This is a genomic window from Streptomyces sp. NPDC088252 (genome assembly GCF_044740965.1).
GTDB lineage: Bacteria > Actinomycetota > Actinomycetes > Streptomycetales > Streptomycetaceae > Streptomyces.
In genome coordinates, this window is record NZ_JBIURS010000008.1 from 1 (window position 1) to 115,036 (window position 115,036).

Below are 115,036 nucleotides of genomic sequence, written 5' to 3' on the forward strand. Positions count from 1 at the left end.
CCGCAGCCGGGCCAACTCGGCCTCGGTGTCCTGCGACGCGCCTGCGGCGACTGGACGACCGTCGGCATCACGCACCCAGGTCCGCAGCGTCTCGGCGTTGACGTTCAGATCAGCCGCGACGTCCTTGAACGTCCGCCTGCCGGCCGAAGCCCGCCACAACGCGATCGCGTCGGACCGGAACTCCGCACTGTACTTCGAGGGCCGTGCCACGTAGATCTACACCTTCCAGGATCAGCAAGATCCATTGTCAGGCGTGTCCACACCACAGGGGTCACCTCATGGTGACCTTCTTTGCGTTCCACGCCCGGCAGATACCGGCGAGGGTCAGGCCCGTCTCCGGGTCGGCGGCACGGGCGAGCACCGCGTTTGCCGCATCGCGGATGAGCTCCGCTTCACGTGGGTCGATCTGCGGGGCCGCGGGGACCTCCCCCTTCGCATGCGGACGGACCTTCTGGTACCCGAAGGCGCGAGGGCCACCGTGGTTGACGCCAGCCGCGCGGAGGTCTTCCTTCTTGTCGCGCATGCGCTCCTTGGCGCGCTCCACTTCGTGGGTGGCCACGGCTGCCAGCATGCGCGCCACCATCCGGCCGGAGGCGGACGTAAGGTCAAGTGCACCGGTCTCGACCGGGTAGACCATCGCGTGCGTCTTCTCGACGACATCGATGAGTGGTTCAAGGTCGCGACTCTGCCGGTACAGGCGGTCGGTGTGCAGGCACAGCACAGCGTTTGCCGCTCCGGAGACGAGCATGTTCACGGCCTCGTCGTACGCGGGCCGGTCGGCCCGTTGACCATTCTTACCCATGGCGGTGCGGTCGTCGTCGACCTTCACGGCCACGGGCTCGCACTCTGCTCACATACTCCCAGTCCTCGAATCCGAGGTCGCCCCACTACAGCGACCAGACCGAGTTGTATTCCGGTGAGCGGTGGGTGACGTCCCGATTCTGCGAGAAGGACATCCTGCGCTCACCCGTGCTGCGGGTGGTACGGGCGCACGAACGCAGGTAGTCCGGTACGGTGCGTCCGGCCCCTGTCCTCCACCGAGGCGGCCCGGGGCCGGGCGCGGGCCGCCGCGGAGCAGGCGCCCGGTGCGGGGACGAGGCGGCAGGACACGGTTCGCTCAAGCGCCGTCGGCGCGGGTACGGATGGCGAGCAGCGCGGCCAGGAGACAGGGCCCGAGCAGCAGTCCGAAGGCGGCGCCGTAGCCGGCGGAATCGGTCGTGCCGGCGCCCAGACAGGCGTTGAACAGGCCGGAGGACACGCCCAGAACCGTGATCTGGCCCAGGTTCTGGTTGGTCTGCATCGCACCGCTCGCAGAGCCCTGCCGACCGGTCGGCGCGTGGGAGAGCGACAGCAAGGTGAGGGCGGGCGCGAGCAGACCCATGCCCACGGCCGCGACGACCATGGACGACGCGGCGACGAACGGGGGCAGCGCGGGCAGCGTGCCCACGACGGCGACCACGACCGCTGCCGCCAGCACCACCGCACCGATCACGACCAGACGGTGGCGGGGACAGCGCTCCAGCAGGCGGCCCTGCACCCAGGAAGAGCCGGCCCAGGCCACGGCGGCCCCCGTGAAGAGCAGACCGACCGACACGGGAGACACGCCCCGGTCGGTGACGAGCAGCAGTGGCACCAGCGCCTCCAGCGTGAAGAAGACCCCCGAACTCATGCCGCGCAGCAGCACCGTCGCGAGCGGCCGCGCGCGGCACGCCAGGTGTCCGGCGGCAGCAGCCGGGGGGCGAACACCACCATCAGCGCGAGCCCGCCGACGGCGAACAGCAGATGGCGCATGCTCCAGCCCGAGACGCCGTACTGCCCCGACGCCGCGCCCAGGCTCACCGCCGTCGCGACCATCAGTGCGGGACGCGGCGGCTTCTCTCCCGACGGCACGGGCGCTGCCGACCAGGAACGGCTTCGCAGCACGGCCACCACGGCCAGTCTCGGCAGCACGGTAAGGGCGGCGAGCCCGTAGAAGACCATGCGCCAGGACCACCACTCGGCCACCAGTCCCGCCAGCGGTGGGCCGACCAGTGACGGAATGATCCAACAGGTGCTCATCAGGGCCAGCACGCGCGGGCGCAGGCGGTCGGGGTAGGCCTGCCCGACGGCCGTGTTGATCGACACGGCGACCATTCCGCCCGCCAGCCCGTCCAGGAAGCGCCCGGCCGCCAGTTGCCAGATCGATGTGCTGGCGGCCGAGACGAGCAGGGTGACCACCGCGAGCGCCGTGCCCGCCGCCAACGGGCGTTGCACCCCGGCACGGTCCGCCCAATGACCGCCCAGTACCCCGCCCAGCAGGCTCGCGGCCACGAAGCACCCCGCCACCAGCGGGAAGAGGGACACGCGCGGCCATCGGCAGGGTCGGCACCACGGCCAGCGCGGCGAACCCGGTCAGGAACATCACCGCGGCGAAACTGGCGGTGGCGGCGGCGTACGTGCCGGAGAACAGTCCCTCACCGGAAACGGACCGCACCAACGGGCGATCGGTCGTCGCCGACCGTCCGGATGCGGACGCGGGCGGTTGCGTGGGGGTCGCGGGCGAACCGCTCGATGGGTGCTCAGAGGCATCGGTCACGAGCGCACAACATAAGTGGATCACACGAGCGCGTGCCACCGGATTCCGAGCCGCCGCGTTGCTGACCGCACGTCAGAACTGCGCGGACGCGGTTCGGGACGTGTCCGCGCCCTGAACGGAGAACCAGGGGACCGCGCCACTCGGGATGCCGAGGCTGCCGAGGGGGCGGTCCGGATGCGCGACCAGGGTGGTCAGGGTGTCGGCCCACAGGGCGACGAACAGATCCAGGCGGGACTGTCGCACCAGGTGCCGTGGTGCCGCGGCGCGCAGTCGGTGGCGTCCCTCGGCGCCGCTGGACGAGCAGTGGACGGCGTCCGCGGCCAGGCAGGTCCACGACCCGAGGAGCCAGCCGTCGGGCACCGCGGGCCGACCCGTGCGGTCGAACACGAACGCCGGGCGGGGCGGCGCGGGGCCGCCGAGGGGCCGGCGGTGGGCCGACGTCTCGGCCGCCGTGACGGACGGGCCGATGTCCAGCGAGTCCGCGACGAGACGTGGCCGCGGCCGGGCCGCGGTGGTGCCCGCTCCCGCGTCGTCGTGGTCGATCAGCACCGCGAGGTCGGCACGCGGGCCCATGTCCGGGGCACGGAGCAGGACATGGAGGGCAAGGTGGGCTGCCGCGGCGGGTGAGCGCATGAGCTCATGCGTGCGGAGACCGGACGGGAGGCGGTGCACTGCCGACACCGTGGGCACGGGTGGTGGTATGCGGGGAAGCAGGACGTTGCCGCCGTCCGGCCCGGCCGAGGACACGGGCGGGGTGTGTCGAGTTCGGTGTCGTGGGCCGCCCGGCAGTCTTCGCGCGATGTCCGCCAGCAGGTGGGTGATCGCCGCCGGACCGACCGCGTCGACACCGCCCACGATGCGCAGTTCCGGGCCGTCCCAGGAGACGCTGAGCTCGGCCCGCAGGCCGCCCGCCGCCAGACCCCAGTCCCCGGAGGCGGTCCGCTGCCACTGCGCCGTTGCCGGACCCGCGGGCGCGGGTGGGGTGTGCGCGGCGGCCAGGGCCTCGCGGACGGCGTCGCGCAGGTCGGCGGGGCTCGCGGCGGGTATCTGTACCCGGACCTCGGAGGAACGGGGGTTTCCCGGAGGTGTACCGGTGCCGGTCATGGGCGGTGCTCCTGGGTGCGGGGCGGTCGTCCCGGCGGCACCGGAAGGTTCGTCGGCGGCCGGACGGTGAGGTCGCTGCCGTGGCCCACCGGGTCCCCGACGTGGATCGGGCCGCCATGGACGACTTCGGCGCGCAGCCCGCCCCGGTGCAGGAGACCACGGACCAGGCCGGGACGGGTCAGCTGTTCGAGACGGGCACAGGGTTCACTCAGCCGAAGCCCGCGAAGCGTCACCCCGCCGACCCGGAATTCCTTACCCACCAGCGGATTGAGCCGTATGCCCCGGCACACGACGTTGCGCCTGCACTGCGCGGAGGACAGCTCGATGCCGGTTGCCCGGGCCAGGGCCTCCAGGGCTTCGAGCTCGATCAGGGTGACGTCGCAGACGCCGGAGGCACGGCCGACACCGCGACGCCCGGGTCGCGGCCCGTCCCCCGCCCAGTAGTTGCGGTCGCCCTCCAGGCCGCGTCCCGCGACGGCGCGGGCCCGCGCGACGGAGTAGGTGGGTGCACCGGCGACGGCGGCCAGATGCACGGAGACGACCCGTCCGTACTCCACGATCCGACCTCCCTCGGTCGACCCCGCCGCGCTACGAGCCATGCTTCCCCACACTCGTGGCCTGCGGGTCGAGGAAGTTGTCGTGGATGGCCCGAAGCGAGCGGAAGCGGTCCACATCCAGTTCCTGCAGAGGGAGTTCGCGGCCGACGAGGTCTTCCAGCAGCAGGACGAACTCCATGAAACCGAGGGAGTCGATGAGCCGGTTCTCGATCAGGTCGAGATCGGCCGGGATCTCCCCGGTCTCCGGGTTCCTGGCCAGCAGCCATGCGGTCACCGGCTTGAGTGCTTCTTCCATGGCCCACCTTCCGTGGATGTGACGTGGGTTCGGCCGACCGCCTCATGGGGACGGCGGAATCGTTCGACGAGGACGGCGGCCGGGTGCTGCCCGGCGACCCGGGCACAGGACCGGCCGCAGTACATGGCCATCTCCTCGATCCGGCCCACCGTCTCCGCCACCGGGACCGCCGCGCTGTACCGGGGAACGGGCCAACGGCCGCCCCCCGCTCCGGTCGTCGCGATGAAGGTCGCCGGGTGTCGGGGCGCCTTCCCCGTAAGGGAGTTCCGTAGTACGCGGTGCGGCCGGGTGGGCCAGCCGATGTCGAAGCGCGTGGTGACCACGGTGTCGTCCGCCGACGCGTCGACCACGCGCTGTTTGTAGTACGGGTGGGCGGCGGACTCCACCGCGGGAACGAAGAGGGTTCCGGCCATGGCCCCGTCGGCGCCCTGCCCCAGGACCCGTGTCAGGTCGGAACCGGTCGCGATGCCGCCCGCCACCGCCAGCACGGCGTCGGGGTGCCGGGCGCGCGTCTCATGCAGCAGGCGCGCCGCGGGCAGCTCGCCGAGAAGGTGCCCGCCCGCCTCGGTGCCCTGGAGGACGAGGACACCCGCACCCAGCCGGAGGGCCGCGTCCGCGTCGTGGAGCGTACCGACCTGGATCACCAGGGCGCGGCCCGCACGTACGACGTCGTGGGCGGCGTCGGTGTCCGGCAGGCCGAAGCTGGTCACGAAGGCGTTCCGCGGCAGTTCGTCCAGGGCGGCGCGGAGCTGGGCCCGGCAGTCGGCCGGGCCCGTCACCTCGGGGATGACGTTCACGCCGAAGGGGCGGGAGGTCGAGGCGACGACGGCACGCACCAGTTCCCGTACCCGTTGCGGAGGTTCCTTGTAGAGCGCCAGGGCTCCCCCGGCCCCTGCCCCGGAGACCGCGGCGCACAGGTCGGGCCCCGCGATGCCTCCCATACCCGCCTGGAGCAGCGGCAGGTCGAGGCCGAGGGCGGACGAGAGCCGGTTCACTCCTCCTCGCCGGCCTTGCGGACAGCCGCGGTCGCGGCGCGGAGGTCGCCCTCGAAGTGTTCGTTCAGCACGTGCACCCAGCGTTCCAGCCCGAACGCTACGCAGCCGGTGAACGCGGGCTTGTCCGCGTGGCTGATGGAGCGGCGTTCTCCGAAGAAGTTGCGGTGGTTGTTCATCGAGGCCACGGCGGTGCCGTCGGTGTACAGGTACTCGTCCTTGACCGGCGCGAGCAGTTGCATGACGGTGCGCGCGCCGCCCTTCTCGAAGAAGGGATCGGTCGCCGGCTGCCGGGAGAGGGAGAGGCCGAGAGCGGCGGCGAAGGCGGCCAGCCGCGCATGGTGGTGTTCGAGGTGGTCGCGAACCTGCTCGGCGGATCCGATGCAGATGATCTCCCGCATGGTGAAGCCCCACAGCCTGCGCAGTCCGTCGTGGTGGTCTTCGTGGCGGAAGCACTGTGCGGCCGTGCTCACACGCAGCGGGCCTTCCGTCGCGGTTCCGGAGAAGTGCAGAAAGCAGCCGTAGCAGGCGGCGGAGGGCAGCAGGTGGCCCGCGTCGGCGAGGTCGCGCGCGGGCACGGGGCCGTCGGCGGTCCCCCGGCTGTGGGCGTCGAGGCGGTCGGGCCGGATACGGGAGACAGGGCTGCCCAGGTGCGGGAAGTTGCGGAAGTAGTCGAGGGTGCGCAGATCGTCGGCGCCGAGCAGCGGCGGGAAGGTCATCCGCACGGCTCCCGCGCGCGTTCCCCAGTCGGTGAATACGTCGTCCAAGGCGCGCAGCAGTACGGTCGCCGGCTCCCCGAAGGAGGCGAGTCCGTCGCGTACGGTCCAGTGGCCGGTGCGAGCCGCGGCGTCAGTTCCCGGCATCGAGCACTCCGATCCGGGAGAGGAAGTCGGTGGTCTTGTGCAGCACCCGGGCGTGTGCGGCCTGCCGGGCGGGGTGCGCGAGCAGCCGCTTCCGGAGCGCGTAGCCGTCCGCGATCCCCGCGTCGCGGTACACGGCGGGGTTGTAGAACGACTCCATGCTCGTGGTGATGTAGCGGCCGACGTAACTGCCGGTCTCGCGCCGGGTCCGTTCGTCGATGCCGCTCGCCACGAGCCGGTCCCACAGCAACTGCACCAGCCGTCGTCCGAAGGCGATGTGGCGGGATTCGTCCTGGTGGTGGAGGCCGTTGAGGTGGCGGATGGTCGGGTGCAGCCGTTCGTCGGCCGCGATCCGGACGTTGTAGTGGTCGACTATCTGCTCGAATACCAGGATGCGGACGAAGACCAGGAAGTTCTCGATCGCCGCGTCCTGCGGGGTTTCGGGCAGCCTCAGCTTCTTGTCGGGGTAGATCTTGTCGGCGTACTTGAGGCAGAACGTGGCGAAGAACCACATGTGGTCGTTCTCCTCGCCGACGAAATGGTGGAAGAACTCCGAGGGCGTCTCGAAGCCGGGTGTGTGGATCCGTCGCATGACCTCGATGAGCAGTTCCCTGATGCCGTGCACGTTCAGGCTGTAGAAGTGGACGCTCTCCCAGCGGCTCAGGGCGTGCAGTTGCCGCGCGGTCAGGGCCTCCATCGTCTCGGTGCCGTGGACCGTCAGCAGTTCCGGGGACATCCAGAAGCCGTCGGTGGGAATCGACTCGGGCCAGTCGAATGTGGTGTACGGGTTGTAGTAGTCCGCCGTCGCCTTGTCGGAGAGCCGTTCCAGCAGCGCACGGAACTCGGCGGTGCCGTCGGGGGCGGGCGGGCGCGCTGCGGGTTCCTGTCGGGTCAGGCCCTCCATCGGATGCCCTCCAGCAGCGCTTTGTGCAGCTCCGGGGTGGAAGCGGCCACGCAGGAACGCTGGTTGCCGACGCTCAGGTCGGTGAGCGCGGTGTCGCCGAGCGGTTCGCCGTAGCCGTCGGTGATGACGGCGCCGGCCTTCTCGGCGAGGAGGACGGCCGCCGCGATGTCGTAGGGGAACAGGTGGAGCACACGTCCGTTGCCGACCCGCTCGAACTCGGGGAGGAGGCCGGGGTCGTCACGCAGCAGCCGGTTGCCGATGTCGACGTAGGCGTCGAGCTGGCCGGTGAGCAGCCGGGAGATGGAGTACGTGGCACTGTTGAAGACGAACACGCCCCCGGTGTTCGCGGAGCGGTCGATGAGGTGGCCGTAGGCATCGGTCATCAACCCTGCGGGATGGCCGTTGAATTCGAGGGACCAGAACATCCGGGAGAGGTCGGTCGTCGTGGTCAGGGACGGTACGGGGTGGTCGTAGCCGTGGGCACTCACCCCGTCCGCGCCGCGCTCCCCGTAGAGGTAGGCCCCCGTCCTCATCTCCATCAGCAGCGCGTGTTCCACGTCCGCGATGCGCGGGCGCTCGGACATCCGGGCGACGGCCACGGAAACGGTGGCCGATTCGAGTCCGGCGACGGCGGGCCTGGTGCCGTCGATGGGGTCGACGACGAGCAGGTACTCGGGCGCACTGCCGTGGAACTGCAGTCCCCGGTCCTCGGAGTAGACGGCGACCGGCACGCCTCCGTCGACGACGTGCTTCCAGACGGCGGCCTCCGCCACGTCGTCGAGGCCGAACTGCGCGTCGCCACCGGGTGAATGTCCTCGTACCAGCCGGCTGTCGAGCCGGTTCTGCGCGGCCAGTACCTCGTCGCGCACCGATGAGGCGAGCCGTACGACGTAGTCCTTCATGCCGCCTCCGTGGCGAAGAGTGCGTCCAGCCGGTCGCAGAGCAGGTCGGCTTCGGCCCGGGTGATGACGAGCGGCGGCCGAATCTTGATGACGTTGCCGCGACCGTAGCGGGAGGTCCGCAGGATCAGGCCGTGTTCCATCCCGCGCCGGGCCAGGGCTTGGGCACGGTCGCTGTGGGGACGTCCGTCCTCGTCGCCGATCTCGATGCCGATCATCAGTCCGAGCCCGCGCACGTCCACGATGGACGGATGAACCGCGGCGAGCCCCCGCAGCCGGTCCATGATGTGGGCGCCCACCTCTCGTACGTTCTCCAGGAAGCCGGGGCGGCCGATGACGTCGAGGGTCGTCGCGGCGGCGGCAGCCGCCAGGATGTTGCCGCCGTAGGTGAACGAGTGGTGGTCGCTGCTGAGTCCGGACATCCGCTCGTCGGCGATGATGGCGGCGACCTGGGCGCCGGAGCCGCCCAGTCCCTTGCCGGTGGTCAGGATGTCGGGGCGCACCCCGTAGTGCTCGGCGGCGAACATCCGGCCGACGCGGCCGATGCCCGTCTGTATCTCGTCGAAGATCAGCGCGATGCCCCGCTCGTCGCAGAGGGTGCGCAGCGCGGCGAGGTATCCCTCGGGCGGCACGATGTTGCCGCCGCTGCCCGAGACGGGTTCCACGACGATGCAGGCGACGCTGCCCGAACTGGCGTGGTCGAGGAAGTCGTTGATCCGCTCGACACAGAGCAGCCCGCAGGTGTCGGGGGTCTGCCGGTAGAAACAGCGCAGGCAGTAGGGGTCCGGGACCTGCAGCACACCCGGCATCAGATGCGGGAAGGGCGCCTTGCGAAAGGATTCGCCCGACATGGTGGTCGTCATCATCGTCTGGCCGTGATGGCTGCGGAAGAGGGTCATGACATCGCGCCGCCCGGTACTGATCTGGGCCATCTTGACCGCGCCCTCGTTGGCGGTGGACCCGCCCGAGACCTTGAGGTGCACCTTGGTGAGGTTGTCGGGAGTGACCTCGACCAGACGTCGCACCAGGTCGTTGACCGGCTTGGTCTGGAATGTCGACGTCGCGTGCACCAGCCGTTCGATCTGGTCGCGCATCGCCTTGATCACTTCGGGATGGCTGTAGCCGAGGCTGAGATTGAAGGTGCCGGACGCGCAGTCGATGTACTGGTTCCCGTCCGCGTCGTACAGATGGATCCCTTCTCCGTGATCCATCAGATAGTCGCTGACCGGGTAATAGATCAGCTCTTGGGCGTGCGTCAAGTCGACCATGTGTCTCCTGATGCTCACGACGTGGCATTTCGACGTGCCCGGCAAGTCGCCTTCGACGGGGCCGTTCCGCTCGGAACGGCCACCGCCCGTCATGACTTCCCATGGGGACCGGGAAATCCCGGTGCTGGAATCTCAGATGTCCAGCACGAAGGTGAACGCGGCGTCCCAGCCGTCCTCGGTCCGATGGACATCCATCAGACACTCCGGCCGGAAATACTTGTCCAGATGATTGCGCCGTTCGTCCGGGAAGTACAGCATCGTGGTCAGCACCTCGCCGCCCGGCGGCTGCACCTTGACGTGCACGTGGCGCGTACGGCCCGGGTACACGGCGGGCAGCACCGTCTCCAGTCTCCAGTTCCCGTCACTGTCGGCGAACAGGTGACCCCGAAGTCGGAACCCCTCCTCGTCGTAGACGCCCTCGTCCCCGACCTGCCAGAAGTCGAGGAGTGCGCCGCCGATGGGCTTGCCCTCGGGGGTGACGATGCCGCCGTGGAGCAGGAGTGGCGTACCACCCTCCACGTCGCCCCTGAAGTCGGGCTTGTGCGGGGTGTCGGGCTTGTAGAAGGGCCCCTCCTTCTGCTCGGGAGTGGGCGGGGTTCCGTTGCACCTGACCGTCGGTGTCGGCGTCAGGTTCCCGTCGGATCCTCCCGAAATCCCTTCCCCGGAAGTGGACTGCAGGACGCTTTCCGGCCTCGTGTTCTCCACTGCGAAATTCTCCCTTGTTCAAGGATCTTTCGACTCACGGCAGCTTAACGGCCCAACTTTCCACTGACCAGAACGAATCAGCCTGTTGGGGAATGGATATTGGCCAAGAACATCAAAGGATTCATTTCACGATCTTCGCATTCTCACCGAACGAATTACCCAGGCATATGGGAAAGGCATTTTCGCCCCTGCGAAAGTCGCGATGTGACTGGAGACAGAAAGCGATTCGGGAGAGGCGTGTGAGAAGCCTGTGGACGGCGTCCGGTGCCGCGCACGGGGTGTTCCCTATCCGGTGTTTCCGTGTGCGGGTGTTCCGCATTCCCGCGGCGGCCGCGTGTTCCACGCACCGCGTACAAGCACCGTCTCCGAGCCGCGTGTTTCGCGCTCCGTGTTCCGGGTCCTGTGTTCCGAGCCCGGCGCTCCGGGCCCGGAACCGTGGAACTCAGCCGGTACGGTCCGACGCCGGTCCCTGTTCGTGCGCCAGGTGGCGGAGCAGCACCGTCCGTGCTCCGGCGAAGCATGCGGCGTCGGGCGGCGCGGTGAGAATGTCCGCGAGGGTGAACAGGTCCAGGGTCCGGCTGAGTTCACGCCAGTCGCGCGGCAGGGGACCACCGGCGTCGCGGTAGCCGGACACGAATCCGTCCACGAAGGAGGGCGGATACAGATGGGCGAAACGCAGCATGTTGCCGACGTCGTAGAGGGGCGAGCCGCTGAACGCCTGCTCCCAGTCCAGCACGGCCGCCACGTCCCATCGGCCGCCCTGCCACGAGACCAGCAGGTTCTTGGGGTTGAAATCGCAGTGGACCAGCCGGCTGTGCCCGCTCACGTCCGCGACCCGGTGACCGGTCCTCGCGGCGAGCCCGCGCAACGCGTCGGTCTCGTCGGGCGTCAAGGCGTTGCCGTTGCCTGTGGCCAGGCAACGCTCGACGAAACCGGGCAGGTCGGCGGCCTCCCCATCGCCCTCGGCCGGCACGAGGCCGACATCGTGGAAGGGGCCCGGCCGGGGAAGCCGGACCGCTGCGATGCCTGCGAGGACCGCGCCCACCGCGACGCCGAGCCCGGCCGCCTCGGCCGCGGTCGGTTTCCCGGCGAGCACCTGGCCGAGGGAGACACCGTGGACGAAGCGGTAGACCAGCGTGGGCCTGCCCGTGGCGTCCCCGTGCGGATCGGACGCGACCACGTCGACCACCGGGACCGTCGGCGCCGCCCGTTCCAGTACGGCCGTCTCCACGGCACAGGTGTTGCGGCGCATCCGCGTCCTGCTGGAGCGGTATCGGCGCAGGACGTACCGCTCCCCCTGGCGCGTCGTCACCAGACGCATGTCGTTGGTGAATCCGCCCGCCAGCGGGCTCACCGCCGAGAGATCGAGGCCGGGCAGCGCTCGTTCCACCAGCCACGCACGGGTCCGGGCGTCGAGGCCGTCGTGATCACCGGTCGTCATGCCGACCAGCCTTCCCGTTCGTGGCCCCGCTCACGCGGTCCCTGCCTCCAACGGCGGGACTTCCGTGCCCCGGCCCTCCGGTAGGGTCACGCGGTCGTGTCACGGGCCCCGCGCCGCGCTTCCTCGGCGGCCCGCTCGGCCAGTACCAGTCCTCCGGCCGGTCCGGCGAGCCGGCCGAGCGCCGCAGGGACCACGAAGTCGTCGGCGGCATGCTCCGGCAGCCCGGGATATCCGGCCAGTGTCCGGGCGAGTTCCGCCCGCAGCAGAGGGAACAGGCCGGGAAGCACGGCCATCCCGCCCCCGATCACGATGCGTTCGGGCGCGGTGGTGTAGATGATGTCGCGCAGTCCGGCGGCGAGGTAGGCGGCCTCCATCCGCAGGGCCCGTCGAAGCACGTCACCGCTCAGTTCCTCCGCCGGTCGTCCCCAGCGGGCGGCGACCGCCTCGCCGCCCGCCATGCCCTCCCAGCAGTCCGCGTGGAAGGGGCACGACCCCGGGAAGTCGTCCCCGGGAATCCGGGGAACGCTCAGATGCCCCATCTCCGTGTGGACCAGGCCGTTGATGACACGTCCGCCGATCACCGCGCCACCGCCGATGCCGGTGCCGACCGTCAGATATACGTAGGTGTCCCGGTCAAACGCGGCGCCCCAGCGTCCCTCGCCGAGCGCCGCACCGTTGACGTCGGTGTCGATGCCGACCGGCACGCCGAGCGCCGACGCGATCGTCCCCGCCACGTCCACTCCGGACCACCCGGGCTTCGGCGTCGCCGCGAGACGCCCGTACCCGGGATGCGAGCGACGCAGTTCGAGGGGGCCGAACGACGCGATGCCCACGGCGTCCAACGGCTCCTTCGCCGAGGCGTCCTCGAAGAAGGCGACCGCCCTGGCCAGCGTCGGTCCGGGCTCACCCGTGGGAAAGCGGATCTCGTCCTCGATCCGGTCGGGCGCCGATCCGACGAGACAGACGAACTTCGTCCCGCCGGACTCGATCGAGCCCAGCCTCGGCCCGTTCACGCGCCCACCGGCCAGCCGTCGGCGCCGGCCGGGCCGGTGTCGGACCGGATGACGACCTTCATGGCGTCGTACCGCCTGTCCGTGCCGCCACCGCCGACCCCGCCGAGCGTGCCGAGCGCGTCCTCGTACGCCTCCAGCGGGAACTCGTGCGTCACCAGGCGTTCCAGTCCCAGACCGCCCGCCAGGTCGACGGCCACGGGGAAGGTGTCCCCGCGGAAGTCACCGGCTCCGATCAGCCGGATCCCGCGATTGGTCAGGCGGAGGGGGCGCAGCGGCACGTCGTAGCTGTCGTCGAAGCCCATCAGGACGACCCGCCCGCCGTCGTCGATCAGACGCAGGGCGTCGTCCAGTCCGCTTCCCGTGGTGTCGAACACCACGCCGGGGCGATCGCCTCCCAAGGCCTTCACGAGGGCCTCGGCCGGATCCGTTCGGGACACGTCCACCACGTATTCGAACGCGTCGCGCGCCGCGGACAGCCGGTAGTCGTCCGTCTCGGCCACGACCACGCACCGTGCGGTCCGGGCGGCGACCTGGGCGACGAGCATCCCGATGGGGCCCGCGCCCAGGACCGCCACGGTGTCGTCGACCGTCAGACCGGCCGCCTCGACGTTGTTGAGGACGCAGGCGAGCGGCTCGATGAGTACCGCGCCGCGGAACGGCATCCCGTCCGGAACGCGTTGTACGAACCGCTCCGGCAGCACCACACCGTCGGCGTACGTCCCGTCACGGTCCACGCCGACTTCCGTCCCGGCCTTGTTGCGGCAGAAGTTCGTCGCGCCTCGCACGCACGGCGGACACCAACCGCAGTACAGCGTCGGGTTGACCACCACCCGGTCCCCGACGGCGAGCGACCGCACCCCGGCACCCACCTCCTGGACGAGGCCGACCGACTCGTGGCCGAGCACCACACCCGGCCTGGCCGGGAAGCGCCCGTGCAGGATCTTGCGGTCGGTCCCGCAGATCCCGGTGCCGACGACCTTCACCACCACGTCGTCATCGGCGCCGACACGCGGTGCCGGGCGCTCCTGAAGCTCGACGGAACCGGGGCCCAGATAGACAAGTGCGCGCACAGGTACCTCCCGATCGGTGTGCGGCAGCGAGCGCTGCCGGCGCCGTGCAAGGCGAAGCTGTGTTCGACCATCGACGTTAGCGCAGGGGTACCTGCCGAGAAACAGCGCTTCTGAGCCGTTGGGAGCCATGCCCCCGTCGCCGACGTCGGCCCGTCCGGCGCGGCCCACCCGGGGCATGCGCGGCCGGCGCGGAGGCGGACCGTGGTTCACAGTGCCCCGCTGCGCCCTTCCCAGTACGGGTCGCGCAACCGCCTCTTGTACAGCTTGCCGTTGGGGTCGCGGGGCATCGCCTCGATGAAGTCGATGCTCCTGGGACGCTTGTACCCGGCGAGCTGGTGTGCGCAGTGACTCAGGATCTCGGCGGCGAGCGTGTCCCCCGCCCCGTGTCCCCCGGCCGGTTCGACCACCGCCTTGACCTCCTCGCCCCAGTCGGGGTGGGGAATGCCGAAGACGGCGGCGTCGGCGACCGCGGGATGACTGAGGAGCACGCCCTCGATCTCGGCGGGGTAGATGTTGACACCACCGGAGATGATCATGTCGATCTTGCGGTCGCGGAGGAAGAGGTAGCCGTCCTCGTCGAGGATGCCCAGGTCGCCGACGGTGAAGAAGTCTCCGATGCGGTTCTTCCGCGTCTTCGTCTCGTCCTTGTGATAGCTGAAGCCGCCGGTGTTCATCTTCATGTAGACGGTGCCGAGTTCGCCCGGCGGCAGGCGGTTGCCTTCGTCGTCGAAGACGGCGAGTTCGCTGATCGGCCAGGCTCTGCCCACCGTGCCCGGCTTCTTCAGCCAGTCCTCGGCGGTGGCGAAGGCGCCGCCGCCCTCACTGGCCGCGTAGTACTCCTCGACGCATCCCCCCCACCAGTCGATCATGGCGCGTTTGACGTGGTCGGGGCAGGGCGCTGCGCCGTGGATGGCGTGGCGCATGGCCGTCACGTCGTAGGTCCGCTTCACCTCGTCGGGAAGGGCGAGGAGGCGGTGGAACTGGGTCGGGACCATGTGTGTGTGGGTGCAGCGGTGGGTGTGGATGAGCCGCAGCATCTCCTCGGGGGTCCATCTGTCCATCAGGACCAGTGGGTGCCCGATGTGCAGGGACGCGCTCGCGAACTGGAGGACGGCCGTGTGGTAGAGCGGCGAGCAGACCAGGTGGACGTTGTCGTCGAAGGGTTTGATGCCGAAGATGCCGAGGAATCCGCCGAGATGGCTCTCCTCGGGAAGCTTGCCGGAGAGCGGACGCCGGATGCCGCGCGGTCGGCCGGTGGTGCCCGATGTGTAGTTCATGACCCAGCCGAGGGTGCGGGCCTCGGGCGGCGCGTCGGACCGGCCTTCGAGCAGCTCCGCGTACGGGCGGAAGCCGTCGATGCTACCCACGGCATAGCGATGGCTCGCCGGCAGTCCCGCCTCGTCGGCGGCGGCGCCGGCCGCCGGCGCGAACCGCTCGTGGGCGATGAGCACCCTGGCACCGGAGTCGGAGACGATCCAGGCGATCTCGGGGCCGACGAAGTGGTGGTTGACGGGTACGAGATAGAAGCCGGCCTGGGCGGCGGCGAGGTGGGCGGTGAAGAACTCGACCCCGTTGGGCAGGACGACCGCGAAGGCGTCGCCCCGTCGGAGGCCGGCCGCCCGCAGTCCGTGGACCAGGCGGTTGGCCGCGGCGTGCAGCCTGCCCGCCGTCCAGCTCTCGCCGTCGGGCGCGATCAGGACCGTGCGGCCGGGATCGGCGGTGGCCTGGGCCCAGAAGCCGTTGGGCGGCCGGTTCATGAGGCGCTCCGTCCGGCGATGAGGTTGATCCGGTCCACGGCACGCTCGAAGCCGCGGGTCAGGTCGTCGAACACGGCCTGGACGCTGCGTTCGCTGTTCATCCTGCCGACGATCTGGCCGACGGGGGTGCCGAGCAGGGCTCCGGTCTCGTACTTCTGGATGCGCGAGACAGCCTCGGCCACCAGCAGCCCCTGGAGCGGCATGGGCAGCGTGCCCGGACCCGACGGATCGTCCCACGCGTCCGTCCACTCGGTACGGAGCTGGCGTGCGGGCTTGCCGGTCAGCGCACGGGAACGGACGGTGTCACCGGAGCCCGCGGCGAGAAGCTTGCGCGTCAGCGCGCGGGAGTGGAGGTCGGCCTCCTCCGTGGTCAGCCAGAGCGAACCCAGCCAGACGCCCTGGGCCCCGAGGGCGAGTCCGGCGGCGATCTGTTCTCCGCTGCCGATACCGCCGGCGGCCAGGACGGGGAGCGGTCCCACGGCATCGACCACGTCCGGCACCAGGACCATGGAGGCGATCTCACCGGTGTGGCCGCCCGCCTCGTATCCCTGGGCGACGACGATGTCGATGCCCGCGTCCGCGTGGTGGCGGGCGTGCTTGGCGCTTCCGGCGAGCGCGGCGACGAGCACGCCCTGGTCGTGGGCGCGCCGCACGACATCGGCTGGTGGCGATCCGAGGGCGTTGGCGAGGAGTTTGATGGGGTGGTCGAAGGCGACGTCGAGCTGGTTGCGCGCGACCTCCTCCATCCATCCCGTGATGCGCCAGCCCGACTCGTCACCCTCGGCGAGCTCGGGTACGCCGTGCTTGGCCAGGGTGTCCTGGACGAACCGGCGGTGCCCGGCCGGGATCATCGCCTCGACATCGGCCTCGGTCACCCCCTCCACCTTCTTCGCGGGCATGACGACGTCGAGGCCGTACGGCCTGCCGCCGGCGTGCTCCTGCATCCAGTCGAGATCGCGGGCCAGGTCGTCGGGGGCGGTGTAGCGGACCGCGCCGAGCACGCCGAATCCGCCGGCCCGGCTGATGGCCGCGGCCACGGCGGGGAACGGCGTGAAGCCGAAGATGGCGTGCTCGACTCCCAGTTTCTTGCTCAGCTCCGTCTCCATGGGCCGCAGGATGCCGCAGTCGGACATTCGAGGGAAGGCATTTTCTGATGCAGTGTCAGATTCTTTGTGACGCCGGGGTGCTCCGCGACGGCGGTGGTGACAGTAATCTCTGCGGCGGAAGGAAGTTTCATCACCGGACGAAGTTTCGAAAATTATTTTCAGGCAGCGGGAAGGGGTTCCGGATGAGTCAGGACGCGGCCGGCAGAGGGATCAGCCGACGCAGGCTGGGCGGTGGGATGCTGGCTCTGGGCGGGGCACTCGCCCTGGCGCCGATCCCCTTCGCGGAGCGGGCGGCGGCCATGGAGTCGGAGGCGGAGTCGTCGGGTATGCGCACAGAGGCCGGCACGAACGCGGCGTCGACGCAAGGACAGCCGACGTTGCGGCGCGGATCGGCCGCTCGTGCCGGGTTGTTGCAGGGCCCCCTGGACCAATTGGTCGCCGATGCGGAGAAATTCCTCTCCGACTCCCCCAAGCACCCTTGGTACGCGGGTGCGGTGCTGCTCGCCGGGCGGGGCGGCACGGTGGCACTGCACCACCCGATCGGCAAGGCCGTGCGCTACGCGGCTTATGACGAGAAGACCGACACGGGGGTGGAGTTCCCGCCCGACCAGCAGATCGCGATGGCCGAGGACACGATCTTCGACCTGGCCTCGGTGTCCAAGCTGTTCACCTCGATCCTGGCCGTACAGCAGATCGAGCTCGGGACGCTGGAGCTGGAGGCGAAGGTCGCCTCGTACCTGCCCGAATTCGCCGGTGGCGGCAAACAGGACATCACGGTCCGTCAGCTCCTCACGCATACCTCGGGGTTCCGTTCCTGGATTCCGCTGTACAAGGCACCGACGCGGGAGGGAAAGCTGGAGCTGCTGTGGAACGAGGTGCCGGCCAACCCGCCCGGCACGGTGTACCTCTACTCCGACCTCAATCTGATCTCGTTGCAACTGATCCTGGAGAAGATCACCGGCCGCACGGAGGACGTACTGCTCCGCGAGCGGATCACCGCTCCGCTCGGGATGCAGCGCACCCGGTACAACCCGCCGGCCGCCTGGAAGCCGAAGATCGCCGCGACCGAGGACGCGCGGCTCCCCTGGTCCGGCCTCGACCGCGGACTGGTCTGGGGCGAGGTGCACGACGAGAACGCCTACAGTCTGGACGGCGTGGCGGGCCACGCCGGGGTCTTCTCCTGCGCCTGGGACCTGGCGATCCTCGCCCGTACGCTGCTCAACGGCGGGGTGTACGGCCGCGCGAGGATTCTCTCCGCGGAATCGGTCGATCTGCTGTTCACCGACTTCAACACCGCGTTCCCCGGCGATGCGCACGGTCTCGGTTTCGAGTTGTACCAGCACTGGTACATGGGGGCGATGGCGACTCCTCGTACGGCGGGCCACACCGGTTTCACCGGCACCAGTCTGGTCCTGGACCCCACGACCGACTCGTTCCTGATCGTCCTCGGCAACTCGGTCCACCCGGTGCGCGGTTGGCGCTCCGGGAGCGCGCCGCGCGTCGCCGCCGCCAATCAGATGGCGCGCGCCGTAGCGGTCCGTCCCACGCGGGGACGCACGGCGTGGTTCTCCGGACTGGCGAGCGCGACGACGGCCACGCTCACACTGCCCGCGCTGCGACTCGCGTCGTCACGGGCGGCACTGAGTTCGGCCCTGTGGTGGGACACCGAGCCGGGGTCCGACTTCCTCTTCCTGGAGGCGTCGGCGGACGCCGGAACGAGCTGGCAGCCGGTGCCGTTCACCACCGTACCGATCGCCGGTCATCACGGGAGTGAGCCCGATCCCCATCCGACGGGTTCGGTCTCCGGCTGGTCCGGCCGGGTCTGGCACCGCCTGGACGCGGATCTCGCCGCATGGCGCGGCAAGGAGGTGCGGCTGCGGTGGCGTTACACCGCGGACCAGCTGTACGTGGGACGCGGGGTGTACGTGGACGCCGTCCGGGTCGAGGACGGCAACCGGACGGTCTTCGACGAGGCCCGGTCCGGCGATGCCGCGCGCATCGAGACGCTGGGATGGACCGCTTCGGCTGACTGAGGCGGACTGCACGGGGCGTGGCGGACGGGGCGGACCGGGAGGACCGGGGCGGATGGAACGGGCCACCGGGTCCGCCACGGTTCGCGGCGGCGGACGACGGTGGCCGGGTCCGTCGTGGCCGTCCCGAACAGCACCGGAGGCGACCGGGCCGGGCCGGCCGGTTCCGTCCCGCTCCGGGCCGCCGTGCGCCGCGGCCGGTGACGTGCGAAGTACACGCTGGTCGGCCGGACTGTCGAGTACCACCGCAAGCGGCCAAGCGCGCCGACCGCGGTGTCCCGGAAGTCAAGACCGTCCCGACGGCAAGCTGAAGCTTCTCACCCGGAACAACGTGAACCAGTTGCTCGAGCGGATGGAAGTCGAATCCCAGCATTCGGCGACTTGTCTCGGCTCGCCCCGGCACCTGTCCTACCTGGAGGAACGGTTCCTCACGTACGCGAGAAGGGCAGGCGGCCTCCCAGGCTGCCTCGATCATCCAAAAGATCTCGTCCACCGCGGCCTCCGGTTCGGCCGCTTCACGGGCCAGCGAATAGGCGTCGATCACGAACTGCGGCCGCGCACATCGACAGCCAGGCCGGTCACACACGCGGGCGCCGGGTCGTGGTCGTCTGAGCCGGTTCCTGCACAGTTGCACGGCCCGGCAAGCCGACCTTGGCGGTGGCGAGTGGAGGTGGTGAGTGCGCTGCCCGTCGCCGAGTCCGCCGGGCCGAGATGGCTGCAGGTCTTCGAGCTGGTGCTCACAGCAGTCGGGCTGAAGTTCCTCACCGGGGAGCTGAAGGGCTCGCACGACCCCTCCGGCATCGTGTTCACCGCGCTCGAAGCCATCTCCGGCATGGAGCACAAGTACATCCGCGACCACACCCTCGAAGGCCACGAGTCCGCCCGCAAGCGCGGCAAGACCATCGGCGGCGCGGGCGTGACCGACGAAGACATGCTGTCCATGGCCCTCCGTCCACGCGACCAGGAGATGAGCCTGCGCGACATCGCCAAGCCACTCGTCATCACCACCGGCACGAAGAAGGGCCAACACCCTTCGCCCGCCACCGTCATGCGGACGCTGCGTGAACACGACGAGCGGGCCGCCACGGCGGCGAGCGCATGATCCCCCCGCTACTTCGCGGCTGCTGTCCGAGCTAGGACACCGGGGCCGTGCCGCCGTGGATCGCCGACGCGATCGGTCCGCTTCCGACGGCGCGGCATCGGCGCCCGCTTCGACGGGGACGGGCCCGGGGACGGATGATGCTCCCATGACCCCTTCCCCGTCGCCGCAGAACTGGACACGTGCCGAACGACTGGACGCCGACCGGCTGACAGAGGCGCTGTATGCCGAGGCCGGTGTCCGGCTGGTGGTCGAGGGGCCGTGCCCGGGGGGCGAGATCGGTGCCGCCTACGTCCGGTGGCCGGACGGTCACCGGTCCGTGCTGAAGTGGCGGCCGAACACGCGGATCGAGGATCTGGGAACGGGGCCACTGGCGGTGTGCGAAGTCCTGGTCGCGCAGGGGTATCCCTGCCCGTCGACGGAGTTGGCGGTCCAGGTGGACCACGCGGTCGTGCTGGTCCAGACATTGCTGGCGGGCACACCGGTGCGGTGCCTGGACCACCGTGGGCTGGACCGGGCCCTCGCCCTCAACGAGGCGCAGGCAGGACTGCTGACCGGGCGTACGGATGTCCCGTCGATGAACCTGTACCTGCTCGACGACGGCCCCGGTTACTGTCTTCACGAGCCGCTGCGTCGGCACAGTCGGCGCGGCGGTGATCTGGAGCGCCGGATCAGGTCGGTCGGCCTCGACCACCCTCTTCGGCTCCCCGGCCACGACGTCGTGCACCAGGACTTTCACCAGGGCAACCTGCTCGCCGTCGACGGCTCGGTCGCCGGTGTCATCGACTGGGACGGCTCCGGCCGGGGCGACCGCCGTTTCGACCTGGTCACCCTGCGCTTCGGCTTGCACGCGAGCGAGCAGGCGCCCGGAGTCACGAGCCGCCTCGACGACATCCTGGACGGCCTGCCCGGCGACATCCTGCGGCCCTCCTGGGCCCACATGAGCCTGCGGATGGCCGACTGGGCCATCCGGCACTTCGCTCCCGGGGACATCGAGCACTGGCTCGATCTGGCCGAGCAGCGCGTGTGACACCCCCATGAGCGCGGGTGGACCGGGTGCGGGGCCTGCGGCCCGGCTCCCGGGCCGCAGCAGGTTCGCACGGCACATGACACACCGCACCTCGTGTTGTCCCCTGCGCAGTGACGAGGGACGCACCAGCGGCCTCGGGAGCGTTTCGGTTCGACTGCCCCGCCCTCCCAGGGCGGTCGTTCGCGCACCGCGTCGACCGCTCCCGCCCCCACGGACAGGTAGGGTGCCCCGCTGGACCAACCTCGGGAGGATCATGAAGGCCGCTGTCACGCACCCGGTAACACCCTTGACACCACTGAGGGTTGCGGCCTTCCGGCGATTCGTGCTCGCCAATCTCGTCTCGACCACCGGGTCCGCGATGGCGCCCCTCGCACTCGCCTATGCGGTGATCGGGCAGAGCGGCGGAGCCGGCTCGCTCGGCGTCGTACTGGCCACCAACTCCGTCCCGACGATCGTCTTCACCGTCGCGGGCGGCGTCCTCGCGGACCGGCTGTCGCGCAGCCGGATCCTGTTTCTGGGCAACCTCCTGTCCGCCGCGGCCCAGGCGACGCTCGCCGTGCTGGTGGCCACGCATCACGCGACGACCATGTCGATCGCCGCGTGCGGATTCGTGTCGGGGATCGCCGTGGCCTTCACCGCGCCGGCCGCGACGGGGGTGGTCGGGCAGCTCGTCGCGGCGGAGCATCTGCAACAGGCCAATGCGCTGGTCCGGTTGCCGAACAACGCCGTGAAGGTTCTCGGGCCCGTCGTCGGAGGGGTGATCGTCGCGGTCGGCGGTCCGGCATGGGCCCTGTCGTGGGATGCGTTCACCTTCCTCGTCGCCGCACTCCTGTTGCGCGGGCTGCGCCTGGACGCACCGGTCAGGACCGCAAGCGCCCTGGCCGATCTGCGGGCGGGCTGGGCCGGATTCCGCGCGCGCACCTGGCTGTGGACGTACACCGCCGCCGGAACGGTCGTGGTCGCCGCCTGGCTGGCGGGCTTTCAGCTCCTCGGCCCGGTCGTCGCCACGGAGCACTACTCGGGGGCGCGTTCCTGGGGGCTCGTACAGGGCGCTTTCGCGTTCGGCCTGCTGGCGGGCACAGTGGTGTGTCTGCGGTGGAGGCCGCACCGCCTGCTGACCGTTGCTGTCATCACCGGCTCCGGGCTCTGCCTGCCACCGGCGGCGTTGGGAACGGGGCTGGACCTGCCCTGGGTGCTGCTCGGTGCCGTGCTCGCGGGCATCGGTCTGGATGTCGCCGTCGTGGCGTGGAACACCGCGCTCCAGCAGCACGTGCCGCAGGCGGAGTTGGGCCGCCTGAGCTCGTTCAACGGTGTCGGGGAACGCGTCGCCATCCCTCTCGGCTACCTCGTCACCGCACTCGCCGCGCATGCCTGGGCCGATCGGACCGTGCTCCTGGTCTGTGCCGGTGCCATCGTGGCCGCCACGATCCTCAATCTCTGTGTGCGGGACGTGTACCGCGTCAATCGCGTCTGAGCGTGCAGATATGCACTCGACGGTTACTGCCGGGAGCGCGCTCGCTGTCGTGCACCACGCCGTAACCGTCTCAGACCGGCCCGGAGTCGTCCGGCTGGATGCCCGCCCGGCGGGACACGTCCTCGCTGTGCTCCAGGTGCCTGCGTCCCTCCTCGCCGAGCTGCCTGAGCACCCCGGCGAGCACCGTCTCGACGGTGGCCAGCGTCGGGACCATGCTGTCGTACGGCGAAGGCGCTGCGACATGACTGGGCAGGACGACGTCGGCGAGGCTCGTCACCGGCGAGAGCCAGGCGTCGGTGAACAGGACGATCTTGCTTCCGCGCTGCGCGGCCATCTCGGCGATGACGATCTTGTCCGGTTCGTAGCGCCGGTAGTCGAAGACCACGAGGACGTCCTGCCGGCCGAGGCCCGCCAGGACCGCGGTCCGCTCCACGTCGCGGTCCGGCAGGACGACCACGTCGCCGCGCAGCTGCATGAGGTGCACCCCCAGGTACTGCGCCAGCAGATGCGTGAACCGGCCGCCGGCCAGGATGATGCGCCGCTTGGGATGACAGAGCAGGGAAATCGCCGCCTCCACGTCGTGGGGCGGCAGCTCCCGCAGCGTACGGGCGACCTCGGAGCTGAAGACGTCATGGCCGCCCTCGGGGTGAGCGGTGTCCCGCCCCTCCTCGTCCGGTGCCCCGGGTGACGCGGTGCCGTATCCCCTTGTGCCGTAGAGCTGCAGAGGTGAGGCGCTGCGTTCCTCCAGCTCCCCCCGCAGCGCCGCCTGGAAGTCGGGGAACCCCTTGTAGCCGAGCCGGTTGACGAAACGGATCACCGTGGGCGCACTCACCGCGGCACGTTCGGCGAGCGTGGCCACCGTCTCGAAACCGGCCGACGGGTAACCGGCGAGAAGCACCCGGGCCACCTTGCGTTCGGCGGGGCTGAGGTCACCGAACCGGTGCCGGATCTCTTCGGCGAGTGAGGACATGGGCCGGGCCACCTTTCCAAAGGGGTTCAGATTACGCGGATCGGCGTGCTCCGGGTATCCGGGTCAGCTGTCGTCGCGGAGCCGAGAGCCGTGATCAGTGCCGCGAGCAGGGCGACCCTGGACGGGACCGTCGTCACGTCCAGCCACTCCTGCGGGCTGTGGTCACCGCCTCCGACCGGGCCGAGGCCGTCGAGCGTCGGCACCCCGGCCCCGGCAATGGTGTTGGCGTCACCGACGCCACCGCGTTCCTTGGTGTCGGTCATGGCCGAGATGACCGCGTCGGACTTGCCTGCCTGGATGGCGGGCACGATGCCGTCGAACTTCTGGGCAGTGAAGGCGAATTGCACCCCCAGCTTGGCACCGAGCGCCTGTCCGAGGTCATAGTCGAGTCCGGTGAGTTCGGGCCGCCCCTCGGTCTTGAACATGATGAACGGCGCATACGGTACGTCGGTGGCCACCCGGACCGTGCCGCTGGACCTGATGGCCGCGGGCAGGAGGCGTGGAGTTTCGCGTCGCGGGTGACGCACACACCCGCGACGGTGACATCACCTGCGGGAGCGGCAGCACCACCGACGGCGCCACCTTCTCCGCATGCGGAGAGCGCCGTGGACGATGCGATCAACAGTGCAGCGGCCGCTACTGCGCGGCGGACTGGGCGGGTGTGCAACACGAACCCCTCTCGCGGAACTGCCGTGCGGTTGGTTCACCGCCGACCGGATGCCCGCACGTTACACTCAATGCATCTTTTCGCCACACTGTAACGTCTGTAACATATTGATAACGACCCACCTCGGTGAGGTTGTAAGCCACCGGATACACATTCCCCAACAGTTGGAGCAGCCCACACGCCCCAACCGTTGCCCCGGTCTCGTTTCAGAACGTCGACCGCCACGGAGATATGTAACGCACCGAATCCACACGTGGGCCGTCACACACTGCGCGGCCGCTCGAGGCCGTCGCCTCCATGACCGTGCTGGGCCAACCGCTCGCCGCCACCGAAATGGCGGGGGTTCTGGTCATCTCTGCCGGCTTGGCCGGCCTGGCCTTCGCGGACGGGTGGCCACGGCGCGCCCAACTGCCCGCGCTCGCCGCGGCGGTAGCCACCGGAGTCGTCATCGCCGGATACACGATCATGGACGGCACAGGCGTCCACCGGTCCCAGACCGTCATCGGCTACATCGCCTGGCTGTTCCTGTGCCAGGGCCCCGTCCTGCCGCTGCTGGCCCTCGCCCGCCGCGGCCGACCCCTGTTCGCACAGTTCAAGCCGGTCTGGGGGATCGGCCTGACAGGCGGCGCCATCTCCTTGCTCGCCTTTGGCCTCGTCATCTGGGCACAGTCCCACGGCGACCTCGCGACCGTCGCCGCTCTGCGTGAGACCAGCATCCTCATCGCGGCCCTGATCGCCACGCTGCTCTTCCGTGAACGCTTCGGCCGTCTGCGCCTCACCGCCGGCGCGGTCGTCCTCACCGGCATCACCGTACTCGAACTCGCCCACCCCTGAAGGCGACGCCTGTTGCGACGCTCTTCCCAGGACACCGCGCGTGACGCCGCCACCACCAAGTAGCAACTCCCGATTCGGGATACGGCCCGGTCGCGCCTCGCCGGCGCCGCGACGCCCCGACGCGGCGAGCGCGGGTGTCGGCCGGGACCCGAGCGTCGGCGCCCTCTTCCGGACCAAGGAGGCGATGAACGTTGAAGCTCCTTCGGCAGACGAACGGTCCCCTCTGATGGCCGGACCGCTCGTAGGCATGGGATGCGAGAACCATCACACCGCGCCCGGCAGTTCGACGCCGGACCGGTGACGGCCCGCGCCGGGGGATATCCCCAGTCCGATCCTGGGGTGCGCCGGATCGTGCCCCGTTGGGGAGTGGAAAGAGCGTCCAGCCGTGAATTCGACTCTTGCGAAGGCGCCCCGCCATGGCAGTCGGTGTCGCTACGCTGCTCGGCTGGCCACCGCCGTCGCCCAGCTCGCCGGTCCCTCCCCTGTCAAGCAGTTGCACCAGGACACGGACGCGATCCACGCCCTCGGCGTCAGCGGTGTGCAGGCCCGCGTGATCGCGCCTGACGGTCGGCGGTCGGTCGCCACCAGCGGCGCCGCCGACCTGAAATCCGGCCGCCCGGTCCCTTCCGACGGCTGCTTCCGCATGGCCAGCACGTCCAAGACGCTGGTCGCCACCGTGGCCCTCCGGCTGGAGGCCGAGGGCAGGCTGTCCCTGGACGACACGGTCGGCCGATGGCTGCCGGGAGTGTCTCTCTACGGGTGGGCGGGACGATGGGGTGCCGACCGGCGGAGGGCTTCGGCGACCGCGTCGCGCTCGGTGCCAGGGGCGATCGCAGTGATCACCGAGTGGATGACCGTGACGGGATCACGGTCATCGTTTCGAAACCCATCGAACAGCGGGGCAGGCCCTTGCGGTCCTGGAGCGTACGCCCCGCCTCCTCGACCACCGCGAGGCGGTGCGTACAGGTGCTGCTGGTCAGTCCCACTCGCAGTGGTGGCCGAGGAACTTCGTCAGGCTGGTGGCGTCCTCCATGCCGATGTCGCTGCGCGACGATTCGAGGTCGAAGCTGACGCCGGTGTTCCACTCGCCGGGCAGGAGCTGGTCGGCGAACTTCGCGTGGCAGGCGTACTGCTCGTACAGGGAGTTGTGTTCGGTCTGGCTGACGTCGTTCGGGTAGGGAGCGAGGGACCACATCTGGTACCAGCCGCCTTGGAAGTCGGTGCGAGCGTTGATGAACCCGGCCTCGGTCGGGAACGCGCGGACGACGACGTTGCTCGTGCCGTACGGGATCTCGACGCGGAGTTCGCGGAACCAGTCCGTTCCGGTGGTGCCGGAATAACCGACGCATTCGCCGGTGCAGCCTTCGACGCCGTTGCCGGCGGACCAGAACAGGACGAGGTTGTTCTTCGAGTAACGCTGATAGATGGACTTGTAGTTCTCGTCCCACTGCTCATCCGAGGTGGGGTAGCCGAACGCTCCGCCTTCCCATCCGTACTGACCCCAGAGTTCGCCGATCTTCCCCCACACGGGGTGCGCACCGTAGGAAGGGTGCCAGTAGACGGTGCCGCCCTGGAATGTCTGCCGCTTGCCGGTGCCGTCGGGGTTGGCCAGCTCGTCGGACGTGGGGTAGCCGAGCTTGCCGGTCTCCCAGCCCAGGGCCGCCCACTTGTCTCGGATCGCGCCCCATACGGGGTGTGCGCCGGTCTGCGCGGTCCAGTAGATGCTGCCGCCGGTGAAGTGGTTGTAACGGCCGGCGCCGTCGGGGGTGACCAGTTCGTCGGTGCTGGGGCAGCCGAGCGGCCCGCCCTTGCCGCCGGTGGCGTTGTAGGCGATGAGGATGTCTCCGCCGACCTGGTGGTCGCAGATGTCCTCGGCGGCGGCCATGGGTGCCTGTACGAGGAGCGCGGCGAGGGCGGTGAGCGCGACGGCTGCGGCCTTGATCAGTCGAGTGGTCCGTTGTAAGAGCTTGGTGTGTGGTGTCATGCGATGCTCCTTTTTGCCGGGATTCTGCGTGGCCACCCCACTGTAGGGTGAGAAAAGCGTCGTACGAGGGTCCTCCACTGCGACCGTCTCGCCCTGCGGATCCACGACGGCGCGTTTTCCGCCATGGACCTCACCGCCCGCCACCCGCGCACTGGTGGGCTGCTGTCCACCGTGAAGTTCATGGTGCAGACCCTCGCCGCCGTCGGCGAACTCCAACGCGACCTCCAGCGCGAGTTGACCTACGACGCCGGCTTCTCGCCCGCTGCCGGTGTCTCGACGGCAGCCAGGGCTCTCCGGCGGTCCCCACCCAGCGCAAGGCCAACCGCGGGTACGAGAACCGGGTCAACGCCCTCACGCCGACCGGACCATGATCGTTCTCACCGACAACCGCTGTACCGGTTCCAAGCGCCGCCAATTGCCTCCGATGCGAACCCGTGACGATTCGCGAATCGTCACGGGCAGCGGTGACAACCGGCTTGCTTACCATGGCAGTTGACCAAGTGTGCTGGTGGTGACGATAGCGGCGGGCTTGATGACGGTGCCAGTCGGTGTCACTCGTCCGGCTGACTGACCTGCGGTTTGTCCGCCGACTCGGATCAGATGCGGTTTTCTCGCATGCGATGCGTGTAACGGAGCCGGTCCGGGCGTTCTGCCATTTCATCACCGACCCGCTCTACGACTGGGCGGCAACGTGCACCCACCTCATCGAGGACGGCTGGGATCCTCGCTTCGTCCAGGAGCAGGTCGGTCACGAGCACGCCAGCACCACGTCCATCTGAACCTGCGTTTCCTCGGACTTCCGCACCCGTACCCTGCGCCGGCATCTGGACGCCACCGTGGCTGCCGCGCTCCGGGCCCGGAACGGGAGGCAAGCATGAAGCGCAAGGTCGGGTACACCTGGCGGCTGCGTGAGCTGATGGCCCAGCACCACGTCCTCACCGCGACCGAACTGGTGCCGCTGCTGCGCGAGCGGGGCATCGACCTGTCCGCCTCCCAGGTCCACCGCCTGATCTCCGGGACGCCCGAGCGGCTGTCACTGCAGGTCCCGTCCGCGCTCTGCGACATCCTGTCCTGCACCCCGGCCGGCCTGGAGGCCACCACCGCGGAGAACGCCGGAGTCCGCAAGACCGCCACCGGCGATCTGCCCGTCCCGCCCGCGAACGTCGCGAAGCTCCGGCCCCGCGCGGCCCGCATCCTGCCCGACGCATGAGCCGCCCATACGCCACCGACGAGCAGTACGAACGCTGGCACATGGCCGAGTGCTGCCGCTGTGGTCAGCGCAGACACAAGGCCGGCACCTGGCCGGACGTATACGTCTGCCGGACCTGTTCGGACCGCACGGTCCGAACACGAGGCACCTGCCCAGAAGGCGGCCAGGACCGTGTCCTCCCCGGGCTTCACCCCGTTGACGGCTCCGCGATCTGCACGACCTGCGCCGGCATCCCAGACCTTCGACTGCTCGCGCTGCGGCTTCGAGGGCCAACTCCTGGGCGAACGGCTCTGCGAACGCTGCACGCTCACCGACCGGCAGACCGTCCTCCTGGACGACGGCACGGGCCGCGTCCGTCCCGCACCGACACCCCTGTTCAACCTGCTCGTGGCGATGGATGTGCCCAGAAGCGGCCTGCCCTGGCCGGCGAGATCGGCATCCCAGTCGCCGCCGCCGTCGGACAGCAACTCCTCGAACTGCCTGCCCCCGTCGTCGCGAGCGCTCTCGGCTACCACGACAACCACCAGCCGCCTCCTCCGGGCGACCGGTGGAACATGGAGTCGACACGCCGCTGGTGATCACACAGGGTCACCAGCAGGCTGGGCTCCGCAGGGACCTGGCAACAGTTGAATACGCGAGCCCACCAGTAGACCGGCGGTCAGCGGGTTGTGAATCCACCGTCGATCGCGAGGGCTGCGCCGGTGATGAACGAGGCGTCGTCGCTCAGCAGGAACGCCACGAACGGGGCGATCTCCTCGGGCCGGGCGATGCGGTTCACCGGGTGCATCGCCGAGATCTGCGCGACAGCCTCGTCGCTGGTCAGCATCGAGGTGCGGGCCAGCGGCGTGTCGACGCCGCCGGTGGTGATGGCGTTGACACGCACGCCCTGTTCGGCCACTTCGAGCGCGGTGGCCCGGGTCAGGCCCACGACCGCGTGCTTGGCGGCGACGTACGGGGCGACGCCGGGCAGCGCGACGACCCCCATGTTGGAGGCATTGTTGACGATCGCCCCACGGGTCTTGAGCACCTCCGGTATCTGGTGCTTGAGGCAGTTGAAGACGCTGGTGACGTTCTGTGCGATCTCGGCGTTCCAGGCGGCGCCGTCGATATTGGACACCGGGCCGGAGGCGTTGACAGAGCCGGCGTTGTTGAACGCCCCGTCCAGGCTGCCGAATTCGGAGAGCGCCGCCGTGACCAGCGCGGCGGCGTCGGCCTCGACGGAGACATCGGCGGGAACGAAGAGCGCCCGGCCACCCGTGGCCCGGATGCTCTCGGCAGCCCCTTCACCGATGTCCTTGCGACGGGCGCCGATGACGACGGCGGCGCCTTCCGACGCGAGTCGCCGCGCGACGGCGAGGCCGATGCCGGAGGAGCCGCCGGTGACGACGAAGACCTTGGAGTCCAGGCGGGAAGACATGGAGAGACCTTTCGGGGAGACGTGGTACCAGTGGGGTCGGCTGGGCCCGGAGCACGACCACCTCCGTCAGACTGCAGTACGACGGCAGCCGAGTCTGGCGGGTATCGGACCTCACGTTGCGCCCGGTCACCGCCCGGAAGCAGGCTGGGCCCCAGGACGACGAGGCCACGATGAGGGGCCTGACACTGGTGGGCTCGCATGCTCAACCAACGCCGGTGCATTCGCCGACCAAGAACAAACGTCACTCTCTGCAGCCAACGGGGGGGCGGCGGCAACCCGGGGAACTCGTGACGGTTGAATACGCGAGCCACCAGTACCGAGGCCGGGGAGGCCCGCGAATTCGCGGGGCATCCGACGGAAAGCCGGCCGCAATGCAGGCGTCGCAGTACGCCCCCACGGAGGTCGGCCCGGAGCGGGGTTTCTCGTACACTTCGCTTTCTCGACCGGATGGACAAACTGGTCGGCATGCCTGTTGCCGGGACCGTCGTCAAGTGAGGACGGGCCTCCGGCGGAGCTCGAGCAGTTGGCCGCTGCGGTGATGAGGACGGCCCCGAACGTTCCCTTCATCGACCCCACGCGACGCAGTGATTCTGGAGCCTGACGGGTCTGAGCGCAGGCCCCGTACGACCGCCGACGCCGCCGACCCGAGCCTTCTCGCCCTCATCCCGATCGTTGGGCCGAACAATCCTCCGGGATCGTCGACCGGGCCCCAGCCCTCGTCGGTGGTGCGCACGTAGTCCTCCAGGGGAGGATGACCCCAGCCGGGGTTCCCGGGGCAGAACCGCTCGTGGAGATCGGCGGTCTCGGCGTACACCTCCGGCTCTCCCGGTCGGCGGACAACGACGTTGCCGAGCAGTGCCATCCAACCTCCGGGATACAGCACGTCGTGCGCTCGTTGCCAGCCAATCGACGGGTCGACCCAGTGCCACGACGACGCAGCCACGAGGACATCGAAGCGTCCACCGCGGTCGTCCCACTCCTCAAACGTCGACGTCCCGACTTCGACGTTGCCGAAGGTGGCCATCCGCCGGCGAGCGAGGGCGGCCATTTCTTCGCCCGGCTCGATGGCGGTCACTGAGCACTTGAGCGCTGCCAGCGAGCGTGTGGCCTGGCCGGTACCGCAGCCCACCTCCAGCACCGACGACCTTTCGTCCACGCCGGTGACGGTGACAAGGTCCCCGAACAGCTTGTCGGGGTATCCCGGCCGGACCCGGTCGTAGAGTTCCGGCACCTCGTTGAACACCTGACCGAGGTCATGTCGATTCGGGCGCGCCTTCGGGTCATCTGTCACGAGCGCACAAGCTATGAGGCTCGTCCACGGGGACGCCAGTGGTCTGACGGCAGCTCCTCGACAGCAGCCGTGTCGGTCTTTTCTGTCTGCTCCGCCAGCACCGTTCGGTCGGGGATCCCTTCACGGGCAGCCGTCAAGAACGCCCGCTCTCCTTTCCGACCGCATCTCGGCGGACTCCCGCCCGGTCGTCGACCAGGTTCTGGGAGATGGTCGCGTACCGGTTCGCGGCGGTGTGGGACCAGCCCCGACATCTTCCCCGCGTTGATCACCACGCCACGTTCGGCGAGCATCCGCTGGAGTTCGCCGGCCTTCCAGATGCCGCGGTTGGCGACCTCCGGAGGAAGGTTCCACTTCACTGGGCCAGTCCTTTCCATCGGTCGGTGGCGCGCTGCTGTCCGGCGGCCCAGGCGTCTTCGAGATGGGTGCCGTGGACGTGCAGGGATGGAGTCGGGTATCGGAACCGGCTGAATGACTGCGGCCCAGAGTGCATATGGCACTCCGGGCCCTGGCGTCGGTGCCGCTTGTGCGAGGGCCAGTCAGACCTGTTCGAAGTGGAATGCCTTGATGAAGCAGTCGCGGGGCTGGGCGACTGCGAAGAGGATGCAGTCCACGAGCGACCGCGCGGTGAGCGGGTCCTTGGAGTCGCGCGGGGTGGTCTCCCATTCCGCGGAGAGCGGGTCGGCGTTGTCGAAGTCGGGCGGGTAGAGCGATATCACTCGGACTCCTTGGGGCCGCAGGCGCTTGGAGAGGATCTCGGTGAATCCGGCCTGGGCGCTCTTGGCCGCGTAGAAGGCATCATGCGCGTCCGAGCGCTGATGGCCTGCAGTTCCGCAGGCGGAGACCATCGTCACCACATCCGGCTTGTCCGAGTTGAGAAGGAGAGGGAGGAAGTGCTTCACCGTCAGGACAGTGCCGGTTGCGCCGGACGAGATGGTGTCGATGATGTCGGTGTCGGAGGCTGATCGGAGGTCCGGGCCATGGAGGTAGCGGGAGCCGTTGTTGATCAGGATGTCGACGCGGTCGGTGTGATGGGCAATGCTGGACGCGAAGTTGCTGATCGAGACGGGGTCTGTCAGATCGCAGGCAAAGGCGTGGACCCGCTCATGACCTCGATGGCGAATCTCGTCACGGACGCGTTCGGCGGCAGCGAGACTGCGTGCGGAGAGGAAGACTTCGGCGCCGAGGTCCGCGAGCCGGATCGCCAGAGTCCGCCCGAAGTCGCGGCCAGCAGCGGTAATCACAACGCGGTGGTCGTCGAATTTCATTGTTTCGCTCCTCATTTGTGGGCCGATTGTTCTGTTGTGGTGCGGCGGCTGAACGACGCGATCGCCGAGGCACCGGCCTTGCGGAGCTCGATGAGCAGATCGCCGACGGCCCGGGGTGCCGGGGACCGGCCGTCGGTCAGGACGCCGGGCCTCATCACCAAGGCCTCCGCCAGGCGCCGTGACTTCGCGCGGCCGCCCGCAACCGCGGTGACCACGGACCGCATGGTCTCGGCGCCGAGTTCCTTCTCGACGTCGGCGATCAGGTCTGTGATCAGGCCGATCGGGTCCGCGACGGCGCGGTCGAGATGAGCTGCGGTGGTCACGACCGGTCAATACCCCTGATCCGGGCCCGCTTTGCCCGCAGTCCGCCAAGTCCCTCCGAACCGGATGCCAGGCAGCCGCCGACGGCTGCCTTCTTCGGCTTCTTGACCGGTTAGGCGAGCCGGTCGTCAAGCAGTTGCTTCCAGCGCGGGGTGAGGGCCATGGGCGACCATCTCCTTCGGAATCGTCTTCACGCGTGCGGCGGCTGCTCTCGGCCGCGTGGGCGGCGCAGTCGCCGCCGGATGCCTTCTGCCACCGGACGGCGACTCGGACGTGGACGCCGAGCATCCGGGTGAGGACAGCGGCGGGGAGTTCGACAGCGAGGGTGAACAGGGCGGTCGAGCAATTTCGGTGGGCGCGAATGCCGATCTCGTACAGCCGCGGAGCGATCGGCCGGCGCCGCGGGGACTTGGGGCTGCAACGCAGCTGCCCCTCGCCGCCGCGGAGGTCCGGTGGATTGTGATGGATGTGCCGTCGTCGCCTCACGCTCCGAGTCGGCGGCACCGGGTTCATCAGCGAACCTCTGCCCGACTCGATCCAGAACTCGTGGAAACGGCGGAGCACGGCGTTGCTGTGCCGGATCGTACGCGGCCCTGCCACGGACGCTGCCCGGCCGGTTGTCACGAGCGACGAAGTCGACCAGGAACCTTCGGATCGACTCCACTGCTCTTCCCTCCTCATCGAAGACCAGCCAGGGCGCCGCCCCTGCCTCTTCAGCCACTCGCCCCCAGCGCGGCAGGCAGATCGACGGGGTGTCCCGAGATGCACCGTCCAACTCCGTTGCGCTCCTTCGTCATGCGAATGCGCAATGAGCAACGGTTGGACCGGGCAGGTGATGCGTACATCAGCGGCGTGCCGCACCGCAGTCCGGTCAACGCCTATGCCGTCCGGCCCGCCACCCGCCGCCCGGGTCCGCTCGGCCCGGGGACCGCGGCCGCCACGCCGGCCGGGGCCGTCGACTCCCGTACGACCAGTCTCGGCCGGATGAGCAGCGACCGCCCCGCCACCGGAGCCGAGTCGATCCGCGCCCGCAACTGCTGGAACGTCTCCGCGGCCATCTCCGGCAGCGGCTGGCGGACCGTCGTCAGCGGAGGCTCGAAGAGGTCGGCGAGGAGGATGTCGTCGAAGCCGACCACGGAGACGTCCTGCCCCGCGCTGCGTCCGGCGTCCTTGGCGCCCCGGCAGATCCCGATCGCGCACATGTCGTTGATGGCGACGAACGCGGTGGGCGGGCGCGGTCCGCCGAGGAGTTCCCTGGCCGCGTTCCGCCCGAGTTCGGCAGCGTCCTTGTCACCGAACTCGGCGGTGTCGGCGCCTGGCCAGACGATCGCGTCGGCCGGGTCGAGACCGGCCGACTCCAGAGCGGCCCGGAAGCCGCGCAGGCGCTCGCGCCGGTTCACGCTGTTGACCGAGCCGGAGACGAACGCCAGTCGGCGGTGTCCGAGTTCGATCAGGTGACGGGTGGCGAGTTCGGCCCCCATCGCGTTGTCGACGCTGATGGAGGCCAGCGACGGCGGATCGCCCGCCTGCGCGGTGCGGTCGAAGGCGACCATCTTCAGACCGCGGCTGAGCAGCGGTGTCACATGGTCGAGCGACGGGAGCGAGGAGCAGAGCACCACTCCGCTGACCCCGTCGGCGAGCAGTTCCTCCCCGTACTTGAGCTCGCGGGCCGGATCGCGCTCACTGTTGCAGAGCAGTACGTGATAGCCCTCGGCGAGCGCGATGGCCTCCAGCTCGCGGGCGAGCGCCCCCCAGAAGGGGTTGGCGACGGACGGCACGATGAGACCGATGACCTTGATACGGCCGGTGCGCAGCATCCGGGCCGCCCGGTTGGGCCGGTAGCCCAGCTGCTCGATCACCTGCTCCACGCGGGCCAGCGTGGCCGCCTGCATACGGTCCGTACGCCCGTTGAGGACGTTGGAGACCGTGCTCGCGGAGACCCCCGCAGCCTCCGCGACCTGATGGATCGTTACCCCGCTCATGCCACCTCCGGTTCGGAACGCAACTGACCCTATCAGTGTATCGATTTACTGAACTCTGTTCACCGGTACACCCGTTAACATCCCTGAAAATTCATGTGCATCAGCTGTTGACGTCCCTCTCGTGGCGTTCCTAGCATCACTGCATCGATTTACCAGCACTTCCCGGCCATGGCCGGGTTGTCATCGCTGGATCGATCCACAACCTCCACCTCAAAAGGGGTGTCCCATGGAACTCAAAAGACGGTCGCTGCTCGCTGCCATCGGTGCCGGAACCGCTGTCGCCGCTCTCGGTGGATGCGGCACCGGCACTTCGGCGGCCGGCTCCGCAGACGGTCCCGCCGAAGGTGAGATCACACTGCTCACCCCGATCTACGAAGGCGCCGACGGCAAGACGCTGTTGGAGAAGGAGATACTCGGCGGCTTCCGGAAGAAGTATCCGGACGTCAAGGTGAACGTGGACTACACCACGTACGCGCAGCTCAACGAGAAGATCACCACCGGCCTGGCCGGTGGTCTGCTGCCCGACGTGTTGATGATGGGTGTGGGCTGGATCCCGCCGTTCGCGGCGAAGAAGGCCATCGCCGAGCTGCCCGAGAAGCTCGCCACCGCGCACGACTACGAGAAGCGGGTCCTGGAACCTTCCCGGTACGACGGCAAGCTGTACGCGTTGCCGGTCGTCCTCGACACCCGCATCGTCGTCTACCGCAAGGACCACTTCGCCGAGGCCGGCATCAAGAAGACGCCCGCGAACTGGGCCGAACTGCGCGCCGTGGCGAAGCAGCTGACCAAGGACGGCCGGATCGGGTTCGACCCGTTCTCCATCGATCTGCGCCAGTGCTGGGAGACCTTCCTCTTCGCCAACGGCGGCCAGCTGTTCAGCTCGGACGGCAGGAAGGTGCTGTTCACCGATGCCCGCGGCGTCGAGGCGCTGCAGTTCTTCAAGGATCTCGTCAAGGACGGCTCCGCCGTCTACGCCAAGAAGACAGACCTCGGGGCCCCGACCAACGTACAGACCGGCAAGGCGTCGATGATGGTGACCACCAGTGCCCTGTGGAAGCAGGTCGGGGACCAGGCTCCGGACCTCCTCAAGGACGACAAGCTCGGTGCGTTCATCCTCGCCAACCGCAAACCCGCGATGCTCCAGGGCGGCACCCTCGTCACCCAGTCCGCCAGTACCAAGCACCCGGCGGCGGCGCGTGCGCTCGTCGAGTACCTCGCGACGCCCGAGTCCATCCTCGGTGCGGCCAAGCAGCGAGGATCGGTTCCCGGACTGAAGGATCTGAGCGACTCCAGCTATGTGAAGGAGAACAAGTTCGTAGATCTCTCCCTGCAGAGCATGGGCGACGCGTGTTCGGAGGGCGGCACCGCCGCCTGGATGGAGATCCGCGAAAAGATCAAGCCCACGCTGGAGCCCGCGATCGTCGGCAGCCAGTCCGCGAAGGACGCCATCGCGGAACTCGGCCGGCTCGCCGAGGCCGCCATCGGCCGGATGTAAGGACCCGTCACTGTGGGAGCGACATCCGTATTGAAGACGCGGCCCGCGCGGCCCCCTTCCCCGACCGCGCACCACACGGTCGCGAAGAAGCACTCCGGCCGGACGCCCGCCGGTCCAGGCCGTCGCAGGCAACGCGCCGGCATGCTGATGGTGGCGCCCGCGCTGCTGCACGCCTCGCTCTGGATCGGACTGCCGGTCGTCGCGTCGGTCGTCCTGGCCTTCACGAAGTACGACGTGCTGACGGCGCCGCAGTTCGTGGGCCTGGACAACTTCCGGGACATGATGGGCGATGCGGTCTTCCGCAAGTCCATCGTCAACACCATCGTCTACACCTTCTTCACCGTGCCGTTCGGCATGATGCTGGGGCTGCTCGTGGCCCTGGCGTTGCACACCGGCCTCAAGGCGCGGGGCATCTTCCGTACCGCGGTCTTCCTGCCGCAGGTGACGGCGACCGTCGCGATCGCGCTGGTCTGGCTGTGGATCTACAACCCGGGCAACGGGCTGCTGAACACACTGCTCTCGTTCCTCGGGATCGACGGACCGGCCTGGCTGTCGTCGACCTCGTGGGCGATGCCGTCGGTGATCCTGGTCGGCATCTGGCAGGGCATCGGCATGAAGATGCTCATCTACCTGGCCGCGCTCCAGTCCCTGCCGAAGGAGCTGTACGAGGCCGCTTCGGTGGACGGAGCGTCCAAGGTGCGGCAGTTCTTCTCGATCACCCTGCCGTTGCTGAAGCCCGCGACGTTCTTCGTGCTCATCACATCGATGATCAGCGCGTTCCAGTCCTTCGACCAGATCTACATCCTGACCGACGGCGGCCCGGCCAACAGCACCACGATGATGACGTACGAGATCTACAAGTCCGCCTTCCGGGAGTTCCGCGTCGGCTACGCCTGCGCGCAGTCACTGGTGCTGTTCGTGCTGCTGATGGGCTTCACCCTGGTCAACCGGCGGATCATGGGAGGCACCCGTGGCCACAACTGAGCAGCGGATGGCCGGAGTTGCTGGGACATCCCGGATTCGGGGGAACGGCAGGCCGCCCTCCGCCGGCCGGATCGCGCTCTATCTGACGCTCACCGTCGTCTCGCTGCTGATGGTGGTGCCGTTCGTCTGGATGGTGCTCACCTCGCTCAAGACGCCGGTCGAGATCGCCTCGCAGGACGCCGGACTGCTTCCGGAACACTGGGAGTTCGGAAACTATCTGGACGCGCTCAGGGCTGCGCCGTTCGCGACGTACGCGCGCAACAGCTTCATCATCGCGGCCAGTCACACCGTGCTCAACGTGGTGGTGGCGTCGATGGCCGGGTACGCACTGGCACGGATCAGATTCCGGGGCAGCGAGGTCATCTTCTATCTCTTCATCGCCGCGCTGATGATCCCGACGTACACCAAGGTACTGCCCGAGTTCCTGATCGTCCGTTTCATGCCGTTGGCCGGCGGCAACGACCTCTTCGGCCAGGGCGGCAGCGGCTGGCTGGACTCCTGGTGGGCGCTCATCGTCCCCGGCGCCGTCACCCCGTTCGCGGTCTTCCTCTTCCGTCAGTTCTATCTGGACCTTCCGGTGGAGCTGGAGGAGGCGGCCAGGCTGGACGGCCTGGGCGAGTTCCGGATCTATGCCCGGATCATGACACCACAGGTCAAGCCCGCGCTGACCACCGTGGCGCTGCTGACCTTCGAGTCGTCGTGGAACAACTTCCTCTGGCCGCTGCTGGTGACCCGCACGGACAGCCTGCGGGTGATCCAGGTCGGGCTCTCCGTCTTCAAGACGGAGAACGGCACCCAGTGGCACTTCCTGATGGCCGGCACCACGCTGGCCACCCTTCCCATGGTCGTTCTCTTCCTGATCGGCCAGCGCTATTTCGTGCAGGGCTTCGCAACCGCCGGTCTCAAGTGACCGGTTCCGGTCCACGCGACCGGCCATCGAAAGGTTTTCACTTCATGTCTGCTGATCTCAAGGGCTCCCGCGCACTGGTGACCGGGGCGGGCCACGGAATCGGCCGCGCCATCGCCGTCGCCCTTGCCGAGGCCGGTGCCGATGTCGCCGTCCATTACCACTCCTCCGCCGACGAGGCCGGGCAGACGGTCTCCGCGATCGAGGCGCTGGGCCGCAGGGCGAAAGCGTTCAAGGCCGATGTCACCGTGACGGGCGATGTGGACCGGCTCGTCGAGGAAGCGACCGGCTTCCTCGGCGGCCTGGACGTCCTGGTCTGCAACGCGGGCCATCTGATCGGCCGGGCCACGATCGCCGAGATGTCCGACGACCACTTCGAACAGGTCATCTCCACCAATCTGACGTCGACTTTCCGTACCGTGCGGGCCGCGCTGCCGCAGCTGACGAAGTCGTCGGCCGGGCGCATCATCACCATGTCCTCGCTGGCCGCACACAACGGCGGCGGCCCCGGTTCGGTCGCCTACGCGGCTGCCAAGGCGGGTGTCCGCGGCTTCACCAAGGGCCTGGCCAAGGAACTCGGCGGCACAGGCATCACAGTCAACACCGTGGCGCCCGGCTTCATCAAGGGCACCGCCTTCCACGACACGTTCACCGCGCCCGAGGCGCAGCAGGCGATGGAGGCGGGCATCCCGGTCGGCCGGGCCGGCACCCCCGAGGACGTCGCCGCGGCGGTCGTGCATCTGGCATCGCCGTCGTCCGGCTTCCTCACCGCCACCACGGTGGACATCGACGGTGGCGTGTGGCCGCGTTGAGGCGGATCCCCCGGGAGCGGGGCGGCTGGTGGCACGCGTTCGTCTGCCCGGCGCACGGTGTGGAGCTCGACCACGGTGATCTGCTCGCCGGGGTGTTCCCGGCCGGCGGTGCGTGGTGCGCGTACGGCTGCCGGGTGGACGACGAGGCGGTGCGCGGTGCCTGGCTGGTGCTGTCGCACCAGGCGTGGGCGCGGCACCTGAGGGTCCTCGCCCACCGGGGCGAGCGCGCCCGGGCGGTGGAGCGGCTCGTCGAGTACGCCGGTCTGTACGCGGAGCTGGCCACCGAGCGGCATGGCGAGGCGCAGTCCTGGATGCTGCGCGGCCGTCTCTTCCACCAGGCGCTGACCGATGCGATCTGGGCCGTCACCATCGGGCACACCGTGATCACACTCGCCGAGGACTCCACGGAGCACCTCTCGGCGGTGCTGCCGCTCCTGGACGACCTGGAGCGGGCGGCGCTCGACGCCCGGGACGTGCTGACCGGCCAGGGGCATCTCGCCTCCAACTACACCGCGTGGCTCAACGCCGCCGGTGTGGCGGCGAGCCGGGGCGCCGCCGCGGTCCGTGGCCTGGAGTGGGACGGCGCCGAGCGCTGGCTGGAGGGCGGGCACGGGCTGTACGCGCACCTGCGGGTGGCCGTCGCCGAGGACGGCTGGGAGTGGGAGGGCAGTACCTACTACCACGGGTTCGTGCTGCGCGCCGCCCTGCTCGCGCTGCGCGGCACGGACCCCGCGGCCGTGCCGTCCGATGTGGTGGACGTGCTGGCCGGGATGACCGACGTACTGGCCACGATCGCGACGCCGGGCGGCATTCTGCCCGCGCTGCACGACGGCCCTTATCTGCGCGCTCCGCTCGCTCTGGAGTGGCTGGAACTGGTGGCACTGGCACAGCAGTTGGTGCCTTCTCCGGCCCTGGACGCGGTGGCCGGGCGGGCTCGCGACGAGCTCGGCACGCAGGACGACGGGCTCGACCGCGAACTGGGCGGCTGGTTCGCCGGCCCACCGCTGCCGAGGCGTCCGGCACCCGGCCCGGTCACCGTGTTCCCGACGGCCGGATACGCGGTGCTGTGCCACGCGGGCGTCCACGCCCTGCTGGACTTCGGTCCGCACGGCGGCTCGCACGGCCACCGCGACAAACTCTCGCTCCTCCTGTACGGGAACACCACGCCGTGGCAGCCCGACCCCGGTCAGGTACCGTACGCGCACGCCGAGTTCCGTGATCTGTACGCATCCACGGAGGCACACCCCGCGTTCCGGGTGGATGGCGCCGAACAGGCTGAGTGCACCGGTCAGTTGCTCGGATCGGACGGTTCCTCCGTCACCGCCGGGGCGACCACGGCGTACGAGGATGTGCGTGCGGTACGGCGGGTCGCGCTCGGCGACGGCTATCTGGTCGATCTGCTGACCGTGAGTGCCGAGGGCGAGCGGCGGTTCACCGCGCAGCTGCGTCCCGGCGTCGCGCTGGACATCCAGCTCCAGGGCACGGGCCCGGTGCGCACCACCTGGTACGGCGACGAGACCCTGCACGGCTGGCACACCCACACGCCGGGGCGGACCGTGCGCCCGGTCGCCCGGCCCGCCCCCGGCCCGGCCGACGATCCCCAGCGCGTGCGCACCCGGGTCGACTTCACCGCGGAGTCGGACCGGATCACCTTCGCCTCGGTGTACCAGGCGGCCTCGGCGGGCCCCACCGTGACCGACGTACAGCTGGACGGCGACGGGGTACTGACGGTCACGCTGGCCGACGGCGGCACCGCACGATTCCGGACGGAGGACTGACCCTTGTTGCTCTCGGCGACCCCGCCGCCCGGCCCGCGCCCCGCACAGGAGGCGCGGCTGTACGAGGAGGCCGCCCGCCACCGCGGGCTGACCCCGCCCCGCACGCACCCCCTGGCCAGCATCACCTGGCTGGGCCCCGCCGCCTCCAACCCGGCCCTGGCCCACCGGGTCGGCGGGGACCCGGCCCATCTGGCGGAGAGCCGGCGCTGGATCGAGGCCGCGGTGCGGCTGCCGCACTGGGGCAAGGCCCATATGCCGGACCGCGACCTGGACGCGGGCTGGCTGCTGCACCATCTGTCGCTCGCCTACCGGTGGATCGGCGACGCCCTCCCGGACGGGGTGCGGGCGCTGCTGCGGTACAAGCTGCTGCTCCAGGGGCGGCGTATGTACGAGTACGCGGTGGCGAGCGAGGGCGGCTGGTGGTCCTCCTCGTACTGGCAGAACCACAACTGGATCTGTTACGCGGGCCTGGCCACGGCCGGCTACGTGCTGGACAAGGAGGAGTGGACCGAGCGCGCCAAGGACAATCTCGGCACGGTCCTCGACCTGATGCCCGAGGACGGTTCGCACGCCGAGGGTGTCGTGTACTGGCGCTACGGTGTGCCCTTCCTCGCCATCCATCTGGATCTCCTCCAGGAGGCGGAGGGCATCGACTGGTGGGGGCGGGGCGGTTTCCTCTCCCACACGTTCCGCTACCGGTTGCACCAGATGGCGCCCGGCTTCGCGTTCAACGTCGACCACGGCGACTGCCACGACCGGCGCAGCGGGCACAGTGCCGGCCTGTACTACCGTCTCGCCTCCCAGTACGGCATCCCGGAAGCCCAGTGGATGGGTGATCTCGCCTCGGGTGAACTGCTGTGGCAGGAGGCCGCGGAGAGCGGGGTGCGGCCGGGGATTCTGCCGGAGGCGTATCTCGAACACCTCTGGTACGACCCGTCCGTGCCGCGTGCCCGGCCCACGGAGACCAGGGCGTTCTTCCCGGATCTCGGACTGCTGGCGGCCCGTACCGGATGGGACGACGACGCCACGCTCGTCTCGTTCAAGGCGAGCCCCGGCGGCGGCCACAAGGCGTGGGAGACATCGGCGAAGCATCGGGCCGAGCGCGGCTGGGAAACCCTCGACCAGGGGCATCACCACCCCGATTCGGGCTCGTTCGTCCTGGTCTCGCAGGGTGCGTTCCTCGCGGTCGACGAGGGCTACAGCAACCGCAAGCGCGCCGCGCACCACAATCTGCTGCTGGTGGACGGACAGGGGTACGCGGACGAGGACCGCTACCACGTCTACAAGGACATCCCGTACGAGCGGCAGGCCCGGCAGCGAGATGTGCTCACCGCCCCCGACTGCGGCTGGGCGCATGCCACGGCGGAGATCGCCGCTATGTACGACCCCGGGCTCGGGGTGCGGCGGCTGGACCGGACACTGGTGTTCACGCCATCGGGGCGGCTCGTACTGCTGGACCTGGCGGAGGCGGACACGGAACGGGAATGGACGTTCCTGCTCCAGACCGACCGGCCGACCGAGCCGCAGCCGGACGGCAGCCGGCTGATCCGGTCCGGGGCGGCCTCGGCGCTGGTGCGGCGGTTCGCGCCGCTCCACGCCTCGGTCGTCTCCGAGGCCACGGAGGTCGAGGCCAATCCGACGTCCAGCACGCCGGAGCTGCGCCTCACCCGCACGCTGCACACACTGCGTGCGACGACCGCGCGGTCTTCGCACGGTCTCTTCCTCACGGCGATCGTCCCGGGCACCGAAGCCGCCCTGGCGGAACGGATCGTGTGTGCGCAGGGCCAGGGCGTGGCCTTCGACGAGGAGACCGTGCTCCTCTCCCCCGTCGCCCGTCGCATCCGTACCGCCGCCGTCTCGGCCGCCGCGGCGGCGGTGCTGCTCGGTGGCGAGGGCCCGTATGTGGTGGCGGCCACCCGGCTGGAGCTGGACGGCCGCGTGCTGCTCGATGTCCCGGAGCCGTACACAGGAAAGGTCGGCTGATCATGCAGGCAACACTCTCGTCCGGTTGGCCGACGCTGCTGCGACGGCTGGAGTTCGTGGCCTACCCGGCCGCCGCCGGGGCCGCGTTCACCGTGCTGTCGCTCGGTGTCGTGACCTGGCTGCCCGCGCTCGCCGCGATGGGGCACGCCCTGCAGCGGTGGCGGGCGGAGGGTGACAGCCGTTGCTTCACCAACGCGTTCGGCGCCTTCCCGCAGTACTGGTGGGCCCTGTGGCGGCACACCCTGGCGTCCACCGCGGCGGGGATCGTCCTGACCGCCAATATCGTCCATCTGCTGGGCCGTTCGGAGCCGTGGGCGTTCGTGCTGCTCGCCGCGCAGGTGGGTATCGCGGCCGCTCTGGTCATCCATCATGTGGCGCTCGCGGGCGAGGCGGGCCGGTCGCCGCACGGGACGGTGCGCACCTGGTCGCGTGGCGCGCTGGCCCTCGGCTTCGGGTCCGCGGCCCGTGGCACCGCACTGCTCGGCGCGGTGATCTCCGCCGCGCTGCTCTCCCTCGTCGTACCGCTGGGTCCCGTGCTCCTCGGGCCCAGCGTCCCCGTACTGCTCGCTCTGTCCTTCGCAGACCCCAGGAGGCACACCCCATGAGCCGTGTACTGCGCACCACTCTCGTCGCCGCGCTCGCCGTCGGCGCCCCCCTGGCCTTCCCCCCGGTGTCCGAGGCCGCCGAAGCCGCCACCGCGTACTACGTGTCGCCGTCCGGCAGCGACTCCAACGCCGGTACGTCGGAGGGCGCCCCGCTCGCCACGATCCAGAAAGCGGTCGACCTGGCGCCGACGGGCTCGGTCGTGAACCTCGCCGCCGGCACGTACAAGCAGGACGTCGTGACCAAGCGCGCCGGAGTCACCGTCACCGGCCCGTCGAACGCCGTGGTGAAGGGGGCCGGCGACGCCCGGATCATTCAGGTGCAGCACGACTCGACGACGCTCAGCGGTTTCACCGTGGACGGGCTGCACGGGTCGTCCACCGATGTGTCGGGGTACCGCCTCAAGCTCATCTATGTCATGAGCACAACTCCCGGCAATGGTGTGGGCGGTCTGCGGATCACCGGAATGACGCTGAAGAACGCCGCCGACGAATGTCTGCGGGTGCGCTATCTGGTGACCGGCGCCGACATCTCCGACAACACGATCACCAACTGCGGGGTCAACGACTTCAAGTTCGGCGGCGGCGGCAAGAACGGCGAGGGCATCTACCTCGGCACGGCCCCCGAGCAGCAGGGGACGAACGGCGCCCCGGACGCGGCCCCCGACATCAGCAGGAACAACCGCATCCACCACAACACCATCGCCACCCAGGGCAATGAGTGCGTCGATGTGAAGGAGAACTCGACCAACAATTACGTCGAGTACAACGACTGCAGCGGTCAGAAGGACTCCAGCTCCGGTGGGCTGGACGCACGCGGCAGCGGCAACATCTTCCGCTACAACACCGTTCACGACAACGTCGGCGCGGGCATCCGGCTCGGCGGCGACACCGCCACCGACGGCATCGACACCAGTGTCTACGGCAACACCATCACCAACAACGCGGGCGGCGGCATCAAGTTCATGCGCACCCCGCAGGGTCCGGTGTGCACCAACACGATGGGCGGCAACACCGGTGGCGACGCGGTCGGCACCTACGGCAGCGAGTACACGCCGACCGGTGCGTGCCCCAAGTGAGCGGCCGGGGACCCGCGAGACGCGGGGTACTGACAGCGGCGGCCGGGCTGGCGGCGGTCGCCGCGACGGCGCCGGGGGCGCAGGCCGCCGAGGCCTCGAACAGCGGCAAGCGCCGGTCGCGCTGGACGACGTCCTGGGCGACCGCGCAGACCGCGCCGACCGCCACCGACACGGTGGCGAGCGCCGGTCTGACCGACGGCACGTTCACCGCCGAGGTACGGCTGTCGGCGGGCGGCACGGTCCGGCTGCGCTACGGGCACGCCTTCGGTACGGCTCCGGTTCTGATCGGCCCTGTGACGGCGGGCGGCCGGCCGGTGACGTTCGGCGGGCGAGCGCAGGCGTGGATCGCCGCGGGCGCCTCGCTGACCAGCGACCCGGTGGCCGGCCTGCGCACCTTTGAGGCGGCACGGCTGACGGTGGAGACGTGGCTCCCCGGCCCCACCGGGCCGCTGTCCTTCCACCGCAACACGCACGCCTCGCACACCGTCGACGGCGTGCGCACCACCTCGGTGTTCCTGCTGACGGGAGTCGAGGTGACGGGCGCGTACGGGCCGGTGGTCGCGGTGCTGGGCGACTCCATGGCAGAGGGCGTCGGCACGCCCGACGACGCCGATCTGCGCTGGCCCGACCAATTGGCCAGGCGCCTTCCCGGTTCGGCCGTCGCCAATCTCGGCATCAGCGGCAATCGGGTCCTGCTGGACGACGCCCGGTTCGGGCCCAGCGGGCAGGCGCGCTTCGACCGCGACGTGCTGTCCCTTCCCGGGCTGCGGACCGTACTCGTCCATCTCGGCGTCAACGACCTCCAGCAGCCACCGAGCCAGACCGACCCGGCGCGTGTACTGGCCGGGTACCGGCAACTGGTGCTGCGCGCCCGCAACGCCGGGCTGCGGACGGTCGGCGCGACCGTCACGCCGTTCGAGGGCTGGACCCGCTGGACACCGGAACTGGAAGCGGTACGGCAGCAGATCAACGCGGCGCTGCGGACCGGGCGGGTCTTCGACGCCGTGGCCGACTTCGACGCGGCACTGCGCGACCCGGACCGTCCGTCCCGGATGCTGCCGTCGTACGACAGCGGCGACGGACTGCATCCCAACCCCGCCGGTCATGCCGCGTTGGCCGCGGCCGTGGACCGCCGACACCTTCTGTGAGGGCCGCATCATGAACCCAGGCACCGACACTCCGGGAACCACCCGGCGCACCGTTCTCGCCGGGGCGGCGGCGCTCGGCGCTTCCGCCGCCCTGCCGTTCACACTCGCCGCGGCTACTGCGCACGCGGCTGCCGGCGACACCGTCGTCGATGACGCCGCCCCCCTGCGCACCCGCTGGCACACCCTGCTCACCGGCGGCCCGGGGCTCGACCTGACGGACCCACGGATCGCCGCGGCCGTGGCCAGGATCGGCAGAGCCGCCACCACCTCGGCGAAGGGCCTCGACCCGACCCGTACCGACGGGCTGTTCCCCGATCTGACCAGCACCACGCTCTCCAACCACGTCACGACATCGTTCAAGCGGCTCGCCACGGTCGCGACCGCGTGGGCCGTGCCCGGCACACCTCAGTACGGGGACACCACACTGCGCGATCTGCTGCTGGCCGGCCTCGACTGGATGCTGACGAATCGCTACGGTCCCGGTCACACCCGGTTCGACAACGACTGGGACTGGGAGATCGGCTCCGCGCTCGCCCTCAACGACGCGGCCGTGCTGCTGTACGACGTGCTCGGGACGGAGCGGCTGGGCCGGATCACCACGGCCGTACGACACTACACGCCCGACCCGAACCTCTGGCGGGCCGACCGGCAGATCGCCACCGGCGCCAACCGGGTGTGGATCTCCACCGTCGTCGCCGTCAACGCCGTCCTCAACGGCAGCGGCGACGATCTGGCGCGCGTCCGTGACGCTCTTTCGGACGTCGAGGGTTCGGGTGCCAACAGCGTCCTCGCCTTCAACGACGTCAGTACGGCGGCGGAGGGCACCGGCGAGGGCTTCTACTCCGACGGATCGTTCCTCCAGCACTACAAGCACCCGTACAACGGCGGGTACGGCAAGGAGCTGCTGAACAACCTGTCCCGGCTGCTGAACCTCCTCGCCGGTACGGCGTGGGCGGTCACCGACCCCGATCTCGACCACGTCCGTTCCTGGATCGACGACGGTTTCGACCCGCTGCTGGCCCGCGGCGACGTGATGGCGTCGGTGTGCGGGCGCGAGATCGCCCGCCCCAGCAAACAGGGGCACGTCTCGGCGCAGACCGTCATCGAGGCGGTGGTACGGCTGATCCCGAGCTTCCCCGGCGAGACGGCCGACCGGTTCACCGCCCTGGTCAAACAGTGGATCGCCGAGGACACCTACCGGGACTTCCTCGCCGTCACCGACCTCGCCTCGCTCGTCGCCGCCCAGCGGGTCATCGCCTCCCCCGTCCCGGCACGCGGCCCGCTGGTGACGCACAAGCAGCATCCCCGGATGGACAAGGCGGCCCACCACCGGCCGTCCTTCGCACTCGGCATCTCCGCGTACTCGTCCCGGATCTACAACTACGAGTCGATCCAGAACGAGAACCTGCATGCCTGGCACCTCTCCGACGGCATGGTCCTCCTCTACACCGACGACCTCGGGCACTACAGCGAGGACTACTGGCCGACCGTCGACCCGACCCGGCTGCCCGGCACCACCGTCATCGCCGGACGGCCCGCGGACGCGGCGGGTCAGCGCACCACCAGCACGGCCGACTGGGCCGGCGGCACCACGCTGCCGGGCACGACGCTCGGGGCGTACGGCATGGAGCTGCGCGCGTACGGAAGTACGCTGCACGGGCTGAAGAGCTGGTTCTGCCTGGACGACGTGATCGCGTGCGTCGGCTCGGGCATCACCTCGGACGCGGGCACGGCAGAGACGGTCGTGGAGAACCGCAAGCTCCGCGACCCGAAGGCGGCCCTCCTCGTCAACGGCACGGCCGCGCCCACGGACACCGGCTGGTCGGACCGGCTCGACCAGGTGCGGTGGCTGCATGTCGCCGGCACCGGCGGCTACGTCTTCCCCGAGCCCGCCACGCTGCACGGTCTGCGCGAGGACCGCACCGCCACCTGGCGCGAGATCAACCTCAAGTACGGCACGGACACCCCGGTCACCCGGCCGTATCTGACGCTGTGGCAGGACCACGGCGCCGCACCGAGCGGGGCCGGCTACTTCTGGCTGCAGGCACCGGCGGCATCCGCCGAGCGCACGAAGCAGTGGTCGTCCGCGCCCCCGGTCAAACCGATCGCACGCTCCACCGCCGTGCACGCGGTACGCCGCTGCGTGGACGGACTGGTCGCCGCGAACTTCTGGAGCGCGGGCACGGCGCAGGACCTGACGTCGGACGGCCCCGCCTCGGTGCTCGTACGACCGGACGGAAAGACGGTGAAGGTGTCGCTGTCGGACCCGACGCAACTGCGCTCATCGGTGGTCCTGGACCTTGGACAGCGCGGTCTGACCGTCGTCCGGGCCGACCCGGGCGTGCGCGTCGCCCCCACCACCGACGGCATAAGGATCACCGCCGACACCACCGGAAGCCACGGCGCCACCCTCAACCTCACCCTGAAGAGGAGCTAGACCCTTGCTGTTCGACATGGATCTGGACCGGCTGCGCGCGTACCGGCCGGAACCGGAGGAGCCGGCCGACTTCGACGCCTTCTGGGAGAAGACCCTCACCGAGACCGCCCGCCACCCGCTGGACGCCGGCTTCGTGCCGTACGACGCCGGTTTCGCGACGGTCGATGTGTTCGACGTGACCTTCCGGGGCTGGGGAGGGCAGCCGGTGAAGGCCTGGCTGCTGCTGCCCAAGGCGCGCTCGGGCCCGCTGCCCGCCGTGGTGCAGTACATCGGGTACAACGGCGGCCGGGGCATCCCGTACTCCTGGCTGACCTGGAGCGCACTGGGGTACGCACACCTGGTGATGGACAACCGGGGCCAGGGCGGCGGCGGCAAGAACACCGCGGACACCCCGGACATCGGCCCGGACGGGCACGGCTCGTCCTCCCCCGGCTTCCTGACCCGCGGCATCGAGGACCCGTACCGGCACTACTACCGGCGGCTGATCACGGACGCCGTGCGGGCGGTGGACGCCGCGAAGGCCCAGCAAGCGGTCGACGCCTCACGAGTGGCGGTGCTCGGGGGCAGCCAGGGCGGCGGGCTGGCGCTGGCCGTCGCCGGGCTGCGGGACGACATAGCGGCGGCCGTCGCCGATGTGCCGTTCCTCTGCCACTACCGGCGTGCCTCGCAGATCACCGACGCCGGACCGTATGCGGAGATCGCCCGCTGGCTGTCCGGGCACCGCTTCCGGATCGACGAGGCGATGGAGACCCTGTCCTATTTCGACGGGGTCAACTTCGCGGCACGGGCGACCGCCCCGGCGTGGTTCTCGGTCGGTCTCATGGACCGGATCTGCCCCTCGTCCACGGTGTTCGCCGCGTATCACCGTTACGCGGGTCCGGCCGAGATCGAGGTGTTCACGTACAACGGGCACGAGGGCGGCGCGGAGTACGACCTGCCGCGCAAGCGCGACGCGCTGCGAGGCGTCTTCGGCCGCTAGTGCGGTGGCCGGAAAGGCGCCCCGCGGAGCGGCCCTTCCGGCCACCGCACCAGCGATGAAGGTCACCGGCCCAGCGCCGCCATCGCGGCGTTGTGGCCGGGGACCCCGCTGACCCCGCCGCCGCGGACCGCACCCGCCCCGCACAGCAACACGTTGGCGTGCGCCGTCTCCACCCCCCACTGTCCGGTGGATTCGGTGGCGTACGGGAACGCGAGGTCCCGATGGAAGATGTGACCGCCGGGCAGCCGCAGGTCGTGTTCGAGGTCGAGCGGAGTCTTCGCCTCGATGCAGGGCTCACCGTTCTCGTCGCGTGCCAGGCAGTCCGTGACCGGCTCGTCCAGATGCGCGTCGAGTTCGGCGAGCGTGGCCGTCAGCAGCTCGGCGCGCGTCGCCGCGTTGTCGGCGGCGAAGAGCCGGGCGGGGGTGTGCAGGCCGAAGAGGGTGAGGGTCTGGTAACCGCGCGCGGCGAGGTCAGGTCCGAGGATCGACGGGTCGGTCAGTGAGTGGCAGTAGATCTCGGACGGCGGGGCGGCCGGCAGCCGGCCCGCCGCCGCGTCCCGGTAGGCGTCGGCGAGCTGCCCGTACCCCTCGGCGATGTGGAACGTCCCGGCGAAGGCCTGGCGCGGGTCGACGGAGCGGTCACGCAGTCGGGGCAGCCGGGTGAGCAGCATGTTCACCTTCAGCTGCGCGCCCTCGGCCGGGGTGGGCGGCTCGTCGCCGAGGAGAGCGGCAAGCGCTTGCGGGGAGGCGTTGACGAGGACCCGGCGTGCCGCGACGACATGTTCCGCCCCGGGTGAGCGGACGGTGATCTCGGCCCGTGTTCCGTCGGTTTCGATACGGGTCGCCTCGTGCCGTACGCGAATCTCCGCCCCGGCCTCGCGGGCGGCCCGTGCGAGGGCGTCGGTGAGTGCGCCCATGCCGCCGACCGGGACGTCCCAGTCGCCGGTGCCACCGCCGATGACGTGGTAGAGGAAGCAGCGGTTCTGGAGCAGGGACGGGTCGTGCGCGTCGGCGAAGGTACCGATCAGGGCGTCGGTCAGCACGACTCCGCGTACGAGGTCGTCGTGGAAGTTCTCCTCGACGGCGACGCCGATGGGCTCCTCGAAGAGGGTGCGCCAGGCCTCCTGGTCGCCGATCCGCTCGCGCAGGGCGTCGCGGGTGGGCAGGGGTTCGGTGAGCGTCGGGAAGGCCCGTTCGGCGACGCGCCGCGTCATGCCGTAGAAACGCTGCCAGGCCTCGTACTCCCGGTCGGATCCGGTGAGCGCGGCGAAGGAGTCCCGGGTGCGGTCCGCGCCGACGAGCAGTCCGGTGGCACGGCCGCCGCGCACGGTCGGGGTGTAGGAGGAGACGGTCCGCTTCCGTACGGCGAAGTCCAGGCCGAGATCGCGGACGATCTTCCGTGGCAGCAGGGACACCAGGTACGAGTAGCGCGACAGACGGGCGTCGACCCCGTCGAAGGGGCGGGTGGAGACGGCCGCTCCTCCCGTGGTGCCGAGGCGTTCCAGGACCAGGACGGATTGTCCGGCGCGGGCGAGGTAGGCGGCGGCGACCAGACCGTTGTGGCCGCCGCCCACGATCACTGCGTCATAGCTGTCGGGTGCGGGCATGGCCCTTCGTAACACGGGACGATCACGCCTGACCAGAGGTGGTGGTGTCCGGTCCGGGCGGCGACGCCTCCCGGCCGCGGCGCAGCGCCGCGACCCGGCGGTACAGCTCGACGGCCTCCGGTCCCCTGCCGAGCTGTTCCAGACAGTGCGCCTCGTCGTTGCGGGCGGCCAGGGTGTCGGGGTGGTCGGCGCCGAGGACGCGCTCGCGTGCCTCGGCGACCTGGCGGTAGACGGTGAGGGCGTCGGCCCAGCGGCCGAGCCAGCCGAGGCCGACGGCGACCTCACGACGGCTGACGAGGGTGTCCAGGTGGTCGGGGCCGAGGACGCGTCCACGGATCTCGCACACGTCGCGTGCCTCGGCGAGTGCCTCCTCCCAGCGGGCCAGACGCCCCAGATTGACGCCGAGGCCGTGGCGGGCGCGGAGGGTCTCGGGGTCGGCAGGGCCGCCCACCCTGGTCCGGTCGTCGACGAGCGCGCGGTACAGCTCCAGTGCCTCCGCGCTGCGCCCCAGGCGGCCGAGGCTGATGCCGACCTCGTAACGGGCGGACAGGGTGTCGGGGTGGTCCGCGCCGAGCGACCGGGACCGGGCCCGCGCGACCTCCCGGTAGGTCTGCAGGGCCTCCGTCCAGCGGCCGAGCCGGCCGAGGGTGTAGGCCACTTCGTAGAGCGTGACCAGGGTGTCGGGGTGGTCGGCACCGAGCAGCCGGGTGCGGGCCGATGCCACGTCCCTGGCCATCCGGTACGAGTCCTCCAGGCGGCCGAGCCTGCTGAGGTTGAAGGCGAGGTTGTGGCGGCAGCGCAGGGTGTCGGGGTGGTCGGGACCCATGGACCGTTCCCGGGAGGCGAGGACGGTCGCGTACACCTGATGGGCTTCGAAATGGCGGCCGAGCCGGTCGAGGACGTACGCCGTCTCCTGGCGGGCGGCGAGGGTCTCCGGGTGGTCGGGGCCCAGGACGTGTTCACGGCCCCGGGTGACGCGGCCGAACTCCCGCAGGGCGTCGGAGGCCCGCCCGGTGCGGCTGAGGGTGAAGGCGACCTCGTACCGGCTGGAGAGCGTGTCGGGGTGGTCGGGGCCGAGGGCGTACTCGCGTTCGGCGGCGACCGCGCGGTGCACCTCGCCGGCCTCCTCCCAGTGGCCGAGCCGGCCGAGGTGCAGGCCCGCGCTGTGCCGGTTGGCGAGGGTGGCGAGGAGTTCCGGCGACGGGGTCGGCCGCTCGGCCCCGGGCACCGGCAGTTCTCCGGTCCGGCGCCGCAGGTCGGTGCCGGTGGTCCACTCGCCGGTGAGGCCCGCGGAATGGTCGGGCAGCGCGAGTCCGCGGTGGGCGCCGGACGCCTTGTGTCCGCCGGTCATGCCCCGGGTCCAGGCCGGCAGCTGCTGTCCCGGACGCGTGGCGGGCACGGGCGGCGCGAGCCGCACCTGCCCCGTGGACGGGAGCTGCGGCTGCTCGCCGGTACGGCCGACGGCGATCCGCTGCCGCAGGTCGCTCGCGTCGACGGGCCGTTCCTCGGGGGCCTTGGCCAGCAGTTCCAGGACCACGCGGTCGAAGAATCCGGGGAGTTCCGCGCGGTGGGTGCGCAGTGGCTCGGGCGGGGTGTCGCGGTGTCCGACGAGAACGGCCCAGGCGTCTTCGAGGTCGAACGGTGGTGCCCCGGTGGCGATCTCGTACAGGACGCAGCCCAGTGAGTAGAGGTCGCTGCGGTGGTCTACATGGCCGCCGCTGATCTGCTCGGGCGACATGTAGTGCGGGGTGCCCATGGCGATGCCCGTACCGGTGAGCCGGGAGGTGAAGCCGATGTCGTGGCCGAGCCTGGCGATGCCGAAGTCGCAGATCTTCACCGTTCCGTCGGTGAGCCGCATGATGTTGGCGGGTTTGAGGTCGCGGTGCACGATGCCCTGCCGGTGGGTGTAGCCGAGGGCGTCGGCGACCTGTTCGGCGATGTCCACGATGTCGGGGACCGGCAGCGGATGCTGTTTGTTGTCGTCCAGCAGCTGGCTGAGGTTTCGGCCGTCGAGGAGTTCCATCACCAGATAAAGGACACCCTCGTACTCGCCGAAGTCATGGACGACCGTGACGCCGCGGTGCTGCAGCGCGGCTGCGACGCGGGCCTCGCGGCGGAAGCGTTCACGCAGGACGCGGGTGAAGGACTGGTCGTGCTGGGGGCCCATCGGTTTGAGGCATTTGACGGCCACGTGACGGCCGAGCGACTCGTCGCGGGCGCGCCACACCTCGCCCATGCCCCCGCGCCCGATCAGATCGAGCAGTCGGTACCGGCTCTGGATCAGCCTGGTGTCCGCCATCGCCTGCTGTCGCCCCCGTCGGTCCGCCTACCCCTTTGCCCTCCCCGGCCCGTCCAGTATGGCGGCCTGGCTTCGCAGTTTGTACGGGGTGGGGCGGCTACCGGGACCGAGCCGGGCCACCGCGTTCGGAATGTGACCGGGCGGGAGTTGCCGGCGGAGCCGGGAGGGAATGCGACGCAGCGCCGTTCCAGTGGTGCGCAGGCGGCGGTCGACGGCGTGCACGGGCGCGACGGGTCTGCCGTAGAGCTCATGGGCGTACGGCGGCAGTGGCTGACAGGCGAGTGCCGCGACGCGCCGCCACAGCAGTGCGCGCGCCGGTACGAGCAGTGGGTGGTCCGGTGGTCTGCGCAGGAAGTCAACGACGTCCAACGCCCCCGGGAGAAGCGGCGAGTCGCGGCCGCACCCCTTCGAAGTAGGCGGCGAGCTGCGCGGTGGGTGCAGCCCCGCATCGGCACCGTCCGTGTACGGCCCTCAGGCCGCGCCGGTACTCGCCGGCTCCTCGCGGTCCGCACTGCCGTCGGAGTGGTCGTGGCGCACCGTGCAGTGGAGCGAGTTGTCCCGCACATCGGCAACGATCGTGTCTCCCGGCCCGGCCTCACCGCTGAGCAGCAGTGAGGCGACACGGTTGTCGAGCTCCGTCTGGATCGTGCGGCGCAGCGGACGGGCACCGAACTCCGGCTGGTAGCCGTGAGCGACCAGCAGCTTCTTCGCCGCTTCGGTGACCTCCAGCGTCATGCCCTGCGCGTGGACACGTTGCTTGCTCCGGCCCAGGAGGTGTTCGACGATCTCCGACAGGTCCTCCTCGGTGAGACTGTGGAAGACGATGATGTCGTCGATGCGGTTGAGGAATTCGGGCAGGAACCGTCCCCGCAGGTCCTCCATCAGTACGTCCTTGAGCTCGGCCGCGTCGCCCTTGTGGGCGAGGATGCGATGGGCACCGATGTTGGACGTCATGATGACGACGCAGTGGCGGAAGTCGACGGTGCGGCCCTGTCCGTCCGTGAGACGACCGTCGTCGAGGATCTGGAGCAGTGTGTTGAAGACGTCGGGGTGTGCCTTCTCCACCTCGTCGAACAGCACCACGCTGTACGGGTGGCGCCGAACCTTCTCGGTGAGCTGGCCGGCCTCTTCGTAGCCGATGTATCCGGGGGGCGCTCCGACGAGCCGGGCGACGGTGTGCTTCTCCTGGAACTCGCTCATGTCGAACCGGATCATGCGGTTCTCGTCGCCGAACAGCAACTCGGCGAGGGTCTTGGCGAGTTCGGTCTTGCCGACGCCTGTCGGCCCGAGGAAGAGGAACGAACCGACAGGGCGGTTGGGGTCCCCCATGCCCGCTCGATTCCGGGGCACGGCTTCGGACACCGCGGTGACCGCCTCGTTCTGGCCGACGATCCTGGCGTGCATCTCCTCTTCGAGCTTGAGGAGCCTCTCCTTCTCACTGGCGGTGAGCTGGGAGACCGGAATCCCCGTGCGGCGGGAGACGATGTCGGCGATGTCGGCGGCCGTGACCGAGACGACGCCTTCCCGGCGCTCCTCGATTCCGGCGAGCTCGCCCTCCACCTCGGCGATCCGCCGCTTCAGTTCGGATGCCTTCTCGAACTCCTCGCCGGCGACCGCCTGGTCCTTCTCCCGCCGCAGTTTCGCGAGGCGGTCCTCGCGGCTGACGACCTCGGTGGAACGTCCGGCACTGCGCAGTCGCACACGGGCGCCAGCCTGGTCCATCAGGTCGATGGCCTTGTCGGGCAGGAACCGGTCGCCGATGTAGCGGTCGGAGAGTTCCGCCGCTGCCGCCAGGGCCCCGTCGGCGAAGCGGACCTGGTGGTGGGCTTCGTACGCGTCCCGCAGCCCTTCGAGGATCTGGACCGTCTCCTCGACCGTCGGTTCCGGGATCAGGACGGGTTGGAAGCGACGTTCGAGAGCGGCGTCCTTCTCGACGTGCTTGCGGTACTCGTCGATCGTCGTCGCTCCCACCACGTGCAGGTCGCCGCGTGCGAGCGCGGGCTTGAGCATGTTGCCCGCGTCCATGGAGCCCTCACCGGTCGCACCCGCGCCGACGACGGTGTGCAGTTCGTCGATGAAGAGGATGATGTCGCCGCTCGCCTCCTGGACGTCCTCGATGACCTTCTTCAGGCGCTCCTCGAACTGTCCGCGGTACTGCGCGCCGGCCACCATGCCGGAGAGGTCCAGGGCGACGACCCTCTTGTCCTTCAGTGTGTCGGGCACTTCGCCCGCCACGATGCGCTGGGCCAGTCCCTCCACGATGGCGGTCTTCCCGACACCGGGCTCGCCGATGAGCACGGGGTTGTTCTTGGAGCGCCGCGAGAGGATTTCGACGGTCTGCTCGATCTCGTCCGCCCGGCCCACCACCGGATCGAGCTTTCCGGCCTTCGCCTCCTCGGTCAGGTCCCTGCCGAACTCGTCCAGGGTCGTGGACGGCTGCTTCGCGGCAGCCGGGGCACCGCCCGACGCGCGGTTCGCCTGTTCCGTCAGGCCGCGCAGCTTCTGGACGTCCAGGTCCTCCGCACGCAGGAAACGGGCCGCACCGGATTCGGGGTCGCCGAGGAGCGCGCCGAGGATGTGCTCGGGGCCGATGTAGGACACCCCTGCCGCCTGCGAATCGGCGTAGGCGGCGGCCAGGGTGCGCTTCGCCGCCGGCGTGAGTCCCGGCTCCGCGGAGGGCGCGCCGGACTCCCGGGGAAGCACTTCGGCGATCTGGGCCGCGAGCGCCTCGGGGTCCACTCCCACCTGGGACAGCAGCCTTCGTGCGGGATCGACCTGCGTGGCCGCCCACAAGAGGTGCTCCGTGTCGAGGTCGGCCGTTCCGTCCTCGGCCGCCTTTCGCGTGGCCGTGTTGAGGAGTTCGTGCGACGACTCGGTCAGGAGCCGCCCGATGGGTACGCGCTGCACGGCCGGGGGCGACGTTCCGGGCGACATCCCGAAGAATCGATTCAGCAGATCGCTGAACGGATCGGCCGAACCGAAGGGTGAACCGAACGCCATCGACATGTCAGCTCCTGAAGCGCGAGGGGGTCCCTCACACTCAAACTCGATGTCCACCGCTCCGCAAACGGAATGGCACCGCGCTGTCGGCACGGCCCGGCGGGCGGGCGGCCTCGGCAGGAGTCCCTCACCGGGACGGCGTAGACGTTCGGCCAACGGTGGAACCGCAGTGCGGTCTGTCGACGACGGCACGGGCCGGACTCGGCCTGTTGCTCGTCACAGCCGCTCACCGCCGTACGCGTGGCATCCCCAGTCCGATCCACGAGATGATCTCCCGCTGGATCTCGTTGTTTCCGCCGCCGAAGGTGAAGATGACGGCCGACCTGTAGCCGCGTTCGAGTTCGCCGTGGAGCACAGTGCCCGCCGACCCCTCCTTCAGCGGTCCCGCCGAGCCGACGACCTGCATCAGCCAGGCATAGGCGTCGCGGCGTGCCTCCGAACCGTAGACCTTGACGGCGGAGGCGTCCTGCGGGGTGAGGGTTCCGTTCTGGACCGCGGACACCATCTGCCAGTTGAGGAGTTTCATGGCGTCGAGCCTGGTGTGGGTACGGGCGAGGAGCGCGCGGACCCAGCCGAGGTCGATGACGCGGCGGCCGTCGGCCAGCTTCGTGTCCGCCGCCCAGCGCTGGACGTCATGGAGGGCGCGGATGGCCATGGTGCCATGGGCGGCGAGGGTGACGCGTTCGTGGTTGAGCTGGTTGGTGATGAGGCGCCAGCCCTTGTTCTCGGCGCCGACGCGGTGGGAGACGGGGACACGGACGTTCTCGTAGTAGCTGGCGGTGGTGTCGTGCGAGGCGAGGGTGTTGATCAGGGTGCAGGAGTAGCCGGGGTCCGTGGTCGGGACGAGCAGCATGGTGATGCCCTTGTGCGGCGGGGCGTCGACGTCGGTGCGTACTGCGAGCCAGACCCAGTCGGCGGTGTCTCCGTTGGTCGTCCAGATCTTCTGCCCGTTCACGACGTAGTCCTCGCCGTCGCGCACGGCGCGGGTCTTGAGCGCGGCGAGGTCGGTGCCCGCGTCGGGTTCGCTGTAGCCGATCGCGAAGTCGATCTCGCCCGACAGGATCTTCGGCAGGAAGTACGCCTTCTGCTCGTCGGTGCCGAACTGCATGATCGTGGGACCGACGGTGTTGAGGGCCATCAGCGGCAGCGGTACGCCCGCCTGGGCGGCCTCGTCGAAGAAGATGAACTGTTCCATCGGCGACAGGCCCCGGCCGCCGTACTCCTCGGGCCAGCCCACGCCGAGCCAGCCGTCGGTGCCCAGGCGTCGGATCGTCTCCCGGTAGAAGTTCTTCTGGGCGACGGGGTCGGCGTAGCGCGCATAGGCGTTGTCCGGGACCAGTCCGGCGAAGTACGTACGCAGCTCGGCGCGCAACTGCTGCTGTTCAGGCGTGTATTCGAGGTGCACGGCCCCTCCAGGAGTCTCGCGTTCGCGTCGCCCGTGTGCGGCGGCGCACACAGTAGAACGTGTTGCAAGAATCCGGAAGGGCCGGAACGCCCCGGGCGGACGTCAGCGCTTGACTGCGCGCAGCACGACGAACTTCGGGTCACCCGCGACCGTGGTGCAGTTGCCGAAGATGCGGCGCAGCTGGGTGTGGTAGCCGAGGTGCCGGTTGCCGACGACCCACAGCTCACCGCCCGGCCGCAGTGCGGTACGCGCCCCGTGGAACATGGTGCGGGCCGTCGCGTCGGTGGTGGCCTGGTGGGAGTGGAACGGCGGATTGTTGAGCACCAGGTCGACGCCGGCGGGCGGCAGCCGCGTCAGCCCGTCGCCGACCACGAAGTCGGCCTTGGCGTCCGGACCGGCGTTGGCCCGGAAGGTCTCCTCGGCGGAGACGACCGCCTGGTACGACTCGTCGATGAAGGTCACTCTCGCTTCGGGGTTGGCGAGCGCCGCGGACAGCCCGACGACGCCGTTCCCGCAGCCGAGGTCGACGACCCGGTCGGGGCCGCTGCGCTCGGGGAGATGACCGAGGAAGAAACGGGTGCCGATGTCCAGGCGCTCGGCGCAGAAGATCCCGGCGTGGTTGGTGACCGTCCGACCGGAGACCGGGCCGACGTCTTCGGGCAGGTCGTAGCGGTACGGCCAGGGGCTGGGCGTACGGGGCAGATCCGGGTCCGGGGTGCAGAAAATCAGACGGGCCTTCTTGACCGCCAGGGAGGTGCGGGTCGGGCCGATGATCCGCTCGAAGAGTCTGAGGGTGGAGGTGTGGATCTCCTTGACCATGCCGGTGCCGATGACCACGGTGCCCGCGTGGACGGCCGGCGCGAGCCGGTGCAGCTGGTCCTCCAGGAGCGCGAGGCTCTTCGGAACGCGTACCAGCAGGACGTCGACACGGTCCGGCGGCGTGTCCCTGACCGACAGGAGGCGTACCGAGTCAGCGGCCGCACCGTTGCGGTCGAGGTTCGCCAGGGTCGCGCGCTGCGCCAGGTAGGAGTCGGTGATCTGCACGGGACGATGCCCGGCCAGAACGGTGCTCAGGGCACCCCAGCGGTCCCCCACCACGACCACGGAGCCGGTCAGGTCGACCGGCTCCGACTCCTCGGTCCCCTCCAGCCGCCGCAGCAGGTACTCGTCGGCAGCGTCCCAGGCACGGAAGGGGTCGCGCGGGTCCTCGGGGAAGCGGGCGAGGTCATACCCGGCCCCTGACGTCGTCAAACGGTTCATTGTTCACCCAGGCTAGCCGAGCCGCGGGGAGCGCCCACACACTCCCCGGGCCGGTCACCGGGTCACACGTCAGGGCAGTGCCTTGTCGATCGCCGACCGCCCCTCCCGGGCGAGCCTGCGCTCGGCCCACTGAAGATTCTTCGGGGTGAGATCCCGCCCGGAGGCGAGGACCAGGTCCTCTGCCGACGGATTGTCGCTCCCGCCAGTGTGCAAGAGGCTGTCGGGGGTCACTCCCCGAGCTGCGGATACGGATTCGGGCTCGTCGCTCATGCCGCCTCCTCGTCCTTTCGGTCATTCTCGCCCCGCGTCCGGCCCGCCGCATCCGAGGGCCCCGCCCCGCTCCCGGCGCCGCGCCGGGACCCGTCACTTGACCTGCACATGATAGGTACGCAGCGTTCACACCATGGTCACGGTGCGTGTGGAAGGCTCCCGCTGACCCAGTACCACACGACCACCGCGGCACCGCCTCCCACCTCGCGGCGGCGTCGTGGTGCCCGCATTTTCGGAGAGGACACCCCACATGTCCCGTCGTCACGTTCCATACCGGCGCCCCCTGCTGGCGACCCTCGCCGCGTTCGCGGTACTCGCCGGCACCGCCGCCGCCGCGCCGGCCGCCACACCCCAGGCCCCACCGGTCGCAGCGACACCGCTCCGTACTCTCGACGACACGTACTACCAGGACGCGGTCGGCAAATCCGGAACCGCGCTCAAGAGCGCGCTGCACACGATCATCAGCAGCCAGACCAAGATCTCCTACAGCCAGGTGTGGGACGCCCTCAAGAACACGGACGAGGACCCCGCCAACCCCTCGAACGTGGTCCTCCTCTACTCCGGACGCTCCACTCCCAAGAGCAACAACGGCGGCTCGGTCGGCCAGTGGAACCGCGAGCACGTCTGGGCCAAGTCCCACGGCGACTTCGGCACCGCCACCGGCCCCGGCACGGACATCCATCACCTGCGCCCGGAGGACGTCACCGTCAACTCCATACGCGGCAACAAGGACTTCGACAACGGCGGCAGCGCGGTCAGCGGCGCACCGGGCAACTACACCGACGGCGACTCCTTCGAACCGCGCGACGCGGTCAAGGGCGACGTGGCCCGCATGATCCTCTACATGGCGGTGCGCTACGAGGGCGACGACGCCTTCCCCGACCTCGAACCCAACGACAAGGTGTCCAACGGTTCCGCGCCGAACATCGGCCGCCTCTCGGTACTGAAGGCGTGGAGCCAGGAGGACCCGCCGGACAGCTTCGAGAAGCGGCGCAACGACGTCATATTCAACCAGTACCAGCACAACCGGAACCCGTTCATCGACCACCCGGAGTGGGTCGCGTCCATCTGGTAGCCGGGCCGGGCCAACCCACTTCGCCGCCCCGGCCGGCCGTGCCGCTCGCACACCGGGCCGCGGCCTCCTCATGTGAGGCGGGGCGCCGAAGGCCGCCCACGCCGCGCTGCTCCCCGATACCGGGGAGCAGGGCCGGGCGAAGGGCAAGTCATCGGCGGTGACGGCTCGGCCCCCGGGGCCTCTCGTTCGGATCACGCCGGGCTCGCGTGCCGGGGTGCCGCGCCTCGCCGATCCGGCCTGATCCGAACGAAGGACCCCGAGTCTCCGGGCCCGCCCGTCAGCTGCGCTCGGCCTGGGCGATCCGGGGAATCGTCTTGACGCCGGCCGCCTTGCGGCTGTTCGCGTGTTCGCTGACGGTCCCGGCGGGCGGAACATCCGCCAAACCGAGCACGACCGTGTCGAGCACCTTCCCGGACGCATCGACGAACTCCACCTTGACGGCGTAGAAGGCGGCCTTGTCCGTCCGGTTGGTGACCCGGACGAGGGCACTGCGGAACTGCTCGGACTTCTCGACCGCCAGCCCCGTCACGGAGACGTCCCCGACCGCGTTGCCCGTCCCCCGGACGCCTTCGAGCTGTTTGACGGCCTTCTGCCGGTTGCGCTCGGCGGCCGCGGAGACCGAGGCGGCGAACTCCTGCTGGGAGCGCTGACTGGCGCTGCCGGAGGGTGTCGGGGAGGGTTCCGGGGACATCGTGCGGGTACTCCTGGCCGTGCCCGGCGAAGTGGTGCCGGAGCCGCCGCAGGCGGCGGTACCGGAGATGATCACCGCGGCCATGGCGGCAAGGGCCAGGCTACGGGCTGCGCGGCCGCCGAGGGCGTGCCGCAGGGGTCTGGTCGCAATCACGGACGCTCCGTCTGCTCGTAAGGACTTGGGGAGATGGGGGTCAGGGCAGGCGCAATGCTGAGGCCCGGGGCGCCGGGCCCCGGACGGTCGAGCCGCGTCCTCGGCGAAGATCTCGCGCAGCCGCGCCTCGCTCCGTGTGTCCAGGTTGCTGTGCAGAAGTTCGGCGCCTCCATCGGGCAGCGCCGCGCCGATCCGGTCGGGCACCGCGTTCGTGGTCAGCAGGAAGAGGGCCGAAGTCCCGGGCGTCACCTTCTCCTTGACCTCCGCGATGAAGTCGTCGTCGATGCCGACATCGGCCAGCTTGCCGCCCAGCGCCCCGGCTGCCGCGCCGATCGCGGCACCCAGGAGCGGCATCAGGAAGATCAGGCCGAAGAGCATCCCCCAGAACGTGCCGCTCAGCGCCCCGGCACCGACGAGATTGATCAACTGCTTGGTCCTGGGCTTCGACCGATCGGCGGGCCAGCTGACCACGGCCGCGTCGAGGATCTTGATCAGCCCCTCCTTCTGAAGGGACTTGAGTGTCGCCTCCACGCGGTCGGCGCCCTCGGCCGACGGGAACTTCCACACGGTGAGTGTGGACATCGTGCACCTCCTGTGACCCATGGCAGACAACTCGCTCATATTAGGTTCAAAAGGTATGAATTGACTCGTCGAATGCACCCGCTCCACTCGGGAGCGGACAAGCGGAGCCGAGCCCCTGGGAGAGAACGATGGATGCGGATGCCCTGACCGCCGGCCTGTTGAAGGAGCTGCGGGCGGCCAAGCCCTATCCAGCCCTGTCCCTGACCATGCCGACGCACCGCCGCGCTCCGGACAACGCCCAGGACTCGGTACGGCTGCGCAACCTGGTGGCCGAGGCCCGCAACCGGCTGGAGGCGGACCCGGCGGTCACCCGCGAGGCCCGGAGCGCCATCCAGGAGCAGCTCGACCAGGCGGTCGCGGAGGTGGACCCCCGCCGGGCCCTGGACTCCCTGGTGCTCCTCGTCACCGCCGACGAGCACCACGTCTGGCAGCTCCCCCGCACCGCGCCCGATCGGGTGGTGCTCAGCGACACCTATCTGACCCGGAACCTGGTCGCCGCGAAGGCCCAGGCCCAGCCGTTCTGGGCGCTCACCGTCTCCGCCGAGCACGCCGCACTGTGGAGCGGCACGGCGGACGTCGTGCACGAGGAGGAGACCGGCGGGTTCCCGCTGACGGCACCGCGGGAGGCGCCCGACCCGCAGCGCGAGGAGCGGATCGGAGACACTCCGAGCACCTTCAGCGACGAGGAGACGCGCACCTTCCTGCGCACCGTCGACGAGAAACTGCGCGCGGTGCTGGCCGCCGACCCCCGCCCGTTGTATCTGGTCGGCCTCGCTCCCGCGCTCGCCCTCCTGGACGAGGTCGGAGAGGGCGCCGGGGCGGCCGTGGGCCGCGTGACCAAGGGGGTACCGGCCGACATGACGCCGAGCGGCCTGCTCAAGGAGCTGCGGCCCGCGCTCGACCATCGTCAGCAGAGGTTCTCGGCGGAGATCGACGGCACGCTGGACGAGGCGCGCGGTCGCCGCGCCTTCGCCGGTGGTCTCGACGAGGTGTGGGCCGCGGCACGGGAGGGCCGGGCAGGACTGGTCGCCGTGGAGGAGCACTTCCAGCAGACCGTGCGGGTGAGCGACGGGCACCTCGAACCCGTGAGCGGCGAAGCCGCGGACCTCACGGACAGCTCGGTGCGCGAGGACATCGTGGACGAGCTCGTCGAGACGGCCCTGGACAGCGGCTCCGATGTGGTCTTCCTCGCGGACGGATCGCTGGCGGAGCACGGGGGGATCGCGGCGGCCCTGCGTTACTGAACGGGCCGCGACCACACGCCGCACGCCCCGTCCGCCACCGCGACAGGCGTGCGGGCCCCAGGGGTCGCTGGGAGACTGGAGAGGGCCCCGATCGCGTCCCGGCACGAGCCTCCGGGCCCCGGGAGAAGTCCTGACGAGAGGAGAGACCGCACCATGCCACGTGGATCCAATGCCAAACGGGAACGGCAGTACGAACACATCAAGGAGAGCGCGCAGGAGCGAGGGGTCAGCGAGGACCGGGCGGAGGAGATCGCGGCCCGCACGGTCAACAAGGAGCGTGCCCGCGCCGGCGAGTCGAGGACCGCGAGCCGTACGTCCGTCGAGGACATGTCGTCCTCACGGCGCGGCGGCCTGCGCTCCCACGGCGGAGCGGGTGGACCGACCCGCGACCAGCTCTACGAAGAGGCGAAGAAGAAGAACGTCCACGGACGCTCGAACATGACGAAGGCCCAGCTCGCGCGCGCGGTCGGCCGCGGCTGAGCCCACACCGTCAGGGCCGGGGCGGCGTCAGCCGCTCCAGGTCCACCCGGCCACCTCGGGCAGGTCCGTGCCGTGTTCACGGATCCAGGCATGGTGGCGGGTGCGGACATCCGCCATCGCCTGGCGCACCGCCGCGGCACGGACGCCCAGGCCGGGCACCCGGTCGATGACATCCATGACCAGTCGGTAGCGGTCCAGATCGTTGCGGACCACCATGTCGAAGGGCGTGGTGGTGGTGCCCTCCTCCTTGTAGCCCCGCACATGCAGATGGGCATGACCCGCCCGCCGGTAGGCCAGGCGATGGATCAGCCACGGGTAACCGTGGTACGCGAAGATCACCGGGGAGTTCCTGGTGAACACCGCGTCGTACTCGGAGTCCGGCATTCCGTGCGGGTGCGCCCCTTGGGGCAGCAGCCGCGTCATGTCGACCACATTGACCACCCGCACCGCCAGTTCCGGCAGATGTCTGCGGAGCAGATCGGCTGCGGCCAGCGTCTCCAGCGTGGGCACGTCACCGGCGCAGGCGAGCACCACGTCGGGGTCGCGGCTGCCGTCCTCCGTGCCCGCCCACCCCCAGACACCGACGCCGCGGGCGCAGTGCGCGCGGGCCTCGTCGAGGGTCAGCCAGTCGAAGCTCGGCTGTTTGCCGGCCACGACCACGTTGACGTAGTCGCGGCTGCGCAGCACATGGTCGGCGATGGAGAGCAGGGTGTTGGCGTCCGGCGGCAGATAGACGCGGACGACTTCGGGGCTCTTGTTGAGGACGTGGTCGACGAATCCGGGGTCCTGATGGGAGAACCCGTTGTGGTCCTGGCGCCAGACGTGCGAGGTGAGCAGGTAGTTGAGCGACGCGATGGGGCGGCGCCAGGCCAGCCGGCGGGAGGTCCTGAGCCACTTGATGTGCTGGTTGACCATCGAGTCGACGATATGGGCGAACGCCTCGTAGCAGGAGAACAGACCGTGTCGGCCGGTGAGGAGGTATCCCTCCAGCCAGCCCTGGCACAGATGCTCGGAGAGGACCTCCATGACGCGTCCGTCGCGGGAGAGGTGCTCGTCGGTGGGCAGGGTCCGCTCCTGCCACGCCTTGCCGGTGGCCTCGTAGAGGGCGTCGAGCCGGTTCGAGGCGGTTTCGTCGGGGCCCACGACCCGGAAGTCGCGGCGCTCGGCGGTGGCGGCCATGACGGCCTCCAGCAGGCCGCCCAGCACCCGGGTCGGCTCATGCAGCACGGTCCCGGGCTTGGCGACCTCGACCGCGTGGTCCTCCAACGGAGGGATGGGCAGATCCCGCAGGAGCAGACCGCCGTTGGCATAGGGGCTCGCGCCGAGCCGGGCCGCACCCTCGGGCACACAGGCGAGCACCCGCGGACGGGGACGGCCCGCCGTGTCGAAGAGTTCCTCCGGCCGGTAGGAGCGCATCCACGCCTCCAACTGCCGCAGATGGTCGGGGCTGTCCCGGACACCGGGCAACGGGACCTGGTGGGCCCGCCAGGTTCCTTCGACGGGCACGCCGTCGACCTCGGCCGGGCCGGTCCAGCCCTTGGGGGTGCGCAGCACGATCATCGGCCAGTGCGGGCGCTCGGTGGTACCGGCGGTCCGGGCCGCGGCCTGGAGTTCCCGGACGCGATCGACGGCGCGGTCCATCGCGGCGGCCATCGCGCGGTGGACGGTGAGGGGGTCGTCGCCACCGACGTACAGGGGGTCGTGCCCGTAACCGCGCAGCAGGGCGTCGAGTTCCGGCTCCGGGAGACGGGCGAGCACCGTGGGGTTGGCGATCTTGTAGCCGTTGAGATGGAGGATCGGGAGGACGGCTCCGTCGTGCACCGGGTCGAGGAACTTGTTGGAGTGCCACGACGCGGCGAGCGGCCCGGTCTCGGCCTCGCCGTCACCGATGACACAGGTGACGAGCAGGTCCGGGTGGTCGAGAGCGGCACCGTAGGCATGGGCGAGGGCGTACCCGAGTTCGCCGCCCTCGTGGATGGAGCCCGGGGTCTCCGGCGCCACATGACTGGGTACCCCGCCGGGGAAGGAGAACTGCTTGAACAGCAGCCCCATCCCGTGGGCGTCCCGGCCGACATCGGGGTACGTCTCCGAATAGCTTCCCTCCAGCCAGGAGTTGGCGAGGACCGCCGGTCCGCCGTGTCCGGGACCCCAGACGCACAGCCCGTCGATACCGCGGGCCTTGATGACGCGGTTGAGATGGGTGTGGACCAGATTGAGGCCGGGCGAGGTGCCCCAGTGGCCGAGCAGGCGGGGCTTGATGTGCTCCCGGGCGAGCGGCTCGCTCAGGAGCGGGTTGGCCATGAGGTAGATCTGCCCGACGGTCAGGTAGTTCGCGGCCCGCCAGTAGGCGTCTAGTGCGACGATCTCCTCGTCGGAGGGGCCGGGCGTCGCCGGCGGATGGGCGGCGTGGCTCATGTACGTCTCCTAGGACGAGGCGCCGACGGGCTCGGGGCCGTACCAGACGGTGGTCGCGTTGCAGAATTCGCGGATGCCGTGCCCGGCGAGTTCACGTCCGTAGCCGGAGCGCTTCACGCCGCCGAAGGGCAGCGCGGGATGGGACGCGGTCATGCCGTTGAAGAAGACTCCGCCCGCCTGCAGATCGCTCACGCAGCGGCTGGCCTCGTCGGCGTCGCGGGTCCATACGTTGGAGCTGAGGCCGAAGGGGCTGTCGTTGGCGAGTGCCACGGCTTCGTCGAGTCCTTCGACCCGGTAGAGCGTGGCGACGGGGCCGAACGTCTCCTCGCGGTGGATGCGCATCGCGGGCGTGATCCCGGTGAGGACGGTGGGGGCGTAGAACCAGCCGCGCTCCAGCTCCGGGCCCAGGCCGCCGGGCCTGCCGCCGCCGCACAGCACGTGCGCGCCCTGCCGTACGGCGTCGTCGACCAGTTCCTCCAGGTCGGCGCGCCCCTGCTCGCTGGAGAGGGGGCCGACGTCGGTGGATTCCCGCAGCGGATCGCCGACGGTCAGATCACGCATGCCCGCGGTGAATCGTTCGGCGAACTCGTCGAACACCTCCGTGTGCACGATGAACCGTTTGGCGGCGATGCAGGACTGGCCGTTGTTCTGCACCCGGGCGGTCACGGCCGTGCGGGCGGCCCTGGCGACGTCCGCCGACGGCAGGACGAGATACGGATCGCTGCCGCCCAGCTCCAGGACGGTGTGTTTCACCTCGTCGCCCGCGATCGCCGCGACCGAGCGGCCGGCCGGCTCACTGCCGGTGAGTGTGGCGGCGGCGACCCGGGGGTCGCGCAGGATCGACTCGACCGCTCCGGATCCCACCAGCAGCGTCTGGAAGCATCCCTCCGGGAACCCCGCCCGGCGGAACAGGAACTCCAGGTACATCGCCGTCTGCGGGACGTTGGACGCGTGCTTGAGCAGCCCGACGTTCCCGGCCATCAGCGCCGGGGCGGCGAACCGCACGACCTGCCAGAGCGGGAAGTTCCACGGCATCACGGCGAGGACGGCTCCCAGTGGGCGGTAGTGGACATAGGCCCGGGAGGCGCCGGAGTCCCGCACATCGGCATCGGCGGGATGTTCGTCCGCGAGGAGCTCCTCGGCGTGGTCCGCGTACCAGCGCATCGCCTTCGCGCACTTGGCGGCCTCCGCGCGGGCCGCCTTGACGGGTTTGCCCATTTCGGTGGTCATGGTGCGCGCGATGTCCTGCTGGTCGTCGTCGAGCAGTCCGGCGGCCAGCTTCAGCAGCCGGGCCCGTTCGCCGAATCCGGTGGTGCGGTACTGCCGGAACGCGGCGTCGGCGGCGGCGAGCTTCTGCTCGATCTCCGCCGCTCCCAGCGCGTCGAACGTTCTGAGGGTCTCGCCGTTCGCGGGGTTGACCGTCGCGATGGGCATGACAGTGGTCTCCTTGCCTCGGTACTTCGACCGTGCCGCGCCCTGCGTCGTGCCGCAACGCGGGCCCTGCCGGGCGGATACCCGACCGGCGCGGACCACGCGTGCGATGTGCACGCCGTCCGCGCCGGGAGGGTGAAAGCGTTCAGCGGGTGCGGAAGCCGGCGGTACCGGTCCCGGGGCCCGTTTCAGACGAGAGCGGGCGCGGCGCCGGACGCCGTCGTGGTCTCCGGGACGATGTCCGGGACCGCGACGGGGTGACGGCGGAACTCGTCCACACCGGGCAGCGGCGCCGACGGCACCAGGCCGACGGTGCGCGGCTCCTTCGCGTACCGGGTGAACCAGACCACCTTGCCCTCGGCGGTGCGGCAGGTCCCCCAGCTGTCGCTCAGCGCCATCACGCGGCTGAGGCCGCCGCCGCCGGTGCTGAGCAGTCGCGGCATCTCGGAGCCGTTGTCGGCGACGGAGACCGTGAGATGCCGCCCGGACCAGCGGAGTTCGACGACGCAATTGTTGTCGTCACCGACATGCCGGTGGACATTGGTCAGCAGCTCCTCCACACCCCGGCACACCGGCCGGATGTGGAGTTCGAGACTCCAGTGGCGGAGGTGCGCGGCGATTATTCGCCGCAGTTGGGAAACACGCTCTGCCGAAACCTGGAGTTCGACCAGATAGTGCCGGTCGAGTTGAACGGTCATCGTCGAGGCTCCTCACATCGAGGCCCACTGACTTCGCCTCATTGAACCAACGCCCCCCCGAACACGAAGAGTGAGCGGATGTCACTGATAGGTCACTCCACAGAGTGACCCGGCAGAGCCGGTTGCGCAACACAGGACAGGACGGTCCGGCCGTTCAGGCGAATCGGTCCAGGTCAGAGCAGGTACGGCAACAGGGTGTCCGGGGTGAGCGGAAGGTTGCGCAGCCGGACGCCGGTGGCGTGCCGGACGGCGTTGCCGACGGCCGCCGCGGCACCGACGATGCCGATCTCACCGATGCCCTTGCTGCCCATCGGGTTGAGATGCGGATCCTCCTCATCGATCCAGTGCACCTCGATCTGCGGCACGTCGGCGAAGACCGGCACGTGATAGGAGGCCAGATCGCTCTCGGTGAAGTCGCCGAAGACGGGGTCCATCGTGCTGCCCTCGGTCAGGGCCATGCCGATTCCCATGGTCATTCCACCGGTGAACTGGGAACGCGCGGTCCTGGAATTGAGGATGCGCCCGGCCGCGAAGACACCCAGCATCCGGCGCACCCGCACTTCTCCGGTGCGGGAGTCGACGGCGACTTCGGCGAAGTGCGCTCCGAACGCGTGGCGTGCGTAAGGGGATTGCGTGGAGGTCTCCTCCTCGGTGTCCGCGAGGACCGTCAGCCCCTCGGCGGGAAGAGGGCCGGTGCGCTCGCTCAGCTGCCGCAGGAGGGCGGTGGCCGCCTTGTGCACGGACCAGCCCCAGGAGGCCGTGCCCGAGGAGCCTCCGGCCAGTGGCGCGTCGGGCAGGTCACTGCTGCCGATGTCGATCCGGACGTTCTCCACCGGGGTGTCCAGCACGGTGGCCGCGATCTGCGCGAGCACGGTGCCGGCGCCGGTGCCGATGTCGGTGGCGTTCACCCGGACGCGGTACGAGCCGTCGGGTGCCGCGTGCGCCGAGGCGCTGGAGGCCCCGATGTACACGGGGTAGGTGGCCGAGGCGACCCCCGTGCCGAGCAGCAGCGGCCCCTCCTCGTGGACCGCGGGGCGCGGATCGCGGTCGTACCAGCCGAAGCGCGCCGCCCCCTCCTCCAGGCAGGCCGCCAGGCCGCGGCTGCTGAACGCGCGGCCGGAATCCGGTTCGTTCACCGGATCGTTGCGCAGGCGCAGTTCGACGGGGTCCATGCCGAGGGCCGCGGCGAGTTCGTCCATGGCGGATTCCAGCGCGTACAGGCCCGGGGCCTCGCCCGGTGCGCGCATCCAGGAGGGGCTCGGCACGTCCAGGACGGTCACCCGGTGGGCGGTACGGCTGTGGCCCGATCCGTACATGACGCGGGTCGGTACGGCTGCCTGCTCCACGAACTCCTTGAGGGTGGAGGTGTGGGTGACGACCTCGTGGATGACCGAGGTGAGAGTGCCGTCGAGTTCGGCGCCCAGCCGGACGCGCTGCAGGGTGGGGGCACGGTGGCCGACCACGGCGGCCAGCTGGCGCCGGGGCAGGGCGATCTTGACGGGGTGTCCGGTGTGGCGCGCGGCCATGGCGGCCAGGACGGTCTGCGGGCGCGGGGTGCCCTTGCAGCCGAAGCCGCCGCCGACGTGCTCGGAGACCACGGTGACCTGCTGCGGCCGGAGTCCGAAAGCGGCGGCGAGACTGTCGCGGACCTTGGTGGAGCCCTGACTGGAATCGTGGACGGTCAGTCGCCCGTCCTCGGTCCACCGGGCGGTCGCCGCGTGCGGCTCCATGGGGTGGTTGTGCAGGGCGCCGACGCTGTAGGTGGCATCGACCTGCACGGGCGCCGTGACGAAGGCCCGGTCGGCGTCGCCGCGTTCACGGACGGCGGGGTAGTCCCCGTTGACGATCTCCGGTGTGTAGAGGCCGGGGTGGTCCTCGGTCAGCACGACATCGTGCGCCGCGGGCTCGTAGTCGATGCGCAGCGCCTCGGCCCCGGCGCGGGCGTGTTCGAGCGTGTCGGCCACCACGAGTGCGATGTGCCAGCCCCGGTGCGGGACCCGGTCGTCCTGGAGGAGGGCGAGGATCGGGTCGTCCGGCTGTTTCAGCGTCGGGGCGTTGTCATGGCTGAGCACGGCGCGCACCCCCGGCAGGGCCAGTGCCGCGTCGGTGTGGATGGCGCCGACGCGACCGCAGGCGATCGTGGCGGGGACGGGCCAGCCGTACAGACAGCCCTCAGGGGTGTGTTCGGCGGCGTAGCGGGCGGTGCCCGTGACCTTGTCCCGGCCCTCGCGGCGGACGACGGGGGTGCCCAGTGGTGGAGGGGCCTGGCTCATGACGGGGTCCTCACGTCTGCGGGTCGTGTCTGCGGTTGCTCAGCTGTGGGCGGCGAGTTCGGCCAGTGCGGTGACGGCCAGACTGCGGGCGAGGCCCACCTTGAAGGCGTTGTCGCGCAGCGGCCGGGCCGCGGCGAGTTCGGCGTCCACGGCCCGTGCGAAGGTCTCGTCGGTGGCCGGTGCGCCCCGCAGCACGTCCTCGGCGGCGTGTGCGCGCCAGGGCCGGTGGGCGAGTCCGCCGAAGGCCAGCGCCGCGTGCTCGATCCGGCCGTCGCGGATGCTGAGCACCGCGGCGACGGAGGCGAGGGCGAAGGCGAACGAGGCACGGTCGCGGGCCTTGCGGTAGAGGGAGCCGGCGCCGTCCGGTAGCGGCGGCAGGACCACTTCGGTGAGGAGCTCACCGGCCCGGATCTCGGTGTCCTGCTGGGGGGTGTCGCCCGGCAGTCGGTGGAATTCGGTGGCGGGTACGGTCCGTTCGCCGTCCGGTCCGCGCAACTGGAAGGTGGCCTCCAGGGCGGACAGGGCGACGGCCATGTCGGACGGGTGGGTGGCGACGCAGTGCTCGGAGTGACCGAGCACCGCGAGATCCCGGTGGGCGCCTTCACGTGCGGGGCACCCGCTGCCGGGCACCCGCTTGTTGCACGGTTTCGCGGTGTCCTGGAAGTAGGGGCAGCGGGTGCGCTGCAGCAGGTTGCCGCCGGTCGTGGCAGTGTTGCGGAGCTGCCCGGAGGCGCCCGACAGCAGTGCCTGCGACAGGGCGGGGTAGCGGGTGCGTACCGCGGGATGGGCGGCCAGGTCGCTGTTGCGTACGGTGGCACCGATGCGCAGGCCGCCGTCGGCGGCCTCGGTCACCCGGTCCAGGGGCAGTCGGCTGATGTCGACGAGCAGGGCGGGTGTCTCGACGCCGAGCTTCATCAGGTCGACGAGGTTGGTGCCGCCGCCGAGGAACGCGGCGCCGGGGTGGGCGGAGCCTTCACGGACCGCTTCGGTGGTGGACCGGGCGCGGAGATAGGCGAAGGGTTTCACGGCGCCACGTCCTCGATCGCCTCGACGATGCGGGGGTAGGCACCGCAGCGGCAGAGGTTGCCGCTCATCCGCTCGCGGATCTCGGCGGCGTCGAGCGACGCGGGGGCGGAAACGGTGGTGGCAGGTGCGGTGACGTGGGAAGGGAAGCCGTCCGCCGCCTCACCGAGCAGGCCGACGGCCGAGCAGATCTGACCGGGTGTGCAGTAGCCGCACTGCAGGGCGTCGCGGTCCAGGAAGGCTTCCTGGAGGGGGTGGAGACGGTCGCCGTCGGCGAGGCCCTCGACGGTGGTGACGCGGGCGCCGTCGTGGGCCACGGCGAGCAGCAGGCAGCTGTTGGCGCGCCGCCCGTCGACGATGACGGTGCACGCCCCGCACTGTCCGTGGTCGCAGCCCTTCTTCGCACCGGTGAGGTCCAGGTGCTCGCGCAGAGCGTCCAGGACCGTGGTGCGGTGATCGAGCGTCAGGGTCCGCTCGGTTCCGTTGATGTTCAGGGTCAGGGTGGAACGGTCGGCGGTCGCTCCCGGCGGTCGCGCGCCGTCGTCCCGCCCGTGTGAGGGATCCACTCACTCGCACCTTTCAGAGGTGACCTTTTGTCCGTTTTCTATCAGGCGGATCGCCGCTTCCCACTTCATTGCTCCGTCGCCGGGCCGTGGTCCGCCGACCGGCTCCGCAGGCGCAGCCGCACCTCCTCCTCCTGGTCTCCGGAGACCGTCCCGACGACCCGTACGTCGAAGGCGTGGGCCAGGCTCCTGCGGAGCCGTTCGACGGCCCAGTAGCCGCCCTGCACGTCGACCGATACGGGCGCACCGAGCGAGACCGGCCCCGAGACCACTCGCTCCTCGCTGACATCGACGGTCGCCACCCATGCGGTGGGGCGCCTCTCCGCGAGTTTCCTCGGTACGTCGACCGATGCCCGGTCGGTGGTGAATGCGGCCCTCAGTGCGTCGAAGACCATCCGCGCGTCGCCCGTGTCGCACCCGCTGATGACGACCGTGACCTCCTGACCGTGCAGGGCCTGCTCCGACTGCCTCTCCTTGGTGCTGTTCACGGCGGCTCCTTCCGCTCGGCATGATGTGACGATCCCCGCACCGGGGGAACCGCGGATGCGGACCGGGCCCTCGCGGCGGCGATGTCCGCCACGTGGGTCCCGAAAGCGCGTGCATCGCGGCACGCCCCGCGTTCAGGCGGACACCGCAGGCCGAATGCCGGTGGACCGGCCGTCGACCGAGCGGATTCGGCACTCCCCCGGCCTCTCTCCGGCGATTCGAGGATCATCTCCAGGCTCGCCCCACGGCCGGTCGACGGCGACACGAGGACATCCACCGGCAAAGGGCCGGGAGCCCGAGCCGGTTGGCCGGCACCGGCCGCCCTTGCGTGCCCAAAACACTTTTAGCGTCATATCCACTTAAAATATGAATTCCTGCCCCATACCGAGTGATGCCTCCGCCCCGGGGTATCCGGGAGGCATGGACGTATCGAACGGAGACCTCGGTTCGCTGGCCCTCGACCTCGCCGACGGGCGGGGCGCGACCGGGGCGGTGATGGGCATTGTCGGAGTGGCGCTGGTGGCCATGCTGATCGGTGCCGTGTGGCTGGGCAGGCGGCGTCGCGACCAGGAACTGCCTCCACCCCGGCCCGATGAGCAGCCGCCGCGGCCGGACCACCGCAGCCACATCGAGCAGCGCGATGTCCACGGCGACGACAGCTTCCCGCCCGACGGACGCGGCCTGTCCCCCTACGAGCTCGGCGACCACGGGAGCGAGACCATCCATCGCGACAGCGACGAGCAGCGCGACTGATCTGTCGGAGGCCCGGACGTCTGCCGCGTGTTGCGGGAGCGACCGCCCGCGGAGAGGCTGGTGAGGGCCGACGGCCGTCGGCACACGCGGGCCGCAGAACCGATGAAGGCAGTAGGACCATGACCGGAAGCCATCCTGGAGCGGTGTCGATGCCGGCCCCGCTGACCGGGTCCGCAGCGCCCTGCTGGGTCAATCTCATGACTCGCGACCTCGAATCGGCGCAGGCGTTCTACGCCGCCGTGCTGGGCTGGTCCTTCCGGCCGGGCAGGCTGGGGCAGGAGTTCTCCGTCGCCCGCCGCGGCGACGTACCGGTCGCCGGCATCGGTGCGGTGGCGGCGGCGTACCGGGTGGCCGTTGCCTGGACCCCCTATTTCGCGGTTCCCGACGCGGACGCGGCCGCCTCGCGCATCCGTGAGCGCAGCGGGACGGTCGCGGTGGGGCCGCTGGCGTTCGGCAAGGGGCGCGGCGCGCTGGCCTCGGACCGCGACGGCGCGGTGTTCGGCATCTGGGAACGGACCGAGCCGTCGACCTCGCCGCCCGCACCGGACGGCCGCTCGCACGCCTGGCTGCGGCTGCACACCAGGAACGCCTTCGATGCCGCGATCTTCTACGGCGGGGTGCTCGACTGGGCGAGCGGACGTCCGGGTTCCTGCGAGGTGTCGTACGAGACGGACGAGGTCATCGTCGACTGCGACGGGCGGCAGCTCGCCCGGATCAGCTCCGGCGCGGTGGAGGCCGCACCGGATCCACTGGTCCGCCCGCACTGGCAGGTCTATTTCCCCGTCACGGACCTGGCGGCCACGGTCGAGGCGGCGCGGCGCAACGGCGGCTGCCTGGTCGAACAGAGTGCGCTGGGGCAGGGCGGCGAGGCGACCCTGCTGGACCCGGACGGCGGGCTGTTCACGGTCACGGACGTCCGGGGCCCCGTCGTGAGCGGGTCCGGCTGAACGGACCGCCCCGTGCGGCGGTCAATTCCGGCGTTCGCGCGAGGAGCGGGCCATCGCTCGCGCCGGGAACACCAACCAGCAGACCAGGAACCAGAGCGCCATGGCGCCGACCAGCCACAGGGCGAGGGAGTTGTGCAGGGCCACCCGCAGGATGAGCAGCAGCGCGGAGCACATGGTGCAGAACAGCAGGACCAGCCCGAGCAGGGTCAGCCGTGAGGCCCAGGCGACCGTCTGCGGCTTGAGCCGTCGTCCGGTGAGCAGACGGTGGTAGGACACGGGTCCGATCAGGGCGGCGGCGGTGGCGGAACCCAGCATCACGGTGATCACGTAGATGGTCCGGTCGGCGGCCGACAGCTCGGCGAATCGCGGCTGGAAGACGACCGCGAGCAGGAAGCCGAACAGGATCTGGACGCCCGTCTGGGCGACCCTCAGCTCCTGGAGCAGTTCGGCCCACTGCCGGTCCGCCCGCTCCTCGGACGTCTCGTGCCGGCCCGGGTCGCGGCGCCCGCCGCCGGGGAGGTGATCTGCCGAGGTCACCGTATGCCTCCGTCCCGATACGGGGAGTACTCCACCTTCCCTCTGCCCCCTGCCCCCACCGTAGGCCTCGGGGCGGACACCCGCCGGGGTCTCGACGACCGGCACGGCCCCGCCTAGGATTTTGAGTACGGCATCGCGCGTCGGTCACCGGCCGGGTGAGGCGTGGAGGTGTCCGTGAGATGCCCGTTGGAGGCATTCCACAGTGTCAGTCGAGTTGAATCACACCATCATTCACGCCCGGGACAACAGGGAGTCCGCCGAGTTCCTGGCAGACATACTGGGCCTGGAAGTCGGCGCGGAATGGGGCCCGTTCATACCGGTCGCCACCGCGAACGGGGTGACCCTGGACTTCGCGACCATTCCCGAAGCGTCGATCGCCAGGCAGCACTACGCCTTCCTCGTCTCGGAGCCGGAGTTCGACACCGCGTACGCCCGCATCAAGGAACTCGGGATCACGTACTACGCGGATCCGCATCAGAAGCATCCGGGCGAGATCAACCACAACCACGGCGGCCGAGGCGTGTACTTCTCCGATCCCGTCGGTCACGGCATGGAGATCATCACGCGTCCGTACGGGGAGTGACCCTGTAGCGCGGCGTTCGGGGACAGGGGGCCCGGCCGGGATCCGTACGCGGGCCCGGCCGGGCCCTTTCGGGCCGGATCAGACGATCGGCAGCACCAGTTCGGGCCGGTCCCACATCACGGCCGGAGGGCTGGCCGCAAGGGTGCCGGTGCGCCGGGCACCGACGCTCCGGTAGAAGCCCTCGGCGGGTGGATGCGACACGATCCGGACATCGGTCAGACCGGTGCGCCGCGCCTCGTCGCGCAGGTGCCCGATGAGCAGCCGCCCGATGCCGAGTCCCTGCGCCGCGTCGGCGACGAACATGAGGTCGAGCTCCGGCGGGGCGAGGACCAATGAGTAGAACCCGAGGAGTCGGTCCGTGCCGTCCTCGACGGCCGCGAAGACCCGATGGGTCTCGATGTAGTCGGGTCCCACCCGATACCCGGCGACCATGGCGGCGTAGGGCCCCTCATAGGCACGGGAGGTCCTGACCAGCCGGGTGAGTCGCTTGGCGTCCCCCGCGGTCGCCCGTCTGATTCTTGTGGCCTCGCGGCGCGCCCCACCCTGCGTAATGCTCGATGTCATGCAGGGAGTATTACGCATCCGTCTTCGGAGCGCTCGTTCCCCGATCCGCGGCCCCGGGCTACGACGGACGGTGCGTGGCGCGCCACTCCTCGACGACTGCTTCGATGTCGAACGGCCGGAGGTTCAGCAGCGGCCCAGGCGGCGGCCGCCTGACGGCTGCCCGGATCTTCTCGTTGACCTCGGTCAGCATGCGCCGCACCTCCGCCTCCGTCCGCGCCCCGGACACGGCTTCGGCCACGTCCTCCGCCTCTTTGCGCAGCGCCAGGGTCGGCGGGAGCACGGACACCCCCTCCCGCTGCATCTTCCGCTTGATCCACCAGGTCTCGTCATAGGGGGCGTCGAGACCGTCGAGCGGTTTGCCGAAACCCGGCAACTGCGAGAATTCGCCGCGCTGCTCGGACTCGCGGATCTGTTTGTCCACCCATGATTCGAAGCTGACACCCGCAGGCTTGCGTTCGGTCAACGTACGCCCCTCTCGGAGATGCGCAATCCGGCACCTTCACCATACCCAGGGCCGACGGAGCGCCCGCCGCACTGCGACCGTCGCTCCACAACGGGCGCCTGCGTGGCGTCGCTTCGGAGGTCCGGGGCACTCGCCTAGCCGTTTCAGTGCGCGTGCGCTCCGGACTTTTCGGTTCCGCTCTCCTGGGGCTCGGCGGCACCCTTCTCCGGCGCCACGCGCACGGTGAACGCCGCGGTGCGCACCTTCCCTTCGTGCCGGAAGTCGAGGAAGAGCCGGTACGTACCCGCGCTGGGTGCCGTCGCCTCGAAGGACACCGCGGGGCCGGGGGCGCCCTCGTTCGGATGGACGTGAAGATAGGCCAGGTCACCCGAGCGCAGGGCGACCAGATGCCCGTACGCCCCGAGATAGGGCTGCAGATCGGTGACGGGCCGGCCGTTCCGGCTGACGGTCAGCTTCAGTTCACCGCCCCGGCCGGCACGGAGTTCGCCGTCGAGTGCGACACGGTAGCCGTCCACCTCGGCGGTGGCGCGCGGGGCCGGCGGCGCCGCGGGGCGGTACATGCCGGAGACGGCCAAGTCCGCTCCGAGCGTGAGGTTCTCGGCACCTTCGGCGGCAGGGGTGAAGTCGGCGAACGCCCGGTAACCACCGGCCTCGGGCAGGTCGACGGGGGTCGCCCAGGTTCCGTCGGCCGCCCGGACCGGATGCAGGTGCCGGAATTCGGTGAGGTCGCTCGAAGCAAGGATGAAGTGCAGTTCCTTGCCGTGCTCGCGCCGGTAGTCGGTGACCGTGCGGCCGTTGTCGTCCGTGATCACGAACCGGATCTCGGTCCGGGCCCCGGCTCGTATCGTGGGCGTTTCGAGGGCCAGCGTGTAGCCGCCGTCGGATATCTGCAGCCCGCCGGCCACATGGCCCGGGCCCATCCTCCCCCCACCCTCCTCCCCCGCACCGTGCCCGGCGTGCCGCTGCGCGGGGCGGTCCTCCGCCGCGACCAGCGGGTCGAGGCCCCGGCCCACGCCGTACGCGGTCCCGAAGGTCGCGGCGAGCGCGGCGGCGAAGGCGGTGATCCTCAGTGCGTTGTTCATGACGGTGTCCTCCAGCGGGTCCACGGGAGGCAGCGCCCCCCGATGGACTCCAACATACCCCCTGGGGGTATAAGTCAACCCAGGAGTACGTCAGGCCACCACTCACCGCTCCCGCGAAGAACCCGTCGAGAACACCGGCCAGGGACCGGAATCCCGGCGTTCGGCTCAGGCCGGCACCACGAGCCCGCTGCGCAGGCGTTCCACAACGGCCTGCGGGACCCTCAGACCGTCGCGCACATACCCGTCGAGGCCGCCCCACCTCTCGTCCATGGCGTCGAGCGCCATGTCGAGATAGCGGGGACGGACCTCGATGATCGCGGACGCGATCTCCGGATCGCCGCCCGCGTCGAGAAAGTCCTGTACGTACGGCGCGTAGGCGACCCGTACGACCGGATTCACGGCGAGGAACTCGGACCGCGCCACGTCCCGTGACGCACCGAGCAGCATCAGGAGCAGCGCGGTGGCCCAGCCGGTACGGTCCTTGCCGGTCGTGCAGTGGAACAGCACCGGGCGGGCACGGTCGTCGGCGACCGTCTCGACGAAGGCCCGGTACGCGGCGGCGGCCGCCGGTGAGAGCACCATCTGCCGGTAGGTCCCGGCGAACAGTTCCTCCGCCTTCCCGCTCCCCAGCAACTGCTCCGCCGCCACCGGATCGGCCAGCAGCGCGCGCAGCCTGGCAGGGGCCACACCCGGGTTGTCGCCGAGCACGTCGGCGACGAAGAGCCGGGCACCCGGAGGCAGCCGGTCGGGTGCGGCCGCGCGCTCGTCGGCGGTCCGCAGATCGACGACGGTGCGGATGCCGAGCGCGGCCACCGCCCTGTCCTGCGCCGCGTCCAGCCCGCTGAGCTGACCGGAGCGCAGTACCGCGCCCGGTCTGACCCGACGTCCGACCTCCAGGGCGATGCCGCCCAGATCCCGCAGATTGACGACGGTGGATGCCGGGACTGCTCTGGCGGTCTGCACGATGAAATTCCCCTTTTCCCGACGCGTAGGCGAATTGACCAGATCTGGCCCGATCAAACGTCGCACGCGGTCAGGAATTCGACAAAGTAAAACGCCGCACGGGCGCCGATCGGGGACCCCGCGGCAGATGGGGAAGAAAATGAAATCGCCACCACTCCCCCCAGGCCGAAATCACCGGGGCGGAGGAACACCAGGTCGGGAACACGATGCATTCGACGTGCCGCGTTCCCGGACGTCGTGCTCGACGAGGACCGATGGTGTGTGCGCAATGGCTCCGAAGGCTGTTGGATTTCCAGCCATCCGATTCCTCATCGCGGTTCGATCGGGGCGGTCCGTCGGAGTCCTTCGAAAGGATCCGCACCTCCTTGGGGACGAGCGCCTCGACGTACGCCCGCGCGGGGGGACCAGTGGACCGGCCGCCCGGGGGCGATGCCGACATGCTCCGCGCTCACCCCGGCCACGGGTACGCCCTTCCCTCGCGGATGGACCGCCAGAGGCATGACACCGGCCCTTCGGCGCCGCCCGGTGCTGAGCACCGTCGGACGCACGGTCGATCGACTCACAGAGCGACGACGATGGCCTCGGTCGCCTTCACGCTGGTCCAGACGGCCGTCCCCTCACCGAGCCCCAGCTCGGTCGCCGCCTCGGGGGTGATCTCGGCGACGAGGTCCGGGACCTCGTCCGAGACGATCACCACCCGGAGTCGGCTGCCCACGGCGGTGAGCTCACGGACCGTGCCCGGCCACACGTTGCGGGGGCTTCCGCCGGGCCTGTCGTGGTGCACGGAGACCGCCTCCGGCGCGATGATCGCGAGGGCGGCCGTCCCTTCGGCGAGGGAGTCCGCGACGACCAGCCGGCCGCCGCCGACGAGGTTGAGGGTGCCGTCGGGGGCGGCGGTGCCGGGCCAGGCGTTGCGACCGAGCATCCGGGCGACCCAGGGCGAGCGCGGATGCCGGGTCACCTCGGCCGGCGCGGCGTCCTGAAGGGTGCGGCCCTCGTCGAGCACCAGGACCCGGTCGGCCAGGGACACCGCTTCGACGGGGTCGTGGGTGACGATCAGACAGACGCCGCCGAACCCGGCGAGATGGGTACGCAGGGTGTGCCGGACATGGGCCCGGGTGGTCTGGTCGAGGGCGGCGAGCGGCTCGTCGAGCAGCAGCAGCCAGGGGCGGGCGGCGAGCGCACGGGCCAGGGCCACGCGCTGGGCCTGGCCGCCGGAGAGCTGGGCCGGCCTGCGGTGGGCGAGATGACCGACGCCCAGCCGGTCCAGCCACTGCCGCGCCTCGCGGCGGGCCTCGGTCCGGGGGACGCCGTGCGCCCGCAGTCCGTACGCCGTGTTCGTCAGTGCGCTCAGATGCGGGAAGAGCGCGCCGTTCTGCGGCACCCAGGCGACCTGACGACGGTGCGGGGGCAGCGCGGTGACATCGGTGTCACCGAGGCGCAGCCGGGCGCGGGCGCGCGGGGTGAGGCCGAGGAGGGCGCGCAGCAGGGTCGTCTTGCCCGCGCCATTGGGTCCGACGACGGCGATCGTGGTGCCGGGTGCCGCGTCGAGAGTCAGTCGGTTGAAGCCGGTGACCTCGGCGTGCAGCGAGCGGCGTTGCTGCGGGACCGGGGGCGTTGCGTGACCCGGCCGGGCGGCCGGCGTGCGCGCTCCGTCCGTGTCGTCCGCGCCGTCCGCGGCGGGTTCGGCGGCGCGCGAGCGGTCGCGCGGGGTCCCGGTCCAGCGTCCGCGCAGCCCGACGAGTACGGCCATGGCGATGGCGAGCAGCAGGAGCGAGACGGAGGTGGCGGCCTCCGGGGAGTCCTGGAGCAGCAGGTAGACCTGGAGGGGCAGCGTCTGGGTGGTGCCCGGCAGGTTGCCCGCGAAGGTGATGGTCGCGCCGAACTCGCCGAGCGCCCGCGCCCAGGTGAGTGCGGCCCCGGCGGCGAGGCCGGGGGCGACCATCGGAAGGGTCACGGTGAAGAACACACGGGCCGGTGAGGCCCCCAGGGAGGCCGCGGTCTCCTCGTAGGAGGGGCGCAGCCCGGCCAGCGCCCCTTCGAGACTGATCACCAGGAACGGCATCGCGACGAAGGTCGCCGCGACCACCGCGCCCGAGGTGTGGAACGGCAGCGTGATCCCGAAGGTGTCCTCCAGCCAGGGGCCGAGCAGGCCCCGGCGGCCGAAGCCGAGGAGGAGCGCCACGCCTCCGACGGTGGGCGGCAGCACCATCGGCAGGAGGACCAGCGACCGCACGATCGCCTTGCCGGGGAAGTCGACCCGGGCCAGCAGCCAGGCCAGGGGAACGCCCAGCAGGAGCGAGAGGCCCAGGGCCCAGAACGAGACGAGCAGGGACAGCCTGAGCGCCTGTGTGACACCCGGGCTGGTGAGATGGGCGCCCAGGTCGGTCCAGGAGGTACGGGCGAGGATGCCGATCAACGGCATCAGCAGGAACGCCACGGCGAGCAGCGCGGGGAGCGCCAGGGCGACAGGGGTGCGCGCGCCGGGCACGCGGCTGCGGAGGGCTCTCATCGGAGGTTCCCGGGATCGGTCGGTGGGTGCGGGACTGGCTCGATCGCACGAGAGCTGCCCGGTCCCCCCGTCCCGGGCGGCCCTCGTGCGGTGCGTTCGGCGCGCCGGCTACGGCTGCTGGAAGCCCGCGTCCTGCAGGATCTTCTGCGCTTCGGGGGAGCTGAGCCACTTCACGAACGCCGTGGCGGCCTCGGAGTTCTTGGACTGCCGCAGCGTGGCCGCCGGGTAGGAGGCCACCGCGTTCTGCGCGTCGGGGATGTCGACGGCGTCGACCTTGTCGGTGGCCGTGGCCGCGTCCGTCTTGTAGACGATGCCCGCATCGGCCTCGCCCAGCTCGACCTTGCTGAGGACGGCGCGGACGTTGGGTTCCTGGGAGACCGGCTTGACGGTGAGCTTCTGGGCGTCGAGGACCTGCTGGCTGTAGCGGCCGACCGGCACCTCCGGGGCGGCCAGGACGACCTTCAGCTTGGGGTTCGTCAGATCCTTCAGGTTCGCGATCTTCTCCGGGTTGCCCTCACCGGTGGCGATGACGAGACGGTTCTTGGCGATGACGGTGGGGGTGCCGGTGTCGGACTTCAGCCCGTCCATCGTCTTGGTGTCGGCGGTGACCAGGGCATCGGCGGGGGCGCCCTGCTTCACCTGCGCGGCGAGTTCCTGGGACCCGGCGAAGGAGAACGTCACCTTCGTACCCGGGTGTTCCTTCTCGTACGCGGCGCCCGCGGTCTTGAACACATCGGTGAGCGAGGCCGCGGCCAGCACCGTGAGCCGGGCCGCCGGGGCGCCGGACGACGAGGCGGACTTGTCGCCGGAGTCCTTCTTGTTGTCGTCACCGCCGCTGCAGGCGGCGAGCGGGACGAGCAGCGCTGCGGTCACGATCGCGGCGGCGGCGCGGCGTCTGGTGAGGGTGGTCGTCATATTGCCGAAGGCTCCTTGAGGGTGATGCACGTCGTAGGTGATGCGCGATCAGGCGCGGTCGATGTACACGCTGGTGGACTTGACACGAGCGGTGGCCCGCATGCCGACCTCCAGTCCGAGCTCCTCGACGGCCTCCCGGGTGAGCAGCGACACCAGCCGGTGCGGGCCTGCCTGGATCTCGACCTGGGCCGCGACGTCGCCGAGTTTCAGTCCGGTGACGATGCCCGGGAAGGCGTTGCGGGCCGAGGTGTACGAGGCTTCCTCCTCGCCTCCGCCGCCTTGGCCGATCTCTATGGAGAACGCGGCCAGATCGCGGCCGTCGATGAGCCTGCGGCCGCCTTCGTCGCGATGGGTCGCGACCCTTCCGGCGTCCGCCCAGCGGCGGGCCGTGTCGGGGCTGACCCCCAGGAGACGCGCCGCCTGCCCGATTGTGTAGGACTGCATGTGCGACAAGATATTCGGATTGATCTCGCAGCTGCAATCCATCCTGCTGATATCTGGAGCAAATGCCAGTCTGCTTGGAGGAAGCGCCAGGTCTCGGATCGACGTCGACTGCGCGACCGTGTGTGAAGGGTCGAGTGCTCTCGGAGAGGGCAAGGTCACAGACGGAGCCCCTGCTGCTCGTCCGAGACCTGACCTAGCATCTGGGCATGACGGTCCAGCCTGCCGACGGGCTTTCGTTGGCCGCCGATTTCCCTCAACCCGCCCATGAGCAGTGGCAGAGCCTCGTCGAAGGCGTGCTGCGCAAGTCGGGCAAGGATGTTGTGGGTTCGGCCGCCGAGGAAGCGCTGTCCACCACGGTGGAGGACGGGCTCATCACCCGCCCTCTCTACACCTCGCGCGACAGCGCTCCCGATGCCGGACATCCGGGCTTCGCCCCCTTCACCCGCGGCGGTACGGCCGGGGGCAACGCGGCGGGCGGCTGGGACGTACGGCAGCGGCACGCCCTGCCGGATCCCGCGCGCCTCAATGAGGCCGTGCTCGCGGATCTGGAGAACGGTGTCACCTCTCTGTGGCTGACCGTGGGCGGTACCGATGGCGTGCCGGTGTCCGCTCTGGCGGGGGCACTGGACGGCGTTCTCCTCGATCTGGCTCCCGTGGTGCTGGACGCCGGCAGTCACCTCGACGCCGCGGCGACGGAGTTGCTGCGGCTGCACACCGAGCGGGGTGTCGAGGTGCGGAATGCCCGCGGCAACCTCGGCGCCGACCCGCTCGGGCTGGCCGCCCGCAACGGTGCCGAAGCGGATCTGACAGCCGCCGTCCACTGGGCGCGGCGGTGCGCGCGGGAGTTTCCCGGAATGCGGGCCATGACCGTCGACGCGCTGCCGTACCACGAGGCCGGCGGTTCGGCCGCCGAGGAGCTCGGCGCTTCACTGGCGACCGGTGTCGCCTATCTGCGGGCGCTCACGGAGGCCGACCTCACGGTCGAAGAGGCCTGTGCGCAACTGGAGTTCCGGTACGCGGCGACAGCCGATCAGTTCCTGACCGTCGCCAAGCTGCGGGCCGCGCGGCGGTTGTGGGCCCGGGTGGCCGAGGTGTGCGGGGCCGCCGCTGCCGGGGCGCAGCGCCAGCACGCGGTGACGTCCTCGGTGATGATGACGCGGCGCGACCCCTGGGTGAACATGCTGCGCACGACGCTGGCATGTCTGGGTGCGGGTGTCGGCGGGGCCGACTCCGTCACGGTGCTGCCGTTCGATCACGCCCTGGGTCTGCCGGACGCGTTCGCCCGGCGCATCGCCCGCAACACATCGACCATTCTGCTGGAGGAGTCGCATCTGGCCCGGGTGATCGACCCGGCGGGCGGTTCCTGGTACGTGGAACGGCTCACGGCCGAACTCGCCGACTCCGCCTGGGCGTTCTTCCAGGAGATCGAGCGGTCGGGCGGCCAGGCGGCCGCTCTGCGTTCGGGGCTGATCGGCGAGCGCCTCGCGGCGACCTGGGCGGCACGTGGAAGGGATCTGGCACGGCGCAAGGAGCCGGTCACCGGGGTCAGTGAGTTCCCGCAGCTGGCGGAGCGCCCGCTGGAGCGCGAGCCCGCCTTGACCGAGGCGTCCGCAGCGGCATCGGGCGGTCTGCCCAGGGTCCGTCGCGACGAGGCGTTCGAGGTGCTGCGCGCCCGGTCGGACGCGCATCTCGCGGCGACCGGGCAGCGGCCCCGGGTGTTCCTGGCCGCACTCGGCCCGGCCACGGTCCACACCGCGCGGGTGTCGTTCGCCTCCAATCTGTTCCAGGCGGGCGGGATCGAACCGGTGCACGACCCGGTCTCCGTCGACGCGACGACGGCCGCCGCCGCGTTCCGGGCCGGCGGGGCCGCCGTGGCGTGCCTGTGCTCCAGCGACGCGCTCTACGCCGAGCAGGCCGGGGCGGTCGCCGAGGCACTGCGCTCGGCCGGTGCCCAGCGGGTGTTCCTCGCCGGCCGGCCCGGGGAGTACACCGGTGTCGACGAGTACGTCTTCGCGGGCTCCGATGTGGTGGCCGTGCTCTCTTCCGTCCTCGACCGTATGGGTGTGGCGTAATGCGTATCCCTGACTTCTCCGACATCGGACTCGGACCGGGCGACGCCGCCGAGGTGTCCGAGGACCAGTGGCGCGCCGCCGTGAAGGAGTCCTCCGGCCGTTCCGACGACGACCTGCTGTGGGAGACCCCGGAGGGCATCACGGTCAAGCCGCTGTACACCGGGCGCGACCTGGAGGGGCTGGACTTCCTCGGCACGTATCCGGGTGTCGCCCCGTATCTGCGGGGCCCGTATCCGACGATGTACGTCAACCAGCCCTGGACGATCCGGCAGTACGCCGGCTTCTCCACGGCCGAGGAGTCCAACGCCTTCTACCGCCGCAACCTCGCCGCCGGGCAGAAGGGTCTCTCGGTCGCCTTCGACCTGCCGACCCACCGCGGCTACGACAGCGACCACCCGCGGGTGACCGGCGACGTCGGCATGGCGGGGGTGGCCATCGACTCGATCTACGACATGCGTCAGCTCTTCGACGGCATCCCGCTGGACAGGATGTCGGTGTCCATGACCATGAACGGCGCGGTGCTCCCCGTCCTCGCGCTGTACATCGTCGCCGCCGAGGAGCAGGGCGTCGGGCCCGAGAAACTGGCCGGAACCATTCAGAACGACATTCTGAAGGAGTTCATGGTCCGCAACACCTATATCTATCCGCCGAAGCCCTCGATGCGGATCATCTCCGACATCTTCGCCTACACCTCGCAGAAGATGCCGCGCTACAACTCGATCTCCATCTCCGGCTACCACATCCAGGAGGCGGGTGCGACCGCCGACCTGGAGCTGGCGTACACCCTCGCGGACGGGGTGGAGTATCTGCGGGCCGGGCGGGACGCCGGGCTGGACGTGGACGCCTTCGCGCCGCGCCTGTCGTTCTTCTGGGCGATCGGCATGAACTTCTTCATGGAGATCGCGAAGTTGCGGGCGGCCCGGCTGCTGTGGGCCAAGCTGGTCGGGGAGTTCGAGCCGAAGAACGCCAAGTCGCTCTCCCTGCGCACGCATTCGCAGACGTCGGGATGGTCGCTGACCGCGCAGGACGTGTTCAACAACGTCACCCGGACCTGTGTGGAGGCGATGGCCGCCACCCAGGGGCACACCCAGTCGCTGCACACCAACGCGCTCGACGAGGCCCTCGCCCTGCCGACGGACTTCTCGGCCCGGATCGCCCGGAACACCCAGTTGCTGCTCCAGCAGGAATCGGGGACCGGCCGGGTGATCGACCCGTGGGGCGGCAGCGCCTATGTGGAGCGGCTGACGTACGACCTGGCGCGCCGGGCCTGGCAGCACATCCAGGAGGTCGAGGCGGCGGGCGGCATGGCGCAGGCCATCGACGCGGGCATCCCGAAGCTCCGTGTGGAGGAGGCCGCGGCCCGCACCCAGGCGCGGATCGACTCCGGCCGCCAGCCGGTGATCGGGGTCAACAAGTACCGGGTGGAGACCGACGAGCGGATCGATGTGCTCAAGGTGGACAACTCCTCGGTGCGCACCCAGCAGATCGGGAAGCTGCGCCGACTGCGCGAGGAGCGCGACGAGCAGGCCTGCGGGGCAGCGCTGCGGGCGCTTACGGCGGCGGCGGAGCGGGCCCCCGGCCCCGGCCTCGAAGGCAATCTGCTGGCACTCGCCGTCGACGCGGCACGTGCGATGGCGACCGTGGGTGAGATCTCGGACGCCCTGGAGAAGGTGTACGGGAGGCATGCGGGCCAGATCCGTACGATCTCCGGTGTGTATCGCAACGAGGCAGGTGAGTCTCCTTCCGTGGACCGCACCCGCAAGCTGGTGGACCGCTTCGAGGAGGCCGAGGGGCGCCGTCCGCGCATTCTCGTCGCCAAGATGGGGCAGGACGGCCACGACCGCGGCCAGAAGGTCATCTCGACGGCCTTCGCCGATCTGGGCTTCGACGTCGACGTCGGCCCGCTGTTCCAGACGCCGGCCGAAGTGGCACGGCAGGCGGTGGAGGCGGACGTGCACGTCGTGGGCGTCTCCTCACTGGCCGCCGGACACCTCACGCTCGTACCGGCGCTCCGTGAGGAACTGGCCGCCGAGGGCCGCGACGACATCATGATCGTGGTGGGCGGGGTGATTCCGCCGCAGGACATCGAGGCGCTGCACGACGCCGGGGCAACGGCCGTGTTCCCGCCCGGCACCGTGATCCCGGATGCCGCGCACGACCTGGTGACGCGGCTCGGTACCGCGCTCGGCCATGAGTTGTGAGCAGCTGATCCGATGCCAGTGAAGATCGACATCGACAGCTATACGAAGGGGGTCCTCGACGGGAAGCGCGCGTACATCGCTCGCGCCATCACGCTCGTCGAGTCCACTCGCCCCGATCACCGGGCTCTGGCCCAGCGGTTGCTGCGTGACATGCTCCCGCACTCCGGCAACGCCCGGCGCATCGGCATCAGCGGCGTGCCGGGAGTCGGCAAGTCCACGTTCATCGACGCCCTCGGGACGATGCTCACCGGGCTCGGCCACCGGGTCGCGGTGCTGGCCGTCGATCCCTCCTCCAGCCGTACCGGCGGCTCCATCCTGGGCGACAAGACCAGGATGGAGCGCCTCGCGGTGGACCCTGCCGCATTCGTCCGCCCCTCCCCCACCGCCGGAACGCTCGGCGGCGTGGCCAGGGCGACCCGGGAGTCCATCGTGGTGATGGAGGCGGCTGGATACGACGTGGTGCTGGTCGAGACCGTCGGCGTCGGACAGTCGGAGACGGCGGTGGCCAATATGGTCGACTCGTTCCTCCTGCTGACGCTGGCCCGTACCGGCGACCAGCTCCAGGGCATCAAGAAGGGGGTCCTGGAGTTGGCGGACGCCATCGCGGTCAACAAGGCGGACGGCCCGCACGAGCGCGACGCGCGCGCGGCCGCGCGCGAACTGGCGGGCGCGCTGCGGCTGATGCATCCGGCGGACGCGGCCTGGACGCCCCCGGTGCTCACCTGCAGCGCCCGCGAGTCGACCGGTCTCGACACGCTGTGGGAGCGGCTGGAGCAGCATCGCGGGCTGCTCGATTCGACCGGCCGGCTCGCCGTCAAACGGCGGAACCAGCAGGTCGACTGGACCTGGACGATGGTCCGGGACGAGCTGCTGGAGAGTCTGCGCGGCCACCCGGGGGTGCGTTCTCTCGCTCCCGGCCTGGAACAGCGGGTACGGGACGGCGAGTTGACGGCCACGCTGGCGGCCGAGCAGATCCTGGCCGCGTTCCGCGGCACGCTCCCGGCGGCGGAGGCGGGTGACTCGGCGGGTTAGGCCTCTTGTCCGGGTCACGCCGGGCTCGCGTGCCCCGGCACCGCGATCGTCCCGGCGATCCGGCTCCGGGGGGGTGGATCCATTATGGCGGTCCATGGAGGTGCCTGTCACCGTTCTCCGGGATGATCTCTGCGCCCGGTATGCGCCCCTAGGGTTGCGCGGAAAGAGCACAAAGCACCGATCCGAACCAGGAGTTGAGAGTGGCGCACGACATTGCCGCGCTGGCGGATGAACTCACGGCCATGGCTGCGGCCGATCACCGGTCCTCGGTCCACGCACACAGCGAGGACTTCGCCGAACAGCTGGCGTGGCGCCGGCTGACCGCGCGGCACGGCGACCGCCTCGGTGAGATCATGGACGAGTACGGCTGGCCGACGGCGGAACTCATCGGCGAGGAGGCCGCCCGCGCGGCGTGGCTGATCGCCCAGCACGCCGACCGACAGCTCGATGTTCAGCGACACGCCCTCCAGCTGATGCAGCAGGCGGTTTCGGCAGGCTCGGCCGACCCGCGCGAGCTGGCCTTTCTGCGCGACCGCACGCTGGTCAACGAGGGCCGCAAGCAGATCTACGGCACACAGATCGCCGGTGTGAAGGACGGGTCGCCGGTTCCCTGGCCCTGCGAAGAGCCCGATCGCATGGACGAACTCCGTGCGGAAGTCGGCATCGAGCCCTTCGACGAGTACGTCGCCAAGTTCGCCACGGCCTGACGCCCCGGCCGCGTCCTGCGGATCAGGCCCCGGGGCTCACCCCGCCCCGGGGCCTGATCCGAACGCAAGATCCTAGAGATCGAGCTGGTACTCGACCGACTTGTGAGTCGGCTGGTAGCCGAGGGCGTCGTTGACGCTCCGCATGTACGTGTTGCTGTCCGCGGTGTCCGCCAGCAGCCCGTCGAGGGCCGGGTGGCGTTCGCGGGCCTGCAGGATGGACTGGGCCTTCATCCATCGTGCGAGGCCGTGCCCCCGGTGTTCGGGGAGGACACCGGTGCCGTAGTGCTGACCGTCGCCCTCTCCGTCGGCCGGTACGACCAGTTCGGTGAAGCCCACGATCGTGGAGCCGGACTCGTCGACGGTGGCAACGGCGTGGAGCAGCTCGCCCCGTGCCGCGACGGCAGCGGCCGCGGCCCGGACTCGTGCCACGTCCCAGACGACCGTGCCGTAGTCGGTGTCGTCCATGGGCATGTCGTCCATGGCGCGGCGCGATGCCGCGAACGTCGGCGCGAGGTCGTCCGGGACCGTGCCGTCCCAGGACACCAGGCGGTAGCCCGGATGCGGCTGGTCGACGATGTCGCGGAGCGCCGCGGTGTCGGCCTTCGCCAGCGGAGGGCGGGCGTAGGTCAGGGCAAGGACCTTGCGCAGTCCCTTGGCCCGCAGAAAACGATCACCGGAGGAACCTTCCTCGACCTGTGTGATGACGCTGCGCCGGCCCTCCTCGCGGGCAGCGGCGACGGCCGTGTCCAGCAGCTGTGAACCGACGCCGTTGCGGCGCTGCGTCGGGTGGACATGCAGTTCCAGTTCGGCGAGGTGGTCCTGGCCCTCGCGGGTGAAGACGCGCAGGAACGCCGAGCCGACCGGGCTGCCCGCAGGGTCGGAGGCCAGCCACGCCAACCGGTGGCTCGCATCGGAACGTTCGGGGTCGGTCAGTGCGGTGATGCGTATCGACAAGATGACTCCTCCGTGCCGAGGGCGCCGGTCAGGACGGTGGGCGGGCGTGCGGCCCGGAGAACCACATCACCCCGCACGCGCCACGGCAACCGGAATGTCGCAGCCGTCGCCGCCGAGCTGGTGCGCTCACCGTGGTACTCTGCAGTTGACACATGTGTACGTCTCGGTTCGAGACACCGATGTCGATTTCTTCTCGTAGAGCTGCTGCGCCCGTCCATCTCCGACCGGCGATCCGGCTCTCGGCTCCACTTCCTCCAGTCCGGTACGGGTCTTCCCCGTCCGGGCTTTCCCGCCCGTCGTCCGGGGCGTGCCGCGTTCCGCCCCCGTACCGTCCGGGCCCTTTCAATCGCCATGTCCGCGAAAGGACCACCCGCATGACCAGCACCCTCGAACTACCCATCGACCAGGTGGAATTGCCCACCAGGGCCCTCGGCCTCCTCGACCTCACCCGCCAGGGGCACGGCACACTGCGCCTCCAGGGCGACCGCTCCTCCCCCGGCGACGTGCAGGTGCCCGCCGCCCTGATCCGCCGCCACGGCCTGCGCAAGGGCGATGTCGTCGAAGGCCTCCGCGACCGGTCCCGCGCCCTGTCCGAAGTCGTACGGATCAACGAACTCTCCCCGCAGGCGCTGCGCGGACGGCCCCACTTCCGCGATCTCACCCCGCTCCACCCCCGGCAGCGGCTGCGCCTGGAAACGCCGTCCGGCGGTCCGGCGACGCGCCTCGTCGATCTGGTGTCCCCGATCGGCAAGGGGCAGCGCGGGCTCGTCGTCGCACCACCCAGAACCGGCAAGACGGTGCTGCTGCAACAGATCGCAGCAGCCCTCGCCGCCAACCACCCCGAGTGCCACCTGATGGTGGTGCTGCTCGACGAACGCCCCGAGGAGGTCACGGACATGCGCCGGTCCGTGCGGGGCGAGGTGCTCGCCTCGACGTTCGACCGGCCGGCGAAGGAACACGTCGCGCTTGCCGAACTCGCGGTCGAGCGCGCCAAGCGTCTGGTCGAGCAGGGCCGGGACGTCGTCGTCCTGCTGGACTCCCTCACCCGGCTGTGCCGCGCCCACAACAACGCGTCGGGCGCGGGCGGACGCACCCTCAGCGGCGGTGTCGACGCTGCCGCGCTGCTCGGTCCGAAGCGGCTCTTCGGGGCCGCTCGCCTCGCCGAGGAGGGCGGTTCCCTCACCATTCTGGCCACCGCTCTGGTGGAGACCGGATCCCGCGCCGACGACTACTTCTTCGAAGAGCTGAAGAGCACCGGCAACATGGAACTCCGGCTCGACCGCTCGCTGGCCGACAGACGGATCCACCCGGCCGTCGACATCCCGGCGTCCGGCACCAGGCGTGACGAACTTCTGGTCCCGGAAGCCGAGTTGCGGACGGTGCGCGGGCTGCGCCGCGCGCTGCACTCCAGGGACCCACAGACGGCGCTCGAAACACTGCTGGACCGGATCCGCCGCACCCCGGACAACGCGGCCTTCCTCCGTACGGTCCACCTCACCGTTCCCGATGCCTGAGCCTGTGCGACCGGGGCCGGGCGGCGCAATACCATGGACCGCTCCTGCACGATCCGCCCCCAACGAGCACAGGGAGAGCAGGCACATGGAATTCCGCCGACTCGGCCGCAGTGGTCTGACCATCAGCGAGATCGCCTACGGAAATTGGCTCACCCATGGCTCCCAGGTGGAGGAGGACGCGGCGGTCGCCTGTATCCGCGCGGCCCTCGACGCCGGGATCACCACCTTCGACACCGCGGACGTCTACGCCGAGACGCGGGCCGAGGCCGTGCTGGGCCGAGCACTCAAGAACGAGCGCCGCGCGGGACTTGAGGTGTTCACCAAGGTGTACTTCCCGACCGGCCCCGGCCACAACGACCAGGGGCTCGGACGCAAGCACATCATGGAGTCCATCGACAACTCGCTGCGCCGTCTGCAGACGGATTACGTGGACCTCTACCAGGCGCACCGCTACGACCACTCGACCCCGCTGGAGGAGACCATGGAGGCGTTCGCCGACGTCGTCCGCTCCGGCAAGGCCCTCTACATCGGCGTCTCCGAATGGACGGCCGACCAGCTCCGTGCCGGACACGGTCTCGCCCGCGAGCTGCAGGTGCCGCTGATCTCCAACCAGCCGCAGTACTCGGCACTGTGGCGGGTCATCGAGAGTGAGGTGGTACCCACGTCGGAGGAACTGGGCATCGGGCAGATCGTCTGGTCACCGATCGCTCAGGGCGCCCTCACGGGCAAGTACAAGCCCGGCGCGCCGCTCCCGCCCGGTTCTCGGGCGACGGACGAGAAGGGCGGCGCGAACATGGTCGCCGGCTGGCTGCGTGACGAGGTGCTGGAGCGCGTCCAGCAACTGCGGCCGCTCGCCGACCAGGCCGGTCTGAGCCTCGCCCAGCTCGCGGTCGCCTGGGTGCTGCAGAACCCCAATGTCTCCGCCGCCATCATCGGCGCTTCCCGGCCCGAGCAGGTGACGGAGAACGCCGGGGCGGCAGGTGTGACACTCGACGCGGAGCTGCTGAAGAGCATGGACGACATCCTGTCCCCGGTGGCGGAACTGGACTCCGGTCTGACCGCCGGTCACGAGAGCAACAGCTGACCCGACCGTCCGCGGTCAAGGGGCAGGGCCTGCCGGACGACGGACCCCACCCCTTGACCGCAGTCCTTCCGAGCCGTGCGCGGATCACCGATCCGGGCCGTGAACGGGGTCAGACACCGGTGTGCAGCGATGCGGTGTGCTCGCGGACCTGTGCCGGTGTGAGATAGGAGCCCGTGTACTCGAAGTCACGCAGCTTGGCCGGCTTGCGGGCCTGGAATCCGGTACGCACGAAGTCGTCACCCGCGACGGCGTTGAGCATCCAGTTGGTCATGACCCGCACCTTGGCCACATTGGTCCGCAGCGCCGCCCAGTGGTAGCCACGGGCGACGGCCTGTGCCAGGATTCCGTGCATTTCGAGGCCGATCGGCTTGGACACCGCGTCCTTGCCTCCGAGGTCCACGACCAGTCCGAGGTCCCGGTGCACGTACGGCTTCAGCGGCCGGTGGCGCAGCGTGGCGATGAGGTTGTCGGCGAGCGTGCGGCCCTGGCGCATGGCGTGCTGCGCGGTGGGCGGGCAGACCGCCCCGGCGTCCTTGCTCAGGTCCGGTACGGCCGCGACGTCACCGAGCGCGAACATGCCGTCGAAGCCCGGCAGGCTCATCTCGGGCGTCACCGCGAGCCGTCCGCGTACCGTCTCCGCGTCGAAGGTGGAGACCAGTGGACTCGCGGTGACGCCTGCCGTCCAGATCAGCGTGCGGCAAGGCACCACCCGGCCGTCGGTGAAGGTCACCTGTTCCGACCCGGCCTCGGCGACGGAGACCCCGAGCGACACCTCGATGCCGCGTGCGCGCAGCACCTCCAGGGCGCTCCGGCCGAGCTTGTCCCCCAGTTCGGGCATGAGTTTCGGGGCGATGTCGATGAGGTGCCACTTGATCAGCCTGGGGTCGAGCCTCGGGTAGTGCCTGACCGCGTTGGTGGTGAGGCGCTGCAGGCAGGCGGCCGTCTCGGTGCCCGCGTATCCGCCGCCGACCACCACGAACTGGAGTCGCGAAGCCCGCTCGTGCTCGTCGTGACTGGCATCCGCGAGATCGAGCTGGGCGATCACGTGGTCCCGTACGTACGCGGCCTCGGCGAGCGTCTTCATGCCCCGGGCGTTGTCGAGCAGGCCGGGGATGTCGAAGGTACGGGTGACACTGCCGGGGCTGAGCACGATGTAGTCGTAGGGCTCGTAGACGACCTCGTCGGTGATCTTGCGGATGACGCAGACCTTCGCCTTGGGGTCCACTCCGATGGCACCGCCCGGGATGATCCGGGTGCGGTGCTTGCGGCTTCGTCGCAGCGACACCGCGACCGACTGCGGGGTGAGCACCCCTGCCGCCACCTGGGGCAGCAGGGGCAGATAGAGCTGGTACGAGAACGGGGCGACGAGCGTGATGTGCGCCTCGCCCGGGACGAGCCCGCGCTCCAGACGGCGCACGCACTCCACCCCGGCGAATCCGGCGCCGACAACGAGGATCCTGGGTCGTGCCACGGTGTTCGTCCCTTCTCGGGCCTGCACGGTCGTCCGTTCGCCTGCCCCGTCGCACGCGCCCGTCATCTCTCATCTTCACGAGCCGCGGCCGACTTCGCCTGCTGGGAACGGCGGACGGACGACACCAGCGGGTCAGCGGGCCAGCAGGGTGACCGCCGTGCAGGTGCCACCGACCGCGCCGACGAACACGACACCGGCCGCGACGCAGCGGGCCCTGAGCTCGCGGTAGCGCGCGTCGTATTCGCCGCGCAGCTGGATGGCACGCGCGGAGATCCGGCAGAGCACGGCCCGCGAAGTGGTGACACGGTCCGCGATATAGACCCGTTCCACCTCCTCGCGCTGTGCCGTGGTCAGCCAGGGCAGCTCGTCGGTGAAGCGGTCCGCCTGCCGCCGGGCCTCCTCGACCTCGGCGGTCCACAGCAGGTAGCCCTCCAGCTGTGCCAGACCGCGCGCACTGTCCTTGTCCAGGTCCACTCGATCCTCCTCTCCCGGAACCGTTCTGCTCATGCCCCGCTGTCCCCCGGGGCGGCGGTCGTGCCGGTGCCGGGACGGTTGATCGCTTCGTCGAGGGCACGGACCGAGGGATGGTGCAGGTCGAAAGCCGGGGATTCGGAACGGATCCGCGGCAGGGTGAGGAAGTTGTGCCGCGGCGGCGGGCAGGAGGTCGCCCACTCCAGCGAACGGCCGTAGCCCCACGGGTCGTCGACCTCGACGTTCTTGCCGTACTTGGCGGTCTTCCACACGTTGTAGAAGAACGGCAGCATCGACAGACCGAGCAGGAACGAGGAGATCGTCGAAATCGTGTTCAGTGCGGTGAAGCCGTCCGCGGCGAGGTAGTCCGCGTAGCGACGCGGCATGCCCTCGGCACCCAGCCAGTGCTGCACCAGGAACGTGCCGTGGAAGCCCACGAACAGCGTCCAGAACGTGATCTTGCCGAGCCGCTCGTCCAGCATCTTGCCGGTGAACTTCGGCCACCAGAAATGGAATCCGGCGAACATCGCGAAGACCACGGTGCCGAAGACGACGTAGTGGAAGTGCGCGACGACGAAGTACGAGTCCGAGACGTGGAAGTCCAACGGGGGCGACGCCAGGATCACACCGGTCAGACCACCGAAGAGGAACGTGACCAGGAAGCCGATCGACCAGAGCATCGGCGTCTCGAAGGACAACGATCCCTTCCACATCGTGCCGATCCAGTTGAAGAACTTCACACCGGTCGGCACCGCGATGAGGAAGGTCATGAACGAGAAGAACGGCAACAGCACACCGCCGGTGACGAACATGTGGTGCGCCCACACGGTCGCCGAAAGGCCCGCGATGGAGATCGTCGCACTGATCAGACCGATGTAGCCGAAGATCGGTTTGCGGCTGAAGACCGGGATGATCTCACTGACGATCCCGAAGAACGGCAGAGCGATGATGTACACCTCCGGATGGCCGAAGAACCAGAAGAGGTGCTGCCAGAGCAGCGCCCCGCCATTGGCCGGGTCGAAGACGTGCGCGCCGAACTTCCGGTCCGCTTCCAGCACCAGCAGGGCGGCCGCGAGGACGGGGAAGGCCAGCAGGACGAGTACGGCCGTCAGCAGGACGTTCCAGACGAAGATCGGCATGCGGAACATCGTCATGCCCGGGGCACGCATGCCGATGATCGTGGTGATGAAGTTGACCGAGCCCAGGATCGTGCCGAAGCCGGAGAAGGCCAGACCCATGATCCACATGTCGCTGCCGATACCCGGTGAGCGGACCGCATCGGTCAGCGGGGAGTAGGCGAACCAGCCGAAGTCGGCCGCGCCCTGCGGCGTGAGGAAGCCGGCCACCACGATGATCGAGCCGAAGAGGTACAGCCAGTACGCGAACATGTTCAGCCGTGGGAACGCCACGTCGGGCGCGCCGATCTGCAGCGGCATGATCCAGTTCGTGAAGCCGGCGAACAGCGGCGTCGCGAACATCAGCAGCATGATCGTGCCGTGAATCGTGAACGCCTGGTTGAACTGCTCCGGCGAAATGATCTGGATCCCGGGACGGGCCAGCTCGGCTCGCATGACCAGAGCCAGCACACCACCGACGATGAAGAAGGCGAACGACGTGACCAGGTAGAGCGTGCCGATCGTCTTGTGATCGGTGGTGGTCAGCCACTTGACGACGACGTTGCCCGGTTGCTTGGCCCGTACCGGAAGCTCGTTCGCGTACGCCTCGTCTTCCTCGGCTGCCCCTGATGTGCCCGTCGTCGTCACTGGGACGCTCCTTCGATCTCATTCGCGGGTGGACTGGGCACCCGGCAGGGGCGCCGACTCCACCGGGACGGCCGACCGGCCGGTCCCGCGCGCGTCACGCCAGATTCCAGGTGCAGCAAATCAGCCGCGGGGCCACTATGTGCGGCCCGGCGCCCGCCGTCGCACGACTTTCACTCGTCAGGGCGTCCTCGGCCGACGGCCCGGCTCGCCCGCACACCGTCGGCGCCGGTGCGGACTTCCGTGCGTGCGACCGCCGACGCCGTGGCTCGGAGCACGGGGCGCGACGCCCTCATCCGCTCAACCGGCAATGTCCGCAAAGCGGTTCATGTCCCCGAGTCGCCGGATCCCCGCAGCGCGCCACCAACTCCCCCACGGGGCGGCACGGTTGTCACAGGAGACGGCGAACACCCGGATCGGTGACCGGCTCCGAGGATCGCCGCTGTGCCGCTCAGGCCAGGCCGCCTGTGGCGCGTACGTTCTGGCCTGTCATCCACCGGCCGTCGTGGCCGACCAGGAAGGCGACCACGTCGGCCACGTCCTCGGGTTCGCCCAGTCGGCCGAGAGGCGTCAATCCGGCGACTGCTTCGAGCGCCTCCGGCTCGTTGGCCCCGCGCAGCATCTCGGTGTCGGTCGCACCGGGCGAGACGGTGTTGACGGTGATCCCCCGGGCTCCGAGTTCGTGGGCCGCGACGGCGGTGATCTGCTCGACCGCCCCCTTGCTGGCGGCATACGCGCAGATGCCGGGGCCCTGCCGCACGGTGTTGGCCGTGGAGATGTTCACGATGCGGCCGCCTTCGCCCATCCGCCGGGCCGCGTGGCGGATCGTCATGAAGACCGCTCGGGTGTTCACCGCCATCACCCTGTCGAACACGTCCGGTTCGGTGTCCGCGATGAGGGACGGGGGGAGGCACAGCGCGGCGTTGTTCACCAGGATGTCCAGGCCGCCCAGCCTCGCCTCGGCGGCCTCCATCAACTGTTCCGGCCCATCGGGATCGGCGAGATCGATACGGACGGCCGATGCTTCGCCGCCCTTGTCCCGCACCGCGCGGACGACCTCCGCGGCCGCGTCGTCGCTGGTGGCGTAGTTGAAGAGCACGTGTGCCCCGTCGCGGCACAGGCGCTCGACGATCGCGCGGCCGATGCCCCGCGATCCTCCGGTGACCACGGCGTTCCTGCCTGTCAGCACAGTCCGTCCTCCTCAAGAACAGTAGATCCGGGTCGATCGAACCTACCGGCGGAACGGCTGCTTGTACGGGAGCACGCGGAGAATGTCCGGCACACCGAGCGCTCCAGGCGCCGGGCCGCGGCATCGCGGAACCGCCCCGGCCGGGCGGATGCCGGCCGGGGCGGGAGGGCTGAGGGGACGCGCCTGGACGCACCCCTTCCGCAGCGGTCGCGTCAGCCGATGGTGGCGATGGCCTGCGTGAACGTCGCCGACGGACGCATGACGGCCGCGGCCTTGGCCGGGTCGGGCTGGTAGTAGCCGCCGATGTCGGCCGGCGAGCCCTGGACCGCGATCAGCTCGTCGACGATGGTCTGCTCCTGCTCCTCCAGCGTCTTCGCGAGCGCGGCGAAGGCCTGCGCGAGCTGCGCGTCGTCGGTCTGCTGCGCCAGCTCCTGGGCCCAGTAGAGGGACAGGTAGAAGTGGCTGCCGCGGTTGTCGATGCCGCCCAGCTTGCGGCTCGGCGACTTGTCCTCGTTGAGGAAGGTGCCGGTCGCACGGTCGAGGGTGTCGGCGAGGACCTGGGCGCGCGCGTTGCCCGTGGTCGTGGCCAGGTGCTCGAAGCTGGCCGCGAGCGCGAAGAACTCGCCCAGGCTGTCCCAGCGGAGGTAGTTCTCCTTGACGAGTTGCTGGACGTGCTTGGGCGCGGAGCCGCCGGCGCCGGTCTCGAACAGTCCGCCGCCGTTCATGAGCGGGACGACGGAGAGCATCTTCGCACTCGTGCCCAGCTCAAGGATCGGGAACAGGTCGGTCAGGTAGTCACGCAGCACGTTGCCGGTCACCGAGATGGTGTCCTCGCCTCGGCGGATGCGCTCCAGCGAGAACGCGGTCGCCTTCACCGGCGGCATGATCTCGATCTGCAGGCCGTCGGTGTCGTGGTCGGCGAGGTACGCCTTGACCTTGGCGATCAGCTGTGCGTCGTGGGCGCGGTCCTCGTCGAGCCAGAACACGGCCGGGGCGCCGGTGGCGCGGGCGCGGGTGACGGCGAGCTTGACCCAGTCCTGGATCGGCAGGTCCTTGGTCTGGCACATGCGGAAGATGTCGCCCGCGCCCACGACCTGCTCCAGCACGACGTCGCCGTTGGCGTCGAGGACCCGCACCGTCCCCGTGGTGGGGATCTCGAAGGTCTTGTCGTGGCTGCCGTACTCCTCGGCCTTCTGCGCCATCAGGCCGACGTTCGGCACCGAGCCCATGGTCGACGGGTCGAAGGCGCCGTTGGCGCGGCAGTCGTCGATGACGACCTGGTAGACACCCGCGTAGCTGCTGTCGGGGAGCACGGCGAGGGTGTCGGCCTCCTTGCCGTCCGGGCCCCACATGTGACCGGAGGTGCGGATCATGGCCGGCATGGAGGCGTCGACGATGACATCGCTCGGTACGTGCAGGTTGGTGATGCCCTTGTCGGAGTCGACCATGGCCAGCGCGGGGCCTTCGGCGAGCTCGGCCTCGAAGGACGCCTTGACCTCGGCGCCCAGGTGCGGCACGGAGTCCAGGCCCTTGAGGATGGCGCCGAGGCCGTCGTTCGGGGAGAGACCGGCCGCGGCGAGCACCTCGCCGTACTTGGCGAAGGTGTTCGGGAAGAAGGCGCGGACCACGTGGCCGAAGATGATCGGGTCGGAGACCTTCATCATGGTGGCCTTGAGGTGGACGGAGAACAGCACGCCCTCGGCCTTGGCGCGGGCGACCTGCGCGGTGAAGAACTCACGCAGGGCCGCGACGCGCATGACCGCCGCGTCGACGACCTCGCCCGCGAGCACCGGGACCGAGTCGCGCAGAACGGTGGTGCTGCCGTCGTCGCCCGCGAGCTCGATGCGCAGCGAACCGGCCTCGGCGATGACCGCGGACTTCTCGGTGGAGCGGAAGTCGTCGACGCCCATGGTGGCGACGTTCGTCTTCGAATCGGCCGTCCAGGCGCCCATGCGGTGCGGGTGCGTCTTGGCGTAGTTCTTGACCGAGGCGGGGGCGCGGCGGTCGGAGTTGCCCTCGCGCAGCACCGGGTTCACGGCGCTGCCCTTGACCTTGTCGTAGCGCGCGCGGACGTCCTTGTCCTCGTCGGTCTGCGGGTCGTCCGGGTAGTCCGGCAGTGCGTAGCCCTGTGCCTGCAGCTCGGCGACGGCAGCCTTCAGCTGCGGGATCGAAGCCGAGATGTTCGGCAGCTTGATGATGTTGGCTTCCGGCGTCTTGGCCAGGGCACCGAGCTCGGCGAGCGCGTCGTCGATGCGCTGGCTCTCCTGGAGGTACTCGGGGAAGACGGCGATGATGCGCCCGGCCAGCGAGATGTCGCGGCTCTCGACATTGACCCCGGCCGTCGAGGCGTACGCCTGGACCACGGGCAAGAACGAATAGGTCGCCAGGGCCGGAGCCTCGTCGGTGTGTGTGTAGATGATGGTCGAGTCAGTCACCCTGTGCTCCGCTCCACGTCTGCAACATTGCTTGACATCAAGATATCTCGTGATCGCCGGCGACTCGACAGGGCCCTGCCTCCTTGTCCGGGCGTGACCGTCAGGGGCTCCTGGTTCAGGGACGCCCCGACGGCGGGACCTGCTCCCCGGGCGGCACCGGACCCGGCGCGGTGCCGTCGCCGAACGGGCGTCCGCCCAGCTCCTCCCGGTGGTGCGGCGTGAGCCAGCCCGACAGGTCGGGGCCGACGGGCACGATGCCGGTGGGGTTGATGCCGCTGTGGACCCGGTAGTAGTGCTGCTTGATGTGGTGGAAGTCGACCGTGTCACCGAAACCGGGCGTCTGGTACAGGTCCCTGGCGTACCCCCACAGAACACGGTCCTCCGCCAGCTTCGAGCGGTTACATTTGAAGTGTCCATGATAGACGGCGTCGAACCGCACCAGGGTGGTGAACAGCCTGATGTCCGCTTCGGTGAGTGATGCGCCGACGAGGTAGCGCCGGTCCGCGAGGCGTTCGGACACCTGGTCCAGGCGGCGGAACACATCCTGGTACGCAGCCTCGTACTCGGACTGTTCCGCTGCGAACCCCGCGCGGTACACGCCGTTGTTCACATCGCGGTAGATGCCCTCCATGACCTCGTCGATCTCGTCACGCAGGCGTTCGGGATACAGGTCGGGCGCGCCCTCCCGGTGCAGCGCGGTCCATTCGGTCGCGAAGTCCAGCGTGATCTGCTGGTAGTCGTTGCTCACGAGCCTGCCGCTCGGTACGTCGACGATCGCGGGAACACTGACCCCGCCGGGATGGCCCGGCTCCCGGGCGTCGTACGCCTCGCTCAGGTATTTGATGCCGAGCACCGGATCCCGGCCGCCCTCGTCCAAGGTGAAGCGCCAGCTGCGGTCGTCCTGGATCGGATCGGCGACGGCCAGCGACAGGGCATCCTCCAGTCCGAGGAGTCGCCGGGAGACGAGGGAACGGCTCGCCCACGGGCACGCGCGGCTGACGACCAGCCGGTAGCGGCCGGCCTCGACGGGCCAGCCGTCCCGGCCGTCGGCGGTGATGCGGTCGGCGAAGTGGCTCCTGGACCGTTTGAATGCCTTGTGGCCGTAGGCCGCGTTGCCGTCGGCGCCCGAACCGGTGGTCGTGCCGGTCTCGCGCTGCTTCATGGCGTTCTCCCTATGTTTGTGTACTCCCCGCGGACGGCCTGCGGGCGGATCGATGGATGCGCATCCGGCTGCGGCGCTCCCCGCGCACATCCGCCAGCCCGATGACCAGAGCGACGACGACGAAGGCGACCGCGACGACGAGTCCGTGGTAGTACGCGACGGCCCACCCGTCCCCGCCCAGTTGCGCGAAGAACATCGAGCCGACCGCGGCGATCCCGATCGCCGAACCCACGCGCTGGCCGGTCTGAAGGGTTCCGCCTGCGCTCCCCGCACCCGCCACCGGAACCTCGGACAGGGTCAGTGTCTGGTTCGGGGCGATGACCAGGCCGCTGCCGAGACCGGCCAGCAGCAGCGGGGCCGCCATCGCCCACCCCACACCCCTACCCGGCACGAGATGCACGGCGAGCGCGGTGACCGCCAGCCCGAAGGCCACCGTCGCCAGCCCCGCGACGACGAGCGGCCGCCCGAACCGGCCGACGAGCCGGCCGCCGGGGCTTGCCGCGACGGCTGCGCCCACGGCGAAGGGGGTGATGGCGAGTCCCGCCTGCAGGGCGGAGTAGTGCAGGCCGCTCTGCAGGTAGAGCGTGGTGATGAAGAAGATCGAGGTGAATCCGGCGAAGTACAGCAGGATCAACAGACAGCCGAGCCAGTAGGAGCGGACCCGGAACAGCGACAGGTCCACGACGGGCTGGGTGCCGCGCCTGCCGCACCAGGACTCCCATCCGACGAAGGCGGCGAGCAGCAGAACGGCGCCCACGAGCAGGAGCCACTTCCGGTCTCCGGGCCACTCCTGCGACTGGACGAAGGGCAGCAGCAGGGCGAGCACACCCGCACCGAGCAGGAGCACACCGAGCGGGTCGAGGTCGCGCAGGCGCACCTGTCCGGCCGAGGGGGTGTCCGGGAGCAGGCGCCGGGCGAGCAGGAGGCAGGCTGCACCGAGCGGCAGGTTGACGTAGAACACCCAGCGCCACCCCTCCTCGGCACCGGCCGCCTGGATCAGCAGCCCTCCCGACAGCGGGCCGACGGCGGTGGAGATACCGACCACCGTGCCGAACATGCCGAAGGCCCGGCCGCGCTCATCACCGGAGAACATCTGCTGGATCAATGCCGAGATCTGGGGCGAGATCATGCCCCCGGCGAGGCCTTGGACGAGACGGGCGACGACCAGCCACTGGCTGGACTGCGCGGCTCCGCAGGCTGCCGACGCCAGGGTGAACAGTGCCAGCCCGATCATGAACACCTCGCGGCGTCCGCGCGCGTCACCGAGCCGTCCCGCGGGGATGAGGAACAGGCCGAAGGCGAGGGAGTAGCCGGAGAGGACCCATTGCAGATCGGACTCCGGCGTGTGGAGCCCTTCCCGGATCGACGGCAGGGCGACATTGACGATGGATACGTCGAGCAGGGTCATGAACCCGGCGATCAGACACACCGCGAGCGCCTTCCAGCGGTGCGGGTCCGGGGTGCGGGGGCCCGGGCCGGGATCGTCGTCCCACCTCGCAGCACCCCAGTGACCTGCGCTCTCCACCATGGCTCGCACCCTAGGACCAAGCGCCCCGATACTCATCCCGGCAGGGCCGCGACGACGGCTTTTCCGGCGTCCGTTCCAGCGGACGGGCGGCACAGGACACGGCCGTGCCCCCCTGGGGAGAGGGGACACGGCCATGGCGGTCCGTGGAGGGGCCCGGGACATGCCGTCCCGGAGCAGGCCGTCCGGTCGCGTCTGCTGCCCCGAGGGCCACCCCTGTGGCACTGTGAATGACGCTGCCGACCATCGGAGGCCGACGTGACCGTGCTCGTCTGGATCGACGAGGGCACATGGCGGGCCGCGGTGGACGCCGCCCGTACCCACGTCCGAGCCGGAGCCGCGATCACCCTGCTGCACGTCACAGGCGACGACGTGGCCGAAGCGGCGCACGGCGCGTTCGTCGGTCTGCTCGGGCGGGGCCACGCCGAGCGCGACCCCGGCGACCAGGTGGCGGCCCTTTCCGCGCGCGCCGCCGCGGCACTGCTGGACGCGGCCGCCGAGCGTCTCGGCCGGCCCGCGGCACGGCTCCGGGCCCACGGCCGTACCGAAAGGGAAGTCGTCCGCGCCGCCGAGGACGCCGAGTTGCTGATCTGCGCCCGCGACGGCGAGCGCCGCCCGGGGCCTCGCAGTCTGGGACCCGCGACACGCTTCGTCGTCGACCACGCCTCCTGTCCCGTCCTGCTGGTCTGGCCCGAAGCGCCGCCCGGCATCGACACCCCGCCACCGCACCCGCCGTCCCATTGACGACTCGGTCCCGCAGGGCGTTCGGACCCACCGTCCATGCGCCGCGGGCCGGTCGACGGACTGTCCGCTGCGCGCAGGACCGGCGACACGGACGCATCCGGGCACCCGCCCTCATCCGGAAGTGGCGCGAGGTGGCACGATGACGGCCCGCACACCGGAGACCGGCGGTGGTCTATCCCAGGAACGCCGCGGTGGCGGCCACGAACCGGTCGGGATCGTCGAGCCACGGAAAGTGGCCGGCTCCGGGCTGAACGACGAACTCCGCGTTCGGGAAGAGCCCGGCGAATTCGGCCATCGCACGCACAGGAGCACCCAGGTCCACTTCCCCGGCGAGCAGCAGCACCGGCGCCGCGTACCGTGCGAGCGCCACGCGCGTGGCCTCCGGGTCGAAAGCTCCTTCGGCGCCGAAGACGGCCGCGGCTTCCGCGTTCGTCTGCTTCTCCTCCGCGGCCTGATGGGCTCGGGACGCCTCGTCCCACCGTCCGTAGAAGAAGGGCGCGACGGCCTGCCAGCGGTCGTCCGTCGCCTGACCGGCGATGATCGCCTCCAGGGCTTCGAACGCCGGCCCGAACCACGGCTGGTCCTGCCTGAGCCGCGCGGTCTCGCGGCGGACGTCTCCGGTGATCGCGACGCCGACGGCCCGGGTACTCGGTGTGATCAATGCGAGCCTGCCGACGCGCTCCGGCTGGCGGCCGACGTACAACGCCGCCAGATTCGCACCTGCGGAGTGCCCGATCAGATCCATGGTTTCGAGCCCGAGGTGCTCACGCAGGGCGTCCACGTCATCGACGAGCCGGTCGCAACGGTAGGAGGCGGCCTCCTGCGGGATCGCGGACTCGCCGGTGCCCCGGAGGTCCAACATGACCAACTGCCGGTGCGCGGAGAGGCCGCCGAGTGCCCCGAGGTACTGGGACGCCTGCATGGGCCCCCCGGGCAGGCAGATCGCGGGTGCACCGTGTCCGCGCACGTGGTAAGCGAGTGTGGTGCCGTCATGGGCGGAGAAGGTAGGCATGGCGGGGAGCCTGTCAGCGGCGTTCGTATCGGACAACCAGGTTTCCGCCATGCCCAAAGGGCCCGGACGCGGCAGCCTCCGCGTGCCATGAGCGACCCGGCCCCGCGCCCCCTGGAGCGCCTCCGGCACTCCGCGGAATGAGAGGAGAGCGGCAGGGGGCGAGGAAGTTCCGACGGTTGCGGGTCCTCGTCAGTCCCGCGAGTTGCCGAAGAGGATGCGGTAGCCGACGAGCAGGACGAGGGAGCCGCCGATCGCCGCACCCCATGTGGTCAGGTCGAAGAAGTGGTTCTCCACGGGCCGGTCGAGAAAGCGTGCCGAGAGCCAGCCACCGACGAAGGCGCCCGCGATACCGATGAGGGTGGTCCCGATCAGGCCTCCGGGATCGCGCCCGGGGAGCAGGATCTTGGCGATGACTCCGGCGACGAGCCCGAGGATGATCCAGCCGATGATGCCCATGTTCGTCGTTCCTGTCGTCGGGCCGTGCCCGGGAGAGGCAGTCCCGGGCCGGCATCAGTGCGTTGCTTGGTTGCGCAACTGTACAGATGAGGACGCGGTGCGGGCTGTGCCGGTTGCGCGATGAACGACCTTGCGCCAGGACTCTCAAGTCGCGTCCGGAAGGCCGGAGTTCCCTCGGGTCGTCGGCGGTGCGGGACGGCGAACCGGACCATCGGCGCCGACGGCCGGCCTCGCCCGGGGGCTCCCGAGGGCGGCACAGGGCCTTCCGTTGGGATCAGGCGGGATCGGCGAGCGGGGCCCGGTGCCGTGGCTCGCGAGACGGAGGGTCGTCCTCGTGCCGGGCGTACGCGGACGACTCCGGCGACGCGGTGGGCGTGCGTGCCGGGCGTCGCACGGCAGACGGCAGTTTGAAGACACCGCCTAGACTGGGGAGGTTCACAAGCGACCCTGCGGAGATGGGAGTGACTGGCGGTGGCGACAGGCGTCGACAGCTTCGAGGACCCGTCCGCCGAGGTACTCGCGGAGGCGGCCGCGGCGTTCGGGCTGCTGGCGTCCTCGGCACGCCTGCACATCATGTGGGCACTGGCCCAGGGCGAGAGCGATGTGACCGGACTCGCGGAGCGGGTGGGTGGCGCGCTGCCCGCCGTCAGCCAGCACCTGACGAAGCTGAAGCTCGCGGGACTCGTACGTTCGCGTCGCGAGGGCCGGCGGATGGTCTATTTCGTGGACGACCCGGACATCGTGACCGTGGTCCGGCTGATGGTCCGTCAATTGGCCGCACGGGCCGACATCGTGTCCCAGCCGGTGCGTGGGCGTCGCGGGATCGGCGCCTGAGGAATCCGAGACCGGGGGCCCGTCGACCCGGTGCCGCACCCGTCTCCGACCGCCCCGGTCCACGGCGGAGCGCGCCGGTCGGCGCAGGCCGCGGGACCCGACTTCGCTTCAGGCGCTGTCGTACCTCGGACACCGGCGCGCGTCCGCTGACGAGTGTGCGATCCGATGCGCGCCCGATCGGGTTCGTCGCGTACGCGCGGCCCGCCGGACGGACCGTGGCACGGCCCCCCGCTCCCGCCGGGCGGTGCTCTTGCCCGTTGCATGAATGACTTGCGCGGGACGCACCGACACCGGAAACCCACCGCACTCCCCCGGTGCATGGCACTGCGCCGACCTCCGCTGCGCCGAAATCGGCTGGACTCCGTAGGCTGGCTGTCGGGAATACAGGTGGCGCACGGGAGAGGCAGCGAACGGTGACGGACTCCAGGGCGCGTCGGCGATGGCTCGGGATGCTGGTACTGGTGCTCGCGGCGTGGGTCCTGGTGCGCTGCGGTCATGCGTCCCGGCCCGCGGACGGCCCGCGAACCACCCCGGCCGGCGGGTCACCGGCCTCGGCCGCCGCTGCCTCACCGAGCACTCCGGCACCTGTCGGGAGCGGCGGCCCGGACGCGCCGTTGCCCGGGTCCTACGATCCGGCGTTCTACGCACCGCAGGTACGCACCCACGCGACCCGGGCGGGCGTCGATCCGAAGCTGTTGATGGCGATCCTCTACAACGAGTCGTACAAACCGCATGACCCGGAGGTGGAGCGGGCCTGGCAGCGTTACAAGCCGGATGCCTCCTTCGGCATCGCGAACATGCACCGTACGGCCTTCGACGAGACCAAGCGGCGACATGGTTTCGCGAATCGCCGGTGGGAGGAACTGCCTGACGACCGGGACCTGGCGATCGAGGCGGCCGCCTGGCATCTGCACGACCTGGCCGCGCAGTTGCCTGCCCATCCGTCGGGGACGTACACGAAGGACGAACTTCTGGCGCTGGGATACAACACCGGGTCGGGCAACATGCTGGCGTTCGCCCGCGGCGCCCACCCGGGCAGTCAGGCGCAGTCCTACCTGGACCGGCTGCACGCCAACTGGGGCAGGAGCGGAAAGTCCGTATCCGCGCAGCCGTAGGAAAGGTCCTGCGGATCACGCGGCGAGAGCGAGGACGCGCATACGGGCGACGGTTCGATGTCGAGGTCCTCTTTCCGGAACCGGCCGCGTTGCGGGGCACGACCACCCGGCTGCACCCGAGGCCGGGCGGCCCTGACGTGTCGACGAGTTCCGCGGGCGGGCCGATGCCGTGGCCGACGGAGGAGGAGCGGATGCTCGACGACGAGCTGGACCGCCGGTACCGGATCCCTGGCATCTTCGAGACCGACCCGCTGCCGCCGATCGGTCTCGCCCGGTTGACCAGGGCGCCGGGATTCAGCTCCGGGCGAGGAAGGCCTCTTGAAGAAGTTCGCCGAACCGGGCGGGGTGCGTGGTCAGGCCGATGTGCCCGCCGGGGAAGTGCTGGAGTTCCGTGCCGAGACGCTGGGCCAGGAATGCGGCAGCACGGTAAGGCAGCTCACCCCGCGAGTCCTGGCCGCAGGCGAGCACGAGCCGGTCCGACAGTGTCTGCAGCCGGTGGATGTCGGGGGCGTAGGACATGAAGCCGGGCACGATGCGCTCGACGAAGTACGGCAGGTCGGCCATCGTCTGCTCGGCCCGCGCGGCTGCTTGTGGCGGAAGCTTGATCTCGGCCTTCGGCTCGGCGGGGTCGTCCTCCTTCTTCAGACCCGCGGCGAACGCGGCCATCGCCGGCACGAGCCCCTGAGTGTGGAAAGTCGCCTGCACGCGCGCGATGAGCGCGCGGTGTTCGGCGACATCCGGCAGGACCTCCACCACCGGCGGCTCGTGCACCACGACGCGTTCGAGGCGTCGGGGATGGGTGGCGAGCAGGTGCAGGGCGACGATCGCGCCCGAACTGGCGCCGAACACCCGGGCGGGCTCACCGTGCGACAGCAGTTCCAGCATGCGGAACGCGTCGTCGGCGTGCTCGGCCACTCGCTGCTCGGCCTCGGGGTCGTCCAGGGTGCTGCGGGACATACCGCGTGGGTCGTAGGTCGCGACGGTGTATTCGGCAGCCAGGCCGTCGGCGACGCCGTCGTAGGAGGACGCGCCACCCGTCCCGCCGGGGATCAGCAGCAGGAGCGGGCCCTGGCCGCGCACTTCGTAGTGCAACGTCGCACCGTTCACGCGCAGGCTGCCGATGGTCGGGGCGGTCATGACGGGTCTCCTTCTCGGGACGGGGGCCAGTGCTCCAGGAGGGAGTGCAGGGCGTCGAGGGCGCGGACCCAGGAATGCTGCGGCGAACGCTCGTGCGCGAATCCGCCCGCGGCCTCCAGGGCGACGAACCCGTGGAACGTGCTGCGCAGCAACCGGACCGCGTCGGTCAGGTCGGGCTCGACCAGTCCGTAGCCGCGCAGCACGCCGTAGGTCAGTTCGATCGCGCGTCGCGGTCCGGGCGCTCTCGCGGCCAGCTCGGGGTCGATCTGCACCGGGGTCTGCGTCGCCATGTAGCGGCCCGGATGCTGGTGGGCATACTCCCGCCAGGCGTTCGCAAACGCGACCAGCGCATCCTTGCCCGCCCGCCCGACGGTCGCCTCCGCGATACGGATGGTCTTCTCGTCCGCCGCCAGCAGTGCGATCCGTCCGCGCAAGTCCTCCAGGCTGCGGACGTGCGTGTAGAGGCTCGCGTCCTTCACACCGAGCTGCCGCGCCACCTGCGACATGGTCACCCGGTCGAGCCCGATCTCGTCCGCCAACTCGGCGCCCGCGATTGTCACCCGATCCGCCGTCAGCCCGGCTCGCGCCATTTCACCCTCCCAAGACCCTAGGGCATCTAGGTATAACCTAGAGCCTCTAGGAATACAAGTGAGAGGCGCCTCCACGCAGGCGCGACCTCGATCAATCCCGATGTCACTTCTCACGGCTCGGCCGCTCACACCCGAGCCCGGTACGGAGCTTCCAGGCGATCGCGGCGGCCACGTCACCGATGCCGGAGCGGCGGCACGCCTCGTGGCCACCGCGCGCCGGCCGACGGCACACCGAGTCGACGATCGGACGAGCGAAGCCGATCGGCTCAGATGTGCGACTCGGGAGGGAAGCCGGTCCAGCGCAGCTCGGCGGGCAGATGTCGCATGTCATTGGCGACGCGGACGGAAGCGGGGCGGCCGGGCGCGTAGCGGATGACCGTCAGTGCCGCGTTGCCGTGATCGAGTCCGAGCCAGCGCCACTTCGGCGCGCACATGGCATCCCTGACGAGCCAGGCGACCAGGAAGTTGTGGGTGACGACCAGTTCGTGCCGGTCCAGTTCGCCGTCCACCGGCCGGGTGAACAAGTCCAGCGCCTGGCGGGCCAACTCCGGTCCGCGCTCCCGCTCCTCGATCGTGGCACCGTCGAGGAAGCGGAGAAAGAACTCTGCGGACTCGGCCGGAAGCTCTTCCCTTGCCGGCATGTGGGGGACGTAGTCACCGGCGGCTTCCGTGACGTACAGAGGAACGCTCTCCAGCTGCTCCCCGATCAGGCGTGCGGTCTGCTCCGCCCGGGGCAGCGGGCCGTGATGGACAGCCGCGAGGGGAATGCCCCGGAGGCGCCGACCGAGCAGTACGGCCTGCCGACGGCCGTTCTCCGTCAGCCCGCTCTCGTCCGGCAACGCCTCACCGTGTCTGACGAGGTAGAGGTAGCGGGTGGCCCTGCCGTTCATTCCACGCTCCATTCAATCCACTAGCGATCTCGTCCATCGACGGACGTCGCAGCCTTCACCTCTGGTTCCGTCCACCCCGGTCGCGTGTTTCCGCCCGCCCGGTCCGCCACGACCGGCTCCCGGGAGTGCCGATCGTGATGCTCAGCAGCAGGCTTCGAGCGCGGTGGCCCGGCTTCGCCGTACGCGGCAAGAGCGCGGAACGGCCGACACCGAGGTGCTCGGCGACGGCCGTGACAGGCATGCTCGCGGGCGGGTGGCCCGCTGTGGTTGCCGCTCCCGGACTCCCATCGGGTCGGATACGAGTCACCGATCACACGCGTTGCACGGGCTCGACCACTCGGAAGCGTTCGGCAACGACGAGAGTCTCGTCGTCGATGACGGGGGTACCACCCAAGAACTCGCTCACGCCATCGCTCCGGAAGAACTCTTCGTGGGCCGCCCTCCACTGCGCGACGTCGCAGTAGCCGCGCCCCTCGGCTCGCGCGAAGTCGTCGTCGATCTCCTTCATGGGAACGACGCGTACGTCGATGAGCTCGATCGTGACGGCCGGACGCCCCTGGGAATCGAGCACCGAGAATCGCTGACCGGTCTGCGGTACCGCCTCCCCGGCGTGCTCGAAGATCTCCAAGAGTCCCGTGAGTGCGGTCTTCCGGCCGCTCAGGATCGCCGCTACGCCACGGTCACGTTCCGGACCGGGAAAGGCGAGTTCAAGGCTCGGAAGGTCGTCATGTCCCATCGGGAGATGGTACGAAGCCCGGTCGCGTCGATCAATGGCATCGCCCCGCTCGCCCCGACCTGTCCGCCGACGAGGGACTTGACGTGGGTGGGGATGGTGCGGGTGAAGTGCCCGCGCCGTCCGGCCGGGGCCGAGCCTCGCCCTTGCGGCGACGGTGTTCAGCGACCCGTGCACGCGACGCGCAGGTGGTCGAGCAGTAGCGGCGCGGACTCCCGGGGCCGGTGCCGAGGTAGAAGTTGTGGCAGTTCGAAGCCGCGCATTCGCCCCAGGTGGCGCGGCCGTGCTCGGTGAGGATCTGGGCCAGGGCCAGGGCGCTGGAAGCCAGGAACCAGTCGGCCCAGTCGGCGTCGTGGTGGTCGACGTGCAGGTGCCAGGGGTGGCCGTCGTGCCGGGACAGCCGGGGGGCGGTGGCGCACTCGGCCAGCATCTCGTTGAGGACGACGGCCGCCCGGTCGGTGTCGCTCGCCGCGAGGATGCCGGACATGCGGACCGCGGCGTCCCGCAGCGCCCGGAGGTCCGCGTCGGTCAGTGCTGCTTCGGTCAGGTCCTCCGGGACCTCACCGTGGCGCGCGAGGATCTCCACGGCCACGCTGCGGGGCAGGTCGGCACTGGCCCGTACGGCGTTTGCGATGTCGATCAGGCGCTGGGCGACCGCGAAACCCTGACGGCCCACATCCGCCCTCCTCACATCTGTGCGCCGGGCGGCGATACCCGCTGCGCATTCTTGTGATCTACTGTAACGCCTTTCAAAGGTATCCCGTTACATCTAGGAGACGGCCATGCCGAGGCCCTCAGGGGTTCTGCGATATCTGATGACCGCGTTCTCCGCGCGGACGGCCGACGAGGGCATGGCCGTGGCAGTCGTGACGCTCGCCGCGTCTCGCACCGGCAGTGCGGCGCAAGGAGCGTTCGTGCTGACGGCCTGGATGGCACCGCACGTCCTGGCCGCCCCGCTGACCGGTGCGGTGGCAGCTCGGGCGCGCCGGCCGCGGCTCTTCTACGTCGGCGCGCTCGGCGGCTTCGCCCTGGCGATCTCCGCGCTGGCGATGAGCATCGGACGCGTTCCCCTCCCCGTGGCGCTCGCCGTCGCAGCGGCAGGGGGCTGCTGCGGACCGGCCGTCTCCGGAGGGCTCTCCAGCCTGATCACGCGGCTGCTGCCGGCGGGCGCGGAGCGGGACCGCGCCTACTCGTGGGATGCCGCGATCTACAACGCAGCCGCCGTCGCCGGCCCAGGGGCCACCGGACTGGCCTGCGCAGCGCTTTCCCCGACCACGGCCGCGCTCATGCTGTCGGCAGCCGCGGCCTGTGCCGCGGCACTGATGGCACTGCTCCCGCTGCGCCCCGATACCGCTGCCGCGCGGGTCTCACCGGCTCGCCTTCGCCAAGACCTGGCCGCCGGTGCGAGGACCGTCCGGCGGGAACAGGAACTGCGCGCCGTCACCGCCGCGACGTGTCTGGCCTTCATCGGCATCGGCGCGCTCACCACGACCAGTGTCCTTCTCGCCGAGAGCCTGGGGAGCGCGGGAGCGGGCGGCCTGCTGATGACCGCGTTCGCGGCCGGAGCCCTGGCCGGGACGTTCGGGATCGCCCGCCTGCGACCCGCGGCCTCCCCGCAGCGGCTGGCTCTCGTCGGGCTGCTCGGTACCGGCATGGGGCTGGCCGCTGCCGCTCTCGCCCCCTCGGTGCCCACAGCCGCAGCCTCCTTCACCGTGGCCGGGGCATGCGACGGCCTCGTACTGACAGCGACCCTCCGTATCCGCGCCGACCACTCGCCACCGCGATGGCGGACCCAGGTGTTCACCATCGGCGCCGGGCTGAAGATCTCGGCCGCCGCCCTCGGTTCCGTCCTCGCCGGGCCGGCCACCACCGGCGCCGCGCACTGGTATCTCACCGGTATCGCCGTCCTGCAGGCAGCAGCAGCACTGCTGTACACACTGATCCGGCGCAGCAATCGAGCGGATCCTTTGCCACCGGCCGGAGCGGCGGTGGCCGACGGATGCCCCGGCCCCGGGCAGCCGGGTGACCGTCTTGCGTGATGCGATGTGGGACGGGCCCTGGAAGCGCGAGTTCCTGGGCACGGTCGACGACCTCGGCGCTCCTTCGCCGATGCCACATGACCAGGCCCACGTCGGGAAGTTGGCGTATGGGTCCGCTTCGATGGGCCGGAGTTCGACGGCGACGGCAGCGGCCCCTACCGCCAGGCTCTGATCCGGGGCCGGTACCTGCGCCCGGAACCCGCCTCCGAGGAGTGGCACGCTCGGCACCCGGCCTGCGCTCCACGGCCGACGCTCGCCGACAGCGGGGAGACGCGGGTCACATTCGTTCATGTCACAGGAGGCCGGGCTACCTCGTCTCCGGGGATGAAGCCACGGACGACCACCAAGGAGCACACCATGGACGCGCGACTGAACTACTTTGCCGACCCGATCGCCGGAAAGGCCCTCAAGTACTTCATGTCGGCGGGCAAGGCACTCAAGGATTCCAGGCTGCCGGCCGCGACACAGGAACTGGTGGCGCTGCGTGTGAGCCAGATCAACGGATGCGCCGTGTGCATCGACATGCACACCAAGGAGGCCGCTGCTGCCGGCGAGACCTCGGTGCGGTTGAACCTGGTCGCGGCGTGGCGGGAGGCCACGGTCTTCACCGAGGCCGAGCGTGCCGCGCTGGCGCTGGCGGAAGAGGGAACCCGGGTCGCGGATGCGGCCCGTGGGGTCGGCGACGAGGTGTGGGCGTACGCCGCTGAGCACTACGACGAGGAGCAGCTCACCGCCCTGGTGGTCCTGGTCTCCTTCATGAACTCGGTGAACCGGCTGAACATCATCGCCCAGCAGCCGGCCGGGAACTACCAGGTCGGGCAGTTCCACTGAGAGGTGGAGGGAGATGTCGGGCTGCGGCGGGCTCGGCCCTGCCCGCCGTGCCGGCATCGCGCCGGTCCCGGTGCCGGTACCGCCGGATTCGCGGGCACTGCTCTGCCTGCCTGCGGATGATCAACGGGAGACGCCTGTGCCGACGGGTGCGGCCGGGTGTGAGGCCGTCAAGGGAAAGGGGTTCGACGTGAGCAAGGTCGAGGAGTTCGAGGAGCTGCGACCACTGCTGTTCTCGATCGCCTATCGGATTCTGGGCAGCGTGTCCGAGGCCGAGGACGCGGTGCAGGAAACCTGGCTGCGCTTTGACGGCTCCTCGACCCGGCCCACGTCGACCAAGGCTTTCCTGTCGGCCGCGGTGACACGGATCTCGATCGATGTGCTGCGCTCCGCACGGGTGCGGCGGGAGGAGTACGTGGGCCCGTGGTTTCCCGAGCCGCTGCTGAGCGATCCGTATCAGGATCCGGCCCGGGCGGTGGAGCTGGCCGACTCGGTGTCGATGGCGGCGCTGCTGTTGCTGGAGCGGCTCAGCCCGCTGGAGCGGGCGGTGTTCGTGCTGCGGGAGGTCTTCGCCTTCGGGTTCGACGAGGTCTCCGCGGCAGTGGGGCGTTCGGAGGCGGCCTGCAGGCAGTTGCTGGTGCGGGCACGGCGGCACATGGAGGCCGGGCGGCCACGGTTCGAAGCGGACCGGCAGGAGCGGCACGAGTTGGCTACACGGTTCTTCGACGCGCTGAAGAGCGGCGATGTGGGTGGGCTGCAGAATCTGTTGGCCGCCGACGTGCAACTGGTCGGGGACGGCGGAGGCAAGGCCCCGCAGCTGGCCAAGGCCGTCATGGGCGCGCAAAATGTGGCCCGTGTGCTGGGTACGGTCTTCCCCTTGATGAGCCGCATCGACGTGACGTTCGCGCCGCACGAGGTCAACGGCCGGCCCGGCGCGATCTTCCGCGACCGGGACGGCAAGGTGCTCCACGCCCTGGCCCTCGACGTGCTCGACGGACGGATCCGAACCATCCGCGCGGTGATCAATCCCGACAAGCTCGGCCACATCGGGCCGGTCGCCGATGCCTGGGCCATCGACCGCGAGGTGAAGCAGGCCCGCCGACAGGTGAACTGACCCCGGGAGCGGTGTGGACCGGCTCGTTCACCGGCAGCCCAGGTCAGCGGCCACAGGGGGACAGTTCGCCCGCCGGGGCGAGGGTGCGGCTGTGCGGACGGCACGCCGACGCCCTCGCGGCGCACCCAGGCACCGCCTCGCCGGAGCCGTGGGCACGCGGGCGCAGCCCGCTGATCCGGCCCGATCCAAGCGAAAGACCCTACGTCGCGTCGGCGTCGAACGGCGTCTGGTCGGGCACCGTCCTGCCTCCGTCCTTGCTGAAAGACACAGTGCCCGGCGCCCCGGAGGGCGGGGCGGATCCCGACGGGGAACTCCCCGCGGCCTCGGCATCGGCTGTGTCGCGGATTGCTTCGGCGACCTCCGTCAGTTCCTGCCTGGGGTCGAGAGCGCTGCGGAGCTCGTCGAGTCCGAGGCCGTCGCCGTCGCCGTTCAGGACGTGCTTGCGCACGAGCGTCTTGGGGTGGAGATCCTCGAACTCGAAATCCTTGAACTCCGGACCGAGCTCGGAACGGATCTCCTGCTTCGCGTTCTCGGAGAACTGCCGGAACTTACGGATGAAGCCCGTCACGTTCTGAATGAGCTCCGGCAGCTTGTCCGGGCCGAAGAGAAGAGTGGCAAGACAGACGAGTGTGATCAGTTCCAACGGACCCACATCAGAGAACACCGTGCCGCTCCTTGAGCCGTCCCCGCTCGGACGCTTCGGGCGCCGATCGGCAGGCTGGTCGCATTCCTACAGTTTGAAAGTTGCGGAACACCGCAATTGTCGGCATCGATCCTTTGCCCGACACCCGGCGACCGGCACGTCGCGCGCCGCGAGCCACGTCGGCCCGCAACGCGCGCACGTCACCGGTCACGGGCCAACCACGTCGAGCCGCATCGAGCCGCGTCCCAGCTGAACGCTTGCGCGTTCTGCGCCGACCGATCACGGCGATGGCACCGCTCCGTCGAGGGCTGCGCCTGTCCCCTCGCGCGACCGTGCGGTTGCGTGACTCACCAGTCTCCGCCGCCGAAGTCGCCTCCGCCTTCGAAGCCGCCCCCTCCGAAACCACCCCCGAAATCACCCGGGTCGAAGTCGGCTCCGGTGAACTCCCCGCCGTCGAAGGCGTTTTCGGTGGGCGTGGTGTCGGCGAAGGCAGAGGGTGCGCTGAGCATCGAGCCCAACATCGTGCCCGCGAGCAGACCACCGACGACTCCGCCGACGCCTCCGAAGTAGCCGCCCGCCCAGGGCGCGTAGGCGGGTCCGGCGTTCCAGTAGGGCTGGGGGCCCTGCGCCGTCTGCACCTGACGGGTCATCGGCTCACGACCGGCCGCGAGAAGCCCGGCGTCGGCCTCGCAGACGGGCACGCCGCGCGGCGTGCCACCCGGCGGCGCCCAGAGCGCGTCCACGGCCGACGGACCGTGGCGGGGGTCGAAGAAGCAGGGGGCGCGGCGTTCGGGCACCGGGGTTCCGGCACGGCGCGCCGCGAGGGTGGCGAGCCCGTACCGGCCCTCTTCGAGTGCGGCGGTCACCGGTTGGACGTCCCGCGGCTCGGCGGCCACGGCCATCAACTCCTTGGCCTTGTCGTACATGTCCAGAGCGTGGGAGTAGTCCTGCCGCATCGCGTCGTCGGCGCCGGGCTCCGACGGATGGAAGTCGAGTCGTTCCAGCTCCTGGCCGAAGGCGGTGATGTCCTCGTCGACGACGACCCGAAGGGCCTCCAGTTCGGCGCGCCGACGCTTCTTCTCGGAGCGACGGTAGAGGGCATATGCTCCGCCACCGGCCACCGCGACCGCCCCGAGGGTGAGCAGCACTCCCCCGCCGCCACCCCCGTCATCGTTCCCGGAGTCGCTCCAGGCAGTCGGCGCCTGCCCCTTGGCCTGCTCGGTGGCCTGGTCGACGAAGGAGGTGAGGAGCCCCTCGGGATCACCGGAGTGCGAGCGTTTGACGGCACCGGTGAGATTGGCGACCGCGTTGCGGGACATCACCGAGGAGTCCGCGTTCGCACGGAAGCCGTCGCCGAGGCGGACGGCGTACAGTCCGGCGATGCCGACTCGGGTGCGCAGGTCCCGCATCAGGGTCTCGGGAGGAAACTCGGCGGACTCGGGCAGCACTGCGACGAAGACGGGCTTGTCCGCACCCTCGATCTTCTTCACGAGGTCTTCGGCGCCGGCCTCGGAGAGCTGATCCCGGGCGCGTGGATCAACGTACACGGGGCTCTTCCTCAGACCTTCGGCCACGCCTTCGAGGCCGCTGCTCCCGGCAGCCTGGGCCCGGACGGGCGTGAGCACCGCGCAGGCCGTCAGGGCGAGAACCGCCACGACCAGGACCGGGCCGAGTCGTGACAGCGCTCGACGTACGACAGTCATGGGCAGTTCCTCCTCCGTGCGGCGGATCGCGCACTCACAGTTGCTCAGTTGCGTAATATAGCAACTATTGCGACGCACCCGTCCGACCACGGCGGCTGCGCCAACACGATTTAGGTATTGCGCAATCCGGGAATCATCGTGAGCAACCGCTGAGCGCACTTCACCGACTAAGGAAGACTCGTGGACCGTCCGGATCACCTACGGGCAGAGGACCTGCCCGCATTCGAACGCATCCTGGATCAGGCACTGAACTCCCCCACGATCCAAGAGGAGAGGCGCCGCGCCCCCGGAGCTCTCAACAACGAACAGCTGCGTACCCGAGCGCTCGGCGCGCGCACCGCCATCGCCGCCTCGGCCGCCTCCGAGTACCGCGTCTACCGCCAGGTGCTCGATGTCGCGGCCTCGTCGGACACGACACGTCGTCGCACACGGCGTGAATCCGACGGCGCGGCAGCCACCAGAAGCAGCACTCTGCAAGCAGTGGCCGTGCTGGTACCGGGGCTGTCCGCAACGGCTGCCGCGGTCTTCGGCTTGATCGGCTTCGCCTTTCGGGCAGTTGGCATGCACTCACACCTTGCC

Annotated in this window: 99 protein-coding genes and 8 pseudogenes (1 of these 107 cut by a window edge); 40 read left to right on the forward strand and 67 right to left on the reverse strand. The window is 70.2% G+C overall.

Features of this window, described 5'->3' with window-relative positions; genetic code table 11:
* Positions 1-210: transposase (locus ACIOHC_RS17865; protein WP_401843165.1), on the reverse strand; the 210-nt coding region annotated here is incomplete at its 3' end.
* Positions 211-271: 61 nt separating this feature from the next.
* Positions 272-829, reverse strand: coding sequence for a recombinase family protein (locus tag ACIOHC_RS17870; RefSeq protein ID WP_401843166.1), 558 nt, complete (start codon positions 827-829; stop codon positions 272-274).
* A 2-nt stretch (positions 830-831) separates the two neighbouring features.
* On the opposite strand from ACIOHC_RS17870, the pseudogene ACIOHC_RS17875 reads away from it, so the two are divergent.
* Positions 832-1,005, forward strand: a pseudogene (locus ACIOHC_RS17875) (penicillin acylase family protein); the annotation flags it as partial.
* Positions 1,006-1,117: 112 nt separating this feature from the next.
* On the opposite strand, the pseudogene ACIOHC_RS17880 reads toward ACIOHC_RS17875, so the two are convergent.
* From ACIOHC_RS17880 to ACIOHC_RS17950, 15 genes and pseudogenes are all read right to left on the reverse strand, one after another.
* Positions 1,118-2,476 (reverse strand): annotated as a pseudogene (locus ACIOHC_RS17880) (MFS transporter).
* A 171-nt stretch (positions 2,477-2,647) separates the two neighbouring features.
* Positions 2,648-3,679 carry a hypothetical protein gene (locus ACIOHC_RS17885; protein WP_401843167.1) on the reverse strand — a complete coding sequence of 344 codons (1,032 nt, stop codon included), beginning with the start codon at positions 3,677-3,679 and terminating at the stop codon, positions 2,648-2,650.
* Positions 3,676-4,236, reverse strand: a complete 561-nt coding sequence (locus tag ACIOHC_RS17890) for an MOSC domain-containing protein (protein WP_401843168.1) — start codon at positions 4,234-4,236, stop codon at positions 3,676-3,678. Before ACIOHC_RS17890 ends, ACIOHC_RS17885 begins: the two co-directional genes overlap by 4 nt.
* Positions 4,237-4,267: 31 nt before the next feature.
* Positions 4,268-4,531 (reverse strand): acyl carrier protein, encoded by a 264-nt coding sequence (locus ACIOHC_RS17895; RefSeq protein ID WP_351073931.1) that lies wholly within the window; start codon positions 4,529-4,531, stop codon positions 4,268-4,270.
* Positions 4,507-5,526 carry an NAD(P)H-dependent flavin oxidoreductase gene (locus ACIOHC_RS17900; RefSeq protein WP_401843170.1) on the reverse strand — a complete coding sequence of 340 codons (1,020 nt, stop codon included), beginning with the start codon at positions 5,524-5,526 and terminating at the stop codon, positions 4,507-4,509. Before ACIOHC_RS17900 ends, ACIOHC_RS17895 begins: the two co-directional genes overlap by 25 nt.
* A complete protein-coding gene (locus ACIOHC_RS17905) occupies positions 5,523-6,386 on the reverse strand; it encodes an aminoacyl--tRNA ligase-related protein (protein WP_351073933.1) in 864 nt (287 codons plus the stop codon). Before ACIOHC_RS17905 ends, ACIOHC_RS17900 begins: the two co-directional genes overlap by 4 nt.
* The gene (locus tag ACIOHC_RS17910) at positions 6,373-7,287 is read right to left on the reverse strand and encodes a diiron oxygenase (protein ID WP_351073934.1); all 915 of its coding nucleotides are present in this window, start codon (positions 7,285-7,287) and stop codon (positions 6,373-6,375) included. The genes ACIOHC_RS17905 and ACIOHC_RS17910 overlap by 14 nt, the downstream gene beginning before the upstream one ends.
* Positions 7,275-8,189: an inositol monophosphatase family protein gene (locus ACIOHC_RS17915; RefSeq protein WP_351073935.1), complete on the reverse strand. Its 915-nt coding sequence runs from the start codon at positions 8,187-8,189 to the stop codon at positions 7,275-7,277. Before ACIOHC_RS17915 ends, ACIOHC_RS17910 begins: the two co-directional genes overlap by 13 nt.
* Positions 8,186-9,454, reverse strand: coding sequence for an aspartate aminotransferase family protein (locus ACIOHC_RS17920; RefSeq protein ID WP_351073936.1), 1,269 nt, complete (start codon positions 9,452-9,454; stop codon positions 8,186-8,188). Before ACIOHC_RS17920 ends, ACIOHC_RS17915 begins: the two co-directional genes overlap by 4 nt.
* A 132-nt stretch (positions 9,455-9,586) precedes the next feature.
* Positions 9,587-10,159, reverse strand: a complete 573-nt coding sequence (locus tag ACIOHC_RS17925) for a hypothetical protein (RefSeq protein ID WP_351073937.1) — start codon at positions 10,157-10,159, stop codon at positions 9,587-9,589.
* Between the two features lie 442 nt (positions 10,160-10,601).
* On the reverse strand, positions 10,602-11,600 hold the full coding sequence (locus tag ACIOHC_RS17930; RefSeq protein WP_365689065.1) for a phosphotransferase: 999 nt from the start codon (positions 11,598-11,600) through the stop codon (positions 10,602-10,604).
* Between the two features lie 86 nt (positions 11,601-11,686).
* A complete protein-coding gene (locus tag ACIOHC_RS17935) occupies positions 11,687-12,613 on the reverse strand; it encodes an ROK family protein (protein WP_365689063.1) in 927 nt (308 codons plus the stop codon).
* A complete protein-coding gene (locus ACIOHC_RS17940; RefSeq protein WP_351073940.1) occupies positions 12,610-13,683 on the reverse strand; it encodes an alcohol dehydrogenase catalytic domain-containing protein in 1,074 nt (357 codons plus the stop codon). The genes ACIOHC_RS17935 and ACIOHC_RS17940 overlap by 4 nt, the downstream gene beginning before the upstream one ends.
* A gap of 206 nt (positions 13,684-13,889) precedes the next feature.
* The gene (locus ACIOHC_RS17945) at positions 13,890-15,440 is read right to left on the reverse strand and encodes an acyl-CoA synthetase (RefSeq protein WP_351073941.1); all 1,551 of its coding nucleotides are present in this window, start codon (positions 15,438-15,440) and stop codon (positions 13,890-13,892) included.
* Positions 15,437-16,546, reverse strand: coding sequence for a nitronate monooxygenase family protein (locus ACIOHC_RS17950; RefSeq protein WP_351073942.1), 1,110 nt, complete (start codon positions 16,544-16,546; stop codon positions 15,437-15,439). Before ACIOHC_RS17950 ends, ACIOHC_RS17945 begins: the two co-directional genes overlap by 4 nt.
* 182 nt (positions 16,547-16,728) lie before the next feature.
* On the opposite strand from ACIOHC_RS17950, the gene ACIOHC_RS17955 reads away from it, so the two are divergent.
* Entirely contained in the window at positions 16,729-18,579 is a 1,851-nt protein-coding gene (locus ACIOHC_RS17955; protein WP_401843173.1) for a serine hydrolase, read from the forward strand.
* Between the two features lie 436 nt (positions 18,580-19,015).
* Here the strand turns inward: ACIOHC_RS17955 and ACIOHC_RS17960 are convergent.
* Positions 19,016-19,126, reverse strand: a pseudogene (locus ACIOHC_RS17960) (TetR/AcrR family transcriptional regulator); the annotation flags it as partial.
* Between the two features lie 123 nt (positions 19,127-19,249).
* Between ACIOHC_RS17960 and ACIOHC_RS17965 the strand changes: the two are divergent.
* From ACIOHC_RS17965 to ACIOHC_RS17975, 3 genes are all read left to right on the forward strand, one after another.
* Positions 19,250-19,678 carry a hypothetical protein gene (locus ACIOHC_RS17965; protein ID WP_351073943.1) on the forward strand — a complete coding sequence of 143 codons (429 nt, stop codon included), beginning with the start codon at positions 19,250-19,252 and terminating at the stop codon, positions 19,676-19,678.
* Between the two features lie 145 nt (positions 19,679-19,823).
* Positions 19,824-20,705, forward strand: coding sequence for a phosphotransferase (locus tag ACIOHC_RS17970; protein ID WP_351073944.1), 882 nt, complete (start codon positions 19,824-19,826; stop codon positions 20,703-20,705).
* A gap of 253 nt (positions 20,706-20,958) precedes the next feature.
* Positions 20,959-22,179, forward strand: a complete 1,221-nt coding sequence (locus ACIOHC_RS17975; protein ID WP_365689061.1) for an MFS transporter — start codon at positions 20,959-20,961, stop codon at positions 22,177-22,179.
* Between the two features lie 70 nt (positions 22,180-22,249).
* Here ACIOHC_RS17975 and ACIOHC_RS17980 read toward each other — a convergent pair whose 3' ends face one another.
* Both ACIOHC_RS17980 and ACIOHC_RS17985 read right to left on the reverse strand, forming a co-directional pair.
* Entirely contained in the window at positions 22,250-23,149 is a 900-nt protein-coding gene (locus ACIOHC_RS17980; protein WP_365689059.1) for a MurR/RpiR family transcriptional regulator, read from the reverse strand.
* Positions 23,150-23,175: 26 nt separating this feature from the next.
* Positions 23,176-23,574: a transporter substrate-binding domain-containing protein gene (locus ACIOHC_RS17985; RefSeq protein WP_365689057.1), complete on the reverse strand. Its 399-nt coding sequence runs from the start codon at positions 23,572-23,574 to the stop codon at positions 23,176-23,178.
* Positions 23,575-24,113: 539 nt separating this feature from the next.
* On the opposite strand from ACIOHC_RS17985, the gene ACIOHC_RS17990 reads away from it, so the two are divergent.
* The gene (locus ACIOHC_RS17990; protein WP_365689055.1) at positions 24,114-24,650 is read left to right on the forward strand and encodes a DMT family transporter; all 537 of its coding nucleotides are present in this window, start codon (positions 24,114-24,116) and stop codon (positions 24,648-24,650) included.
* A 538-nt stretch (positions 24,651-25,188) separates the two neighbouring features.
* A pseudogene (locus ACIOHC_RS17995) lies at positions 25,189-25,401 on the forward strand (serine hydrolase); the annotation flags it as partial.
* A gap of 225 nt (positions 25,402-25,626) precedes the next feature.
* On the opposite strand, the gene ACIOHC_RS18000 reads toward ACIOHC_RS17995, so the two are convergent.
* Positions 25,627-26,634 (reverse strand): hypothetical protein, encoded by a 1,008-nt coding sequence (locus tag ACIOHC_RS18000; RefSeq protein ID WP_351073953.1) that lies wholly within the window; start codon positions 26,632-26,634, stop codon positions 25,627-25,629.
* Positions 26,635-26,703: 69 nt separating this feature from the next.
* On the opposite strand from ACIOHC_RS18000, the pseudogene ACIOHC_RS18005 reads away from it, so the two are divergent.
* The 3 genes and pseudogenes from ACIOHC_RS18005 to ACIOHC_RS18015 form a co-directional block, all read left to right on the forward strand.
* Positions 26,704-26,880 (forward strand): annotated as a pseudogene (locus ACIOHC_RS18005) (recombinase family protein); the annotation flags it as partial.
* A 449-nt stretch (positions 26,881-27,329) separates the two neighbouring features.
* Positions 27,330-27,512, forward strand: a pseudogene (locus ACIOHC_RS18010) (site-specific integrase); the annotation flags it as partial.
* A complete protein-coding gene (locus ACIOHC_RS18015; RefSeq protein WP_351073954.1) occupies positions 27,509-27,844 on the forward strand; it encodes a helix-turn-helix transcriptional regulator in 336 nt (111 codons plus the stop codon). The pseudogene ACIOHC_RS18010 and the gene ACIOHC_RS18015, both read left to right, overlap by 4 nt.
* Positions 27,845-28,502: 658 nt before the next feature.
* On the opposite strand, the gene ACIOHC_RS18020 is transcribed toward ACIOHC_RS18015, so the two are convergent.
* From ACIOHC_RS18020 to ACIOHC_RS18040, 5 genes are all read right to left on the reverse strand, one after another.
* On the reverse strand, positions 28,503-29,261 hold the full coding sequence (locus tag ACIOHC_RS18020) for an SDR family oxidoreductase (RefSeq protein WP_351073955.1): 759 nt from the start codon (positions 29,259-29,261) through the stop codon (positions 28,503-28,505).
* Positions 29,262-29,748: 487 nt separating this feature from the next.
* Positions 29,749-30,552 carry a class I SAM-dependent methyltransferase gene (locus ACIOHC_RS18025; RefSeq protein ID WP_351073956.1) on the reverse strand — a complete coding sequence of 268 codons (804 nt, stop codon included), beginning with the start codon at positions 30,550-30,552 and terminating at the stop codon, positions 29,749-29,751.
* Between the two features lie 536 nt (positions 30,553-31,088).
* Complete coding sequence (locus ACIOHC_RS18030) at positions 31,089-31,817, reverse strand: SDR family oxidoreductase (RefSeq protein WP_351073957.1); 729 nt, start codon at positions 31,815-31,817, stop codon at positions 31,089-31,091.
* Between the two features lie 11 nt (positions 31,818-31,828).
* The gene (locus ACIOHC_RS18035) at positions 31,829-32,140 is read right to left on the reverse strand and encodes a hypothetical protein (protein ID WP_351073958.1); all 312 of its coding nucleotides are present in this window, start codon (positions 32,138-32,140) and stop codon (positions 31,829-31,831) included.
* Between the two features lie 876 nt (positions 32,141-33,016).
* Positions 33,017-34,120: a LacI family DNA-binding transcriptional regulator gene (locus tag ACIOHC_RS18040; RefSeq protein ID WP_351073959.1), complete on the reverse strand. Its 1,104-nt coding sequence runs from the start codon at positions 34,118-34,120 to the stop codon at positions 33,017-33,019.
* A 226-nt stretch (positions 34,121-34,346) separates the two neighbouring features.
* On the opposite strand from ACIOHC_RS18040, the gene ACIOHC_RS18045 reads away from it, so the two are divergent.
* The 11 genes from ACIOHC_RS18045 to ACIOHC_RS18095 all read left to right on the forward strand — a co-directional run bounded on the left by ACIOHC_RS18045 (position 34,347) and on the right by ACIOHC_RS18095 (position 48,324).
* A complete protein-coding gene (locus ACIOHC_RS18045; RefSeq protein ID WP_351073960.1) occupies positions 34,347-35,615 on the forward strand; it encodes an ABC transporter substrate-binding protein in 1,269 nt (422 codons plus the stop codon).
* Positions 35,616-35,756: 141 nt separating this feature from the next.
* On the forward strand, positions 35,757-36,599 hold the full coding sequence (locus tag ACIOHC_RS18050; protein WP_389636777.1) for a carbohydrate ABC transporter permease: 843 nt from the start codon (positions 35,757-35,759) through the stop codon (positions 36,597-36,599).
* Positions 36,586-37,509, forward strand: coding sequence for a carbohydrate ABC transporter permease (locus tag ACIOHC_RS18055; protein WP_351073962.1), 924 nt, complete (start codon positions 36,586-36,588; stop codon positions 37,507-37,509). Before ACIOHC_RS18050 ends, ACIOHC_RS18055 begins: the two co-directional genes overlap by 14 nt.
* A 44-nt stretch (positions 37,510-37,553) precedes the next feature.
* Entirely contained in the window at positions 37,554-38,318 is a 765-nt protein-coding gene (locus ACIOHC_RS18060; protein WP_351073963.1) for an SDR family oxidoreductase, read from the forward strand.
* Complete coding sequence (locus ACIOHC_RS18065; protein ID WP_351073964.1) at positions 38,306-40,096, forward strand: heparinase II/III family protein; 1,791 nt, start codon at positions 38,306-38,308, stop codon at positions 40,094-40,096. Before ACIOHC_RS18060 ends, ACIOHC_RS18065 begins: the two co-directional genes overlap by 13 nt.
* 3 nt (positions 40,097-40,099) lie before the next feature.
* A complete protein-coding gene (locus ACIOHC_RS18070) occupies positions 40,100-42,079 on the forward strand; it encodes a hypothetical protein (protein WP_351073965.1) in 1,980 nt (659 codons plus the stop codon).
* Between the two features lie 2 nt (positions 42,080-42,081).
* Complete coding sequence (locus tag ACIOHC_RS18075) at positions 42,082-42,684, forward strand: DUF624 domain-containing protein (protein WP_351073966.1); 603 nt, start codon at positions 42,082-42,084, stop codon at positions 42,682-42,684.
* Positions 42,681-43,760, forward strand: a complete 1,080-nt coding sequence (locus ACIOHC_RS18080) for a DUF1565 domain-containing protein (RefSeq protein ID WP_401843178.1) — start codon at positions 42,681-42,683, stop codon at positions 43,758-43,760. Before ACIOHC_RS18075 ends, ACIOHC_RS18080 begins: the two co-directional genes overlap by 4 nt.
* The gene (locus ACIOHC_RS18085; protein WP_351073968.1) at positions 43,757-44,908 is read left to right on the forward strand and encodes an SGNH/GDSL hydrolase family protein; all 1,152 of its coding nucleotides are present in this window, start codon (positions 43,757-43,759) and stop codon (positions 44,906-44,908) included. Before ACIOHC_RS18080 ends, ACIOHC_RS18085 begins: the two co-directional genes overlap by 4 nt.
* A gap of 10 nt (positions 44,909-44,918) precedes the next feature.
* A complete protein-coding gene (locus ACIOHC_RS18090) occupies positions 44,919-47,345 on the forward strand; it encodes a polysaccharide lyase 8 family protein (RefSeq protein WP_365689046.1) in 2,427 nt (808 codons plus the stop codon).
* 4 nt (positions 47,346-47,349) lie between these two features.
* On the forward strand, positions 47,350-48,324 hold the full coding sequence (locus ACIOHC_RS18095) for an alpha/beta fold hydrolase (RefSeq protein ID WP_351073970.1): 975 nt from the start codon (positions 47,350-47,352) through the stop codon (positions 48,322-48,324).
* A 62-nt stretch (positions 48,325-48,386) separates the two neighbouring features.
* Here ACIOHC_RS18095 and ACIOHC_RS18100 read toward each other — a convergent pair whose 3' ends face one another.
* From ACIOHC_RS18100 to ACIOHC_RS18130, 7 genes and pseudogenes are all read right to left on the reverse strand, one after another.
* Complete coding sequence (locus ACIOHC_RS18100; protein ID WP_351073971.1) at positions 48,387-49,931, reverse strand: NAD(P)/FAD-dependent oxidoreductase; 1,545 nt, start codon at positions 49,929-49,931, stop codon at positions 48,387-48,389.
* Positions 49,932-49,953: 22 nt separating this feature from the next.
* The gene (locus ACIOHC_RS18105) at positions 49,954-52,230 is read right to left on the reverse strand and encodes a serine/threonine-protein kinase (protein WP_351073972.1); all 2,277 of its coding nucleotides are present in this window, start codon (positions 52,228-52,230) and stop codon (positions 49,954-49,956) included.
* A 27-nt stretch (positions 52,231-52,257) separates the two neighbouring features.
* A pseudogene (locus ACIOHC_RS18110) lies at positions 52,258-52,669 on the reverse strand (oxygenase MpaB family protein); the annotation flags it as partial.
* Positions 52,670-52,701: 32 nt separating this feature from the next.
* Complete coding sequence (locus ACIOHC_RS18115; protein WP_401843180.1) at positions 52,702-55,236, reverse strand: ATP-dependent Clp protease ATP-binding subunit; 2,535 nt, start codon at positions 55,234-55,236, stop codon at positions 52,702-52,704.
* A 220-nt stretch (positions 55,237-55,456) separates the two neighbouring features.
* A complete protein-coding gene (locus tag ACIOHC_RS18120; RefSeq protein WP_351073974.1) occupies positions 55,457-56,635 on the reverse strand; it encodes an acyl-CoA dehydrogenase family protein in 1,179 nt (392 codons plus the stop codon).
* 102 nt (positions 56,636-56,737) lie between these two features.
* On the reverse strand, positions 56,738-57,895 hold the full coding sequence (locus ACIOHC_RS18125; protein ID WP_401843181.1) for a methyltransferase: 1,158 nt from the start codon (positions 57,893-57,895) through the stop codon (positions 56,738-56,740).
* 69 nt (positions 57,896-57,964) lie between these two features.
* Positions 57,965-58,165, reverse strand: coding sequence for a hypothetical protein (locus ACIOHC_RS18130; RefSeq protein ID WP_114242806.1), 201 nt, complete (start codon positions 58,163-58,165; stop codon positions 57,965-57,967).
* Between the two features lie 250 nt (positions 58,166-58,415).
* Here ACIOHC_RS18130 and ACIOHC_RS18135 point away from each other — a divergent pair, with 250 nt between their 5' ends.
* Positions 58,416-59,240 (forward strand): endonuclease, encoded by an 825-nt coding sequence (locus ACIOHC_RS18135; RefSeq protein ID WP_351073976.1) that lies wholly within the window; start codon positions 58,416-58,418, stop codon positions 59,238-59,240.
* A 277-nt stretch (positions 59,241-59,517) separates the two neighbouring features.
* On the opposite strand, the gene ACIOHC_RS18140 is transcribed toward ACIOHC_RS18135, so the two are convergent.
* Together ACIOHC_RS18140 and ACIOHC_RS18145 are read right to left on the reverse strand one after the other, a co-directional pair.
* The gene (locus ACIOHC_RS18140) at positions 59,518-60,015 is read right to left on the reverse strand and encodes a hypothetical protein (protein ID WP_401843312.1); all 498 of its coding nucleotides are present in this window, start codon (positions 60,013-60,015) and stop codon (positions 59,518-59,520) included.
* Positions 60,016-60,201: 186 nt separating this feature from the next.
* Positions 60,202-60,705, reverse strand: a pseudogene (locus ACIOHC_RS18145) (DUF1269 domain-containing protein); the annotation flags it as partial.
* 89 nt (positions 60,706-60,794) lie between these two features.
* Here ACIOHC_RS18145 and ACIOHC_RS18150 point away from each other — a divergent pair.
* The gene (locus ACIOHC_RS18150) at positions 60,795-61,910 is read left to right on the forward strand and encodes a chemotaxis protein (RefSeq protein ID WP_401843183.1); all 1,116 of its coding nucleotides are present in this window, start codon (positions 60,795-60,797) and stop codon (positions 61,908-61,910) included.
* Between the two features lie 153 nt (positions 61,911-62,063).
* Entirely contained in the window at positions 62,064-62,390 is a 327-nt protein-coding gene (locus ACIOHC_RS18155) for a plasmid stabilization protein (protein WP_351073979.1), read from the forward strand.
* A 27-nt stretch (positions 62,391-62,417) separates the two neighbouring features.
* Here ACIOHC_RS18155 and ACIOHC_RS18160 read toward each other — a convergent pair whose 3' ends face one another.
* The 7 genes from ACIOHC_RS18160 to ACIOHC_RS18190 all read right to left on the reverse strand — a co-directional run bounded on the left by ACIOHC_RS18160 (position 62,418) and on the right by ACIOHC_RS18190 (position 71,281).
* On the reverse strand, positions 62,418-64,805 hold the full coding sequence (locus tag ACIOHC_RS18160) for a phosphoketolase family protein (protein WP_351073980.1): 2,388 nt from the start codon (positions 64,803-64,805) through the stop codon (positions 62,418-62,420).
* Positions 64,806-64,814: 9 nt separating this feature from the next.
* Positions 64,815-66,239: an NADP-dependent succinic semialdehyde dehydrogenase gene (locus ACIOHC_RS18165; protein WP_401843185.1), complete on the reverse strand. Its 1,425-nt coding sequence runs from the start codon at positions 66,237-66,239 to the stop codon at positions 64,815-64,817.
* Positions 66,240-66,424: 185 nt separating this feature from the next.
* Positions 66,425-66,934, reverse strand: a complete 510-nt coding sequence (locus ACIOHC_RS18170; protein ID WP_365689037.1) for an ATP-binding protein — start codon at positions 66,932-66,934, stop codon at positions 66,425-66,427.
* Between the two features lie 173 nt (positions 66,935-67,107).
* Entirely contained in the window at positions 67,108-69,207 is a 2,100-nt protein-coding gene (locus ACIOHC_RS18175; protein ID WP_401843187.1) for a xanthine dehydrogenase family protein molybdopterin-binding subunit, read from the reverse strand.
* A gap of 39 nt (positions 69,208-69,246) precedes the next feature.
* The gene (locus tag ACIOHC_RS18180; protein ID WP_351073984.1) at positions 69,247-70,233 is read right to left on the reverse strand and encodes a xanthine dehydrogenase family protein subunit M; all 987 of its coding nucleotides are present in this window, start codon (positions 70,231-70,233) and stop codon (positions 69,247-69,249) included.
* Positions 70,230-70,796 carry a 2Fe-2S iron-sulfur cluster-binding protein gene (locus ACIOHC_RS18185; RefSeq protein ID WP_351073985.1) on the reverse strand — a complete coding sequence of 189 codons (567 nt, stop codon included), beginning with the start codon at positions 70,794-70,796 and terminating at the stop codon, positions 70,230-70,232. Before ACIOHC_RS18185 ends, ACIOHC_RS18180 begins: the two co-directional genes overlap by 4 nt.
* Before the next feature lie 65 nt (positions 70,797-70,861).
* Positions 70,862-71,281, reverse strand: coding sequence for a hypothetical protein (locus ACIOHC_RS18190; protein WP_351073986.1), 420 nt, complete (start codon positions 71,279-71,281; stop codon positions 70,862-70,864).
* 418 nt (positions 71,282-71,699) lie between these two features.
* On the opposite strand from ACIOHC_RS18190, the gene ACIOHC_RS18195 reads away from it, so the two are divergent.
* Both ACIOHC_RS18195 and ACIOHC_RS18200 read left to right on the forward strand, forming a co-directional pair.
* On the forward strand, positions 71,700-72,032 hold the full coding sequence (locus tag ACIOHC_RS18195) for a DUF6479 family protein (protein WP_351073987.1): 333 nt from the start codon (positions 71,700-71,702) through the stop codon (positions 72,030-72,032).
* 119 nt (positions 72,033-72,151) lie between these two features.
* A complete protein-coding gene (locus tag ACIOHC_RS18200; protein WP_401843190.1) occupies positions 72,152-72,979 on the forward strand; it encodes a VOC family protein in 828 nt (275 codons plus the stop codon).
* A 21-nt stretch (positions 72,980-73,000) separates the two neighbouring features.
* Here ACIOHC_RS18200 and ACIOHC_RS18205 read toward each other — a convergent pair whose 3' ends face one another.
* A complete protein-coding gene (locus tag ACIOHC_RS18205) occupies positions 73,001-73,516 on the reverse strand; it encodes a DUF6328 family protein (protein WP_351073989.1) in 516 nt (171 codons plus the stop codon).
* 202 nt (positions 73,517-73,718) lie between these two features.
* Between ACIOHC_RS18205 and ACIOHC_RS18210 the strand changes: the two genes are divergently transcribed.
* A complete protein-coding gene (locus ACIOHC_RS18210; protein WP_351073990.1) occupies positions 73,719-74,099 on the forward strand; it encodes a VOC family protein in 381 nt (126 codons plus the stop codon).
* Positions 74,100-74,177: 78 nt separating this feature from the next.
* On the opposite strand, the gene ACIOHC_RS18215 is transcribed toward ACIOHC_RS18210, so the two are convergent.
* The 7 genes from ACIOHC_RS18215 to ACIOHC_RS18245 form a co-directional block, all read right to left on the reverse strand.
* The gene (locus ACIOHC_RS18215) at positions 74,178-74,663 is read right to left on the reverse strand and encodes a GNAT family N-acetyltransferase (RefSeq protein WP_401843191.1); all 486 of its coding nucleotides are present in this window, start codon (positions 74,661-74,663) and stop codon (positions 74,178-74,180) included.
* A 58-nt stretch (positions 74,664-74,721) separates the two neighbouring features.
* Positions 74,722-75,126, reverse strand: coding sequence for a DUF1992 domain-containing protein (locus tag ACIOHC_RS18220; protein ID WP_365689032.1), 405 nt, complete (start codon positions 75,124-75,126; stop codon positions 74,722-74,724).
* 143 nt (positions 75,127-75,269) lie between these two features.
* Positions 75,270-76,208, reverse strand: coding sequence for a hypothetical protein (locus ACIOHC_RS18225; RefSeq protein ID WP_401843193.1), 939 nt, complete (start codon positions 76,206-76,208; stop codon positions 75,270-75,272).
* Between the two features lie 165 nt (positions 76,209-76,373).
* Positions 76,374-77,171: a tyrosine-protein phosphatase gene (locus ACIOHC_RS18230; protein WP_351073994.1), complete on the reverse strand. Its 798-nt coding sequence runs from the start codon at positions 77,169-77,171 to the stop codon at positions 76,374-76,376.
* 559 nt (positions 77,172-77,730) lie between these two features.
* Complete coding sequence (locus ACIOHC_RS18235) at positions 77,731-79,683, reverse strand: ABC transporter permease (RefSeq protein ID WP_401843195.1); 1,953 nt, start codon at positions 79,681-79,683, stop codon at positions 77,731-77,733.
* Between the two features lie 108 nt (positions 79,684-79,791).
* Positions 79,792-80,598 carry a molybdate ABC transporter substrate-binding protein gene (gene modA, locus ACIOHC_RS18240; protein ID WP_351073996.1) on the reverse strand — a complete coding sequence of 269 codons (807 nt, stop codon included), beginning with the start codon at positions 80,596-80,598 and terminating at the stop codon, positions 79,792-79,794.
* 48 nt (positions 80,599-80,646) lie between these two features.
* Positions 80,647-81,042 (reverse strand): helix-turn-helix transcriptional regulator, encoded by a 396-nt coding sequence (locus tag ACIOHC_RS18245; RefSeq protein ID WP_351073997.1) that lies wholly within the window; start codon positions 81,040-81,042, stop codon positions 80,647-80,649.
* A gap of 206 nt (positions 81,043-81,248) precedes the next feature.
* On the opposite strand from ACIOHC_RS18245, the gene ACIOHC_RS18250 reads away from it, so the two are divergent.
* The 4 genes from ACIOHC_RS18250 (at position 81,249) to ACIOHC_RS18265 (ending at position 87,054) form a co-directional block, all read left to right on the forward strand.
* Positions 81,249-83,114, forward strand: coding sequence for a methylmalonyl-CoA mutase family protein (locus ACIOHC_RS18250; protein ID WP_351073998.1), 1,866 nt, complete (start codon positions 81,249-81,251; stop codon positions 83,112-83,114).
* Positions 83,114-85,315 (forward strand): methylmalonyl-CoA mutase, encoded by a 2,202-nt coding sequence (gene scpA / locus ACIOHC_RS18255; protein WP_351073999.1) that lies wholly within the window; start codon positions 83,114-83,116, stop codon positions 85,313-85,315. Before ACIOHC_RS18250 ends, scpA begins: the two co-directional genes overlap by 1 nt.
* Before the next feature lie 12 nt (positions 85,316-85,327).
* Positions 85,328-86,347, forward strand: a complete 1,020-nt coding sequence (meaB, locus tag ACIOHC_RS18260) for a methylmalonyl Co-A mutase-associated GTPase MeaB (protein ID WP_351074000.1) — start codon at positions 85,328-85,330, stop codon at positions 86,345-86,347.
* A 200-nt stretch (positions 86,348-86,547) separates the two neighbouring features.
* Entirely contained in the window at positions 86,548-87,054 is a 507-nt protein-coding gene (locus ACIOHC_RS18265) for a DUF6624 domain-containing protein (protein ID WP_351074001.1), read from the forward strand.
* Positions 87,055-87,126: 72 nt separating this feature from the next.
* Here ACIOHC_RS18265 and ACIOHC_RS18270 read toward each other — a convergent pair whose 3' ends face one another.
* On the reverse strand, positions 87,127-88,008 hold the full coding sequence (locus ACIOHC_RS18270) for a GNAT family N-acetyltransferase (RefSeq protein ID WP_351074002.1): 882 nt from the start codon (positions 88,006-88,008) through the stop codon (positions 87,127-87,129).
* A 374-nt stretch (positions 88,009-88,382) separates the two neighbouring features.
* Here ACIOHC_RS18270 and rho point away from each other — a divergent pair, with 374 nt between their 5' ends.
* Together rho and ACIOHC_RS18280 are read left to right on the forward strand one after the other, a co-directional pair.
* A complete protein-coding gene (rho, locus tag ACIOHC_RS18275) occupies positions 88,383-89,522 on the forward strand; it encodes a transcription termination factor Rho (RefSeq protein WP_351074003.1) in 1,140 nt (379 codons plus the stop codon).
* Positions 89,523-89,607: 85 nt separating this feature from the next.
* On the forward strand, positions 89,608-90,606 hold the full coding sequence (locus ACIOHC_RS18280; protein WP_351074004.1) for an aldo/keto reductase family protein: 999 nt from the start codon (positions 89,608-89,610) through the stop codon (positions 90,604-90,606).
* 109 nt (positions 90,607-90,715) lie between these two features.
* Here the strand turns inward: ACIOHC_RS18280 and ACIOHC_RS18285 are convergent, their stop codons facing one another.
* From ACIOHC_RS18285 to ACIOHC_RS18315, 7 genes are all read right to left on the reverse strand, one after another.
* Positions 90,716-92,077 carry an NAD(P)/FAD-dependent oxidoreductase gene (locus tag ACIOHC_RS18285; RefSeq protein ID WP_351074005.1) on the reverse strand — a complete coding sequence of 454 codons (1,362 nt, stop codon included), beginning with the start codon at positions 92,075-92,077 and terminating at the stop codon, positions 90,716-90,718.
* A gap of 132 nt (positions 92,078-92,209) precedes the next feature.
* Entirely contained in the window at positions 92,210-92,551 is a 342-nt protein-coding gene (locus ACIOHC_RS18290; RefSeq protein WP_351074006.1) for a hypothetical protein, read from the reverse strand.
* Positions 92,552-92,580: 29 nt separating this feature from the next.
* Positions 92,581-94,311, reverse strand: a complete 1,731-nt coding sequence (gene ctaD / locus ACIOHC_RS18295; RefSeq protein ID WP_351074007.1) for a cytochrome c oxidase subunit I — start codon at positions 94,309-94,311, stop codon at positions 92,581-92,583.
* A 448-nt stretch (positions 94,312-94,759) separates the two neighbouring features.
* Entirely contained in the window at positions 94,760-95,497 is a 738-nt protein-coding gene (locus tag ACIOHC_RS18300) for an SDR family oxidoreductase (RefSeq protein ID WP_401843200.1), read from the reverse strand.
* Positions 95,498-95,709: 212 nt separating this feature from the next.
* Complete coding sequence (locus ACIOHC_RS18305) at positions 95,710-97,932, reverse strand: NADP-dependent isocitrate dehydrogenase (protein WP_351074009.1); 2,223 nt, start codon at positions 97,930-97,932, stop codon at positions 95,710-95,712.
* 115 nt (positions 97,933-98,047) lie between these two features.
* Positions 98,048-99,094, reverse strand: a complete 1,047-nt coding sequence (locus ACIOHC_RS18310) for a glutathione S-transferase C-terminal domain-containing protein (RefSeq protein ID WP_351074010.1) — start codon at positions 99,092-99,094, stop codon at positions 98,048-98,050.
* Positions 99,095-99,104: 10 nt separating this feature from the next.
* Complete coding sequence (locus tag ACIOHC_RS18315; protein WP_351074011.1) at positions 99,105-100,622, reverse strand: MFS transporter; 1,518 nt, start codon at positions 100,620-100,622, stop codon at positions 99,105-99,107.
* Positions 100,623-100,877: 255 nt separating this feature from the next.
* Here ACIOHC_RS18315 and ACIOHC_RS18320 point away from each other — a divergent pair, with 255 nt between their 5' ends.
* On the forward strand, positions 100,878-101,363 hold the full coding sequence (locus ACIOHC_RS18320; RefSeq protein WP_401843201.1) for a universal stress protein: 486 nt from the start codon (positions 100,878-100,880) through the stop codon (positions 101,361-101,363).
* A 172-nt stretch (positions 101,364-101,535) separates the two neighbouring features.
* Here ACIOHC_RS18320 and ACIOHC_RS18325 read toward each other — a convergent pair whose 3' ends face one another.
* Together ACIOHC_RS18325 and ACIOHC_RS18330 are read right to left on the reverse strand one after the other, a co-directional pair.
* On the reverse strand, positions 101,536-102,375 hold the full coding sequence (locus ACIOHC_RS18325; protein WP_351074013.1) for an alpha/beta hydrolase: 840 nt from the start codon (positions 102,373-102,375) through the stop codon (positions 101,536-101,538).
* A 189-nt stretch (positions 102,376-102,564) separates the two neighbouring features.
* The gene (locus tag ACIOHC_RS18330) at positions 102,565-102,831 is read right to left on the reverse strand and encodes a GlsB/YeaQ/YmgE family stress response membrane protein (RefSeq protein ID WP_351074014.1); all 267 of its coding nucleotides are present in this window, start codon (positions 102,829-102,831) and stop codon (positions 102,565-102,567) included.
* 471 nt (positions 102,832-103,302) lie between these two features.
* On the opposite strand from ACIOHC_RS18330, the gene ACIOHC_RS18335 reads away from it, so the two are divergent.
* The gene (locus ACIOHC_RS18335; RefSeq protein ID WP_401843202.1) at positions 103,303-103,665 is read left to right on the forward strand and encodes an ArsR/SmtB family transcription factor; all 363 of its coding nucleotides are present in this window, start codon (positions 103,303-103,305) and stop codon (positions 103,663-103,665) included.
* A 413-nt stretch (positions 103,666-104,078) separates the two neighbouring features.
* A complete protein-coding gene (locus tag ACIOHC_RS18340) occupies positions 104,079-104,780 on the forward strand; it encodes a transglycosylase SLT domain-containing protein (protein WP_401843204.1) in 702 nt (233 codons plus the stop codon).
* A 294-nt stretch (positions 104,781-105,074) separates the two neighbouring features.
* Here ACIOHC_RS18340 and ACIOHC_RS18345 read toward each other — a convergent pair whose 3' ends face one another.
* The 5 genes from ACIOHC_RS18345 to ACIOHC_RS18365 form a co-directional block, all read right to left on the reverse strand.
* On the reverse strand, positions 105,075-105,917 hold the full coding sequence (locus ACIOHC_RS18345; RefSeq protein WP_401843206.1) for an alpha/beta fold hydrolase: 843 nt from the start codon (positions 105,915-105,917) through the stop codon (positions 105,075-105,077).
* Positions 105,914-106,507, reverse strand: a complete 594-nt coding sequence (locus ACIOHC_RS18350) for a TetR/AcrR family transcriptional regulator (protein WP_401843207.1) — start codon at positions 106,505-106,507, stop codon at positions 105,914-105,916. Before ACIOHC_RS18350 ends, ACIOHC_RS18345 begins: the two co-directional genes overlap by 4 nt.
* A 266-nt stretch (positions 106,508-106,773) precedes the next feature.
* Positions 106,774-107,397: a histidine phosphatase family protein gene (locus tag ACIOHC_RS18355; protein ID WP_351074019.1), complete on the reverse strand. Its 624-nt coding sequence runs from the start codon at positions 107,395-107,397 to the stop codon at positions 106,774-106,776.
* Positions 107,398-107,707: 310 nt separating this feature from the next.
* The gene (locus ACIOHC_RS18360; protein ID WP_401843209.1) at positions 107,708-108,133 is read right to left on the reverse strand and encodes an ASCH domain-containing protein; all 426 of its coding nucleotides are present in this window, start codon (positions 108,131-108,133) and stop codon (positions 107,708-107,710) included.
* Between the two features lie 31 nt (positions 108,134-108,164).
* Entirely contained in the window at positions 108,165-108,821 is a 657-nt protein-coding gene (locus ACIOHC_RS18365; RefSeq protein WP_389636752.1) for a CGNR zinc finger domain-containing protein, read from the reverse strand.
* A 91-nt stretch (positions 108,822-108,912) separates the two neighbouring features.
* Here ACIOHC_RS18365 and ACIOHC_RS18370 point away from each other — a divergent pair, with 91 nt between their 5' ends.
* The 3 genes from ACIOHC_RS18370 to ACIOHC_RS18380 all read left to right on the forward strand — a co-directional run bounded on the left by ACIOHC_RS18370 (position 108,913) and on the right by ACIOHC_RS18380 (position 112,111).
* Complete coding sequence (locus tag ACIOHC_RS18370) at positions 108,913-110,169, forward strand: MFS transporter (protein ID WP_351074022.1); 1,257 nt, start codon at positions 108,913-108,915, stop codon at positions 110,167-110,169.
* A gap of 357 nt (positions 110,170-110,526) precedes the next feature.
* Positions 110,527-111,000 (forward strand): carboxymuconolactone decarboxylase family protein, encoded by a 474-nt coding sequence (locus ACIOHC_RS18375; RefSeq protein WP_389636751.1) that lies wholly within the window; start codon positions 110,527-110,529, stop codon positions 110,998-111,000.
* 187 nt (positions 111,001-111,187) lie between these two features.
* Positions 111,188-112,111, forward strand: coding sequence for an RNA polymerase sigma-70 factor (locus tag ACIOHC_RS18380; RefSeq protein ID WP_351074024.1), 924 nt, complete (start codon positions 111,188-111,190; stop codon positions 112,109-112,111).
* A gap of 199 nt (positions 112,112-112,310) precedes the next feature.
* Here ACIOHC_RS18380 and ACIOHC_RS18385 read toward each other — a convergent pair whose 3' ends face one another.
* Complete coding sequence (locus tag ACIOHC_RS18385) at positions 112,311-112,775, reverse strand: sec-independent translocase (protein WP_351074025.1); 465 nt, start codon at positions 112,773-112,775, stop codon at positions 112,311-112,313.
* 326 nt (positions 112,776-113,101) lie between these two features.
* On the reverse strand, positions 113,102-114,457 hold the full coding sequence (locus ACIOHC_RS18390) for a hypothetical protein (RefSeq protein WP_351074026.1): 1,356 nt from the start codon (positions 114,455-114,457) through the stop codon (positions 113,102-113,104).
* A gap of 180 nt (positions 114,458-114,637) precedes the next feature.
* Here ACIOHC_RS18390 and ACIOHC_RS18395 point away from each other — a divergent pair, with 180 nt between their 5' ends.
* Positions 114,638-115,036, forward strand: partial view of a hypothetical protein gene (locus ACIOHC_RS18395; protein ID WP_351074027.1) — the 5' portion only. The gene runs 366 nt beyond the window's last position; the window shows 399 of its 765 coding nt (coding positions 1-399); its start codon is at positions 114,638-114,640; its stop codon lies beyond the right edge, outside the window.

Coding starts and splice junctions, on each gene's coding strand:
- ACIOHC_RS18390 (WP_351074026.1), bottom strand. CDS start 114,457: ATGACTGTCGTACGTCGAGCGCTGTCACGACTCGGCCCGGTCCTGGTC.
- ACIOHC_RS18040 (WP_351073959.1), bottom strand. CDS start 34,120: ATGAGCGGGGTAACGATCCATCAGGTCGCGGAGGCTGCGGGGGTCTCC.
- ACIOHC_RS17990 (WP_365689055.1), top strand. CDS start 24,114: ATGACCGTGCTGGGCCAACCGCTCGCCGCCACCGAAATGGCGGGGGTT.
- ACIOHC_RS18250 (WP_351073998.1), top strand. CDS start 81,249: ATGACGGTCCAGCCTGCCGACGGGCTTTCGTTGGCCGCCGATTTCCCT.
- ACIOHC_RS18370 (WP_351074022.1), top strand. CDS start 108,913: ATGCCGAGGCCCTCAGGGGTTCTGCGATATCTGATGACCGCGTTCTCC.
- ACIOHC_RS18200 (WP_401843190.1), top strand. CDS start 72,152: ATGACCGGAAGCCATCCTGGAGCGGTGTCGATGCCGGCCCCGCTGACC.
- ACIOHC_RS17895 (WP_351073931.1), bottom strand. CDS start 4,531: ATGGAAGAAGCACTCAAGCCGGTGACCGCATGGCTGCTGGCCAGGAAC.
- ACIOHC_RS18155 (WP_351073979.1), top strand. CDS start 62,064: ATGCCACGTGGATCCAATGCCAAACGGGAACGGCAGTACGAACACATC.
- ACIOHC_RS18235 (WP_401843195.1), bottom strand. CDS start 79,683: ATGAGAGCCCTCCGCAGCCGCGTGCCCGGCGCGCGCACCCCTGTCGCC.
- ACIOHC_RS18115 (WP_401843180.1), bottom strand. CDS start 55,236: ATGTCGATGGCGTTCGGTTCACCCTTCGGTTCGGCCGATCCGTTCAGC.
- ACIOHC_RS18225 (WP_401843193.1), bottom strand. CDS start 76,208: ATGAACAACGCACTGAGGATCACCGCCTTCGCCGCCGCGCTCGCCGCG.
- ACIOHC_RS18360 (WP_401843209.1), bottom strand. CDS start 108,133: ATGGGACATGACGACCTTCCGAGCCTTGAACTCGCCTTTCCCGGTCCG.
- ACIOHC_RS18345 (WP_401843206.1), bottom strand. CDS start 105,917: ATGACCGCCCCGACCATCGGCAGCCTGCGCGTGAACGGTGCGACGTTG.
- ACIOHC_RS18245 (WP_351073997.1), bottom strand. CDS start 81,042: ATGCAGTCCTACACAATCGGGCAGGCGGCGCGTCTCCTGGGGGTCAGC.
- ACIOHC_RS18330 (WP_351074014.1), bottom strand. CDS start 102,831: ATGGGCATCATCGGCTGGATCATCCTCGGGCTCGTCGCCGGAGTCATC.
- meaB (WP_351074000.1), top strand. CDS start 85,328: ATGCCAGTGAAGATCGACATCGACAGCTATACGAAGGGGGTCCTCGAC.
- ACIOHC_RS18090 (WP_365689046.1), top strand. CDS start 44,919: ATGAACCCAGGCACCGACACTCCGGGAACCACCCGGCGCACCGTTCTC.
- ACIOHC_RS18375 (WP_389636751.1), top strand. CDS start 110,527: ATGGACGCGCGACTGAACTACTTTGCCGACCCGATCGCCGGAAAGGCC.
- ACIOHC_RS18135 (WP_351073976.1), top strand. CDS start 58,416: ATGTCCCGTCGTCACGTTCCATACCGGCGCCCCCTGCTGGCGACCCTC.
- modA (WP_351073996.1), bottom strand. CDS start 80,598: ATGACGACCACCCTCACCAGACGCCGCGCCGCCGCCGCGATCGTGACC.
- ACIOHC_RS18175 (WP_401843187.1), bottom strand. CDS start 69,207: ATGAGCCAGGCCCCTCCACCACTGGGCACCCCCGTCGTCCGCCGCGAG.
- ACIOHC_RS18165 (WP_401843185.1), bottom strand. CDS start 66,239: ATGCCCATCGCGACGGTCAACCCCGCGAACGGCGAGACCCTCAGAACG.
- scpA (WP_351073999.1), top strand. CDS start 83,114: ATGCGTATCCCTGACTTCTCCGACATCGGACTCGGACCGGGCGACGCC.
- ACIOHC_RS18045 (WP_351073960.1), top strand. CDS start 34,347: ATGGAACTCAAAAGACGGTCGCTGCTCGCTGCCATCGGTGCCGGAACC.
- ACIOHC_RS17930 (WP_365689065.1), bottom strand. CDS start 11,600: ATGACGACCGGTGATCACGACGGCCTCGACGCCCGGACCCGTGCGTGG.
- ACIOHC_RS17975 (WP_365689061.1), top strand. CDS start 20,959: ATGAAGGCCGCTGTCACGCACCCGGTAACACCCTTGACACCACTGAGG.
- ACIOHC_RS17980 (WP_365689059.1), bottom strand. CDS start 23,149: ATGTCCTCACTCGCCGAAGAGATCCGGCACCGGTTCGGTGACCTCAGC.
- ACIOHC_RS18355 (WP_351074019.1), bottom strand. CDS start 107,397: ATGAACGGCAGGGCCACCCGCTACCTCTACCTCGTCAGACACGGTGAG.
- ACIOHC_RS17885 (WP_401843167.1), bottom strand. CDS start 3,679: ATGACCGGCACCGGTACACCTCCGGGAAACCCCCGTTCCTCCGAGGTC.
- ACIOHC_RS17970 (WP_351073944.1), top strand. CDS start 19,824: ATGACCCCTTCCCCGTCGCCGCAGAACTGGACACGTGCCGAACGACTG.
- ACIOHC_RS17915 (WP_351073935.1), bottom strand. CDS start 8,189: ATGAAGGACTACGTCGTACGGCTCGCCTCATCGGTGCGCGACGAGGTA.
- ACIOHC_RS18170 (WP_365689037.1), bottom strand. CDS start 66,934: ATGACCGTTCAACTCGACCGGCACTATCTGGTCGAACTCCAGGTTTCG.
- ACIOHC_RS18030 (WP_351073957.1), bottom strand. CDS start 31,817: ATGAAATTCGACGACCACCGCGTTGTGATTACCGCTGCTGGCCGCGAC.
- ACIOHC_RS18150 (WP_401843183.1), top strand. CDS start 60,795: ATGGATGCGGATGCCCTGACCGCCGGCCTGTTGAAGGAGCTGCGGGCG.
- ACIOHC_RS17945 (WP_351073941.1), bottom strand. CDS start 15,440: ATGAACCGGCCGCCCAACGGCTTCTGGGCCCAGGCCACCGCCGATCCC.
- ACIOHC_RS17955 (WP_401843173.1), top strand. CDS start 16,729: ATGAGTCAGGACGCGGCCGGCAGAGGGATCAGCCGACGCAGGCTGGGC.
- ACIOHC_RS18160 (WP_351073980.1), bottom strand. CDS start 64,805: ATGAGCCACGCCGCCCATCCGCCGGCGACGCCCGGCCCCTCCGACGAG.
- rho (WP_351074003.1), top strand. CDS start 88,383: ATGACCAGCACCCTCGAACTACCCATCGACCAGGTGGAATTGCCCACC.
- ACIOHC_RS18105 (WP_351073972.1), bottom strand. CDS start 52,230: ATGGCGGACACCAGGCTGATCCAGAGCCGGTACCGACTGCTCGATCTG.
- ACIOHC_RS18350 (WP_401843207.1), bottom strand. CDS start 106,507: ATGGCGCGAGCCGGGCTGACGGCGGATCGGGTGACAATCGCGGGCGCC.
- ACIOHC_RS18325 (WP_351074013.1), bottom strand. CDS start 102,375: ATGCCTACCTTCTCCGCCCATGACGGCACCACACTCGCTTACCACGTG.
- ACIOHC_RS18050 (WP_389636777.1), top strand. CDS start 35,757: ATGCTGATGGTGGCGCCCGCGCTGCTGCACGCCTCGCTCTGGATCGGA.
- ACIOHC_RS18315 (WP_351074011.1), bottom strand. CDS start 100,622: ATGGTGGAGAGCGCAGGTCACTGGGGTGCTGCGAGGTGGGACGACGAT.
- ACIOHC_RS18280 (WP_351074004.1), top strand. CDS start 89,608: ATGGAATTCCGCCGACTCGGCCGCAGTGGTCTGACCATCAGCGAGATC.
- ACIOHC_RS17905 (WP_351073933.1), bottom strand. CDS start 6,386: ATGCCGGGAACTGACGCCGCGGCTCGCACCGGCCACTGGACCGTACGC.
- ACIOHC_RS17910 (WP_351073934.1), bottom strand. CDS start 7,287: ATGGAGGGCCTGACCCGACAGGAACCCGCAGCGCGCCCGCCCGCCCCC.
- ACIOHC_RS18140 (WP_401843312.1), bottom strand. CDS start 60,015: ATGGCCGCGGTGATCATCTCCGGTACCGCCGCCTGCGGCGGCTCCGGC.
- ACIOHC_RS18015 (WP_351073954.1), top strand. CDS start 27,509: ATGAAGCGCAAGGTCGGGTACACCTGGCGGCTGCGTGAGCTGATGGCC.
- ACIOHC_RS18125 (WP_401843181.1), bottom strand. CDS start 57,895: ATGAACCGTTTGACGACGTCAGGGGCCGGGTATGACCTCGCCCGCTTC.
- ACIOHC_RS18195 (WP_351073987.1), top strand. CDS start 71,700: ATGGACGTATCGAACGGAGACCTCGGTTCGCTGGCCCTCGACCTCGCC.
- ACIOHC_RS18075 (WP_351073966.1), top strand. CDS start 42,082: ATGCAGGCAACACTCTCGTCCGGTTGGCCGACGCTGCTGCGACGGCTG.
- ACIOHC_RS18100 (WP_351073971.1), bottom strand. CDS start 49,931: ATGCCCGCACCCGACAGCTATGACGCAGTGATCGTGGGCGGCGGCCAC.
- ACIOHC_RS17920 (WP_351073936.1), bottom strand. CDS start 9,454: ATGGTCGACTTGACGCACGCCCAAGAGCTGATCTATTACCCGGTCAGC.
- ACIOHC_RS18060 (WP_351073963.1), top strand. CDS start 37,554: ATGTCTGCTGATCTCAAGGGCTCCCGCGCACTGGTGACCGGGGCGGGC.
- ACIOHC_RS18215 (WP_401843191.1), bottom strand. CDS start 74,663: ATGACATCGAGCATTACGCAGGGTGGGGCGCGCCGCGAGGCCACAAGA.
- ACIOHC_RS18000 (WP_351073953.1), bottom strand. CDS start 26,634: ATGACACCACACACCAAGCTCTTACAACGGACCACTCGACTGATCAAG.
- ACIOHC_RS18080 (WP_401843178.1), top strand. CDS start 42,681: ATGAGCCGTGTACTGCGCACCACTCTCGTCGCCGCGCTCGCCGTCGGC.
- ACIOHC_RS17950 (WP_351073942.1), bottom strand. CDS start 16,546: ATGGAGACGGAGCTGAGCAAGAAACTGGGAGTCGAGCACGCCATCTTC.
- ACIOHC_RS17985 (WP_365689057.1), bottom strand. CDS start 23,574: ATGTTCAAGACCGAGGGGCGGCCCGAACTCACCGGACTCGACTATGAC.
- ACIOHC_RS18310 (WP_351074010.1), bottom strand. CDS start 99,094: ATGAAGCAGCGCGAGACCGGCACGACCACCGGTTCGGGCGCCGACGGC.
- ACIOHC_RS18130 (WP_114242806.1), bottom strand. CDS start 58,165: ATGAGCGACGAGCCCGAATCCGTATCCGCAGCTCGGGGAGTGACCCCC.
- ACIOHC_RS18020 (WP_351073955.1), bottom strand. CDS start 29,261: ATGTCTTCCCGCCTGGACTCCAAGGTCTTCGTCGTCACCGGCGGCTCC.